Source organism: Weissella kandleri (genome assembly GCF_001438705.1).
Taxonomy (GTDB): Bacteria; Bacillota; Bacilli; order Lactobacillales; family Lactobacillaceae; genus Weissella; species Weissella kandleri.
Window position 1 is genome coordinate 224891 of record NZ_JQBP01000001.1, and the last position, 102306, is coordinate 327196.

A 102306-nucleotide genomic window follows, 5' to 3' on the forward strand; every position below is an offset into this window, starting at 1 on the left:
TGAGCAGTTCGGTGTCGAAAAAAACAGATCTTTTGATTGCCGGTTCGGATGCGGGAAGTAAGTTAACGAAAGCGGAAAGTTTAAATGTACCAATTTGGTCAGAAGCTGATTTGCAAGCTTTGATGCAAAAACATCAGTGATTTGTTAGAATATGAAAGAATAAGCAAAAAATCATGGTAAAAGAGGAATACACATGCGCTATATAAAATGGATTGGAGCAGCCATCGGTGTGATTGTATTAGGGGGCGCTTTGCTTTTTTTGGGAAACTATTATTCTAAAAATTCAGCAGAGGTGGCGTCTAAAGACACTAAAACAACTGTGAATAATAAGGTCACTTCTAAAAAAGGAATTAAGTTGACCGGAACCGCCACACAAGACAATTATAAGTCAGTCATTAAAGACGGAAATTATCTTGTTGGAAAAGCGCGCGGAATCACAGCTAGTCAAAATGACAATCAATATAATACTGAAAGCTTTGAAAATGGATTATTAAACTTAGCTAAGAATAAGTTCTCACCAAAATCATACATTTTCCAAGAAGGACAGTATTTAGACGCATCGACCGCTAAAAAGTGGTTGAACCGTAAATCTAATTCTAATCCGGACGGGTTGAATCCCGAAGATAATGGTAAAAAAGATGATGGACGTAATCCATTGTATTTGCAGGCGATTGAAGAACAAGACTTCATGGTGCAGTCTAGTGATGCCTTGCAATTGAAGGGAATTATGTTGGGCCTAGCGATGAATAGCGAAGATATTTATCAAAAGGAAGAGTATGGCGCTAACTATACGCAAAAGATTGATGATAATACGCGTATTGCGAAGGGAAAAGAATTAGCTGCCGAGGTGGTCAAGCGTTATCGGAAATTAGAGGGTGTGACTGACAATACACCAATTGTGGTCGCATTGTTTACCGAAGCACCTAATGATAGCCTGTCTGGTGGAACTTTCTATAGCTATACGGAATCAAATAATGGGGACAAGATCAGCGGCTTTACCCCTGTGAATGATGTTAATGTCGTGTTGCCAATGCAGGAGAACACGTTTAATTATAATGAAATCGCTGCGAACTTGAATGGTGATTTTATTAATTTCCAAAATACGATTCAAGGGTTCTTTCCCAATCTATCTTATATAACAGCACAGGCTCAATATCATGATAAAACCTTAGCTAGTTTGAAAGTGGATGTCACAACCCAGTTCTATTCACAAACGGAAATGAATAGCTTTACGAATTACTTGGCACAAACGGCACCTAGCATGTTACCGACGGATGTGGATGTCCAAATCCGCGTGAAGACGGTGAATGGGGTGCAAGCTGTGCTGGTCCAAAAAGCCAATGGCAAGTCGTATGAAGTGATTCAATTAGGCGCGACTCATTAAATTGCATGTTTGGTGAAAGAGTTCCTGAAATGGGGCTCTTTTTTGTTTGTATTTTTACTTTTGATAAAGCGTAAAGATTTTATTTTTGAATCTTTTAAACCAATTTCTCAATTAACTGGCTGTCTTCAAAAGGGTTTACTTTAAAACCGTTGATATAGTAGAGGAAAGTATCAATATTGATATAAAAGAATGGTCATATTCGGGCCTGTTTTAACATTTTTATAAAAATAAGCACATTGACAGTGTGTCAATATATGTTAGTATTGACACGGTGTCAATACTTGATATTACAAAGAAGGTAAAGAAGATGGTTACTAAGGCGCTCTATAATTTATCGCTTGATAAACGCAATACTATACGTGATTCGTTGGTTCATGAATTTTCAACATATTCATTAAATAATGCTCATATTACTAGAATTACAAAATACGCCAATGTATCAAGGTCATCATTTTATACATATTTTGAAGATATATATGACGCTTATTGTTGGATTTTAGAAGATTATTTAGTTGAATTTCAAAATATGGACGAATTAAATCAAATTTCTGCAACGCTTGTTTTTTTAGAAAATCTGACAGATTCTGTGGATTATTCTTTTTGGCGATTATATTATACAATCAATAAATCTCTGTTATACTCGCATTACAAAAGCGCTGACGTCACTTCAAAGGCAATTTCACATTTTAAAAATCCATCGATGGAAAATCTATCGGAATGGGCATTTAGAATAACGTTACATGCGTTAATACAAGAATATTTTTTGTATCCTAAGAAAAAAGATGAAATCATCATAAATATAAAAAAATTGCCAAGTATAATTAATAAACACTGAAAAAGGAAGTCATAGTTATGTATTTAGCATTAAATGAAATTAAAAAAAACAAAATTAGATATGGGCTTGTTATTTCTGTTATCAGTCTGATTACGTTTTTAATTTTTATATTAACTTCATTAGCACTAGGTTTAGCAAATGAAAACACTACGGCATTAAAGACGTGGAAAATTAAATCTGCGATTATTACTAAAGATTCTAATGGTAATATAGGACAATCTTTAATGTCAGAAGAACAATTTAAAAAGATAAAAATGAATAGTGGTGATTCTCAAGTCGGTATTACGCCAACAAACTTAAAAATGGGGCGCGATGAAACTAAATCAGTCCAGTATGTAGGGGTGAAAAAAGACCAAGAAGTCTACAATAAGTTAGAATATATTACTGGGCGACCTGTTAAAGCGGATAATGAAGTTGTAGTATCGGATAAAATTAGAAATATTAAGGTAAATGATGAAGTTAAGTTAGGGCAGTCGGATCAGTCTTATAAGGTCGTTGGGATTGTAAATAACGCCGAGTATAACATGGCACCGGTTGTCTATGGGGCGTTAAACCAATGGCACAAGATAAAAGGGGTCGATGCTCATTTTGTTGGGAGTGGTGTTTTATCTATTAATCATAAGAATAATAATGAGATATATTCTCAAGATTTAACCCTATTAACTATAGATGAATTTATGAATAAGCTGCCAGGGTATAGCGCGCAAAATGCAACATTCACATTCATGATTGCGTTCTTAGTATTGATTTCGCTGGTAGTTGTTACCATTTTCTTATATATTCTAACAACACAAAAGGTTAAAAATTTAGCAGTCTTAAGAGCTCAAGGCATACCCAATGCATACTTATTAAAAAATACGTTTAACGAAACAGCAATTATTATGATTTCCTCTATTTTAATGGGGTTGGTAACGACATTTGTGATTAGTCTTGTTATTCCAGAAAGTGTACCGATGTATTTCGACGTGAAATTCACTTTGCTAATTGCTGGAGGAACATTGATTACTGGGTTATTAGGTGCGTTGATTCCTATGAGAATTATTTCTAAAATTGACCCAGTTAGCGTAATCGGAGGATAATTATGACATCGTTAAAGTTAGAGAATATTTCCAAAGTATTTGGAGCTGGAAGCAATCGGGTGACAGCTCTAAGCGATATTGAGTTTGAGGCCAAAAATGGTGAATTTACTTTGATTATTGGTCCCTCAGGATCAGGAAAAAGTACTTTGTTGACGATCTTAGGAGGTTTACAAACACCCACCAGTGGGAAAGTACTGTTGAACGACCAAAACGTTGAAAATTACACGCCTAAAAAATTAGAATATCTACGCCTAAAAAATATAGGATTTGTTCTACAATCTTATAATTTAGTTCCATATCTTACAGTTCAACAGCAATTTGATTTAGTCACTAAAGTTAAAGCAACGAATAATATGAGTAGTAGTAGTTTTGATACTGTTATAGACCAATTGGATATTCGTTCATTGCTACACAAATACCCAAATGAACTATCTGGAGGTCAAACTCAGCGAGTCGCCATTGCTCGTGCAATGTATCCGAATCCAAGTATTATATTGGCAGACGAGCCGACGGCGGCATTGGATAGTAGTCGGGTTATTAAGGTAGGTGAAATGTTACATGATATCGCACACGCTCAAAATAAAGCAGTTGTTACGGTAACGCATGACCAACGATTAATTGATTATGCGGATCATGTATATGAGTTAGTTGATGGTATTTTATCTCAACAAAAATAACATCCTAGATTCGAGTATTGAAAAAGCGCAGTTTTTTATAAAGTCTGCGTTTTTTGATTTTTAATGATAGTATCAAATTTTAATAATTAGTAGCTTTTAGTTATTGATGGGTTACATACTGAATGTATTTTTAGTAAATGTGCGTTTTATCAAGAGAATGGTAGAATTATTTTTAGGAAAAACATTTCATAATTGTCGATTAAATTATTTACTATTTCTCATTAATATGGTTCGAAGGAATGTCAAAAAATATCGATTAAAATATATTTTTGTTCCATTATGTATAACACGAAAATTCTATAATGTGATTAATTATCAGATACTTAGCAAATTTAAATTATAACAAAAGGCGCTATTTGTATGGTGCGGGGACAAAAGCCAACGAAATTGGATAATATTTAGAAGGAAAGGATTGGAAGAAATTTCGGTCCTTTTTACTATATGCAGTTCAAAGTTGTCAAAGTTTCGGTAAAAATACGCAGTTATTTTGATGATTTAAATCTTATTAGTGACTAGAGGATAAGTTTTTCTCAATTCTGTAATGTATTAACAGCTTATATTGATGAGATATTTCGTTTCAAAATGTGATGATAATAGTTTGGTTTATCATGATAAGCAAGAAAAAAAGTATCGTTTTTTCTTTAAAATTACGGAAATTAAAAAGATGGCTATTATTTAAAGATAAGTAACTGACTTTAATTTGATAATACTTAAAAACTGGATCAACGATAAAATGTAACGTCTCTTTTTGTTTTTTATATAATGATTTATTGTAATATTTAATTTCATAATTATAAAACACAATATTTGCCGCGTAAAAGCACAGTGAATTGAAATTTAAACTTGAGTAACTATTGTTAGTGTAACCGTTTTCTGATATAGTAGATGAAACAATTTGAGAGAGACGAGGGTTAGGGAATGGGATTTCATCAATATTTGTCAGGCTTAACGGAATTAGAAATGATTAATCGGGCTCCAGGCTATTTTAAGTATTTCCCACACTCCGTAGCAGCACATTCGTGGAAAGTAACTCAAGTTGCCCAATTTTTGGGTGATGTTGAAGAAAAGCAAGGGGAGGCCGTCAATTGGAAGTTGTTGTATGAAAAAGCTTTGAATCACGACATTAATGAACGCTTTATCGGTGATATTCGAACACCGGTGAAATATGCTTCTTCAGAGTTGCGGCATATGTTGGCGGATGTGGAAGAGTCTTTGGCTGACAATTTCATTCGGATGGAAATTCCATCGAATTATCGGGATGCTTATCATCGACGCTTGTCAGAAGGGAAGGATGATACTTTAGAGGGCCGTATTCTATCAGTGGCGGATAAAGTTGACCTTTTGTATGAAGCCTTTGGTGAATTGCAAAAAGGAAACCCTGAACCCGTTTTCTTAGATATTTATAAAGAAAGCTTGGAAACGATTTATGCCTTTCGCGACATGAATAGTACTAAATACTTTATTAATGAAGTTTTACCAGAAATGTTAGCCGAGGAATTCCCCGGATCAGAACGCTTGCAACGGATTTATATTGGCATCTTTAACCAAGGAGTTGAGCAAGCGGACAATGAGTGAAAATTAGTTTAAACTTAATTAAAGATGGCGTATAATATAATTATTAAACACCGTCTTTTTTTGACGCAATGAAAAGATGGTTCGGTAGTATAACCAGATAGTGAGGTATAAAGATGATTACGCAACAAGCAGATCGTAAATATGAGGTGGTTTCTAAATATCAACCCACTGGTGATCAACCGGCTGCCATTGAAAAGCTCACCACAGGGTTGAAAAATGGAGTGAAGGAACAGATTCTATTAGGGGCAACCGGGACAGGGAAGACATTTACCATTTCCGAAGTGATTGCCAATGCTAATAAGCCTGTTTTAGTACTTTCGCATAACAAAACCTTAGCGGGGCAATTATATGGGGAATTTAAAGAATTTTTCCCTAATAATGCGGTTGAATACTTTGTTTCTTACTATGATTATTATCAACCGGAAGCGTACGTTCCTTCATCAGACACGTATATTGAAAAGGACTCTTCCATCAATGATGAAATTGATAAATTGCGAAATTCAGCAACTTCTTCATTGTTGTCACGCAATGATACGATTGTCGTAGCTTCAGTCTCATCAATTTTTGGCTTGGGAGATCCAAATCAATATCGGGATCATGTGATTAGTTTGCACTTGGGCGATGAAGTGGAACGCAATGGTTTAATGCGGGATTTGATTGATATTCAATTTCAACGGAATGATATTGATTTTCAGCGTGGTCGCTTCCGAGTTCGGGGTGATGTGTTAGAAGTGTTCCCAGCTTCTTCTGATGCAAAAGCATTACGGATTGAATTTTTCGGGGATGAAATTGATCGTATTCGCGAAATTGATAGTCTGACTGGTGAAATTGTAGCTGATTTAGATACAGTCACTATTTTCCCAGCCACACACTTTATGACGAATGAAAAAATTCGGGAACGAGCGGTTAAGACCATCCAAGCTGAATTGGATGAGCAGTTAAAAAAGTTCGAATCAGAAGGGAAGTTACTTGAAGCGCAACGTTTGAAGCAGCGGACGGAATATGATATTGAAATGATTCGTGAAATGGGCTTTACTACTGGAATTGAGAATTATTCGCGGCATATGGATGGACGCAAACCGGGTGAGCCCCCCTTTACGTTGCTCGACTTTTTCCCGGATGATTTCTTGATTGTAGTCGATGAGTCACACGTGACAATGCCACAAGTCCGGGGGATGTATAACGGAGATCGAGCGCGGAAGCAGACCTTGGTTGACTTTGGATTCCGTTTGCCTTCAGCGTTGGATAATCGCCCGCTTAAATTAACAGAATTTGAAGAGCATGTGCACCAAATTATCTATATGTCAGCAACTCCTGGTGACTATGAAACTGAGCGAGTTCCTGAAAATGAGGTGGTCCAACAGATCATTCGTCCTACTGGTTTATTGGATCCTGAGATTGAATTGCGGCCAGTTAATGGTCAAATTGATGATCTGTTGGGTGAAATTAACGCCCGGGAGGAGCGAAATGAGCGCGTGTTTATTACTACCTTGACGAAAAAAATGGCCGAAGATCTGACGGATTACTTGGAGGATGTGGGAGTCAAAGTTAAATATTTGCATTCAGATATTAAAACTTTGGAACGGACGGAAATTATTCGTGATTTACGGTTAGGTAAATTTGACGTTTTGATTGGAATCAATCTGTTACGTGAGGGAATTGATGTGCCAGAAGTCTCATTAGTGGCGATTTTGGATGCTGATAAAGAAGGCTTCTTACGAAATACGCGTTCCTTAATTCAAACGATTGGACGTGCAGCTCGTAATGAGAATGGGCATGTAATTATGTATGCGGATCATGAAACTGCATCGATGAAAGCTGCGATGGAAGAGACCGCGCGGCGGCGTAAATTGCAGATTGAATACAATAAAGCACATGGCATTACGCCACATACGATTATTAAGGCGGTCCGTGATTTGATTTCAGTTTCACATCCGACTGATAATCAAGCCCAACCGCAGTCATTTACTGAGGTGGCCTTTAAAGATATGGCTCGCGATGACCAAGAAGCAATGATTAAAAACTTGGAGGAGCAAATGCGAGCGGCGGCTAAGCGCTTAGACTTTGAAGGCGCTGCAAATTTGCGTGATTCTGTGATGGAATTGAAATTGCAGTTAGAGTAATAGGATTAATAAAAGGACTGGTGCTATGGTTGGCAACCAGTCCTTTTGCTTAAGTTAATTTTGATGGAGCCCCTGTAAAGCTTGCTGGTGGGCGCCCTGGTTGGATCGATCAGGGATCCACTGGGTGATGACCACTTGAAAATAATCTTGAAGGGCTAAGAGTTGACTTAATTCCGACGCATATTGTTTAGCGTATTCCTTAGCAATACCATCGCTAACTAGGCGCGAGTCCGTAAAATATTGAACCGCTGTTTGCTCAGGAAGCGGGCAAATTTCTAAAAGCTGTTGAAAGGCCCAAATGGCAGCCTGAAATTCGGCCTGGTGATTATTGAGATGTTTGGGGAGCGGTTGATGTAATTGGATTTGTTTTTGGGCTTGTAAAATCAGAAGGCCCGCACCATTGGTTTGTTGTTTGAAATCGGTTGCTGCATCAGAATAAAGCTGGATGAGCATACTATCACACCTCGTTTTCTGTTATACTATATTTTAATTATATAGTTAAAGCGAATGGGGGACAAATTATGCGTGGATTTTATCAGCCAGCGGGCTTAAGCGGATTGGTGAATTGGGCCTGGATATTAATGGTCGGATTACTAGCTTTAATTTTACAATTGGAATTTATTACATTTAATGGGTGGACGATGTTAGCTACGCTTTTGTTTGTGTTTCTAGTTGCTGTTGTGATCTTGCGTCGGCGAATTGATGTAAATGTAAATTATATTCATTTTCGGCAATTATTTAGCTTTAACCGCTTATCAATTCGGTTTGACGGGATGAAACATGTTCAACCAACGCGGTATGGCATGATGTTTGATTATAATGATAATTCATATAATATGTTAATTTCAAAAAAAGTACGGACACAAATTTTAAAACAACTGGGAGTATAGAATGGGACAGACAACATTTACAGTAGATGAACAAGTTGGTCGGATAGATAAAGTTATAGCACAATATTTGTCAGATTATTCCCGTTCCCAAGCGAACGAATGGATTAAGCAAGAACGCGTATTAGTCAATGGCGAAGTTAAAAAGGCTAAATACCAAGCGAAGCCAGGGGATGAAATTCAAGTGGATATTCCAGATCCAATTACCTTGGATTTGAAAGCTGAAGATATTCCGCTCGACATCATTTATGAAGATGATGATTTGTTAGTGGTAAACAAACCACAAGGGATGGTGGTGCACCCCGCGTTAGGGCATCCCGATGGTACTTTGGTCAATGCTTTAATGTATCATACGCCTTTGTCAAACATTAATGGAGTCTTGCGGCCGGGGATTGTTCATCGAATTGATAAAGATACATCCGGCTTATTAATGGTCGCCAAAAATGACCATGCGCACGAAGCTTTGTCTGAGAACTTGAAAGCAAAAAAGAATTTGCGCGAGTATCTAGTTTTAGTTCATGGTGAATTCAAAGAAAATAGTGGAACAATTAATGCGCCGTTGGGTCGCTCGAATAAAGACCGTAAAAAGCAGGCGGTGGTGGTCAATGGGCGTGAAGCAGTAACCCATTTTAAAGTTTTGCGACGATATGTTGACTACACCTTATTATCCGCCACGTTGGAGACTGGTCGGACCCATCAAATTCGCGTCCATTTGGCTTATATCGGCCACCCGGTAGCAGGTGATCCTTTATATGGTCCTAAGAAAACTTTACCGGGCAATGGACAATATTTGCATGCACATACTTTGGGGTTAACACAGCCGACAACGGGCGAAGAATTAGTTTTTGAAGCGCCCTTACCGGATTACTTCACCGCAATGTTGAGTCAATTAGAACCTTATAATGAGATGAGCGAGGATTAATATGGCAAATAAAGAGATTGTAGATGGAATGTCAATGCAGCGGGCATTAACGCGAATTACATATGAAATTATTGAACGGAATAAAGGAGTAAGCAATCTAGTTTTAGTTGGGATTAAAACGCGCGGCGTTTACTTGGCACAACGCATTGGTGAGCGTTTGCAACAACTAGAGGATGTTGCGATTCCTGTTTTAACGTTAGATATTGAAGCCTATCGGGATGATCGTGAGCCAAAAGACCGGCGCCAACCCCAAATTGATTTGAATTTGAATGGGAAACGGATTGTTTTAGTCGACGACGTTTTGTATACAGGAAGAACGATTCGCGCAGCTTTGGATGCGTTGATGGATAATGGTCGGCCATCGGTGGTTAATTTAGCCGTTTTAGTAGATCGTGGACATCGGGAATTACCAATTCGGGCTGATTTTGTTGGTAAAAATATTCCAACGGCAATTTCAGAACGGATTAAAGTTAATGTCCGTGAATTAGATGGGCAAGATTCCGTTGAAATTCACTCATAAGTAATAAGGGGAGTTGTTAAATGACCCAACGATATTTAATTTTACAAGATCAAAGTGTCTACCCAGGTGAAGCCTTTGGAGCGCCAGCGACGACTTTTGGTGAGATTGTCTTCAATACCGCCATGTCGGGGTATCAAGAGATTATTACCAATCCGATTTATCATAACCAAATCTTGATGTTTACTACCCCCACGATTGGAGCAGCAGGTATTAACCATCAAGCAGATGAAGCCATTGTGCCAACGATTAAAGGGGTAGTCACCCGAGAAATTGCGGACGTTTCCACAAATCGGTTACAGCGGATGAGTTTAGATGCTTTTTTGAAGCGACATAATATTCCGGGAATTGCGCGGATAGATACGCGCGCCTTAGCCCGTCATTTACGGCAAACAGGGACGCAAAAAGCAAGTATCGTTGATGTACCTGATGACCATGCTTTTGATCAATTAAAAGCAATGGTGTTGCCAACGAATCAAGTAGCACAAGCTTCAACGCCGAAAGCCTATGCTAATCCCGGGCGGGGCGCTAATGTTATAATCATTGATTTGGGATTGAAAAATGGAATTTTACGTAATTTGCGGGATTATGATGCTAATATTACGGTTTTGCCACATGATACAACATTAGAGCAAGTGGTTAATCTAGATCCGGACGGTATTGTGTTGTCATCAGGTCCCGGTGATCCGCATATTTTAAATGAGCAATTATTGAGATTAATTCGAACCGTGCAAAGTGAAATTCCACTTTTGGGAATTGGATTAGGGTATGAATTGTTCGCCTTAGCGAATGGAGCCGAACTAGAAGAATTAACTTTTGAACGGCATGGTATGAACCATCCGATTCGTGAGCAAATTACGGGTAACATCATTTTTGCTAATCAGGGAAATGGTTACGTGATTAACCGGGCTTCACTCAAAGAGACGGCCCTGATGGTGACGCATGTGGATCTCATGGATCATTCAGTTCAGGGCGTGCGGCATCGGGACTACCCAGCATTTGGGGTTCAATTTTTTCCGGATGCTGCGCCTGGTCCAATTGAAGCCACCGATATTTTTGCAGAATATATGGAAATCGTATCTGCACGCCGAGGAGGGAGTCGACAATGGTTGAACGAATATTAATGATTGGTGGTTCAGCCAATGATTTTGACCATGAAACGGAAAGCGATTTAGCCAGTTATCAGATGGTTTCATCTTTACGTCAAAATGAAGCCGAAATTTTTATGGTGGATGACAACCCGTATGCGTTTACGATTGAACGAACGGATATTACGCCAATTTTGTGTGCGTTAACTCTAGATAATCTCTTAGAAATAATTGAACAGCATCAAATTACCGCAGTCGTTACGACTGCTGGTGGGGTGGTGGCGATGAATTTAAGTCGCCAGATTCAAAGGGCCTTGGGGACAGCGGCGCCCAAGATTTTAGGCTTATCTAAAGATGCCTTAGATGCCACCCAAGATACGACGATTTTACGTAACCATTTGAACCGGTTAGGCGAAAAAACGGTGGCAGCACGGTTGGCCAATAATGTTTCTGAAGCCTTTGAGGCGGTGCGTGAAATTAATTTTCCAGTGGTAGTACGACCGATTGCTCCAAATGGAGGTCTGTTGCGGTTTAACGTGAATGATGTCGACCGGTTAGAGGAGGCAGTTGAAAAAAGCCTAGAGCGTTCGCAAATTCATCAAGTTAATATCGACCAAAGTATTCGTGGACATCATGAAATTACCATCGTCGCCTTGCGCGACCGCGTGGGAAATACCCTGATTGTGGGTGGGATTGAAGATATGGATCCGGTGGGGATTCATACTGCAGATTCGATTGCTTTTACACCAATTCAAAGCCTTTCAGACCCCATTATTCAAAAGTTGCGGCAAACGACGATTAAAATTCTACATGAGTTTCAAATTATGGGGATGGCGCAGGTGCGCTTTGCAGTTAATCCCGAAACGGATGAATATGTCGTAACTCGATTAACTCCATATTTTGACCGCCAATCATCCTTGATTATGGTTGCCACAGGTTACCCGCTAGTACCGGTCGTTACGAATTTAATTTTGGGTAAGACTTTTGAACAAATCCATTTGCCGGCTAAATTCAGTAGTAATGCGGCTTTGTTGGAACCGGTGATGGATCACGTGGTTACGCGTTTTCCCGTCTTTAGTTTCGGTGAATTTGAAGCAAACTGGATTGTAACGGACCATCGTCTGAATACTGTTCAAAAATCAGTCGGGGCAACAATTGGAGTGGGACGTAGTGTTGAAGAAGCCATTGAAAAGGCTTTACGAGCAGCGCACTTTAATAGTCGTGATTTTTCACCAACGATAATGAATTCTTTGACTGAAGATGACTTGATTGAACGGATTATCCACCCCCGGAACAATCGAATTTTGGTGCTGATGGAAGCTTTGCGCCGCGGTTATACGGTTGATGAATTAGCTGAGATGACTAAAATTGCGCCATTTTATTTTTATAAATTAAAGCGAATAATGGAATTAGAAGATTCGGTGGCTAAAAATCCATGGGATGAGACCATTTTACGTGATGCAAAGTATTATGGCCTAAGTGATGGTTTATTGGCGCGCTTATGGAATGAACCATATGAAAAGGTGCGGCGGTTCCGCTGGGATCACAATGTTTTGCCAACCTATAAGGCTTTTGACCCGTCTGCAGGTGAATTTGATGAAGAAAATTCACATTATTACAGTACGTTTGAAAGTGAAAACGAGACCACTCAATTAGATGCTGAGTCTGCTTTGGTCGTTGGAACAGGGGCTTTTCGCTTAGGGGATGGGGCAGCTGCTTCGTATACCATGGCCTCAGTCGCATCAGAACTACGCCGGTTGGGAATTCCAACGATTGTGGTAAATAACAATCCGCATGGGCTCCTGTTTATTCCACAGATTGCCGATAAACATTATTATGAGCCACTCGAGTTGTCCGATGTGATGAATATTTTGGAAATCGAACATCCTAAATATATTTTTATCCCTGGGAATCGAATTAAGTTAATCCAAAAGTTGCGGGAGATGAACATTCCAGTGTATGTGATTGCTAAGGAAAAATACTTACCATCAACGCTTTATGAAACACAAGAAAAAATTGTGATTGATTATTTCTGGGATGGGCAAAAGGCTTATCCTTTGGCGATGGCAAAACAGGATAATGATGAAATGGTGATTGATCAGCGGGCTATGACCCCATCATTATATGCGGCTTTACCCCGCCCTAAGTTGTCAGTGACGCGTGCCGGTTTATACCAATTGATGGTTGATCATTGGCCAATTGAGGGTGAAGTTACTGCTGAAGATTTACGACCAATGCCTTTTACACATATGGCATTTTTGGTCAAAATTACCGGTGTTAGTTGGGTGCGGATGATGATACGCTATATGACGGGACGACAAAGCGAAACGGATACAAATTTAGTTGAGCATTGGGTTGATTATCAATGGACGACCGAGGCTGGTCGTTTGGCCTATACGCATCCTGATTTTATGACGCATTTAAATGTGCATGAACACCAGATTGATAATGGAAGGCTAGCGATGGGTGCGCATGTTGAGCCTCTCGATCAGGAACCTGATTCGGTGGAAAAATATACATCTTAAGAAGTTTCATGAATGAAGGTATATAATAAAAGAGTTTAATAGAAAAAGGAGTGTTTTAAATGAAAAAAGGTTGGTTAATAAGCGGCGTAATTATCGTTTTAGCTGGTGGATTAATTGCGTTTGGAATGTCAAACGGCAAGAATGTGGCGACTTCTAATAGTGGATCAGTATCTGAACAGGAGTTATATCAAAAATTGAAGAAGACTCCAGAAGGTAAGCAGACTTTCGCGAACATGATGATTAAAAAGGTTTTGGAGAAAGACCACAAGAAAGATGTCGACCAAAAGGAACTTGATCATCAATATGATAAAGCACAAAAGCAGTACGGTGACAGTTTTGAATCTACTTTAGCTCAAAGTGGTATGACAACTGAAACGTATCGTGATAATTTGTATTTATCAGCGTTGGAAAAAGCGGCATTTAAAGATAATCAACATTTTTCAAATAAGGATTTAAAAAAAGCGTACCAAGCTTATACGCCTGAGGTGAACATTTCAGTGATTAAAACGAATTCCGAAGAAGATGCTAAGACAGTTATTGATGACTTGAATAATGGTAAGGACTTCGCCCAAGAGGCTAAAGATAAGTCAACCGACACAACTAGTAAGGATAAGGGTGGAAAATTAGACGCCTTTGATTCAACGGTTGATTCAACGGTGGTTAGCCCTGAGGTAAAAAAGGCGGCCTTTGGCTTGAAGAAGGGTGATTATACTAAGAATCCTGTTAAAGTAGCTGCTAATGCTGCGACAGGAGCAACAGGTGAATCTTATTATATCGTTAAGCTCAACGACCGAGATACCAAGGGTAGCTTCAATAGTTTGAAGGGTAAGATGAAGGATGTCTTGGTTGATCAAAAGTTGGCTAAGGATAGTACGTCCATGCAAAGCTTTATTGGACAACAATTGGATAAAGCCAAGGTTCATATCTCAGATAAGGACTTGAAGGATGCGTTAGCCAGTTATACGCAAGCAGCACAAACCAATAAGTAATTGGTATTAATTGTTAAACAACGTTCGTGGAGATAAAATTCCAACGAACGTTTTTAATTTAGAATAAAATGTAAACGCATACATATAAGTAGACACTTGGCGTATTTAAATTTTGAAAAACATTTTATAATAATGGTGTTCATGGATAAGATTGATGAAGGAAGGTTTGTGGAATGGTTAATAATATTTGGATTGATTGCGATCCAGGTCATGATGATGCATTGGCTATCTTGGTTGCGCTGGCACATCCGCAGCAATTGAAGGTGTTAGGGATTTCGACTGTTGGGGGAAATGAATCACTTTTAAAAGTAACGCGAAATGCACGTAATATTTTAGAATTGTTGAATGCTGATGTACCCCTTATTGCTGGTGCGAAGGGACCGTTAATTAAACCCTTAAAGAGTGCCCCAGAAGCACATGGTGAAAGTGGGATGGATGGAATTGATTTTCCAGCCCCACTATACCCAATTTTACATGTTAACTTAATTGAATATTGGTACCATTTATTAATGGATAGTGATGAAACTATTACGTTCGTTGGGATTGGTCCTCTAACGAATTTAGCGTTGTTATTGCAAACATATCCTGATGTTAAGTCAAAGATTGAGATGATTTGTTTAATGGGAGGTGGAATTTCACATGGTAATATTACGCCTGCTTCTGAATTTAATATTTATGTTGATCCTGAAGCAGCTAAAATCGTTTTCAATTCTGGAGTACCAGTTGTGATGGCTGGTTTAGACGTGACAGAAAAATCATATTTGACTCGAGAAGAAATAGATAGTTTAAAAAGCAGAGGTGGAATTTCACAAAAGGTATATGGCTTGTTGGATTTTTATAATCAGTCTGGGCGTCAGTTTGGGTTTGAGAATAGTCCGTTGCATGATTTGTGCACTATTGTGTATTTATTAGATTCTAATGTGTTTGAAGGTAAAAACTATTCTGTCGAAGTAGTAACAGATGAGGGCGTGACACGGGGGATGACTTTAGCTGATTTAAGAAAAAAACCAAAAATTCAAAATAATATTTTAGTATTATTAGATTCCAAACGTGATCGTTATGTCTCGTATTTAATGGATAGTCTCGCGTATTTTGATTATAAATTGGCAGATTAGGAGGAAAATCATGAATAAAAGAATACAGATGCGTAATATTGTTTTAAAAATTATTCTGATTATGGGATTAGCTGTAGGAGTTTATCTTTCGTTTCAACAAAGTTTTCCTGCTATTTTAAATTCTGCAAGTAAGACAGTTCAAAATACGTATATTTGGACTTCGATTATCGCTATGTTTGCTGGATTTATTAATATATATTACACAACAAAAAGGGATGTTAAATTTATTTATCCTGATCTGATTAATTTGATAATGACGATTGTCGCTTTATTTTTAGCTCAAACTTATTCAATGATTCCTTTGAGTTTTTGGGGAATTATTGTTGGTTTTATCCAATATTTTGACTGGAAAAGTAATGTGACTGAAACTGGTGAGACTAAGCTTTTACGTGTAGATAAAACAGCCATTTATATTATGTTAGCAGGGGCTGTAGTAGCGTTTTTAATAGTTGGAATTCTGATGATAATTGGTCATGAGGGACAGGGACTAATAACCGGGGCTTTTACGACTGGTACTGGGTTAATTGCCAGCTTTTTATTGGCCAAACGCTACTTTATTGCAGAATATATCTTTTTTGCTTTAAACGTTTTGATGTTATCAACCTATTTGATTTCTGGGCAATTTATGTTGATGATTGTACCATTGGTGTATTTTGCTAATAATATTGTATTCTTATTTTTTAATCGGGTTAGCGACTACGATTAAGGTAATATTGGCGACTGAACTTAATTTGGTATAATGACTTTAATGGCTGATAATTCGAAAGGCATATAATCATGAGAAATAGTGATTTAGATGATATGTGGCACAAATATAATGACAAGCATGAATTTAATTATCAAATGGTTCAAGATTTTGTTGATCAGCATGGGCAAAGGCTCAAATATTTGAAGGGGGAACAATTAGTTGAGGCCGGTGATGACACAAGGTATGTTTATTTTATTGTACAAGGGGTAGTTCGTGGTAAAAAAATTTATTTGGATGGTAGCGAATATAGTTATTTTGAAGTGGACAATCAACGAGGGAATATTGGGTTATTAGAGCTATTAGCGATGGAAAATCAATATGTAGTGACGGTACATTGCTTAACTCCAGTAGAAGTTGTGCGGATAGATTATAAAATTTTATATCCTAAATTAATGGAAGATGTTTATTTATTAAGGAGTTGTTTAAAATTAGTGGCAAACGATTTATACAATTTATCGCATCGAGAAGGGCGATTTTTTCATCTAAAAGGCATCGATCGGATAAGATTATCATTTATGAATTATTATGAACATATATCAAAACACCATGAAACGATCGTGTTGGAGCATAAAACGCAAAAAGATTTAGCGATGCAAATTGGATTAAGTGTAAGAACTGTATCACGGTCCTTGAAAATTATGACCGATAATCATGAAATTCAAGTTTTAGGCCGTAAAATTAAAATTACTCCCCAAAATTATCAGATGATGATACAGCAAATCAATAACTTATAATTTATTTTTAGACAGTAAAGATTAACAAAAAAAGCCAGCGAGTTAAAAAACTTGTCGGCTTTTTTAATTTACGGCAAAAGGAAATCATTACAAAAATTTTTCTTGGGCGTCCGTCATTTCTTTAGACATTTCGGCGAGCTCTTTGATGGTTTCTTGCATCCCCGTCGAGATCCAACGAATCGCAATGGCTAACATCCCTGAGGCCGTAAAATCAGAAATATAATCGACGACGGCTGCATTGGTAGCATGGTCACGCAAGATATTAGAATAAAGTCCATGCAAAATATCACGCAAAGGTGGATAGAATTGTTCACGTAAACCAGCATTTAAAAGAATTGCAATCACAACGGCATTAGATTGAATAAATTCAAAAAAGGCGGTTGCAACAACACGTGATTCATTGGGCAAATGTTGGGCTTCATGCGCAAAGTCAGATGTCAATTGTTCAACGATAGTAGCAATAACACTCTCTTTGGTACCAAAGTTCCGATAAAAAGCCATTCGAGACACGCCTGCCTTACGGGCGATATCAGTTACCGCAAGTTGGTCATAGGACTGGCTTTGGAGGAGTGTTAAAGTTGCATCAATAATTTGATCATCCGTTTGTTGACGGATACTTTCAGTTTGAATGTTTTTCATAGTTCCAGTATACAAAAAAACAGCGATGAATTAGAACATCGCTGCAAAATATGATGATAGTTTAGCATTCTTTATTAGTTTATAGAGAACTTAAGACAAAATTAAAAATTTTGAAAATTGTTTAACTTAAGGTGCCGTTGTTGGGCGTAGTTGGCTAATTCAGCGTCGACCACAAAGGGAGCTTTCTGTAAATCAGACCGAGTTTTGGCACCTAATAAAGTGTAAAGCTTTGGTAAATGTTTTTGCCAAAGTTGAATTTCATCGACTAATGAATCAGCTCCTTGATTCAATAAAATGTGGAGGAAATAACCTGCCACACCAATATTTTCTGCACCGAGGACTTGTGCTTTGACTACATCCAAGGGTGATTGGATTCCCCCTGTAGCAAAAATATGCTGCTGGGCGGTTTGCGCTTCTAACAATGATTCAGCGGTAGTTTGACCCCAATCGTAGAGATAGGCGTGGGCATGTTCTTTATAATTGGTGTGGTTGCGCCGGTCTTCAATGCGGGCAAAGTTAGTCCCTGAACGCCCACCAACATTAATATACTTTGCACCAAGAGCTTCTAAGGTTTGAATAGTGTGCAAATCCATGCCAAAGCCTACTTCCTTGATGATGACGGGAACCGGGCTAGTCGCAATAATTTCCCCTAAAGATTCATGCCAGTGGAAGTTACGGTCGCCCTCAGCCATGACAATTTCTTGAGCTGCGTTAATATGAATTTCTAAGGCATTGGCATCAATCATATTGATGACCCGCTGTGCTTCATAGGCCGTGTGACCAGCTCCGAGGTTAGCAATTAAAAAGCCATTTGGATTCTTTTTACGAGCGATTTCAAATGATGGGATGGCCTCGAAATCTTTCAAAGCAATACTTTGGGAACCCACGGCCATGGCTAAGCCAGTTTCTTTGGCAACTTCAGCTAACTGTCCATTAATCTGGCTTGATTTTTCGCTACCGCCGGTCATCGCTTCAATATAAAACGGAAATGGCCAAGGAAACTCAGTATTGTCTGAAGCGAGATTAACCTGATTGACACTAGTTTCGGGTAAAGCTTTGTGAATTAAACGAACTTGGTTCAAAGAAGAAGTGGGCTGCATTTTACGGTACTCTGCTTCAGCAAGAGCAAGATGTTCATCTTTACGATGGGCATGTTCTGATTCCATCTGTGGTTCCTCCCGGGTAGGTTATTCATGATAAATGGTGAGTGGTAATGGTCTTAAATCGGCCTTGATGCAGGCTTGAATGAGGGCATGCCGTTTCGTTTTATCTTGAGTTGTAGTCCAAGCAATGGCATTGTCACCATTACCTGCGCCGGAAATTTTACCAGGTACCGCAAATGTTTTTACGAGTTGGAGAAAATGATCCAACTGTGATGTACGGTAAGTAATATTGGCTGCTTGCGTGTAGGTGAGAATTTCAGTTTGATTTTGTGTTAAAGCTTGTTGAAAAGCACCCCAATTTTCATTTTCCAGCGCTTGGTCCACCTGCTTGACAGTGGCTTGACTGGCTGATAAAAAGGTTGTCGGATCAACGGGTAAACGTTTTAAGCTACTTTGGGTGTCTGCTGGCGCTTGAGTCCAAGCAACCAATGGCTCCCAGGTTGGTGGTTGATGCAGATTTTTTAATTGTAATTGTGGCCAATTCGTTTGGACAATTTTTGAGAGCGGCGTAGTACTTAGTTGATGTGTCAGCCAAGCGGTATCAAATTTTTCATAATAGACAATACCACCAAAGACCGCTGCTGCGACATCGCCCATCGACCCCTTTTGAAAATGGGGGAGTTGAAAGAGGGTTAACGTGGCTAATTTAAAAAGTTCGCGTTTGGTAAAAGGAACTTGATAATACGTCAGCAAAGCTTGGCAGACGCCGACTGCGGTTGCCCCGGAAGAACCAAGCCCAATCTTTTGCCCATCTAATTCCAAGCCACTTGTAATCTTGAGTTGAAAGGGCTGGGTTTGTTTAATTTTCGTAGTTGGTAAATACGTAGCGATGGTACGACAAGCTTGAATAACAATTTGCCAAGCATCATCACGGACCGGAGAAGATACCTTGTCAAAAATTGGCCCAGGATAGATGCCCAGCTGATCACTGATGATTTGATAATTTCCACGAGACCGAATGGTAAAACGCATAAAGCGGTTCATCGCTAAAACAATACTAGCCTGGCCACTATATGTAGCCGCGAATTCTCCGGCGAGAAATAATTTACCGGGCACTTGAATTGTAACCATCACTAAACCTCTTCCCAAATCTGAATGCCGGGACCAGGGGTCGCAATTTGGGTCTTTAAATCGGGGTAAGTTTGTTGTAATTGCGTCATAATCGCTTCAGTATCTTGTGGTCGAGAGATAATTTTTACATTTGGTCCCGCGTCCATAGTGGCATAGACGGAAAGCCCCTGTTCGCGCAGGGTTTGAACCATTTTAATCAAGCCCCATGAAGTATCCGTTAGATAATTAAATGGGGGATTAGCAACCATATTTTGCGCGTGCATTTCTAAAGCATTTTGTTCGGCTAGACGGCCTAAAGTGTCTAAATCATAGTTAGCAATCGCTGCTTGCATCGCAGGAACACTATTATTTGTGTGCTGGACCCAAGCTTGATAATAAGGTGAATTTGAAAAAGCGTTTTGCATCCCACTCCGTGAATCCACGGCTTTGGGTTGATCGGAAACAATTACGGTGATTAATTGAATTGGCCAATCGACAGGATCTTTTAGAGAATGTGCCACGGAGTTATTGGAATCGGTTCCGCGATCCCATTGCACAAAACCGCCAAAAATTGAACGGCTAGCTGAGCCAGAGCCTTGCCGGGCTAACCGTGAAAGATCGCTTGGGTCTAAAGACATATGAGCCGCCGCAGAAGCAGCTCCAGCTAAAGCAGCAAAGGCGGAAGCCGAAGAAGCTAATCCCGCCGCGGTCGGTACGTGATTAATTGAAACCATCCGGGCATACGTTTTGATTCCAGCCAATTGGCGCACGAGATCGAGGAAACGCTCTATTTTTTGTCGCTCATGTGCTTTTAAAACCCGTCCATTTAAAATAATTTGATCATGCGGTAACTGTTCATCAAATTCGACGGTAGTTTCTGTATAAAATTCGTTTAAAGTCAAGCTAATGGAAGTGGTAGTGGGTAAAATGAGCTGGGCATCAGCTTTCCCCCAATATTTTAGCAAAGCGATATTAGTATGTGCCCGTGCTGTATAGGCCGCCATATGTAAGCCTCCTTAATTTGTAGGGTATGTTTGCGTCCAAATTTCAGTTGCGCCAGCATTTTCTAAAGCCTCGATAATACCATCTGCAGCTTTTTGATCAGGGGCTAAAGCTAGCATAGTTCCTCCGATACCACCGCCGGTCAGCTTGGCACCTAATGCGCCGGCTTGACGGGCCGCATGGATTAAGGTATCCAACTGTGGGTGAGAAACCCCCAAGGTTTGGAGCTCGGCTTGCGCTTGGTTCATTAATGAACCTAGTTCAGAAAGTGTGTTGAATTGAAGAGCATGATGAGCCGCTGTGGTCAGTTCCCCTAAATGTTGAATGCTTTTTTTCGTCGTATGGGGTTGTTCTTCTAAGAGACTCCGAACGACTGATACAGCCAGCCCGGTTTGTCCATGAATCCCAGTATCAGCTAGAATAAAAGTGGCATTCAGATTTAATTCAAAGGGCTGCGTTAATTCATTTTTAATAAACCAAATGGGCAAGCTACTAGCTACCGTGGAGGTATCTAAACCAGAAGGCGATCCGTGGGTAATGCGTTCTTCTACCGCAGCCCAAGTTTGTAAGTGTTCGCTTGACAATGGCGTATCAAAAAAATCATAAAAAGCCCGGACAATTGAAATTGCACTGGCAGCCGAAGATCCCATCCCGCGTTCTTGTGGAATATCTGAGTTGATGTGTAGGGTAAAGGGCCGCTTTTTGGCGTTAAAAAAATCTAGTAAGCGCAAAATCAGTTGACGAATTCCTTCATAATTCTCCGCTAAACTTGAGAGTGGTCCTTGATAAGTGGGGGTGAAAATCATTTGCCCAGCTAATCGAGGCATAATGGTTGTTGTAAAGCTAATGTCAGGCAAAGGAAGAGCGATTGCCGGTTGACCATAAACAACGGAATGTTCACCCATTAAAATCACCTTTGCATGACTTTTACCTATTGATGTTTTTTTCAAAATCTTAACCACCATTTCTAAATAAGTATCGTTAATAAAACATTTTACCAAGCTTTCATTAAAAAAATAAGTTATTTTATGAATGTATTAAACTTTTCGGCGACAAAACACTTATTGATTGGCGCTTTTTGATTTTACGTGGCACCGGGTTGTTGTGAAAATCCGCGGTGATATATATGATACATGTTACAATAGTTTTATCATATTGGAGAATAAGTGGCAAATAACATGAAAAAAAGTGATGTATATGCGGTAGTGGACTTAGAAACTACTAATAATCAAAGACAAGTCGGGCGAATTATTCAAATCGCCGTCGTTTTTGTGCGTCAAAATGAAATTGTTAATCAATTTTCAACCTTAGTGAATCCCGGGCAGCCGATTCCAACTGAAATTAAAAAATTAACGCATATTAATGAAAAGATGGTGCAAGAAGCGCCTTATTTTGAAGAAGTAGCGCCATTATTGCATGCGATGCTCGAGGACACGGTCATTGTGGCGCATAATGTTAATTTTGATTGGCCGTTTTTAAATACTGAATTTGAGCGGGTGGGGATGGCAGTCATGGAAAATGAGGCGGTCGACACGGTGACCTTATCGCAAATTCTATGGCCAACTTTGGATAGCTATCGTTTGTCAGAATTGACGAAGCAGTTGGGGATTGCGCATGAAAATCCACATCGTGCGGATAGTGACGCTAGAGCGACGGGGGCCTTGTTAATTGCGGCAATGCAAAAAGCCGAAACTTTACCGATGATGACTTTGCAACAATTAGAAGCTTTACCTTTAGTATTGCCCCAACAAACTAAAGCGATTTTTTCTCTAGCTTTACAAGAAAATCAAGCACACCCTAAGCCACTAGCGGAATATTTAATGATTATTGATCATTTGGCATTGCGGCGTTTTACGCAACCAACGCCTATCAACCTCAAAAGTGTAATCCCGCCTTTTCCGAAAAAAGAAAAACAAAAGCAACAGTTATTCGCTGATCAGTTAGAATATCGAGATAATCAAGTTAAATTAATGAATCAAGTCTATGAGCATTATGAAACCTTGGAAGGAACTGATACATTCGTTCCTGGCGAACAAGCAATGGTGGTAGAAGCGCCCACGGGGATGGGAAAAACCTTAGGCTATTTATTGCCACTAGCTTATTTGGCACGGCAGCACCAACGCCAAGTTGTGATTTCGACGCCGACAAAAGTTTTGCAGCGGCAAATTTTGACTACGATTGAAACAACTTTAAAGGATTTACTACCTTTTGAAGTGCGCGGGGTACAACTTAAGGGCCAAGATAATTTCTTGAACTTACAAAGCTTTCGGCGCAGTCTTGATCGAGATGACGGCAGTATGGCATTGCAGTTTATGAAAGCGCAAGTTTTAGTTTGGCTAACGGAAACGTTGACGGGTGATTTGGATGAATTAAATTTGAATAATGTAAGTTATGAATTTTTACAAAAGTTAACGCAAACGGCTAATAATCCGCAGGCTTCCAAGTTTAAAAGTTTTGAATTTAATCAGCGTCAATCGATTTTAGCGCAACAAGCCACCTTTTTAGTCGTCAATCATAGTTATTTAACCCAAGCTTTGCATGGGGCAGAGGCGTTTGACCGCCGGCCGTATTTAGTCGCCGATGAAGCGCAACATCTCCCCGAAGTGGTTTTAAATAAAAGTCAAAAGCATTTAAACTTAGGCCGCTGGCAGCAACAAGTGCACCAAGCTGGAATACTTTTAAATAATCAACGTGAGCCTAGTATTCAGCCAGTGATGCAACGTTTGCGCGCTGAAGGGAAATTGAAGCCTAAATTGAATGCGGACTTTGATACCCTGGCGCAGTTATTGCAACGCTTGCAACAGCGCTTGTATCGGCATTTTGTCATGAATCATCACGTTATGGCGACGACTGGACAACAAAATTTTGCAATGCAGGCTTCTGATTTAGCACAATTTATGTTGGATTATGATGCGGATTTAGCTCAGATTTGGAAAACGAATCAAAGCATCCAAAATTTATTAGAGCAAATGATGGAACAATTTGTCACGAGTCAAGAACGTTTTAGTATTGACGAACGGCAAACCCTAGCAGATTTCAGGCATGTCCTCATGCAATTAAATCGGCAGGCAGAACAATTCCGACAATTCCAAAATAATTTAGCAGATTATGCTGAAGTTAGTACGTTTTGGATTACTGAAAGTTTCAATAATAATGAAAATACTTTGCAGTTAAATGGGGGGCTAGTTGAGACTGAAGATTACTTCAAACAACAGTTATATCCATATTTTCAGCCACCTTTAATGGTGGGTGCAACCTTATTTAATAGTGCGAAATCGAATTATTTGTATCAAGGGTTGGCATTGAACCACGACACTGCGGAAGTGGAAAAGTTTCCAGAGGTTTTTGATTACCAAAATCAAGCGGAATTAGTTATGCTAACGGATGCACCGGTGCCGACGAAAGCGGAATATGCGGATTATTTGCAGCAACAACTATTACAACTGTTGGTGACAATACCACGTAATACGCTGGTCTTATTTACTTCGGCTGATTTGATGCAACGAGTCTTTACTTGGTTCCAACAGCAAAGCGCTTATCGCAATAGTCCGATGACCATTTTGGCACAGGGTATTTCCGGTACACGGACTAAATTAGTGAAACGGTTACAAAAAGAATCAAATTTGATGATTTTTGGATTATTAAGCTTTTGGGAAGGGGTCGATTTACCAGGAAATCAAGTAGAAATGGTAGTGTTGACGCGTTTGCCATTTGAACAACCTCAAACCTTAGCCACTTATAATGCTTCCCAGCCAGGTGGAGTAGGCAATGAACATGATTTTTACCAAAAACAATTGCCCAAAGCAATCTTACGCTTGCGACAAGGGGTCGGGCGGCTCATTCGTTCAAAAACAGATCGAGGGATGATTATTATTTTGGATTCACGAATTGTGCATAAGCAATACGGTAAAGCGATGCAAAAAATGTTACCAGATGCTTTACCCAAGCTTGAATTAAAAACCGCCGATTTGCCTGCGCAAGTTCAGAATTTTTTTGAAAAGCAAACAGATTAAATGTTTAACATGGATAAATGCGCTCTAATGCTCAGATTTTATTGTTAAGAGTCTTTTAATCTGAAGTTAAATTTGCTATTCTTATTAAGAGTTAAATGCATATAATTTTAGATGGATGGAGCGTTGGAGCATGCAGATGCGACAAATGGAGCCACAAAAAAAGCCCTATCGTACAGTGCTAATTACATTATTAGTAATTATTTTAATCGCTGTAATTAGTGTGTACGGAGTGTTAGGCCGGAGTGTGCAACCAATTAATAAGGCTAATCGTGAATATAGTGCTTTGGTAGTAAATGCTAAAAAGTTAACCAAGGTCGACCATTTTTATTGGAGTAGCCGTGATCAGACATACTATACTTTGATTGGGAACAATCAACGGCACCAGGAAACGGGAGTAATTGTTGAAAAGCGGTCAAAGAAAATGGTGACGATTGCGATGAAAGATGGTCTTTCATACGACGATGTGAAGCAGTTGATTATCAATAAATACGCCCCTAAAAAAATTACCAATATTGGAATGGGAATTTATAAAAAGGTGCCTGTTTGGGAAGTTAAATTTATCAATCAAGATAATAATCTGAACTTCATTACGGTGCAGTTTGAAAATGGTAAGGTTGTGCGGACAATTAATAATTTATAAATTTAAGTGAAAAGGAATGCTAAAATGGAAACAATTCGAATTGAAGACGTTAAAAATTATGTAGGAAAAGAAGTCCGGATTGGAGCCTGGTTGCGTAATAAACGTGGTTCAGGGAAACTTCAATTTTTACAATTGCGGGATGGAACGGCCTTTATGCAAGCGGTCGTTGTGAAAGAGGATGTTGGTGAAGAAATTTTTGCCAAGGCCAAGGAACTTAAGCAAGAGACAAGTATGTATTTAATTGGAACGATTAAAGAAGATGCACGTTCTGATTTTGGATATGAAATGGATGTTAAGGATTTGGTAGTAGTTGGCGAGTCAGAAGGGTATCCAATTACACCAAAGGAACACGGGACTGACTTCTTGATGGATCATCGTCATTTGTATCTCCGACATATCCAACCTTTTGCCGTTCTTCGTATTCGCAATACCATTATTGCCGCTACTTATGAGTTCTTTAATAAAGAAGGCTTCATAAAAATTGATGCCCCAATTTTGACTGGATCAGCACCCGAGGGGACTACTGAATTGTTCTCAACGGATTATTTTGATACCAAGGCTTATATGTCACAAACTGGACAATTGTATGCTGAGGCGGGCGCAATGGCGTTTGGGAAGGTCTTTACTTTTGGGCCAACTTTTCGGGCTGAAAAGTCAAAGACGCGGCGGCACCTCACTGAGTTTTGGATGATTGAACCAGAAATGGCTTGGATGGATCAAGCTGCTTCATTAGAAATTCAAGAACGTTATATCGCATATTTGATTCAAGCAGTCTTGGATCGTAATGGATATGAATTGGACTTGTTGGGACGCGATAAGGATTTGTTGGCATCATATACGAAGTTACCTTATCCACGGATTTCATATGATGACGCGATTAAGTTATTGCAAGAAAATGATTTTGATGTTGAGTGGGGAGTTGATTTTGGTTCACCAGAAGAAACTTTCTTGGCTGAACATTTTGCCAGCCCGGTCTTTATCACTAATTTTCCTAAGGCGATCAAGGCCTTCTACATGAAGCGCCATCCAACGAGGGACGATATTGTCATTTCGGCTGATTTGTTGGCGCCTGAGGGTTATGGTGAAATCATTGGGGGTTCAGAACGTGATACTGATTATGATTATTTGAAAGCCCGGGTTGAAGCAGAAGGTCTAGATATGGACGAATATGCTTGGTATTTGGATTTGCGTAAGTATGGTTCTGTACCACATTCAGGATTTGGCTTGGGATTAGAACGAGCAGTGACTTGGATTACAGGTGAAGAACACATTCGAGAAGCCATTCCATTCCCACGGACAATGACCCGTTTGCGTCCATAAAAAACTATTAAGTCGCTATTGTTGGCTGTATACCAACGATAGGCGGCTTTTTATTATACGTCATAATGGTTCATTTTTATTCATAATTCGCACCGTTTTAAAAAAACAGGCACCATTTGGGTACCACTTGAAACCATTGTATTGGCTAATTAATATCGTTTAGCATTTCAATAGTCTTTTGCTCTTCGGCAATTTTCTGTTCATTAAGAGGGTGATCGTAAATAGATTGTGTAATTGAAATATTAGCGAGCCAAGGCATTTTGAAACGTAATCCCTTTAGAAAGCAAATAAGATGCGTGAAAGTGCCGTAATCCATGGATTGATGCGACGTTATTGAAATTATTCTTTTGTTCAAAACGTTCGAGCGTTTCGTTTGTATTTGTAGCAATATTTCGGCCATCAAATAGCTCATAAATCACTAAGTATTTTAATTTTATGAAACAAATGTTTAGTTTTGGGGGTGGTATTTATGCCATTTTGTCTTTTTTTGTAATCAATATGGTTGGGTTAGATATTAAGGGTACAGTGTTCGTATCGAATAATTAATAAAGTTTTCCAAGAGTGCACAGAAAAAACGGACGATAAGAAGATCCGGATGATAAAATTTTGCTTGGTTTGATTATCAAAAGTTGTGTGAATCCTATGCCAAGAGTGGTAACAGGCGTGAGGACTATAGTAGTGGTGGAATAGGTAGACGCTAGGGTTAACATGTAAGGTGCAAATCCTTATTTAATATATTTAAAAGCAATGACTGGGATTTTCAAGTTTTTGTTATAATCTATTTTTGGAGGCGTGTTATGAAAAATATATATGATGATGAAAAATTCTTTGATGAATATTCAAAAATGAATCGCAGTAAGGAAGGGTTAAAAGGAGCCGGCGAATGGGAGGCATTGAAAAAAATATTACCTGAGTTAAGGAATAAAACGGTTCTAGATTTAGGGAGTGGATATGGGTGGCATAGTATTTATGCTGCTGAGCAAGGTGCTAAGTATGTTTTGGGTATTGATAGCTCAGAGAGAATGTTAGCTATTGCTAATCAAAAGAACCAATATAATAATGTTGAATTTAAGAATATAGATATTAATAATCTATCTTCATTAAAAGCCAATTTTGATTTAATATTTAGTTCGTTAGCGCTACATTATATAGAAAATTTTGAAAAAGTAGTTGATGGTGTAGGTGCTATGCTTAACTCGAATGGAGAGTTTATTTTTTCAGTTGAACATCCAATATTTACATCTGAAGGGACAGAACAATGGGCTTTGAATGAAGATGGGTCCATTAAATATTTCCCGGTTGATAAATACTTTGACGAAACGGTAAGGGAGACTAAATTCTGGGATACTCCGGTAACCAAGTATCATCGTACACTAGAAACATATATTGAAACTTTGGTTCGGCACGGATTTTCAATACAACACTTAATAGAACCTACGCCACCAGACTCAATGCTGGATATACCTGGGATGAAGGATGAATTTCGCCGCCCGATGATGCTTATTATATCAGCTAAAAAAATATAGGATACAAACGATAACGTCTAACAAAGGTTAGGCGTTTTTTGTAAGAACGATTAGTAAATTACCATTAGGACCATACATTTATAACGGATCAGATGATTCGAGAGAAGAAGCTGTTGAACCATTTACAACAGATAAAGCTTTGGATAGTCCTAGATGAATAATTAAAGAAATAATTAGTGAATGAAGAAGATAGTCAAAAAAGATATGGACGAATTAAATCTAAATAACACTTTTCTGTACTATAAATTAAATGATCGAGTAAAAAAAGCCGATATAGTTGACCACATTGTACTGCGTGAGGTAGATGATTCATTAGAGCTCTACATGGAATAACCTGAGGTCATATCAAGCTTGATGATGGATATAACTACAGGATGATTGACCATACGGGAGGAACTTGGTTTGATTCAGATACATTGGTTTAGCATTAGAAAAAATAAAACTCTACCAACCATCTAATTAGTAGAATTTTTAGTTAGTTCAGGATAAATATGGATATAGTTAGATAGGTTGCAAATAATATCCAAGTTAAGTACGGAAATAGTAGGTATTGATCATTACTATTATCTTTATTGATAAGGATGATTGTAATTATGTCCATCAATATAATTATTATTGATGCTAATAAATACAACGATAATCCAAAAAATATTGGTGTCCAAATAAAATTAAGAATAAGTTGAACAAACATAAGCCAACGATATTTTAATTCCATTTTATAAATTCTAGACATGTAAATTCCAATAAGTATATATAAGATTATCCAAACTGGGCCAAAAATCCAATTCGGAGGAGCAAGAGGAGGAAGCGATAAAGAGCTATAAATAGATTGTATAGATGAATTAGATAATACAGGGACAATTAGAGCCGATATTGAGCCCAAAATAACAATAATTATGGAATATAAAACGCTTTTTACCATAGTTTTATTCATATTAGCCTCCTTATTATCAAATAGCGTTAAAATTTAATATCTTTCTAATTAAATTCTAACATAAAAGAGACGATAAATGCGTTCGTTAAATATTATTAAAAAAAGTTGGTGATTAAATGGTTGTAGTTTTTGGTTGTTTTAAAGATTCGCACAATTTTAGCACAAAAAATTATAAAAACGACTTAACTTAATTTGATGGATTTAGAAATGAATAGTTAAAGTAGTTGATAGTTTCTTTTTATTTACTGGAAGTTTTAATTATATTTATTGATGTTCGACAATTTTTTAACGCTTCTTCTTCGTTAAGCTAAAGATATTCGTAAATGAGGAGAATAAAAATGCAAAAATGGTTGAATGAAACAAAGGTAACAATTTTACTTGGGATGGGGTTAATATTAGCTGCGATTTTTAAAATTGTTGATTGGGAAATAGTGAATTTATGGGTCTTAGCGGTTTTGTCGGTGGTTGGTTTATTGCCAATCGCTTGGCGTGCAGGTCAGGCGCTTCGATACCACGTCATTTCAATTGAACTTTTGGTCACAATAGCGATGCTTGGGGCCATGTATCTAGGTGAATTTGAAGAATCAGCAATTGTTAGTTTTTTGTTTTTATTTGGGAGCGTTTTAGAGCAACGTGCTGTTAAAAAAACGCGGGCTGCCGTGCAGTCGTTGACTAATTTAGCCCCCAAAACAGCTTTAGTGAAAAGTAAAGTGAATCAGTGGAAGATGGTTCCGATTGAACAAGTTCAAAAAGGGGCAATCTTGTTAATTAAAAATGGGGCGCAGATTCCAGTCGATGGTGTGGTGATGCAAGGACAAGGGTCAGCGAATCAAGCTAATTTAACGGGTGAAAGTATGCCAGTGGCGCTCACATTAGGGATGCCGGTTTTTGCGGGAAGTTATTTAGTCGAGGGAAACTTGGAAGTAAAGGCGCAAAAAGTAGGTGCGGAAACAGCATTTGGGCAAATCATTGAAATGATTGAGGAAGCGCAAGATCAAAAAAGTCCAATCGAGAAAACGATTGACCACTTTGCGCGGTGGTATACGCCGGCGGTTCTGGGGCTGGCTTTACTGGTAGGGGTGCTTAATCATAATTTAGTCCAGGCTATTACGATTTTGATATTGGGTTGCCCGGGAGCTTTAGTAATTGGGGCCCCGATTGCGATGGTTACTGGAATCGGAAATGGAGCGAAGCATGGAATTATGGTTAAGGGCGGGGATGTTTTAGCGACTTTGGCGCAAGTGGACACGGTCGTGTTTGACAAAACGGGGACTTTGACCGTGGGACAGCCCAAAGTTCAGAATAAACTAGATGAAAATTTGACACAAACGCAAGCAGAAGTGTTGGCAACAATTGAACAAAGGAGTAATCATCCATTGGCACAAGCTTTACTACGTGTATTACCACAGCCAATGTCAACTTTGGTGGGGCAGCTGACAGTTAAAAATGGCTTAGGTATGGTTTTTGAGGGGAATAATCAGAAATGGTATGTAGGAAATGAGCATTTAATTCAAATCTCAGCCGTTCCAGTTACGACAAAGCAAAGAAAATTTATTCAAGCGATTGAGGATGCTGGGCAAAGCTTAGTACTTTTTGCCAATCAAGAACGGGTCTTAGCGATTTATGGAATTGCTGATCAAATTCGGGTTGAAACCAAGATGGCATTAAGAGCGCTAAGACAAATCGGGGTTCAAAAAATGGTAATGATGACTGGTGATCATGCGCAGGCCGCTGAGGCTGTGGCCAATCCGTTAACACTTTCTTATGAATCAAATTTGTTGCCAGCCGACAAAGCAGACTTAATTCAAACGTATCAAAAGGCTGGGCATAAAGTGGCGTTTGTTGGTGACGGAGTCAATGATGGACCGGCTTTGGCGCAAGCTGATGTTGGGATAGCAATGGGAAATGGGGCTGAAGTTGCGATTGAAACGGGGGATGTTATTTTGATGCACAGTAATTTGGAACGTTTAGTGCATGCCCGGCAGTTGGCTCAACAGACACAAAAGATTGTATGGCAAAATATTACGCTTGCTTTGTTGACTGTAGCTTTTTTATTGTTAGGATTAATTTTTAACTTTATCTACATGGCTAGTGGAATGTTTGTCCACGAAATGAGCATTATTATTGTTATTTTAAATGCATTAAGACTAACGCATTTTCGACCTTGACAAACAAAATCGAACAAAACTTTTCAAGTGTTCTGAGGAAGGACACTTTTTTATATGTATAACTGACGATTGACATGAGGGGATCTTTATAGATGAGCTATAATAAGTGATTATGCAGTAAAAAATTTGTAAAGATCCTTGAGGAAGGAGGTGTGATGATTATGAATAAGCCACAAAATTTACGAAATAGAAGCTTGTTTCAGAAAACTTTATTAATACTAATACCGGTGGTTGGTATGGGTTTAATGCTATGGGGTGCGCAAGGTGATTCTAACGGGACTTCGAAGCAGTTGAATTCTGTTGCACATGCAAAATTAAATTATCAGGTATATGAGCAGCGGGCTGATAATGGCACACAAATGTGGAATGTCAAAATCAAACAGGCTAAACTTGGGGTGGGCTTTGCCCGAGATAGTTTGGCACCAGGCAAGGTGGTCTTAGAGACACCTTCACATTTTGCTCAACGTCACAATTTACCGTTAGTTATTAATGCATCTCGATATAATTTAAGAAAAAATGAAATGTGGGGAACGCACCTTCATCGAGGAAGGATTATTGCACGTCAGCATTTTGACAGCTATAGCTCTTATTTAACCATTTCAAATGATGGGAAAAATTTGGGTTCACATCCCAATCAGACTATTTTCAGAAATGGTCAATTTCAAGAAGTTCTTACGGGATTTTTCCCGTTAATTCAACACGGACGAGCAGTTGCTCAGCCGCAAAATTTAACTGTGGCTAGTAGGCAACATCCCCGTCAAATTATTTATCAATTAAAAAATGGCGATTTTGGTATTTTATCGATAGCAGGCCGGTTTGATGGGAATCAAGGTTTAGATTATCAAGAAATGTTACATGAATTAGCTAAAATCAAGCACATCCAGTTTGCGTATAATTTAGATGGGGGTGGTTCAACCTCCACGGTGGTTCAGGGGCAAATGATTAATCCTAGTTTTGATCAATCTCGAAAAGAACGGCCAGTACGTGATTATATTTACTTTTACCCTGATGGGCAGCCGGATCCTTTAAAGGACAAATGATGTCAAAATTGGTGATAATATATAAACTGTTTGTATGGTTACATGAACAGCTTTAATGCTACAATTATATAAAAAACATTAGGAGATTAGTGTTAATGGATTATTGGATAAAAAAATTTGGTACAGATATGAAAATTGGTGATAACGAGTTAATAGCGCCGGATGCAGAGATGGAAAATTCGTCAATTTTATTTCGCGGGAAGGGGAATATTCTCTTTTTAGCGCCGGGGGTTCATTTAAATAATGTTGTTATTAAGTTTTTAGGCAATAATTCAGTGGTTTATATTTCTAAAAGTAAGTATCCTTGCGCATTTCAAGTAAATATGTTTCATGATTCAGTGTTTTATATGGGTGAAAATAACTCAATTAATGGTAAAAAGGCGGTGTTCCAGTTATCGGAGTATAAAAATATATTTATTGGTGCCGACAATATGTTATCGTATGGATTGACTTTAAGAGTCGCTGATCCTCATCTCATTTATTCAGCCACTACTAAGGAACGTGTAAATCCCAGTAAAAGTGTTTATATTGGTGACCATGTTTGGATTGGACAAAATGTTAATATTTTGAAAGGCGTGCGTATTGGTTCTGGTAGTATCATCGCCGGTGAAGCGGTACTAACCAAACCGGTTCCGTCTAACACAACTTTTGGTGGAAATCCGGCTAAAAAGCTAAAAGAGGGGGTCTTTTGGATGCGGCCATCAGTTCATGCCTTTACATCAGCACATACTGAAAAATGGCAGCGACATGATGGAGATGAATTTATTTTTACTAATAAAAATACATATTCGTTTGCAACGATTGAAAAAGAGTTAACACGGTTAGCACACACCCAGGATAAGCTAACCTTTTTACAACATTTACCAAAAGATAAAAATCGTTTTTTTATGGATGTTGATGTGAATAAGAGCCAACGTAAGTCTGGAAAATCGCATTTTTTTAATTGGGGTAAAAAGTAGAAACTAAATTTGGAGTTTAACTTAAAATGAGAACATGCCATTGAAAGTGGTGTTTTTTTTGTTCGGTTATCTATTAATAAATTGATGGTGATCAATTTTTGCAAATATCTTCCGTGTCATAATGATATTAGTCGGAATATCAAAAGCAAAATGAGGTGAATATAATGAGTGAATTAACACTTAAATTGGATGCATTAACTTGTCCATCGTGTTTTATTAAAATTGAAAAAGCTGTTCGAAAACAAAAAGGGGTCCAAGGTGTGGAAGTCCGATTTAATGCTGGGAAGGTGAAAATTGAATTTTTACCAGAGACAGTACAAGCTGAAGCGTTAAGTCAGGTGGTTGAGCACCTAGGATATCAAGTTTTAGACAAGCAAATACGAAAGTTAGGGGACGCATAATGACAATCGATGATCAGTATCAAAAAGAATTAAAACAGAGTGAGGTTGATCACCATACTCCTACGGCAATGGCAATGACGAGCCACATTCTAGCTAATCTAGAATTATTGAAACTAAAAACACGGCAATTTCGTTATTATCAATCGGACGTGACTGTTCAAGCGGTCATGGCTGGTTTAGAAACAAGCTTTACTACCCAATTTGAGCAAGTATCACAAATTTTATTAACTCGTTTGGCTATTGTGCCAACGACATTCGCCGAATTTGAAGAGTATGGTATGCTGGAATTAAATGGGCGTGATAAGTATTTAAGTGCTTCAGAACAACTTGATATGATTAAAGATGACTTGAAAACGGCTAATTTATTTATTGAGCGGGGCATTGAGCTGGCAAAACGAGAAAATTTGTTTAACTTGCAAATGCTTTTAGCATACTTGTTAAAGTTTAATCATCAGTTTATCGCATAAGCAAAGGGGAAGTGATGGCAGATTTACAGCATTCAAAAAATTTGTGCGTCACACAAGTGCCCCTATTTCAAGATCTACCAAACGTGGAATTAACGCAGATTAATAACTTAGTAGTGCATCAATATTTAACGCCGGGGACGTTGGTATTTAGTCCATTAATGACATCGCGATTAGTGATTGTCCATACTGGTAAAATTAAGGTATATCAATTGAACGCTAATGGTCAAGAGCAAGTCTTGCGAATTTTAGGGGCCGGGGATGTTGAAGGTGAAGCTTTATTATTTGGTGATTTGACGTCAACAGTTTATGGTGAAGTGCTCAAAGCTGGTGAGATGTGCACCTTAAGCGGGACAGACTTTCAAGTTTTACTTGCGAATAAGCCACAAATGGCGTTGCAACTACTTGACCAATACCATCAAAAAACGAAGCAATTAGAACGACAGTTGAGTTATTTAAGTATTAATAATAAGGAACGGCGAGTAGGCACATATTTGGTTGATCAAGTCAAAAGTCAAGGCCAACAACAAATTACTTTGCCAATGAAGTTAAAAGATTTGGCAACATATTTAGCTTTAACGCCGGAGACCTTATCACGTAATTTGGCGCGGTTAAGCCAAAAGAAATATTTAAAACAACATTTACGGCAAGTGGAAATTTTAAACTTGGCGGCGCTTCAAGCAAACTTGTTTGATTAAAAGATCAAATGAGCTTGTTAATTAATAAGAATCGGACTGTTTTGAAAAGGACAGCCTTTTTTATTTGGTATAGAATGATTAATTTTCAAGTGATACATGATTCAATGGTATAATAAAGGAATTATAGAAAACAGGAGGTTCGACTTAGATGAAGCAATTACGAGCCACGAATTTAGAAAGCATGTATGGAGAAAAGGTCTTATTGGATCAAATTTCCTTTTTGATTGAAACGGGTGATCGTGTGGGAATCGTCGGGGTCAATGGGACTGGAAAGACGACTTTATTAAACGCCATTGACGGGAGTGTACCGGCAGATCAAGGACAGATTGAGACGCCAAATGATTACCGCATTGGTTATTTAACCCAAGACCCCGTTTTAGATGCTGATAAAAAAGTAATGGACGCTATTTTCGCGGGAAGTCAGCCGGTTTTTCAATTAATTCGAGAATATGAAGCCGCTCTACAAGCTTATTCCGCTAGTCCGGCCGATAGTAAGGCTGAAGATCGTTATACTCGTCTAGAACAACAGATGACACAATCTGATGCGTGGGAAGCTGAAGCAACGATTAAAACGATTTTGACGCAATTACATTTACCTGATTTAGACTTATCGATTTCAGCTTTATCAGGAGGTCAAAAGAAGCGGGTTGGATTAGCGCAAGTTTTGATTCAAGCACCCGATCTTTTGTTGCTAGATGAGCCGACCAATCATTTGGACTTTGATTCGATTGCCTGGTTAGAAAAGTATTTAGCTAATTACCCAGGAGCTGTGATGACAGTGACTCATGATCGTTATTTCTTAGACCATGTGGCAAATCGAATTTTTGAACTTTCATTTGGTCATTTATATGAATATGTCGGAAATTACCAAGATTATGTTAGCGCAAAAGCAGAGCGGGTGGCAGCCGCCCAAGTTGCTGAACATAAAAGTAACCAATTATATAAAAAAGAATTGGCCTGGATGAAAACTTCCGCACGGGCTCGGAGTACGAAGCAACATGCACGGGAAACGCGATTTGCTGAATTAGAAGCACAACAAGGAACTTTACAAATGGATGGTGCTGTTGAGGTTAATTTAGGGCAGCAACGGTTAGGTAAAAAAGTCATTCGTTTAGAAAATGCGAATTTGAAATTTGATAATCGAGTCATTTTAAATGATTTTAATGAATTAATTCAAGCTCATCAACGGATTGGAATTACTGGTGGCAATGGGACCGGGAAATCAACGCTATTAAATGTTATTGCGCAACAGCAATCTTTAGATAGTGGAGTGTTAGAAATTGGTGAAACTGTTAAGTTGGCGTACTATGCGCAACAAACGGAGCCAATTCCTGAGGATAAACGAGTTATTGAATATTTATCAGAGGTGGCCCAGACAGTGACGAATGCTGATGGCGACCAAGTTTCTGTGACTGAATTGCTTGAACAATTCTTATTCCCACCATTTATGCATGGTACGTTAATTCGAAAGCTATCCGGTGGTGAAAAACGGCGACTTTATTTGTTGAAATTATTAATTCAACAGCCTAATGTTTTATTACTAGATGAGCCGACGAATGATTTAGATATTAGTACTTTGACAGTTTTGGAACAGTATTTACAAAATTTCCAAGGGACGGTTATTACTGTTTCGCACGATCGTTATTTTTTGGATAAAGTTGCAGATCATTTACTGATTTTTAAAGGCTTGGGTGAAATTGATCGCTATGATGGGAAATTTACGGACTATCTAGCTCAGATGGCACAAAGTGATAATTCATCCGTCAGTGTCGATTTCAGCTCAACTAAGAGTGGGGTTAAAAATGATAAGCTCGTGGATGATACGCCTATCACTAAGCAAGCACCGGCCAAAAAGAAGTTAACCTATATGGAACAAAAAGAATTTGCTGGGATTGAAAATGAGATTGCTAAGCTCGAAAGCGAGCTTGAAACAACTACTAGTGCCATGAACGAACAAGGCGCAGATTTTGCAAAATTAAGTGAATTACAAGCTCAATTTGATGCTTTAAATCAAGAATTAAATCAAAAAATGGATCGTTGGGCGGAACTGTCTGAACGTGCTGAGTAAGAGGGGACGACATGGTGAAAAAAGTTTTAATATGGGCGCAAACTTTGGATGGAACAATTGCTTTAAATGGTCAGATTCCTTGGCATCAACGTTCCGATATACGGTTTTTTGCGCAAACGACGCGTGGTCAGGTGGTAGTCATGGGCCGGCATACCATGGAATCTATGCATGGACGGGCGTTGCCTGGACGGACCAACTTAGTGTTGACGCATGATGCCAATTTAACCGTGCCAGCTGGGTTTGAGCGTATTTTATCAATGGCGGAAGCAGAAGAAATTGCACAACAAAAACAAAGTGATTTAATGATAATTGGGGGTAAACCCATTTATGAGTCATATTTGCCGACTGCGGATCAATTGTTAGTGACATATTTGCAGTCAGATTTGCAAGGGGATGTTAAGATGGATCCAGTTAATTTGGATCAATGGCAACGAACAATTGTCCAAACTGGACCGGCCGATACAGAGAATGATTATGCCTATGAAATAGTTAATTATCAGCGTAATTAATTTTAAAAATGTATGTGACTTTCAAACTGGATAGGCGTAAAATGTAACTAACATAAATAAAAAGAGAGGCAAGGCAAAATAATATGCGTTACGTAACGACATTCTTTTGGACAGGAATCTTAGGAGCTTTGATTGGATATATTGGTGGGGCATTGTCAAACGTTTCGGTTAATTACGAACAAGCCATGGTGACTGCGTTGATCGCTGGATCTTTGGGAACGATTTTGACATACTTTATTTCAAAGAATAATGCGCCACAAGTGAAGAATGGTGATAAAGCAGAAGCTTAATTTAATAATGGTGAATTACTGTTAAGATGTTTAAGTTTGACGATTTTAACGGGGTAGTTTACAAAAAGTGCTGAAGCTAGCTAGCCTCGGTGCTTTTTGTTTAGTTGAAATTATAAAAAATCTGTGTTTGGCTGGAGAGGCTAAGAAAGGTGAGGCGAATGGTACCGTTGAATGTTAGAAGTGCTTATAACTTGTTGGAAAGTCCATTAATGGTTTCAAAGTTAGTGTCAGCGGCCAAAGGCTTAGGTTATCAAGCCATTGGACTAGCTGATCAGACTGTCTTGTATGGTATGGCCGAGTTATTTCAAAGCGCCCAACAGTTGGACTTAAAGCCAATTTTAGGCTTAACAGCTCCCACAGCGGGAATTTTGAATCAGGCTTCTCAGTTTGATATGCAACTATATCCAGAAAATAACACTGGGTATCAACACCTTTTAAAGCTTTCAAGTTTACTGGCAACTGGACAGGCCAATTTAAATTTAAAAGTTTTGCAACAGCAGGACTTGCTTGATGGCTTGATGTTAGTGCTCCCACCGCGTAGTGAGTTGAGTCTGATCCTTCAAAATAATGCTGACTTGCAGTCTGGCTTGCAGTATTTACAACTTTTATTAGATATCATCCCCGCACAGCAAGTATGGTTAGGGATTGATTTGCAAATGTCTGAGGCCTTATTGACGCAATATCAGCAATTGGCTCAAACGTATCATTTATCATTATTAGCATTTGATGAAATTAGTTATTTAAAACCGCAAGATTATTTTTTGCAAAGAGTATTAGGGCATATTAAAGCTGGTACACCATTAACTAATTTAGGAAGTGTGCAAAGTGAGGGGGGAGCTAATTATTTACGCACACCAAATTTGTGGGAAACAGCGTATGATGAGCGCGGTGTTTTAAATGCTGCCCAAGCGACGGATGCTTTTGCTGCTCGTATTGATGTGCAAGTTCCTAAGCGGGTAGTGGATTTACCCGATATTACCCCCGCAAATTTTGCGTCGTCGGCTGAATATTTGGAAAATTTAGCCACGCAGGGGTTACAAAATCGTTTGGCGAGTCAAAATTTAGATCAACCAGTCTATCAGCAACGTTTAGCGTATGAATTGCAGGTCATTAATGATCTTGGTTTTGATCAATATTTCTTGATTGTGTGGGATGTTATTAATTTTGCTCATGCTCAGCATATTTTAACCGGGCCGGGTCGGGGTTCGGCCGCGGGTTCATTAGTAGCTTATAGCTTAATGATTACTGATGTCGACCCAATTGCAGAAGATTTATTGTTTGAGCGTTTTTTAAATCCAGAACGAGCTCAAATGCCCGATATTGATATTGATATTCCAGATAATCAGCGGGAAACCATTTTAAATTATTTGCATGAAAAATACGGTCATAATCAAATGGCTCAAATCATTACTTTTTCAACGTTGGGGATGAAACAAAGTCTGCGCGACGTGGCCAGAGTTTTTGGCTTGCAACCAATTGCCATTGATACTTTAGCTAAAGCATTGCCTCGTGATACCCAAAATTTAGAAATGGCTTTTCAGAGCAATCAACGGTTTCAAAATGCAGTCTTAGATTTGCCGGTTGATGGTAAATTATTATTACATACGGCGCAGGCGTTGGCGGGCTTGCCGCGGAACCAGTCGTTGCATGCGGCCGGCGTTGTGCTAGCCGCGCAACCGCTAGTTGAGCTGGTGCCGATGCAACTCGGTGATGATGGTCGGTTAGTGACGCAGCTGACGAAAAATCCGGTTGAAACCTTTGGCTTGTTAAAGATAGATTTTTTAGCGTTGTCGAATTTAAATTTATTGACGATAGCGTTAAACGAAATTCAAAAGCATGAAAGTTTTGTCTTAGCTGATATTGATGTAAATGATGTACAAACTTTGAAATTATTTCAAGCTGGTCAAACGAATGGAGTGTTTCAATTTGAGTCGGGTGGCATGAAAAATTTATTGGTCCAGTTACAACCGGATCGTTTTGAAGACCTAGTTGCCGCCAACGCGTTGTATCGTCCGGGACCTATGGAGAACATCCCGACCTTCATCGCTCGCAAACATGGTCAAGAAAACATCCCGGTGGTTGATCCAAAAATTGATTTAATCTTAGCGCCAACTTATGGTGTCATTGTTTATCAAGAACAAGTCATGCGCGTAGCAGAACAATATGCTGGATTTAGTTTAGCCGAAGCGGATTTATTGCGCCGAGCGATTTCAAAAAAAAAGCAACAGCAGATGGCAGAATTAAAAACAATCTTTATAGAACGTGCCCAAGCCCAAGGTCATGCTTTGAGTGAGGCACAGGCTGTCTATCAGTATATTGAAAAGTTTGGAGCGTATGGATTTAATCGTTCGCATGCGGTAGCGTATTCAAAGTTAGCCATGCAGTTAGCTTATATTAAAGTCCATTATCCACTAGCCTTTTACAAGGGAGTTTTGAATTTAGAATTAGGTAATCAAACTAAAGTGCGGGGTTACGTCGAAGAATTAAGAGCCCAGCGGTTGCAACTTTTAGGTCCTAATATTAACCAAAGCTTTGCAGGATATTCAATCTATCAGCAGCAATTACAAATGGGGTTAGCTAGTATTTCAGGGTTACAACGTGATTTACGACAAGCGATTTTAGAAGAACGGCGAGCCAATGGAATATTTGCCGACTTGGGTGATTTTATCTGGCGGTTAGGGGCTCAATATAAAAAGGCCGAGATTTATGAACCTTTGATTGAAGCCGGCGCTTTGGATGAGCTCAATTCAAATCGGCGCGTGGTAATGCAAAGTTTGCCGAAATATCTAGAATCACGTCAGTTAGCTGGACAATCTCATCATTTATATGAAGTTTATCAACCGCTCATTCGGACTAGTGAAGATTATCCCGCTAACGAACGTTTGGCCCATGAATATCAACGTTTGGGGATTTATTTGAGCGGTCATCCTATTGAGGCGGCCATGCAACAGGTATCAAAGGATCAGTATCAGACGATTCAAGAAGCGATTGATCGGGGTAGTGGTTTGGTACGCCTCTTAGTCATGATTGAAAATATCAAGCAAATTCGTACGAAAAAAGGCGAACAAATGGCCTTTTTAGACGTTATGGATCTGACAGGGCAAATTTCGTTGACGCTTTTCCCTAAACAATACCAGCAATATCAAAACGATTTAAAAACACAAGGTTTCGTATTAGTTAATGGTAAGTTGGAAGCCCCTAATGAACGTAGTCGTCACTGGCAAGTGACAGTGAATCAATTGCAGCCAATTCAAGCGACAGCTAGTCAGCCTTTGCCACCGGCAACAGGGACTTGGTTTGTTCAGCTTGCTAATTGGCCTTTAGCTGTGGAGCATCAAGCGGCGTGGCAGCAATTATTACAACCGTACCGGGGTCAAAATCCGGTCGTGATTGTAAGTGAGGACCGCAAATATAAGTGGAAATTACCGCTCACGGAAGCCTTAAAGGATGATCCGGCGATTGGTGAAATCTTACGCACGCAATTGCAGGCGTTGCAAGTTAAGTTTGTCGTGGGAAGATAGGTGCTTATAATTTTTTAAAATTAGAACTTTGTTAGGAAGTATGATGATATAGGAATTTTCGATGAGCGTGCTATAATGTAAGTTAAATTATAGGTAATTAAGGGCGATTAGGTCGCTTTTGGCGTAAAGCGATAAATCGAGAAATTAGGAAAAAACTACATGACAGAAGCAAAAGTTTATTCACAAGCAGAAGTACATGATATGTACGCGAGTTATTTAAATGCTGAACATGTTGCGGCAGTAGACCGAGCATACGCGTTTGCTGAAAAATTACATCAAGATCAAAAACGAAAATCAGGTGAACCGTATATCATCCATCCGATTCAGGTGGCAGGGATTTTAGCCGATTTAAAAATGGATCCCGATACAATCATTGCGGGTTATTTACATGATGTTGTCGAAGATACCCCGGCTGAGTTGGGTGATGTGGAAGTTGCTTTTGGGACCGATGTAGCCCACATCGTGGATGGGGTTTCAAAGATTTCAAAAATTGAGTATAAATCAGATTCTGAACGTTTAGCGGAAAACCATCGCAAATTATTGTTAGCTATGTCGCATGATATTCGGGTTATTTTTGTTAAATTAGCAGATCGGTTGCATAACATCCGCACGTTAGGGGCTTTGAATCCGGAAAAGCAAAAACGGATCGCTGGAGAAACGTTGGAGATTTATGCGCCTCTAGCAGATCGGTTGGGAATCATGACGATCAAGTGGGAACTAGAAGATACGTCGCTACGCTACTTGGATTATGATGCCTACCATGCGATTGCGCAGGCTATGCAATTACGGCGTGATGAGCGGATTGAAATTGTTGATCAAGCTGTGCAAGAGATTAAGACTGCCATCACGGATTTGCATTTAGAAAATGTGCAAGTTTATGGTCGTCCAAAGCATATTTATTCGATTTATCGGAAAATGCAAAAGAAGCATAAAGACTTTGAAGAAATTTATGATCTCTTAGCCATTCGAGTCATTGTGAATTCCATCGGGGACTGTTACGCTGTTTTGGGGTCGATTCATTCCCATTGGACACCAATGCCTGGGCGTTTTAAGGATTATATTGCTTTGCCTAAGGCCAATGGCTATCAATCGTTACACACATCAGTCATTGGGCCAGAGGGACGACCTTTGGAAGTTCAAATCAGGACGCATGAAATGCATGAGGTGGCCGAATTTGGGGTAGCAGCGCACTGGGCTTATAAAGAAGGCAAATTCGATGGGGTGGATGTGCAAACATCTGACCAGCGTCAATTGAATATGATTCAAAATATTTTGGAATTACAAAATGAATCGAAAGATTCCGATGATTTTATGAAAACCGTTAAAAGTGACCTGTTCACTGATCGGGTTTATGCCTTTACTCCACGCGGGGATGTGGTGGAATTGACACAAGAATCTGGTCCTTTGGATATGGCCTATTCGATTCATACGAATGTCGGAAATCATACCACTGGGGCGAAAGTGAACGGTAAGTTAGTGCCTTTGGATTATGAAATCAAGACTGGAGATATTGTCGAGATTATCACTAGTCAAAATGCTCAACCAAATCGTGATTGGTTAAAGCTAGTCAAGACCCGCCGAGCCCGAAATAAAATTCGTCAGTACTTCCGAAAGCAAGATTATTCTGAAAATGTGGTGGCCGGGCGTCAAGAATTAAGTAATTATTTGATCAGTCAAGGTTATCGTTTGGAAGCCTTGATGGAGCCCAGCAATCTACAAAAGGCCGTGGATAATTTACATTATCGATCAGCAGATGATTTGCTCGCCGCCATTGGTTACGGTGAGCAATCAGTTCAAGGGGTAGCAAATAAGTTGACCGCTGATTTGAGAATGCGCTTAGAAGAGCAGCGGCTAAATGCGGAAGAAGCGCAAGTCTTTGAGCAACATGCCACCGTTGAGACAAATCCCGAAGAACGTCATTTGAAAGAAAATCAACGTGCTGACGCCATCATGATTCAAGGAATTGATTCCATGTTAGTTCGTTTAGGTCGTTGTTGTACGCCCGTTCCAGGGGATGAAATTGTGGGTTATATTACCAAAGGAAGGGGCGTTTCGGTACATCGTCTTGGGTGTCCAAATTTAGCCAGTGATACTGAATTAGGGCAACGCTTAGTCGACGTAGCGTGGGGACCTAATACTGAAAATAGTAAAAAAGAGTATCGAGCTGATTTAATTATCGGTGGAGAAAGCCGTCCACGGCTATTAAATGACATTATTCGAATGGTTGGGAATCATGCCCGAACTATGAATTCAATTAATGGTCGAGTTGATGGGAATAATCAAGCTGTGATTTCAATGACCGTCGAAGTGCGCAATTTGACACAATTAGAGCGTGTGATGGATGCAATTAAGAACGTTAAAGATGTACATTCTGTCAAACGAGCTTACAATTAAAGGGGAAGTGGATTGAAAGTTGTATTGCAGCGGGTTTTAAAAGCGCAAGTTACTAGCCAAGCAGAAATTTTAGGGACGATTCAGCAAGGTTTAGTTCTTTTCGTGGGGGTCGGTAGTAATGATACCGTCGAAGATGTAAATTATTTGGTCCGAAAAATTTTAAATTTAAGAATTTTTGAAGATGAAGTTGGTAAGATGAACCTTAACATTCAGCAGGTGGCTGGCTCGATTTTATCTATTTCGCAATTTACGCTTTACGCGGATATTAAGAAAGGGAATCGACCGAACTTCATGCAAGCTGCAGAACCGAAAATGGCAAATGAATTGTATGAAAAATTTAATCAAGGCTTGCGGATGGGAAAAATCACCGTTGCAACCGGGCGTTTTGGTACTGATATGCAAGTGGATTTTGTCAATGATGGACCAGTCACTATTCTTCTAGACAGTCAAAATCGTTAAGTATATACAATGAAATGTAAAAGATTTGTGAAAATCGTTAAAAAATCTTTGACTATATGATAAATAGCATGATATGTTAATAACACGATTAATAAGGTGAATCGAATTGAGAGGGGAAAATCAATGTCAGAGAAATTAATCCAATTACGTGTAGAGGAAAATGTGAAAGATACAGCCGATGAAATTTTTAAGGCGCAAGGTTTAACAACCCAAACGGCCATTAAGATTTTTTTGACGCAGGTTGCTAACACTGGTGACTCACCATTTTCTAATTTGTTTAAGTCAAATAAAGAACAGTAATATTTTAGTTATGAATAATTTATGTCGCTAGACGGTTACAAAATTTTGATTTTGTAGCAGTGTGGCGATTTTTTGTTAGGCATAGCAATTCAAGAAGTGGTTTGTTATAGTAGACACAGGGTATGTCAATGGTTGAGCCGGTTGTAAATTTTTGTTAGATTTTAAAGTGATCTGGGTACTGACATATAAATAATTAATTAAAACGAGATATTGAGAGAATATAAAATGAGTAAAATTATTGGAGAAGTGGTTACAGCACAAGTAACTGATGAAAATGAGCAGGCGTTTTTCGCCCAGATTGATGGACAAACTTACCAAATTGATAAGAGCGAATTGTTAAAGCCGTTAAAAATTGGTGGAATGGTGACAGGCTTTGCCTATGAAAATAAGGACGGCCAATTACAAATTACTAAGCAAGAGCTTGAAGTGACTAAAGGACATTATGCATTTGGAACAGTTACGGATGCACGGCGTGATTTAGGAGTCTTTGTGGATGTGGGCTTGCCAAATAAAGATTTAGTAGTTTCATTAGATGAACTCCCTACAATCCATGAGTTATGGCCGCAACGTGGTGACCGGTTGTTGATTACGTTAAGGGTTGATACTAAGCAACGGCTATGGGGTGAATTAGCGCCAGTTGAAGTGTTTAATGCAATTCGGATTCCTGCTAAGCCTACGATGAAAGGTCAAAAAAATGTCTTGGGGACGGTTTATCGTTTAAAAATGGTAGGTACATTAGTGTTGACGGATGATTTCCATGTTGGTTTTATCCATCCCAGTGAGCGTTATCAAGAGCCACGTTTAGGCCAACGGGTTGAGGCGCGTGTAATTGGGGTGCGTGATGATGGAATCTTAAATCTTTCGCTAAAGCCATTAGCTTATAAAGCAATCAGTGGTGATGCTAAGCTGATTTTAACTTTGTTACAACGGACGCCAACCCATCAATTACCATATAATGATCATTCTGACCCGGCGGAAATTAAGCAGTATTTTGGGATGTCAAAAGGACAATTTAAGCGAGCGTTGGGCCATTTATATAAAGAACGGCTAATCACGCAAAATGATCAAGGAATTGAATTAGTACTATCAGAAGAATCTTCAGATTAAGTTTGTTAAGCACATTAAAGGAGATGATTAGATGTTAGTGGCGGTGACTGAAAATCAACCTAAAATTGCGATGGGCTTGATGTCTTATATTGATGATTTTGCAACATATGCAGATGTGCAAAGAGAAATCCAATGGTATCACGCAAACCAGCATCGGCAATTACTATTATGGAAAGATCCCATGACACGGCATATGACAGCCGTGATTGGAATAGAAGAGATGGGTCAATGCGTTTTAGTGCGCTTAATTGCGTTTGGCTCGGAAATTGTACCATATGAACAGCAATTGGTAGGTGGAGAAATTTACGGGGCTCTGCAAAATTATTATCCCAAAGCATTTATTATGGGAACCATTCGGACTCAAGACATCTTGCGAGATTGGGAAACTTATCAAATCAAAAATTTAAATTAAAATAATACTTTGAGCAAAAAGAAAAGAGAAATTTATGGCAGAACGACTACAAAAAATTATGGCGCAAGCAGGAGTGGCATCACGGCGGGCTTCTGAGAAATTAATTGAAGCAGGTCGTGTGAAAGTAAACGGTGTTGTCGTCACGACTCTAGGTACCAAAGTAGAACCACATGATCATATTGAAGTTGACGGAAGTCCGCTAGAAGGCTCACAAAAGCACGTCTATTATTTGTTAAATAAGCCAAGAGGTGTTGTGACGACTGCTTCAGATGATAAAAACCGTGCAACTGTTTTAGATGTATTATCTGATGTGACCGAGCGCGTTTATCCCGTGGGTCGCCTAGATTATGATACGACAGGGGCTTTATTATTGACCAATGATGGGGAATTAGCGAATCAGTTAATGCATCCACGGTATCGGATTGATAAAGTGTACGTGGCTAAGGTCAAGGGCATTCCGACCAATGATGAATTAAAAACATTACGTCAGGGTGTGGTCATTGATGGTCAAAAAACAGCTGAAGCGCGGGCCGAAATTTTGCGAACAGATACACGGAAAAATACGGCCACTTTGGAATTGACCATTCACGAAGGCCGTAACCACCAAGTTAAAAATATGCTTAAAAAGGTCGGACATCCAGTTTTGAAATTGCACCGAGAGCGTTACGGGATGCTCGAAGTACATGATTTGGTGTCTGGGGAATATCGTGCTTTAACGCATAATGAAGTTCAACAATTGAAGCGTGGAAAACAGGTTCGGAAGAGCTCAGGTCGGTTATAATAAATAAAAGCGTGTTGTGATTGTATTTAATTAATATAAGTTTGATAATAAGAGTTAGTTTTGTTTAAAAGGAGACCGGGTGTGGACGCACAATGGCTTTTGACGTTATATGATGTAAATCAGATTCGACGACAACGGGTTATATATGGCCTTTTAAAAAATCAGTTGACGGTCTCGACAGCCTACAATGGGATGCTATATCATCAGTTTATTTTGATTGGACAAAGGCCGTGGCTTACCAAGCAAGAATATGATCAAACACTACAACAACTCATCCAAGCGCAATGGCTGACCGAGGTAGCCAAGGGGCAAATGCAAGTTACTGCATTAGGCTTAGAACAACAAACGCTATATTGGCAAAATCATTATCGGGTGCAACATGTGTTGATGTTTGAACGGTATGACGTTAGTGGCTTTCGGGACGCTTTTTTATTAGCGAATCAGGTGGTCTCAGAGGCTTCGTTTGAAAGTAAAAGTTATTATCCTTTGCCAGCGGATAATATGACTAAAAATTGGGTTAAAAAATGGTATCATGCAAACAAACATGTTGATATCGTTTTTCAGTGGGCCCAGCAATTGAAGACCTATTTGGAAACCTTACCCCGACAAGATGCTGATTGGTTAACGAGTACTTGGGTTGGCCATGAAGTACCGGGGATGACTCATCAACAAATATCTGGTCCCACTAGTTGGGATGAGGAAGATTATTACTGGTGGGAATTAGACCAGTACGCCCAGTTGATTGAATTTGCATTAGCTAATCCAAAGTCCTTAATTGGTAAGTTGTTTGTACCTTATCGACGTCTTACGATTAGTGCTTCTAATTTATTAACCTACCAAGCTTTTGAGCAGGGAATGTCAGTCAATGAGATCCAAAAGCAACGGCGTTTAAAGATTAGTACCATTCGCGAACATTTAATGTTAAGCGCAATGTTAGTGCCCCTAGATCAGTTTTCATATGAACGTATTTTAAATGTCGATGTAGTCGCCTATTTCCAAACACGATTAACCCAACCCTTGACACAATGGTCTTTTGATCAAGTTAAAAATCAAGGGACGGCGGAAGAATTTTTTTATTTCCGTTTGTATGCGATTCAGCAATTTAAAAAAGCGGAACAAAGTGAGGACCAAGTTAATGAATGAGGATGAGTTATTAACGGTGCTGCAACAGCATTTCGGCTTTAACCAATTTCGAGTAGGCCAGGCAGAAATTTTACAAGCACTGATGCAAGGTCAATCGACCGTCGCGCTACTGCCAACAGGGGGCGGTAAAAGTTTAATTTACCAAATGATGGGGGTTTTGCGTCCGGGTTTAATCGTTATTGTGACACCTTTATTATCTTTGATGCAAGATCAAGTTGCGCGCTTGAATTATCTAGGTGAAAAACGTGTGGTGGCTTTGAATTCAATGTTGAGTTCAACGGAGCGAGCGCAGGTTTTACAAGCTTTACCGCAGTACCATTTTTTATTCATTTCTCCTGAAATGTTGGGTAATCAGGACGTTTTGCAACGTCTAAGACAATGTCAGTTAAATTTGTTGGTCGTCGATGAGGCGCATACAGTTTTGAGTTGGGGGTTGGACTTTCGCCCTGATTATTTAAAACTGCCAGGAATTGTGGCGCAGTTAGGACAACCACAATTGTTATTGTTAACAGCGACAGCGACTGCGCAAATGTTGACAGCGATGATGCAAATCTTTAAGCTTCCCATCGATCAAACTTATCTTTATCGGAGTTCCGTGGATCGACCTAATATTTATTTACACACGGAAAATTTATCCGATGAAGATGCCAAGCGCGACCGCTTAAAGGCTTTGGTGCAAACCATGGTCGGACCAGGGATTGTTTATTTTTCATCGCGGCGTTTGGCTTCCCAAATGGCTTTGTGGTTACAGCAAGTCACTGGGTTACGAGTAGTTGCGTACCATGCAGGTTTAGACGCTCAGGATCGGTATCGTATTCAGCGACAATTTATGCTTGATCAAATTGATGTTATCACGGCTACTTCGGCCTTTGGGATGGGCCTTGATAAAGCGGATATCCGTTATGTCATTCATTATCAAATGTCTGCCGATATTGAGAATTATTTACAAGAGTTTGGTCGTGCGGGACGAGATGGTAAAACGGCGATAGCGGTTTTGCTATATAGTCCAGGGGATGAACAGCTACAACGGAGTATGATTGATTTAGACTTGCCAGATGCCAACGAGGTGCGTAATTTAAGCCAAACTTCTGAGCAATTACCAGGGATATCGGAATCAGCTTACCGGTTAGTACAGTATTATGCACAAAAAAGTTTGTCAATTGACGATATTAATCAAAAGTTTGAATTACGGCGTAAGCAAAGAAATCAGGCGTTAAATGCTCTGTTGGAATACACTCAATTAACTTCTGGATTGCGTGCTTATTTATTACGTTATTTTGCAGATGATAGTAAAATTGACGCGACTTTTGAAAATGCGCAGGGCGATGTAGATTTTAAACGATTAAACTTAAAACGGGAACAAGCGATGACTACAAAAGACACGAATTCAATGGATTGGCAGCAAAAAATAGAGCAACTGTTTAATATAAGGTAAAGACCGCGTTAAAATGCTTTATTTTTATAGGTAAAATATGGTAACGTAAGAGCATTAAAACTGGTATGGAGGGTTCCCCTTATGGACAAGCAAAAGCAAGTGAAACCATGGGAAGCATCCTTTGAAGAAACGGATGCAGTAAAAAAATATTCACGAACCGCAAATCGACGCAAGTCACAACGGGTCAGTTTGGTAGTGGGATTATTAGTGACATGTGTTTTGGTGTTGTCCTTTGTTCCGGTGTACAACTATCTTAAAGAATTAAATCAGCCTAATCAAAACGCACAAACGGCTGTCTCATCATTAACCAATAATCAAACGAAAACGTCAACTTCTAAGGTTGATGGCAAGAGCAAGTCAGAAAAGCAAGCGGAAGCCAAGGCGGAAAAGAAGCGCAAAGCTGCTGAAGAAAAAGCAGCCTCTGAAAAAGCGGCTTCAGAAGCGGCGGCTAAGTCTTCACAAGATGAGGCTGATAGTAAGACGGTCTTAGAGTTGCCTGCTAATCGACCAACTTTGTTTGGTTTTGCCGCAGCACATAACATTTCAGTTGAGCAATTATATAATTTGAATCCAGGCTTGACTGCAAGTAACTATACCCAGTGGGTTGGTAAAGAAGTTAAAATTAAATAATAAATTTAAGGTATGAAACAAGGATGATTTTTTGGTATTAAACATTCAGTTCATGCCTTTTATTGAAAGTAAAGGAGAACGTATGGCTAATAACGAAAATCATAATAAGATTATGATTCAGCCGATTGAATCAAATATGAAAGCGGCCGTTGGAACTTTATTGCATGCCGCTTTTAGTGGAACTAAACATGGTTATGATGGCGAAGCAGAATTAGTTGATGCATTACGAAAGAGCACGGAGCAAAAGATTGAACTGGTTGCCTTGGATGCTTATCATGCAGTGGTTGGTGAAGCCTTTTTGACTCAATCACAAGTGGCTGATAAAGTTGGTTACGTCTTAGCTCCGCTGGCGGTGATGCCAACGCTACAAAGGCAAGGAATTGGTGGCCGCCTGATTGAACAAGCTGAGGCTTGGACTGCTCAGAATGATGGGGATTATATTAGCATTTTAGGTGATCCAAATTATTATGGCCGTTTCGGTTACAAACGGGCGAGCCAGCTGGGCGTTTTGCCACCCGCTGAAATTCCTGATGAATATTTCCTAATGAAAAAAATGAACGGAGATCTTCAATTAGAAGGAACATTGAAATATGCGCCAGAATTTGGTATTAATTAAAGTAGTTTAAAAATTGATAGGTACAGGTGAAATTAAAATATGGTTGCAATGCAAATCGCAATTGATGGGCCTGCTTCAGCCGGTAAATCAACAATTGCAAAAATTTTAGCAAATCAATTAGGTTATATCTATGTTGATACAGGTGCAATGTATCGAGTAGTGACATTGGCTGCCTTGCGGGCGCAAATTGATATCAATGATGAAGACGCCGTGACACAGCTCTTGCCAACTATTCAAATCACGTTTGCACCAGGTGAGCCTGTGCAAAGGGTTTATTACAATGAACAAGATGTGACGGAAGAAATCCGGAGCGCTACGGTGACGAAAAATGTTTCTGCAGTGTCTTCTTATGCGGCAGTGCGTGAGGCTATGACGAATTTGCAGCGCTTGATTGCGCAAGATGCAGGAGTAGTTATGGATGGTCGTGACATTGGAACGACAGTCCTACCACAAGCACAGGTAAAAATTTTTCTAGTTGCTTCTGTCCACGAACGGGCTTTGCGACGCTTTAAAGAAAATCAAGCGAAAGGAAGCAATGAAACATTGGCTGAAATTGAGCAAGCGGTTCAGCATAGAGATGAATTAGATTCTAATCGAGCGATTAGTCCCTTACGTAAGGCAGATGATGCCATTAAGGTAGACACAACAGGGATGTCAATTGATGCCGTGGTGCAAAAAATTAAAGGTATTATCACAAATATCGCATAATGCAACTGATTTATGTAAAAAGGTCTAAAAAATATTAAAAAAACGCTAGCAATTATCGAGCACTTAGCTTATAATATACTGTATTATCACATTTGTGTGACCAGGAGGAATTATTGTAATGAACGAAGAAAACAACGAGCTATTGGCTGCGCTAGATGCACAACCCGATGTAAAGGTTGGGGATGTAGTAACTGGTGAAGTTTTGGCAATTGATGACGCACGTCAAGTTGTAGTTGGTATTGATGGAGCTGGGGTTGAAGGTGTAATCCCTGCCCGCGAATTGACTTCAGATCGCGATGCTGATGTAAACGACTTGGTAAAAGTTGGTGATCAAATTGAAGCAGTAGTTAAAATGCCTATTACTTCAGAAAAAGAAGGATACTCATGGATCCTTTCAAAGCGCCAATTGGAAGCTCGTCGTGCTTGGGAAGAAATTGCAAACAAGTATCATGAAGGTGATATCGTTGAAGCTCCGGTTACGCAAGTCGTTAAGGGTGGATTGGTTGTCGATGTTGCCGGTGTCCGTGGATTTATCCCAGCATCAATGATCGAAAACCGTTTCGTGCAAGATTTGAACCAATACAAGGGTGAGACTGTTAAGGCGGAAATTATTGAAATTAACGCTGCAGAATCACGCTTGATCTTGTCACGTAAGGCTGTTTTGAATTCAGAACGTTCAGAAGCTTTGAAGCGTATCTTTGAAGAATTGACAGTTGGTGACGTTGTTGAAGGTAAGGTTGCTCGGATGACCAACTTTGGAGCCTTCATTGACCTTGGTGGGGTTGATGGATTGGTTCACGTTTCTGAAATTTCATACGAACGTGTTTCACAACCTTCTGATGTTTTGTCAGTTGGTGAAACCGTTAAGGTGAAGGTTTTGGGATTGGATCCTGAAAAAGAACGTATCTCATTGTCAATCAAAGCAACACAACCAGGACCTTGGGAATCTGCTGCTGAAAATGCTCCAGAAGGAACTGTACTTGAAGGAACTGTTAAGCGTGTAGTTGACTTCGGTGCCTTTGTGGAAGTATTCCCTGGTGTTGAAGGATTGGTTCACGTTTCACAAATTTCACATGAACATGTTGACAATCCTTCTGATGTTTTGAAGGCTGGAGACAAGGTTCAAGTGAAGGTTTTGGATGTTAACCCAGACCGTCAACGTTTGTCATTGTCAATTAAGGCTTTGACAGAGGCGCCTGCACGTGAGAACAATGATAACGGTGATCACGAACGTCGCAATGGTAACAATAATAACAATAACCGTCGCAACAATAACGGTGGACGTAAGAACAACCGTCGTGACTCAACACCTATGAATTATTCAACTTCTGAAGAAGAAGGAAATGCTACTTTGGGTGATTTGTTCAATTTGAAGGATTTTGACTAAAATCTAAATCAGCTTTGCTGAAAAAGGTCGGGCGTTTGCTCCGACCTTTTTCTTTTGTATTCAAGCAAGGTAACGTAGTGTATCCTGTTGATACGGTGCTAGATACCAAGCGTAAAATTGATACACTTTTAAAGACCGAGTTCATTCTAGGTTGCGTTATCGTTGTATGTTATAATAACAACAATTAATTAAGATGCTATTGCAGCAGAAAAGAGGTAAGGATGGCTTATCCAGTCGTAGCGATTGTGGGACGCCCCAATGTGGGGAAATCCACGATTTTTAACCGTATTGCCGGCGATCGAATTTCGATCGTTGAAGATACGCCAGGAGTAACACGTGATCGAATTTATACACGCGCAGAATGGCTTACACATGAATTCCGTTTGATTGATACCGGCGGCATTGAAATGAGTGATGAACCATTTATGAGCGAAATTAAGCAACAAGCTGAAATCGCGATGGATGAAGCGGACGTGATTATTTTCATGGTTTCCGGACGCGAAGGGTTGACCGACGCGGACGAACAAGTGGCTAAATTATTATACAAAACGAATAAGCCGGTCGTTTTAGCCGTGAACAAAGTTGACAATTTCGAAATGCGCAATGACATTTTCGATTTTTACGCTTTAGGATTGGGAGAACCATATCCCATTTCTGGATCACACGGAACGGGACTGGGGGATTTAATGGATGCGGTTGTCGCTAATTTTCCAGTTGATGACGGTGTTCCTGATGATGATACGATTCGTTTTTCATTTATTGGACGTCCGAATGTGGGAAAGTCATCCCTAGTTAATGCTTTGTTAGGTGAAGATCGGGTAATTGTTTCAGATATCGCTGGAACAACGCGTGATGCCGTCGACACAAAGTTCGTGACCGCTGAGGGTGATGAGTTCACGATGGTCGATACAGCTGGAATTCGAAAGCGTGGTAAAGTGTATGAGAACACTGAAAAATATTCAGTGATGCGCGCAATGCGTGCGATTGATGATTCGAATGTGGTCTTGATGGTTTTGAACGCCGAAGAGGGAATTCGTGAGCAAGATAAGCACGTCGCTGGTTACGCCCATGAAGCTGGTCGCGCAGTGATTATTGTGGTCAACAAATGGGATACTTTAGACAAAGATAACCATACCATGAAGGAATTTGAGGATTTAATCCGGACCGAATTTCAGTATTTGGCCTATGCACCAATTATCTTTGTTTCAGCTAAGACAAAGCAACGGTTAAATAATTTGCCAGCTTTAATTAAAAGAGTGAACGAAAACCATCAACGGCGTATTCAATCAGCAACATTGAACGAAGTGATTATGGATGCATTAGCTTTGAATCCCGCCCCTAATCGGAGTGGAAAACGGCTTCGAGTTTATTATGCAACGCAAGTTTCAATTCAACCACCAACTTTTGTGGTCTTTGTGAATGACCCTGAATTGATGCATTTTTCATATGAACGTTTCTTAGAGAACCAAATTCGCAAGGCGTTTGACTTTGAAGGAACGCCAGTGCACATTATTAAGCGAGCCCGGACCTAGGATAGAAAAAGTGGTCAAAAAGAAGCTTTTTGGCTAAAACTTGCTTTATTTTATTAAAAAAGTGTTATAAAAGGCGTTCTGGTGCGCTTTCTTTCGTAAAAACGCTTGTTATTGCTGTTAAATTATGATAAATTTAATAACGACATAAGGTTAATTGCTTTATGAAAAAACATTGATTTTAAAAATCAGGAGGATAGTCTCATGGCTAACAAGCAAGACTTAATCAATAAGGTAGCAGAAGCTGGTTTCTCAAAGAAAGATGCAACTACTGCTGTTGATGCTACTTTCGCTGCAATTCAAGAAGAATTGAGTGCAGGTGAGAAGGTTCAATTGATCGGATTTGGAACTTTCGAAGTACGGACACGTGCCGCTCGTAAGGGCCGCAACCCACGTACAAACGATGAAATTGATATTCCAGCATCAAAGGTACCAGCCTTCAAGCCTGGTAAGGGATTGAAAGACGCTGTTAAGTAAGCTTCTTCCTCTCAAAAAATTTAGCTCTACCTAAGTTTTAGGTAGAGCTTTTTTTCGGATAAATTTGCTTTATTTAATCAAAATGAATTATAAAATGAAAAAAACTTGAAACAATTTAGTGAATCGTTTTAAAAGGTCTAGACCATTGCGGCCGAACCGTTTCCATTGATGATGTCGTAAATATACATGTAAATTATTTACATAAATTAAAAATTTATTGTAAAAAAAGATAACGCTTACATATATAATATGATAAAATCGTATTTGTGATATTAATAAGGGGACGAAAGGAAAATTAAAAACCATGTCAATATTGATAGCGTTAATCCCAGCTTTAGCTTGGGGATCAGTCGGGATTGTTACAACCAAAATGGGAGGGTCTGCTGGACAACAGTCATTAGGAATGACCTTTGGAGCTTTGCTTTTTGGTGTGGTTACTCTGTTGTTCTATGTAGTGCCAAATGCCGGTGCTGATTTTGCTTTTAATTCGCGTATTTGGGTTGTAGGAATTGTTTCTGGACTAGTGTGGGCGATTGGAACGGCTGGACAATTTATTGGCTTTAAGAAAATGGGAGTTTCGGTAGGTAACCCAATCTCAACCGGGGGTCAAATCATTGGAAACGCTTTGATGGCTGCTGCGGTACTTGGAGAGTGGAAAACTGGTAAAATGTGGTTGTTTGGATCAATTGCTATTTTAGGGGTAGTACTTGGTGCGATTTTAACTTCCTTGCCTGATCCTAATGCGCCAAAAGAAAGCAATGCTAATCGCGATTTTAAGGGTGGCTTGTTGGCCATGTTGATTTCAACATTAGGATTCATGATGTACTTCGTTTTGCCAAATCTTTTGTACAAGACCGGTTATATTTCATCCGTTTTGCATGGAGCACCTGATGGATCAGGATTGTATTACATGACGGCAGTGGTTGGACCACAATCAATTGGACAAGTCATTGGAACGTTTTTGATTGTCATCTTCTTTATGAAAGAACAAGCTACAATGTTTGAGAAAGCAACTTGGCGGAATATTATTACTGGATTAGTTTGGGCCTTAGGAAATGTCTTCATGTTTATTTCAGCTGCTAATCCAGCCGTTGGTCAAGCGACAGCCACGACTTTATCACAAATGGGAGTTGTCGTTGGAGTCTTTGGTGGAATCTTTATCTTAGGTGAGAAAAAGACAAAGCGTCAAATGTTATATTCAATTATTGGATCAATCTTAGTGGTCTTAGGTGGCGTCATGATGGCGAACCTAGGAGCTTTATAATCTGTTATAATTAAGTTTGTAAATTTAGCAGGATAGACGGGGGATAAAAAATGGCTATTAAGATTATTTCAATTGATATTGACGGAACTTTACTGGATGATCAACATAAAATTATGCCAGCTGTGGCTGAAGCCATTAACCAGGCACGGCAACAAGGGGTTAAAATTGTAATTACCACTGGTCGGCCTTTGACAGGTGTAATGCCGATTTTAAAAGAACTGGATTTGGTTGGCGCAGATCAATATGTTATCACCCATAATGGGGGCTTAATGCAGACCACGGATGGTTCTGAAATTTTATTTTCCGAAGCGCTGACCTTAGATCAATGGTCAGAAATTAATGATTTTATGCATCAAGAAGGAATTTATTTGCAGGCTGAAAGTCAAGATCAGGCATATACCACAACCCATTTAGTTGACCCGTGGGCTAGTTTTGAAAATTCGTTAGTTAATTTGCCTTTACATGTCGCAGAAAATGATGCCGCATTTGAAAAAGTGGAACTTATCAAGGGAATTGCGAATGCGAATGCAGATGAATTAGATCGGGTTGAAAAAATAATTCCAGAATCAATTCATCAGTCGGTCTCAGTCATACGCTCGACTGCTAATAATTTGGAGTTTGTTAATCCAATTGCTTCAAAAGGAAATGCTTTATTAGCATTAGCTAAGCAGTTGGATGTAGCCCAAACCGAAACGATGGCAATTGGTGATCAAGAAAATGATCGCACGATGATTAAAGCGGCTGGTTTGGGAGTGGCAATGGGCAATGCCGTTCCAGCTATTAAGCAATTAGCGGATGTAATTACTGCTGATAATAATCATGCCGGTGTAGCACAAGCTATTCATGAGTATGTGTTAGATTAAAAATCAATATTGAAGAAGCAGAACTGCGGTTCTGCTTTTTTTGATGGGTTCGAGATGAAATTTATAAAAACAATATTTCACAATAAATAACGGTTTACTAATTTAAAACAAGTAGATGCACAAGCAAATATTCCAGACTTAAGACTAGTTCAGGTTGATCATTGATAAATGTCACAAGCAAATTGTGAATAAAATTATTAGTAAGTGAAACCTTTAAGGAGGCTAGTATCTTCCTATTATAAATATGATATACTTAAGCCGTAAGAGTAAGTAAGCGCTTACATAGATGACTGATAAGGAGTTGTTCTAGATGCAGTTTATTAAATATTTTGGAAATGATGCATATGAAAATATCGCAATGGATAGTTGGCTACTTTACAATTTGAAGCCGACGGAGCCCGTGTTTGCTTTATGGCAAAATAAACGGGCGATTATTGTCGGACAAAATCAAAATACGTTTGGTGAAATTAATCAAGAATACGTGGATACGCATGATGTGCAAGTTGTGCGACGAGTCTCTGGAGGTGGGGCGGTCTATCATGATTTAGGCAATATCTGCTTTACCTTCTTTGTGCCAGTTGAGCATAGTAGTTCTGTTAATTTTAAACGCTTTGTTCAACCAATGCAGGATGCGTTGCAATCGATCGGGATTGAAGCGCAAATTACTGGGCGTAATGACCTAGAAGTCGATGGGAAAAAGGTTTCTGGAAATGCGCAGCGCTATGCCGGTGGATACTTGATGCATCATGGGACATTGCTTTGGGATACGGACGTTGATGCGATGGTGCACGCCTTAAACGTGGCTGATGAAAAATTTATGACGAAAGCGGCTAAATCAGTTCGTGCACGGGTGGGAAATATTAAAGATTATGCTCCGCAGACGAAAACTTTAGATAAATTTATCGAGGCCCTAACATACTACCTTAGTGATAAAGGTCGCGATGGAGAATTAATCTTAACTGATGTGCAAAAAGCTGGGATTGAATCATGGCGAAAAGACAAGTTTGCGACTTGGGAGTGGAATTATGGGCAAAGTCCGAAATTTGATTTTCAAAATCATGCTAAATATCAAGGCGGAAGCATTGATGTGTTAGCGAATGTGGAACATGGTTTGATTCAAAAATTGAATTTTACGGGTGATTTCTTGGGGGTTCGCGATTGGCGGGAGATTGAAAATCGTTTAATCGGGCAGCCGTTTAGTCCACAAACGATTGAAAAGCAGCTAACACCTGAAGATGTTCAACAATATTTCGGTGACATTACGCAAGCTGAATTAGCGGCACTCTTTACTGGTGACATTGCAGAATAGAAAGGAGCCTGGGATGGCAAATATTACAGAAAAGAATCGACAAATTTTAGATTTTGATTATCAAATTCAAATGCAAGATGAAGCTTTTCCAACTTTGCAGATTTTAAATAATGCTGGTGAAGTGGTGGATGCCGAAGCTTTGAAGCGCGCTGAATTGACCGATGAAGATTTAATAGCGATTATGCAACGCATGTTATTGAGTCGGCAATTGGACATTCGTTCGACAAAATTGGCCAAACAAGGTCGCTTTGGATTCTTTGCACCAACTGCTGGTCAAGAAGCTTCACAGATGGCATCATCGTATGCGTTTAATGATGAAGATTGGTTATTCCCTGGCTACCGTGATATTCCTGAAATTGTGGTTAAAGGTTGGCCCATTTGGAAGGCGATTTTGTGGTCACGTGGACATGCTAAAGGAAATGAGATGACAACCGAAGATGGACGCCCAGTTAATGCTTGGATGCCCCAAATTATCATCGGTGCTCAATATGTTGAGGCAGCTGGAACAGCTTTAGGTTTGAAGAAGCGTAAGCAGAATGCAGTGGCATATGCTTATACTGGTGACGGTGGTTCATCGCAAGGTGATTTCTACGAGGGAATTAATTTTGCCTCAGCATACCATGCCAATGCAGTTTTCTTTGTTCAAAACAATGGTTATGCGATTTCGACACCACGAAAATTACAAACTGCCGCGCAACACTTAGCATCTAAGGGTTGGGCAGCTGGTTTGCCAAGTTTGGTCGTGGATGGAAACGATCCACTTGCGATGTATCTAGCAAGTAAGGAGGCGCGCGCCTGGGCTGTCGCTGGGAATGGTCCAGTGTTAATTGAGACTATGACAAATCGTTTGGAGCCACATTCAACCGCGGGTGATGATCCATTGCGATACCGGAAGCAAGAAGATATTGATGCTTGGTGGCAAAAAGAGCCATTAATCCGGATGCGTAATTTCATGACAGAAAAAGGCATTTGGGACGAAAATAAGGAACAAGCGTATGTAGACGAAGTTAATACTTTAATTGATGAACAAATTAAGATTGCGGATGCGGTTGAAAAACAAAAAATATCTGATTTCTTAAAGTATACGTTGGAAGTACCTGGTCAAGCAATGCAAGAGCAAATTGCGCATTTTGAAAGTGAGGGCAAGTAATTATGGCTACAAAAACTTATATCGCAGCAATTCAAGAAGCGTTGGATCTGGCACTTGATCACGATGAAAATACTTTGATTTTTGGAGAAGATGTTGGTAAAAATGGTGGAGTATTCCGAGCGACAGATGGTCTGCAAGCTAAATATGGAGAAGAGCGGGTCTTTAATACCCCTTTGGCTGAATCTGGAATTGGGGGAATGGCGATTGGACTCGCCACACAAAATTACCGGCCGATTATGGAAATTCAATTTTTCGGATTCGTGTTTGAGGTGATGGATTCTATTGCTGGGCAGATGGCACGGACCCGGTTCCGCTTTAATAATACCAAAGAGATGCCAATTGTTGTGCGGGCGCCATATGGGGGCGGAACTAAGACCCCTGAAATGCACGCGGATAATTTAGAAGGAATGGTAGCACAAGTGCCCGGAGTGCGGGTTGTAATGCCAGCTAATCCAGCTGATGCTAAAGGGTTATTATTGAGTTCAGTCGAGTCGAATGATCCAGTCATCTTTTTGGAAAATTTGCATCTCTATCGGTCTTTGAAGGGTGAAGTTCCTGAGGGTTATTATACGACGCCATTGGATGAGGCAGTGATTACGCGTGAAGGAAAAGATCTTTCCATCATTAGTTATGGAGGCGGTGTGCCCGTTTCGTTAAAGGCCGCTGAAGAATTAGCTAAGCAAGGAATTGATGCAGAAGTGGTAGATTTAAGGACGGTTTCACCATTAGATTTGAAGACCATTGGTGCTTCAGTGGAAAAGACCGGTCGGGTTTTGGTTGTTCAAGAAGCGCAACGCATGGCAGGAGTAGGAGCCACCGTGATGGCTGAAATTGCAGAACGCTTTATTTTAAGCTTGAAAGCTCCGATTGGGCGAGTTGCGGCGCCTGATTCAATTTATCCATTTGCGCAAGCTGAAAATGATTGGATGGTTAAGGCTGACGACGTTGTGGCTAAAGCACAGGAGGTTGTAAATTATGACTGAAATATTTAAGATGCCAGATATCGGTGAAGGGATGGCAGAGGGAGACATCACCAATTGGTTAGTGAAGGTTGGTGACCATGTAGCCGTTGATGATTCGGTGGCAGAAGTGCAAAATGATAAGCTCATGCAAGAAATTTTATCGCCATATGAAGGAGTTGTAACGAAGCTTTTTGTAGAGCCGAATACAACCGTGGCAGTCGGTGACCCTCTGATTGAATTTGATGGGGATGGCAGTGACGATGTTGCAAAAACTGCTCAACCAGCTAAGGCGGAGACCCAATCTCAAGCGCATGATCAATCCGTTTCCAAACCAGCTACCCCAACAGCGACTGAAGTGAGGCCCAGTATGCATACGGCCACGAATGGGAATGTGTTGGCAATGCCATCCGTACGCCATTATGCAATTGAGCATCAGATTGATTTAAATCAGGTGCCAGCTACAGGACGGCATGGACATATTACATTACAAGATGTTCAAAACTTCACCAACGTAGCACCAGAAGCATTAGAAGCGAAACAAGTGATGGACGATTCAGTGACGGCCCCAAAAAAGGCCACTCCAGCATCCGCAACACCGGTTGAAACGCAGGCGGTCCCAAGTATGAAGGCGGGCAGCCAACCAATGTCTGGTGTGCGCAAAGCAATCGCGCATGCGATGGAAACACAAAATAAAACGATTCCAACTGTTACGAATTTTGATAGTGTTGAAGTCTCAAATTTAGTTGCTCATCGTCAACAATTTAAGATGGTGGCTAAGGATCATGATATTCATTTGACATATTTGGCTTATGCAGTGAAGGCGATGGCCGCTGTGGGTCAGAAGTTCCCAGAGCTAAATGCTTCCGTGGATATGGACAAGAGCGAGATTGTCTATCATGACACCGTCAATATGGGAATTGCGGTGAATGCGCCAGCTGGGCTATACGTACCAGTGATTGCGCATGCAGAAAGTAAGTCCATTATGATGATCGCCAAAGAAATTGCTGAATTGGCTAGTGCAGTACGTGAAGGGACTTTGAAACCGGCTCAAATGCAAGGAGCTACCATGACAATCTCTAACTTAGGTTCTGCGCGGGGAACTTGGTTTACACCGATTATTAATGGGCATGAGTCCATTATCTTAGGTCTTGGATCGATTGTAAAAGAACCCATCGTCAATCCTGAAGGTGAGTTGGCCATTGGTCAGAATATGAAATTATCTTTGAGTTATGACCACCGCTTAATAGATGGAATGTTAGCCCAAGAAGCCTTGAATTACTTAAAGCAATTGTTGGCTGATCCGGCCTTTATGTTAATGGAGGTGTAAGCATGGTTGTGGGTGCACAAGCAACAGAAGTAGGAACCGTGGTGATTGGTTCAGGACCTGGCGGATATGTCGCCGCAATTCGGGCGGCCGAACTGGGACAAAAGGTCACGATTATTGAACGTGATGAAATTGGTGGAGTTTGTTTAAATATTGGATGTATCCCTTCCAAAGCTTTGATTAATGTAGGCCACCATTATCGTAATAGTGTTGAAGAAAATCCTTTTGGTTTAACTACGACGGGAACATTAGATTGGGCCCAGACTCAGGATTGGAAACAGCATCAAGTGGTTGAAAAGTTAACTAGTGGGGTTGCCATGTTGTTGAAGAAACACCATGTGGATGTCATTAAAGGTGAAGCGAGTTTTAATGATAATGAGACCTTAAATGTGGTGCAAGAAGATGGGCACCAATTATTACAATTTGAAAATTGTATTATTGCAACGGGATCACGCCCCGTCGCGATTCCAGGCATCCCATTTAATGGGCGCATCGTTGATTCAACGGGCGCTCTAAGTTTGCCAGAGGTTCCGCAGCATTTAATCATTATCGGTGGTGGCGTAATTGGCTCAGAGTTGGGTGGAGCTTATGCGAACCTAGGAGCTGACGTTACGATTGTTGAAGGGTTAGACCATACTTTAAATGGTTTTGATAAAGAAATGACCAAGCCTGTTTTGGATGATTTCAAAGCTCATGGTGGGCAAGTCTTTACGTCAGCGATGGCTAAATCAGCTGTTCAAACCGATGATGATGTAACTTTAACTTTTGAAGTTGATGGTAAAGAACAAACCGTGACGGGTGATTATCTATTGGTATCAGTTGGACGCAAAGCTAATACTGACACTTTGGGCTTAAATAATACGGATATTAAAATTGGTGATCATGGACTGTTGGCAGTCGATGATAGCATGCAAACTAATGTGCCTCATATATATGCAATTGGTGATATTGTCGCTGGACCAGCATTGGCGCATAAAGCTAGTTTCGAAGCCAAGGTCGCAGCCGCAGCGATTAGTGGAGCAGCAAATGCGCATGATTTGCACTATTCGTTGCCTGAAGTGGCCTACACGCATTATGAGCTAGCAACGACTGGTGAAGATTTGGCGTCAGTTAAAGCTAAGCAATTAGATGTTAAAATGACGAAGTTTCCCTTTGCCGCTAACGGACGGGCCTTAGCGATGGATGCTGGCGTAGGTTTTGTTCGTTTGATTACTGATAAAGCTACGAACGCCTTATTAGGAGCGCAAATTGTCGGTCCTGGGGCTTCTGATTTAATCTCCGAATTGTCATTGGCGATTGAAAATGGCTTAACAACTGAAGATATCTCATTGACAATCCATCCCCACCCAACTTTAGGAGAAGCTTTGATGGACGCAGCTGAAGTCGCGGATGGCCTTGGAATTCATATTTAGAAATTGATGGCAGATAAATGATGATATAAAACTATTAATACATCCTTATAGATAAGGGTGTATTTTTGTTTTTAGCCTGCAGACAAGAATGATCAGTATTCGATTAGTAAAATGAATTAGATGAACATTTAAATAATGATAACTTTGTGAATGATGACAAGAGACTGACTTATAATATGGTAAGATATTTGTAAACGAATACACAATTGAAATAAAATTTTGGATAAGTGTAATACTTGGCATGGATGAAGGAGGAAAACATGTCGTTTTTTAAAACTAATGACGGAATTCAAATTCATTATCAATTAGATGGTCCGCATAATGGCACCACCGTGTTACTACTGGGGGGCTATACTAGTAATATTGCTACTTGGGCGGAACAGATTGAAGCGTTTAACGCAGCCGGTTATCGCACTTTACGGCTCGATTATCGCAACCATGGCCAAAGTGAACAAGCCGCGCAGGGACTTCGAATTGCGCGTTTGGCGATGGATGTAGCTGAGCTACTACATCAACTGGATATTACAGCGGTACATGTCATTGGGCATTCAATGGGTGCTAGTGTGGGGGCATTATATCTATCGCTTTTCGGTAATCAAAAGGTCTTAAGCATAATTACGGAAGATCAATCACCAAAAATGTTAAATGAAGGAGAATGGCAGGCTGGTCTCAAAGACTCGGATTTGAGTCAATTAGGCAGTTTTGCGGAGCGTTTTCCACATATTAAATTAACGCAAAAGCATTTAAGTGTCGAGATTAAAAGGGTTTTGGCAGAAAATTACACGCCGTTTGACTTTAAATTAACGCATCCGTTATTGGTGGATGGGATTGCGCAAGATTGGCGCGATGTTTTGCCGGCCGAACATCGACCGCATTTATTTATGTCGGGGGATGCGTCACCGTTGTATCCGGCTAATTACCCAGAAGTTGCGTTAAAATTACAAGGGAATGCGCAATCCCAGACCTATCATTTTGAGGGAGTGGGGCACGTGCCACATCTCGAATCAGCAGATGAATTTAATCAGGTCGCTTTAGCGTTTTTTGACCAAATTAATTAAAAATTCGGCTAGAGTATAACATATTAAGCAAAATCAGCTTGTTTATTAATATATAAGCGTGATATTGTAAATAATATGAATATTTTTATTTTTGGTAATATTCATTTGATAAACTGTGTTAAAGATTATAGATGCAATTTTAAAATAATGTATATCTATTTATTTTTATAATAAATAGATATTATGATGGTGACCATATAATTAGGTTGCGTTAACCATATAGAAATATGCTGGTTGATTTTGATAATGTTATGCTTGTTTGTGCATTATTTAGGCATCGTTAAATTAATGCAAATTACCCAAAAAGAAGCAAGTATACATAAGGAGTGATGATTAATGAAGGTAATAAAATTCGATAACTTAGGCTTTGAAGTAGCGGGTGATGGAGTTGAAAAAGTGACCGATATTTATGTGGGCCCAGAAGATGGTAGTGAATATTATGCGATAATGGTTGATCGAAATGATTCAGGCCATTTAGTTGTTTCTGAAGAGGCAATTAATTCAACTTTTAATCAACATAACTTACCACGAGGTTCATATGGCTATTTCGCTAAAACGGAGTTTGGAATGATCAGGCTAGATAGCGATACTGTTAATACAGTGTTAATCTCAACAAAAACTAAAAATCAAAAGTCATTGTTTAAACCTAAGCAAGGTTATTTTAAAACCTTTTATCCAAAATTAAACTTACAAGATTTTGCCGTTTCTGTAGTGATGGCAGTACACAATGCAGAACCATATTTACAAGAAGCAATTGATAGTTTGGTTGCTCAAACAATTGGGTTTGATAAAATTCAGCTCATTATGGTAGATGATGGTAGTACTGATCGTTCCGGAAGCATCGCGCAAAAGAATGCCGAACGTTACCCTAATAATATTAAGTACATTGCGTTACCCGAGTCAAAAGGGGTTTCTGTAGCACGTAATACAGGCCTGGACTATATCCAAGGTGCTACAGTTAATTTTATGGATTCAGATGATGTTTTACATCCTCGTTTATTGGAAAACTCCTACAATTTATTTTATCAACATCGTGATGAAGTCGATGTGATTGGATTTCCAATTAAGTTTTTCGGTAATATAAATCGTGATCATCCCCTCAACTATAAATTTAAAGAGCAAAAAGTTGTTTCTTTATTAGATGAACATTATAATTTCGTGCAATTGTCTAGTTCAACAGCATTGGTTCAAGCTGAATATTTTAAAAGTGGTTATCGGTTTAAAGAAGATGTCGTAGTTGGTGAAGATTTCTTATTAATGAATCGAATTATCAAACATAAAATGACCTTGGGCGTTATATCGGGGACGCCTTATTACTATCGCAAGCATGGCTCAAGTACATTGGATACAATTACAGATCATAAAGAAAATTATTTAGATAGGGTTAAAAATTTGCATTCTGTTTTAGATGATGCGCAAAATTTCTTTGGCTATATTCCAAGATATTTTCAATTTGCGGTAATGTACGATATTTTTTGGTTGGTTTCTAGCACAGATCTTAATCAAGAATTATTGAATGATAAGGAGCAAAATAAATATTTAACGTGGATTGATCAACTTTTTGATCGTGTTGATTATGATGTTCTTAATAGTAATCGCAATGGAAGTTATTGGTTAATTAATTATTATTTACAAAAGAAAGCTGAGCGGCAAGGCCGTGAAAATTTGAAGTTAGGTAGTCATTTAAATGATACAGTGAACTTGTATAAAGAAAAAGATATTATTACGAATATTGATGGCGTTGACGACCGTTCAGATGGTGTAGTGATCTGGGGGCATTTGCTAATCCCAGAAATGGTTGCTAATAAATTAACGGCACGATTATTTATTGGTGATCACCCATTTGAAGGTACCTTTAAAACAGCAGTTAATTTGAGTCGTAAAACGCTGGGTTCGGAATATTTACATGCTGCGTATTTTGAATTTAAATTGCAAGAAGATGAAATTATTTTAAACGAGAAGATTGCGTTGGAAGTTACCGTCGATGGAAATGTTATTTATCCGCGTATGAACTATGGTAAATTCTTACCAGGGATTCCTGATGACATCTTTGGTTTAGCTCATGTTAATGAAGATTTAGACCTTGTTTATCAAAAAAATGCACTTCAATTCAGTAACCAAAAAGATTTTAACCAGTTGAAATTGGATAATAAACTGGTGGTGCTAGATAGTGAACTACTGTCTTTGTATAAACAATTTGCTGGCGGTACGAAACCAATTTGGGTCTTCCAAGACCGTTTAGATTTGGCGGATGATAATGCGAAAGTAATGTATGAGTATGTATTAAAAAATCATCCAGAAATTGATGCTTACTTTATCATTAATGAAGATTCGAAAAGTGTGCCGATGTTACAAAAATTAGGGGGACATGTTGTTTACGCTGATACTTATGAACATTATGCGGTGGCATTAGCAGCGGATATCTTAATTTCATCGGCGGGAGAAGATGCCGTTTTCCGTTTTTTGCCTCAAAAGTTAACCAAGTTTTATATGTTGGCTAAATTTAAATTTGTCTTTTTGCAACATGGATTGTCATTAGGAGTTGATTTAACAACGTGGTTAGCGAAGACAAATAAAAACATCCAGATGTTTGTCTTATCTTCACGCCAAGAGTTCTTGTTGAACGGACGTGATATTAAAGATAATTTACTATATCCAAAAGAAGTTTTCCAATTAACCGGTTTCGCGCGGCATGATTTATTAACTGAAGCAGCCACAACTAAGCATGCTGAGAAAACAATTTTGTTCGCACCGACTTGGCGTAAATATTTAGTTTTGCCTAATCATGAATATGACGAACATTTTGTTGAATCGCAGTATTATCAACAAATTGAAGCTTTGTTAAATAATGAAGCGTTAAAAAATGCCTTAACACAGGCTAATGTTAAACTTAAGTTCTTACCACATCCATCCATGCGTCAGCAAAACGCAGACTATCACGTCGATGGACCTGTTGAAATCATTGAAGATAATTACTCTAAGGCGCTGTCAGAGGCGGATATGATGATAACTGATTTATCAAGTGTTAGCTATGATTTTTCTTACTTAAAACGACCAATTTATTATTGGGATTTGGAGTTTGATGTTAAAAAACACAGTATGGATAATGCTGATTTAAATACTCGTCGCCTATTCGGTCCTGTTGTTAAAAGCAATGATGAATTAGTAAAGATTTTAATTGCATGTATTAAGCATAATAAGTTCAAGATGGATCCAAAATATATAAAACGTGTAGACGACGTTTTTAAATATAATGATAGCAAGAATCGAGAGCGAATTTTTAATGCTATTACTAGACTATAGGTGGAGAAGCGAAATATGAAAAAATGGGCTAAAAGAGCGGGAATTATTTTAATTTTGATTGGATTATGTGGTAGTTTATATCTGAATTTTAAATTGAAGCCTTATTATGATAGTGCCATGCAAATTCAACAGACGAAGGTAAAGCCGGGACAGTATTATCAAAATAATGATAAAAGTAAGAAAGTCATTGTGCATGATAATATTGTAAATGTTAATGGTCAAAATTTTTACATGGTTCAGTCGGTTGATAGAAATAAAAATGTGGTGACTCTTCAAAATATGAAGACGAATGAATCTTTTGTTTATAAGATTGCGCGTATCGATAACAAATATGTTTTGCGAACAATTGAAAAAGGGGCTGTTGGTAAAATTGCGATTACTTGGAATAGGTAAATACATTTAAAAATTGGAGAAAAAAATGAAAAAAGTTCTATGGAGTATCTTGGGTGTCATTGTTGTGTTGGCTGTCGGAATTTCTGGATATGCATATTATCAGTTGCATAATGCGACATCAAAAATTAATTCTTCTGATAGTACATTGAGTAAGGTTTCCGATCAAAAGACCAGTTCTGGTAAATCCGTTTCATATTTGTTATTAGGGACAGATACTGGGGCTTTGGGTCGTGATTATAAAGGTCGAACTGATACGATGATGGTCATGACGGTTAATCCCAAAGCTGAAAAGACAACTATAGTGTCAATTGAGCGTGATACGCAGATTCAATTAAACGGGCATACTGCTAAATTAAACGCAGCTTATGCAGAAGGCGACGCTGATTCAGCAATTAGCGCCGTTGAGAATCTATTAGATATCAAACTGGATGGGTATATGTTAGTTAATATGAACGGCTTGAAGCAATTGGTTGAATCAGTTGGTGGCGTGACGGTAACCGCACCATTAACGTTTGATTATGAAGGCTATTCATTTGTGAATGGTCAAAGCTATAGTATGGATGGGGATGAAGCCTTGGCCTTTTCTCGGATGCGTTACGATGATCCAAAGGGGGATTATGGTCGACAAGAGCGTCAGCAAATGGTTGTGAAAGCTGTTTTGAATAAGTTAAAGCAAAATCCAACTTCAGCCTTATCAAATAGTTTCTTAGCTTCAGTTTCAGATAACGTTCGCTCAAATATTTCTCAATCTTCTTTCCAAAATTTGGCAATGAAGTATAGTAAAGCGGCTAATACAATTGAAACCGATCAAATTATGGGAAATGGTATCATGGAGAATGGCGTGTCGTACCAAATCATTCCACAAAATGAAATCAACCGCGTGCATAATGAAATTGAAAACGCTATGAATGAACAATAGTCGGGAGATGGTAAAAAGCTAAATGATGGGCATTTAGCTTTTGTTTATGCATCTTTGATATTTAAAATTAATTATTTTAGGCTGGAAATGGAAGTAGGTAAAATGAAAAATAATATCAAATTAACGCTTTCAGACGGTAATTTAGTGGTTGATTTTCAAAATGATAGTGTTAAAAATTCAGTACATTTATGGCGAATTGATCAGCAGGAACGACGTAATCGGGAACGAGTATATATTTCCGGTTGGACTGATCAAAAAAGTTTAACGGTGCCTTTGTATAAATCGGGAAATTATTATGTGCAGATATTTAATTTTGATACAGGTAAAAGTTTGATATCAGAGCAGGTGACGGTGAATGATGAATATATCATGGATCATACGCCGAGTTTATATGGGATTGACCGACAACGTGAAGAGTATTTTGCTAAAATGATGCAGAAGATGTATGTGGTTGGTATGGACGAACTGCGTTCAACTTTATTGCAATTTACCAATAGTAAGAATATTTCTATTTTTGTTAGCTCATTTGAAGGAGCCCGCGCTGCTAATTTCTTGTCGGCTGATGAATTTTTCCGAGGAACTTTACAAATTAGTCATTTGTTAGCTGCTGATCGTATGCAAGTCGGATATCAAATGTCCATGACGTTTAGGCAAACATATGAACCCATCAATATTTATGCAGATAAATTGGGTGATAAGGATATCGTCATAGATTTTAGCGACGGGAATGAAAATAGTGTTAATACACATAAAGATTTAAATAGGCTGCGCCAATCAGGGGCCGAAGTTATTCCGTTTAATGCGATTTTAAATGCAGCTTTTATTAATAAAGTTTTGGTTAACCCCTTAGCGAAAACATATGAATTAGGAGCACAAGTTTTATATGTCCGTTTTCCTACTTCTAAGGGGATTCAAAATAAATCAGCATATGAAAGGCAAGCTGCGCAAACATCGATTTCTAAAATTCGCGAAATGGCCCGCCATGATCAATTTCCGCAAAGTTTGTTAGAATTAAATGAATCATCTGAGTATATGCAACAAGTTATTGACGGTTGGTCATTAGATACGTATGCAGGGTATGATTTATTACAAGATAAGGCTGAGACTTATGTTAATATTCAAGATGGTCATCGTATGATACCTGATGAACAAAAAACACAGGGTGAGCGGAATGTCTATTTCTTAGGTAATTCTGTCATGTATGGGATTGGCAGTGATGATGCGAATACGATACCTAGTATTATTGCAGAAAAGGCCAAGGCAGATGGTTTAGTAGTAAATGTGGAAAATAGAGCTAATTTTTCGATGAATGATTATATTCGGGGCACTAATTTATTGAAGCATTTACCTATTCATGGAAATGATGTAGTTGTATTTGGATCTCATCAAACTTTGAATGCAAAACAACAAGCGGCCTTGAAGGGGAATTATCTGGATTTGCAGCCATATGTCGAACGTCCACACGATGATGGTGAACTCTTTGTGGATATGACACATTTGACGCGTAAAGGTTATCGACGAATTTCAGAACCAGTTTACGAAGTTTTAAAAGATAATTTTTTAAAGAATTAAATTAGGGCTAAAAATAGGCTCGCCTATTTTTAGCTATACATAAATAATAATGTGTTAGGTGTAGGTTATAGATTATGAATTTTAAAAACATAGCGCAAGTCATTGATCGATTCGGGGCTTCGGAGAAAAGGGTTACTAAAAATTATCAACAATATCTGGAAGCACAGTTTGGTAATTGGGAACAGCTGCCTAAAACATATAATGAAGATCATCAGCAGTACCGATTTAATAGTGCTGGAGTAGACGTTGTTATCACGCACCAAGGTCGGTTTAATCATGAAGTTAAACAAATTAAACTAATAACTGGGCAAGAAAAAGTCATTATTAGGTTGAATCGGCGTAAAAATGCAACTTTGTTTAAATTTTACCAATTAGAAACCGGACGGCATCTGCGTGACGAATATCGTGATGGTCAGAATCGAACATACTTAATATATTATTTTAATCGCCGAAATCGAATTAAAAGTTATCGGTTAAATTTTTTGGACCAAGATTATGATTTTCAGACATCAGCTGATTTATTAGCATTTTTAAATCAAGTTGAGACCCCTGTCAATTATCAAAGACAAATGATTGAAATACAACAGGTGCATGTAAATAAAGCGGGATTGATTTTAGACGATGAACTGTTAAAACAAATTAATGAAGCACGCTGGATTGATCGTCAGCAACAAGCTATGATACCGGCTAATTTACAGGCTATTGATGCGACCAAAAAAGAAATTACCTGGCCTGATGATTTGGAAGCGGTGGTCGCTGATTATGAATTACAGCTTTTGTTTCGAGGAATTTATTTTGCAGTAACGCAAAATGGCATTGAGAAGATACCTGTAGATCAACGAGAAATTCTATTAAGCGTTGAAACGGCAAGCCCTGTGATTAAACTAGGTTACAGTCATCAGAAACATTTAGTGCTGAAGGTGATGAACGAGCAAACGGCGCTAGATTCGGTTAATTTGAGTGGTTCGCCCATTTTTGTCTCAGATGTGACCGAAATTGGGCAAATAATTCAAATTAAATTGGCGCTAGTTTTAACTAAAGTCAAAAACGTCACTTTTTTTCAGAAAATTGGGGCAAGTGAGCAGGATATTTCAATTCAGGCGCTAGACGTGGCGGATAATTTAATTGTTTTTCAAAAACATGCCTGGTTGGATGATCACGAGCTCTACATCCGTTATCAACAGGAGAATGGAAATTTTCAGCAAAAATTAGTTTCTTTTAGTCAATGGTTACGTGCAGTGGTGCAGCAAAGTAATGTTCAGTTGATGACGAAACAAAATCATTTTGAATTAGTCATGTGGATGCAACCAACGCTCACTCCGGTAGGTTTGAGTTTAGCAATTCGCAATCGTGGCTCTAAGGAGACTTTGTATTTATCATCAGACGCGAATGATGAGAATGGTAAGAAAGCTTACCAATTTGATGTGCATCAATTTCCGTTTACTACTGGAATTACACGGGATAATTACGACGGTACAATCTATGATCTTTTGTTTCGGTTAGATTATCCAGGGGTGTCTGTTGGGAAATACCATGTGCGGGCAAAGTGGAATCATAACATGCCAGAAGAATTGAGTAATGAATATGAAGATGATGGACAGGTTTTGTTAAATCCTTATGGGACATCAAACCATCAAGAATTATCATTACGCACATATTTTCTTTCAAAGGAGGCATTAATTTTTTATCAAAGCTTAAAAAAGCAACACTTAACCGGTCATAAACGTAATACACGGCCGCAGATGGTAATCGTTGAATCACCAGATCGAGCGCAAGATAATGGGTTAGCCTTTTTCAATTACTTAATGCATTCACAACAACAGCCTTTTGATGTTAAATATGTGTTGACGGCGGATTCAGCGGATTGGAAAAATCTAGCAGGTTATGAAGATCGAGTTGTTGTTTACAAATCTAAGGAACATTTTGAATTGATGGCGCATGTTGATCTCGTAGTTCATACGAATTCTTCATTTTATGCATATCCCGTCAATACTAGCTTCTGGCAAGGGTATCAAAAGCGGGTTAAGAAGATTTTCTTACAACATGGTATTATGGGGGTTCGTGACTTGTCACGCTTGTATGGACGAAATCCAATGTTTACCAATCGCTATATTGTTTCAAGTCAACGAGAACAACAAATGACGATTCAGCAAATGGGTTACCGGCCATATGAAGTTGCCTTGACGGGGCTTGCCCGGTTTGATGAATTATTAAGAAAGCATGCTGAATGGCCGGAAGCAAAAGTACGACAGAGAATTTTAATTATGCCTAGTTGGCGTAAAGGGCAAGATCGGTTAGAACCAGATGAATTTATGCAAACAGACTTTTATCGCCATTTGACGGCACTATTGATGCATCCAGATTTAAAAGATTTAATCAAGCGAGAGCATTTGCAAGTAGATTTGTATCTACATCATAATTTCCAACGTTATAATCAGCTGTTTGCATTAACGGGAGTACATGTCATTAGTGAAAAGGAAGATACGGTTCAAAAACTATTGATTAACCACGGATTATTAATTACAGATTTCTCAAGTGTTGCTCTAGATTTTGCGCTGCAAAATCGGCCGGTATTCTATTATCAATTGGATGATAGTTTGGCCCAAAAAGAACAGCAAGTTAGTCAACTATTTCCTGGATCTATTTACTGGCAGGTGGATGAGTTATTACAAGCCGTGGAAATTAGCTTAAAGCAAAAGCATTTGATGGTAGCCCAGCCTGATAAGTTGGATGATTTATATCTACAACGGGATACTCATGCAAACGATAGAATTTTAGCAACAGCAGAAGCATTGATGGACACTAAACAAAATTTTCAAAATTTTTATGAGTATCATTTGCATAAAGTAAAACGTAAACTCAAACATCTATTAAAGAAATTACGATGAATCTGGATAGAGGGGCACAGAAGAGGTCAATGAAAAATTTAAAGGGAGCCTATGTCAAATTTGAAGCAGCAGGCGTGCAGATAAAATTGCAACGTCTGGGTGGCACGCAAATTGATCAATTTTGGCTGGTTAATCAAAAACAAAATTTAAAAATTTCGCTTCATAGTCGACAATGTGCAGACGATCTTTTTGAAATTAATATGGACGAATCGACTTTTAGTGATTTAACACATAATTTTCGGTTTGTGATTTGTGCCCAAGTGGATGGTCAGTTGTATCAGATTGTGAATGTTAAGACGCTTGGTATGCCGACTTGGGCGCGTTATTTTAATCCATTGGCGGCTTTGGCTAGCGCGGGACGGGACGTGATTCCTTATATGACTCCTGATGGCATTTTAGCTGTGTATCTTTGTAAGAAATTTTATGCTGATGGAAAAGAGCGTGGCTTAATTGCAAAACAACGCTTGGATGAAATTATTGATGCCCCACAAACATTAACGTTTGTCGTCCAATTTAAACCGGTGTATCCACAAAATTTAAACCACATTAGCGGGATAACTTTGAGTTATCGGCGTAGTGATGCGACTGTGGATTTGCAACCTCAGCACCAGGCAATTGAAAGGCTAAACGGATGGTGGGAAATTCGAGCTAGCTTTAATAAGTCTGATATTTCTAATGAAATATATAGTGATTCATATATCTTAATTGTACATGCAGATAAGAATCAGTTGAATTTAACGTATCAGGTTAATGCAATTTCGCGTAAATTTTATCAACAGCTACATCGTCCATATCGAGATGTATTTAAAATTAATGCACAAAAGAAGTTGTTAGTGCAAGTCGCTTTTAATAAAGCGTTATGGATTCATTATCGCGATTTACACCAAGTAGATTTGCCAGAAGTTCGAGAGCGGGAAGCTCAAGCTTTGCGCCGTTATCGCCCCAATCAGAAAAATGGGAATATCATTATTTTTGAAAAAGAGGCACAAATGGCGCAAGACAACGGTTTCGCCTTATTCTGTTACTTACAAACGACGTCTTTGGCTGAGCATACATTCTATGTCATTGACACCAAAGCGCCCCAAGCACATGATTTGGCACCTTGGGCGTCACAAATTTTACCGCTTTTTAGTGATAAATATTATCAGCATTTAATTGAAGACCAAATGTTAGTAGCCTCAGAGAGTATTCCGCATGTTTATCAATTTAATTTTAATTTTGGAAACATAATTGAACTAGCCCGTCAAAAGAATAATTATTTCTTACAACATGGGGTGGTGGGCATTCGTAAATTGGGGGACGTCTTTAAGTATCAGCGCTCCGGTTATGATTATATCAACTCGTCTACGAACCACGAACGGCAGTTGATTCAGACAATCTTAAAATATCCCCGGCGTCGGATTAATACATTTGGGTTACCACGGTGGGAAAAGTTAACACCGCAGCTTTCACAGCGGATGATTTTATATTTTCCAACATGGCGCGAAAAATTAGCTTATTTAACTGATGAAGAATTTTTGCAAAGTGATTATTTCCTGGCAATTCAAGAACTAATTAGCAGCCCAATCTTACAGGATTTATTAAAAGAAAATCATTATCAATTAAAGGTGTTTTTGCATCCGAAGATGCGTCGGTTTAGTAAATATTTAGGGGAAAACGAGCAGATCATGGTAACCGACAGTAGTCAAGAAGCCTTGGGACAAGTCATTCATGATGCAGATGCAGTTATTTCTGATTATTCAAGCATGGTTTGGGATTTTGCCTATCAACGAAAGCCTATTATTTTATTCCAGTTTGATCAAGCAGAGTATGAACAACAATGGCATGGCTTTTTTGATAAAACGATTTGGAAATTTGGTCCAGTTGTGATTAATCTAGATGCTTTGTTAGTGGAACTAACTAATTTATTCCAAAATAATTGTCAGATGGGAATGGAATACAGGCAGGCAGTTGATGCACAATTAGCTGATATCACGGACATTAATGCAAAACATACTCAATTTATCCGCAATAAGTTGAGCCATCAAAGACCTGTGCATTTAAATTTAAGTAGTTGGCAGAGACTTAGTTGGCATTATTTTTTGGTAAACGTTCGACAATATTTGCGCATGTTGAAGCGACGCATCTTGTCAGTGAAAGTTTTTTGGCAATAAAAATAGCATAAAAATGTTACATTAATATATTATGTACGTAGTATGATGAAAGAGGGTTAGTTGTGAGAAAAATCCAGCAAGACAATCAAGATATTCAATTACCATTTGGGACTAATGGGTTACCTGGTTATGCCCTGGAAGCTCAAAATACAGTAGTGGTACCTTCGATTTTAAATAATCCATTTTTTAAAGACTTTAATTTATTAAAAATTAGCAAGCAGTTAAAGGGCTTGCGGAGTAATCCCGATTTACAGAATATTTTAATACCCTTTGAAATTCTCACTGGCATTACCATTGAGTTAGATGATTTGGAGTATATTCAATTACATTTAACAGATACTTTATCGAAAAAACATTTATTGTTAGTTCAGCCTGTAACAGATGGGAAAAACTTGAAGGTGCAGGTTTTAAATTTGGGATTAAAGGATGTGAAAATTGAAGTGGGGACACTAATTGCGACCGCTTTAATTCAACGAGCCATCCAGTAAATAATATTACTTAGTGATAGAAAGAATTTATTAATGAAAATTACCGCTCAAAAGATCAAAAATTTTATTAAAGCCTCTAAACTATTTGGGTTTTGTTGGCTTTTTTTCGGTTATATTTTAATAACTATTTTAAAAGTATTTGTAAAACCGAACGAAAAACAAATATTATTTATGTCTTATAGTGGACGGCAATATTCAGACACGCCATTAGAGGCTTATCATTTGTTGCGTGAAGATCCGGATTTTGCTGATTATGAATTGGTGTGGGCGTTTAATCGGCCACAAGATTTTCAACAATCTGCCATACGACGGAAGGTATCTTCTAATAATATCAGTTATTTTTATCATTTACTGAAATCAAAATATTGGATTTCCAATACGAGTATTGATCGCTTAGTCCCGTTCAAGCATCCGAATAATATCTATATCCAATTTTGGCATGGAATTCCAATGAAGGCGCTAGGACATGCAGAAAATGGTTTAGCACCACTAGTGCAGTATTGGTACGATCATGTGCAGATTGATGATTTATTCACCTATGGTCCATATGATACTGAAAAGTTAACGAATCTGTTTCCACAAACACAAAATGTTTTGGAAGTCGGACAACTACGCAAAAACATTAATTTACGTTACGACCGTTTATATCGGGCGAAGCGCATCAAAAAGCAGTTAAACATTAAGAATAATAAACCAGTTTTGTTATATGTTCCTACCTATCGGAGCGGGTCAGATTTGCATAGTGGAATCTTATCTGATCAAGCCTTGCAACAATTAACTACAAAATATAATGTAATTTATCGTGGTCATTATTTTACTGAGGATGAAAAGCCTGATAATTTGATTGTTGCTTCAAAGTTTTCTTTATATAAATTATTTATCGTGGCTGATGTTTTAGTTACTGATTATTCATCAGTTTTCTTTGATTTTGCCGTCTATCAACGACCTATTTATTTAATCCAAACCGATATTGATAGTTATCGGCAAGAACGGGGCTTTAGTTTTGAACCAAGTGAAACTGGCTTGCCCATTTTTTATAAAGAGCAAGTGTTTGTTCAACAGCTCTTAGAAACGAAGCCGTATCCAGTTGAAAAGTTAGTACAGCTTAATCAGAAATTTAATTCGCATGCAGCTACTGAGACGGTCCAGAGCTTAAAACAAATTATTAAAGAAAATTGAATTAGATGTAGGTAGAATATTATGAATAAAAAAAATAATTGGTTAATAAATGCTATAGTAATTTTGGTAACTTTAGGCGCATTGGTTGGGTCCTTTTTTTGGGTTCATGCTTATTTAAGTCGAGATAGTTTAATCGGGAAGTCTTATAAAACACAAGAAAGTTATATCGATAGTTCAGATAGCAATCGACGGATTGTTTGGAATTCCACGGTAGATTTTTTAAAGAACGGGACCATGATTATTACTTCGAACGGAACGTCGCTGAATGGGCAGTTACAGCAACAAGTTGTGCAATATGGTCGTTACGGACGTCCCCGGCATGGGAATATTGATTTTATTTTAAGTTCTAAGTATATTGTTGATACTGATAACCAAGCTTCGGGCAAATTTGGGGTGCAACATTCGATTAATAAAGATTATTATTCTAATCAAAAGGGATTATCAAAAATTTTAAGTATTAATGGAGATGGTAATCATTTAACGTTAACCCAACAAAACTTAAAAAACGACCAAAAACGCCAAATTAGTTTGACTGAAATCAAGCAAACTCAGCAATCATCATATAATCAGCGGGTGCAAGCGATTAAGCTTAAAAATAAAAAACGCAGTCAAGCTGGATTAGATAAATTGAATAACCATCAATACGGTGCTGTGTTAGCGTTAGCAATGGTTCGAATTAATCAGTCAAAATTAGATGAAAAGCTCGATAGCGATCGAGCTGTTAAAGCTTTAGCACATAATCCGCATGCGATTCAGAAAGTGACGTTAACTGAAGATTTGGCCCATAACTTAATCAAAATTACGTATAATCAAAAGATTATATTAGGTGTTCATCCTCAAGGCGATCGCTTGGAATTGTTTGTGATGCGTGCTGGAAAATTTATTCCGGTTGGACAAACGAAATTGACTGACCTTTATCAAGAAATGTATGGCTTTAGTGAAACTTCAAAGCAGATGTTGGCAACTTATCAAAAGGTGCAAAAGTCGATAGTTGTTGAAGGTGACATTAATTTGAAAACTTTAATAAAATAGTTGAGGGTAAACAATGAGTGATGAACAAGAATATGAGCAACGACCTTTTCGTTCGCGAAATAGTCGGATGCATGAAAAGCCAAGAGGCCGGTTTAGTTTTGGGCGATCATCGCACAATAAAGGCCATAAAAAGCCAAAAGCAGTTGAAAATGTAACGATTGATCAAAGGGAAACATCCAGGCCAGTTGATGTGAAACCAATAGATAATCAATACACTCCAAAATTTAATATGGAGCATTCAGCAGTTAAAATTAGAGCTGAACATGTTTCAAAGCGTTTTGAAATGTTACAAACGCGGAGTGATAAATTAAAGGCGTTATTTAATTTTAGGCAACGTAATCAAAATTATTTTTGGTCTTTACGTGATGTTTCGTTTGAAGTTCTAGAAGGTCAGACGGTGGCGATTGTCGGACTGAATGGTTCAGGTAAATCAACTTTATTGAAAGCAGTGAGTGGATTCATTCCCATTACTAGCGGTTCTTTAGACGTGAATGGGGCGGTGTCTGAAATTTCCGTGAATGCGGGATTACGAACCAATCTATCGGGGCGAGATAATATTTATTTACGGATGTACATGTCGGGCTTTACGAAGAAGCAAGTTAATGAGCGTATTGGTGAAATTATTGAATTTTCAGAACTTGGGAAGTTTATTGATCAGCCGGTGAAGAGTTATTCATCCGGAATGCGCTCTAAATTAGGATTTTCCATCATGATTCAAACCGATCCAGACATCATGATTATTGACGAAGCCTTGTCAGTTGGTGATTCCACTTTTGCGGCCAAGTCTTTTGCTAAAATCCAGGAATTCAAGGAACGTGGTAAGACCATTTTCTTTGTTAGTCATTCAGATAGTCAAGTGGCTCAAATCGCAGATAAGGTGATTTGGATGCATTATGGACAGCTGATCGAATTTGGTGATACTAAGGTTGTTTTAAGTAAGTATCAACGGTGGCAACGCAATTTTGCGCAAAAACCAAAAGCATCACGGCGGCGTTATATGCAAAATGCGAAGCGGAAGCAAGCACAGTTTGATCCGGCGGTTGTCTCAGATGATACACCATTAGTGAATTTAGATTTGTCGCCAAAAGAGCAACGACGTGCTTTTTTGTTTGGGACGGCCCGCAGTAACTTAGATCAAATTCATTTTGGGGTCGTTAATTGGGCGATTGTTGGTGGATTGATTGGCTTATTTATGGCCGTTTCACTTTATTCAATTCAAGTTGCTTCCCAAACGCGGAATGCGGCTGCGATTGAAAACGCTAAAATCTTGAAAAAACGTGAATTAGATAAACAAAAGCGATCAGATCAGGATCGGAAAAAAGATGCAGTTGAAAGTTCAATGGACAGCATGATTGCTCCATCGGTTGATGATGCTCCGGCTTATGTTGCACCTACAGTTCCAGCGGTGACCCCTAGTGTAAGTAGCAGTAGTAGTCAAGCAGTTGTTCCTACACCTGTAACTCCGCCAGCTAATGATTCAAATAATTCACAACCGCCAGTAGATAATTCCAATTCCGATAGTGGTACAAATTCGGATGGAGATAATATGGATTCAGGAGCAGCTTCTCCTACTGATGGTAATAATTTGGAACATTAATGATTTGAAGAAAATTTAAAGGTAGGTAAAAATGAATAGTTTAATTCAAGTTTTAATAGAACAGATTAAGAATCATCAGATTGCTCAACGGATTGTTAAGTATGATCGGCGCAGTTCGAGTCAGGACTATTATTTAGGTCAAGTGTGGGAAATTATTAACCCCATCTTACAAGTGAGTGTCTATTTTTTGATGATTTTTATGGGATTGCGTAGTTATTCCGATCGAGCGGGTGGTTCATGGGGCTTTTTGTCTTGGATGCTAGTTGGAATGGGTGTTTACCGTTTTATATCACAAACGATTAATGTTGGTTCTAAAGCAGTGAAGCGTCAACTAGGAATTGCAGCGAAAATGAATTTTCCTTTGTCAATTGCTCCGCAAATTTCGCTTTTGAGTAATTTGTTGCCCTTATATGTGTTAGTTTTGCTTGGTGTTGGAATTCGGATGTATGCCCATTTATCAGTGCATATTAACCTAATTGCCTTGGCTTATTATTTTGCTGCTGCTGTTTTGTTTGCATATGGCATGGCTTTATTATTATCAACACTTGTGATTATCGTACCGGATTTGTCTCCGTTGATTGGAACGGCTTTAAATATGGGAATGTGGTTGAGCGGGGTTATTTTCCCGGTTGAAAGTATGTCACCAGTTTTGATGGATATTTTACAACTAAACCCAACATATTATTTAGTGTATGGTTTCCGTAATACTTTATTTGGAAATGAAGCGGCATTTAATATTAATTGGGACAATATGACCATTTTATTTTGGACTATTACCCTGATTATTTTGATGGTTGGTTCACACTTACATTTGAAGTTTAAGTCACAATTCTCAGAATATGTCTAAGTTAAGGATTGAAATAATGGAAACGCAGCAAGAATTATCAATACCTGAAGTTCAACAGCGAATCTTAGCGATGTATGATGATGTTATTAAGTTTTTTAATGATAACCAGATTCCTTATCTTTTAACGGGTGGCTCAGCACTAGGTGGCACTCGACATCATGGATTTATTCCCTGGGATGATGATATGGATTTGGGTTTGTTAAGGGATGATTATCAAAGATTTGTTGCTGAATATCAACCGCAGAACACGCAATTCCAATTAAAGAGTTTAGAATACGATGCGAATTGGGAGAATGGTTATGCCCGGGTGATTGATTTACAAACTGGTTCAATCAATCAGTATTTGAATATTAACCACGGGGTCTTTTTAGATGTTTTTCCCATCGACCATTTGCCAGATTCTAAGCAAGGGCAAAAAAGACATTATTATCAAATGAAAATTTTGGATGTTTTGAGAAATAGTAAACGGCGTGTGGGATATCGAGATGATGAATCAAGGTTGGCCGTTTTTTGTAAGGAAAGTTTACGGATTGTCTTGAAGCCTTTCAAAATTAGTTATTTTGCGCGAAAGATGTCCACATTAGCACAAAAGACGAATGCAAAATATAAAAATTCGCAAGTGATGAGTTTGTATATCGTACAAGGCATTAATCAACAACGTGAAACGAATGCAGCTTCTATTTATCAACATCGCCAAAAAATTCAATTTGAGGGACGTGAAGGATATGTACCAACAGATGTGCAAACTTATCTCACGCATTTATATGGCCCACAATATTTAGAATTGCCCCCCGTTGAGGCACGCAAAGCACATGGTCATTTTTATCTAAAATAAAAAGCGGCTCAAAAAATGAGCCGTTTTATTATGGATTTTTAGTTAAGTTATGTTGATTTAAATCGTTTTTGATTTGGCTAGTGGAAATTTCCGGAGTGCGTTGTAAGTATATAACTTCGGCATCAGTCTGATCGGCGATATAGTCAAACTTACCTTGCCAGTCATCACCCATGACAAAAATGTCGGCTTGGTATAGTTGAATGTCAGAATTTTTTTGTTCCCAAGAAGTTTCAGGAATCACCAAATCGACATAGCGAATGGCCTCTAAGAGTTGCTTTCTTTTTTCATAAGGAAAATAGGTCTTTTTTTGTTTAGCATCCCAATTAAATTCATCAGTAGATAGAGCGACAATGAGATAATCTCCTAAGTCATGGGCCCGTTTCAACAGATTAATGTGACCATAGTGTAAGAGGTCAAATGTTCCATAGGTAATAATTCTTTTCATAACGATTCCTTCAGTATATTAATAGTTAATATATTCAATTTAACATATTATTGGCCGAATAGGGGATTAATCGCATCCGTAGATGCGATTCGTTGACAAAATTGATAAATATTGTGAAAACCCTTTCAAATATATAACAAATCGGTTATTATTAAAATGTTAAAAGATATCATTGTTTTATCATTATTTTATTATTATTGAATAGCGAAAGGAACGAGGTAAAGCTGATGATGAAAAATAAATTAAGTTGGTGGATGATTATATTTATAACAAGTTTATTAGGATTTGTGTTCATTAGCCCTGTCCACGCAGATAATAATGTGCAATTTAGTGTCGTCCCAGAATTGCCGCAGAATCAAAGTCAAAAAGATCAGAGCTATTTTGATTTACGTATGGCACCGGGTCAAAAGCAAACTATTTATTTGGATTTAAAAAATACCGCGCAAGTAGAGAGCCAATTTAAAATCAGAATAAATCAAGCCTATACAAACCATGCTGGTTTTATTGATTATGGGCAGAGTAAGCAAGGCGTTGATGCTAGTTTCCCATATCAATTATCTGAGATAGTGCATGCGCCCAAGACGATTAAAGTAGCCGGTCAAAATAGTGCCCAGATTCCCATCGAAATTAACATGCCTGATAAAGAATATGCTGGTCAAATTTTGGCGGGAATTCAAGTTTTAAAAATGAATGAGAAACAAGAGGGCGGCATTAATAATGAATTTGGATATATCGTTGGTTTGAAGTTGACTGAAAACGATGAACCAGTCACACGCAAACTAGAATTAATTAAGGTTAAGCCGGCTGTGTCGTTTGCGAAAACGAGTGTCGTGGCGCAATTAAGGAATCCGACGATGGATGCGATGGGCCATTTAAAATATCAAGCTAAAGTGATAGACCGTCATTCTGGAAAGACGGTGCGCCAGGTTAAATATGATAAGAATATGCAAATGGCGCCCAATTCTACCTATAATTTTGCTATTGATTGGGAAGGTAAAGATTTGCGTGCTGGAAAATATCTGCTTGATTTAAAAGTGCAGGATGCTAAAGATAATCATTGGCATTTCAAGAAAAATTTTGTGATTACAGCAAAGGATGCGAAAAATGTTAATCGGGCTGTTGTCGGTCAAGCATCAATGCCATTGTGGATTTGGATTGTCGGCGTCCTGGTCTTGTTAGTACTTTTGGGAAGCATCTACTGGTGGGTCAAGAAACGGTAACCTCGTTAAAAATTAATCCTAGTTTAAAAGTAAACGCCCAAGTAGGTGCAAATTGTCGGCGGAACCCTTGAGATGTTACAATGAAATGATAATTGAAAGGATTGAGGTTCAGTGGAAAATGACATGGATTTATTTAATATGTGCTGGTTTATTGGAAGTAGTGTGGGCCACGACAATGAAGCTAAGTCAGGGTTTTACAGATTTAAAATATACAAGCATCACACTGATTGCAATGTTGGCGAGTGTGGGATTGCTGGCTTTAGCCATTAAAGCATTGCCGTTAGGGATTGCTTATCCAGTCTGGACAGGCATCGGAGCAGTCGGTTCGATTATTGTTGGTGTGACGCTCTTTGGTGATCATTTAAGCCCTTTAACTTGGTCTTTTGTCGCTTTATTGTTAATTGGCTTGATTGGGATTAAGGTGACAAGTAGTCATTAAACTTATTTTAATTCAGTAAATGCGATAATTAAGCTTTTTAAATGTGCTATAATTGATAGCGCAGAAAATGGATGATAGCTTAAAAACGGAGGCAGATTTCAGATGAAAATGCACGATTTTACGATTTTTAATGATACTAAATTAAAATTTGGTACTGATTATATTGATGCAGAATTATCAGAAGACTTAGCACAATATGGACATAAGGTACTGTTAACTTATGGTAGCGGTTCAATTAAGGCGTCTGGACTATATGCCCGTGTAATGGATTTGTTGAAGAATTTTGAAGTTTACGAATTGAATGGTATTGCACCTAATCCTAAGATTGATTCTGTGCGAGCAGGGCAAAAGCTGGTGCAAGAGCATGATATTGATGTTATCTTAGCCGTTGGTGGTGGGTCAGTCATTGATGCTTCTAAGGTAATTGCTTCAGCGAAGTTTTATCAAGGTGATCCATGGGACTTGGTCTTAAATCCAAGTCTTCGTCAAGATATTAAACAAATGCCTTATCTTGATATTCTAACTTTGTCAGCCACTGGAACAGAAATGAATAAGGGTTCAGTGATTTCAAATCCAGAAACGCATCAAAAGTTAGGTACTTTTGGTCCGCAAACACCACGGGTTTCATATTTGGATCCAACATTAACTTATTCAGTTTCAAAGTGGCAAACAGCCGCTGGATCAATTGATATTTTCTCACATTTGACTGAACAATATTTTGATCGTGCATCAACGGATGTGTTTGACGGGATGATTGAAGGAGTGATGCGGACGGTTATTGCCAATGCGCCACTTGCCTTGGCTAATCCTGATAATTATATTGCTCGGGGAAACCTCATGATTTCAGCTACTATGGCATTAAATAGCCTAGTTGGTTCTGGTAATGAGAATGGCTGGACAGTTCATCCCGTAGAACATGAATTGTCAGCTTATTATGATATTACTCATGGAGTTGGTTTGGGAATCTTGACGCCACGTTGGATGGAATATATTTTGGATGATAGTTCATTATCAAAGTTTGTTCAGTTCGCGAAGAATGTTTGGCATTTAAACGGCGATGATGATTGGAAGTTAGCACATGCGGCCATTCAAGCAACCTATGATTGGGTTAAGTCACTTGAAGTGCCAACAACTTTGCCAGGAGTGGGAATTGAAGATGAAATTAATTTCCAAGCGATGGCTAAGTCAGCGGTGGAAGTTGGTCGATTAGCAAATGGTTATAAGCCAATGCAAGCGCAAGATGTGGTGGCTTTGTATCAAGCATCCATGACAAACGACCATTTTGAAGATTAATTGATTGGTGAGTTTTAATAGTTTAAAAATATAAAAGTTGGTGTTTTTCAATACCAGCTTTTTTTACGCCCATGAGCGCAAGCAATATGATTACGGACATTGATGCATTCAAAAAAGCTAACCAAGCTTCAGAGTGCTTAGTTAGCTGTGTTGTTGAAAAAAATGGCTTAAATTTTAGCAAGCCTGACTGCGGTCCCATAAGCGGTGACGGAATCACCGATATTGGAAGAAGATGAATCAAAGCGAAACATAATCACGGCATCAGCACCTAGCATAGCAGCTTGTTGGCGTAAGCGCGTGATGGCCTCTTGTCGTGCTAGTTCTTGTAAAGTTGAATAACCCTTTATCTCACCCCCGACGATAGTTTTCAAGCCTTGCCCAATACTTGAAAAAATATTGCGAGAACGGGTTGTGAGCCCAAAAACTTCGCCTAAGGTTTCGGTGACGGAATAGCCGGCGACGTTTTCAGTCGTGACAATTTTGATTTCGTTCATTTTATAGCTCCTTAATGATGTGTGTTAGGTGAACCTGTTACCTATAACTATAGCATATAATTTGGGTTGATGAATTGATGATGAGGCTTTGATGCAGCAGGCTTGACAAGGGGTTGACAAAATGTGATACTTAAAGTTGCTTATTTAGTGTTTAAATCATGAGGAGGGGATTATCATCGCTGTTTCAATTCCAGATGAAGTCGTTGAAAATATCCGCCAAAATGTGAATATTGTTGACGTAATCAGTCCATATGTCACTTTAAAAAAACAAGGACGTAATTTTTTTGGCAAATGTCCTTGGCATGAAGAAAGAACTCCATCATTTTCGGTTAATGAAGAAAAGCAGATTTTTCATTGTTTTTCGTGTGGACGTGGGGGAAACGTCTATACCTTTTTAATGGAAAAAGAAGATTTAACATTTGTGCAGGCGGTGGCCCAGGTAGCCGAGCAATCAGGGATTGAATTGGATGCTAGCTATACTGCTGACAACCAGGCAAAGCAGTCACAAATTTCAGCTCAGGACCGCGCGATTTTAACCTTGTATGATGACGCGATGCATTTCTATCATTATTTATTACTTAATACTGCGGTTGGAGATGCAGCCTTGGCCTATCTTCATCGGCGTGGTCTAGATGATAGTACAATTGATACGTATATGCTTGGTTATGCGCCAGCGGGGGATGCTTTATTCCAGTACTTTAAGGAAAAAAATATTGATTATCAGCTCCTGCGTGACTCGGAATTGTTCATTGAATGGGATGATGGAAGTTTACATGATCGGTTTGTTGATCGGGTGCTCTTTACGATTCGAAATCAAAGTGGCGCACCAATTGCTTTTTCGGGACGACGGATGTCCCAAGATGACAGTGTCGCCAAGTACATGAATAGTCCTGAAAGCTCGATTTTTGACAAATCAAACGAATTATTTAATTTAGATTTGGCGAAGGGCAGTATTCGTAAAACTAAGTCTGTGATTTTGTTTGAAGGATTTATGGATGTTATTGCCGCTTTCCAAACCGGGGTAACCAATGGAGTGGCCTCAATGGGGACTAGCTTAACGCAAAAACAAGTGCAACGTTTAGGTCGAATGGCACAAGGCATCACGATTGCATATGATGCCGATACAGCGGGACAAGCGGCGAGTTTACGCGCACTAAATTTGATTGAACAAAATAGTGCTGCTAAACCACAAATTTTACATATTCCGGATGGATTAGATCCAGATGAATATGTGCGACAAAAGGGTGTTGAAGCCTTTCAGCAGGTTTTAAAGCATAATTTGGAAGATCCGGTAGCATTTAGTTTACGTTACTTCAGGCAAGATTATAATTTGCAGAATCAAAATGATATTTTTAATTATCTTGAGCAAGTTTTGCCAGTTGTGGCCGGCGTCAAAGAACCTTTAGTTCGCCAAACTTATTTAAAACGTTTGGCCGATGAATTTGATGTAAGTTTAGATGGCCTGGAAGAACAATTGCGACATCTTTTGTTGCAAAAGACTGCTCAAGGACGTGCTAATGATAATAAAATGCGGGCCAACCAAGTTAATCTGGCAGAGAGTGGTGCGCAGCGTACACCGCAACTGTCGGGGATTGAGCAAGCTGAGCGAATTTTGTTGGCGTGGATGCTAAAGGACCAAGATGTTTGGTTAATGGTTACCCGTGAGCCTGATTTTCAGTTTATTGATGTTATCTATGAGACAATTTTTCTGTTAGCTGAAAATTATAAAGAAACCAATCAACTCACCACGATTGATAACTTGGCTAATTTTATGAATTTTGTCAAAGAACCTGAATTGTCACGGATGGTCGCCGAATTTGATAATGTTAATCCGGCTTTGATGCAGGATAAAAGTCAAGTACCAGAATATATTCAAGTTATTGTTAAAACTGCACCTCTGCAACAACAGATTGCGCAAAAGAAACGGGCATTATCAGAAGCAAAGCAGATGCATAATGATAGCTCAATAAACCAACTTAGTATGGAATTACTAACGTTGCTGCGAAAGCAACAAGCAAAAGATTTAGCAAATCAATGAGACTGTAGTAAAAAAGAGGAGCTTTAAATATGGCAAAAGCAAAAGGGACAACCACAAATGAACCGTTTGATCAAAAAGGTTTTGACAAAGCAATTAAAAATTTAGTAGCTGAATATAAGCAAGCCAAACAAATCAAAGAAGATGAATTACATGAAACTTTGGTGAAGCGTTGGAATTTAAATGCGGATCAAATTGATGAACTTTATGATAAGGTTGAGTCCGCTGGAATTTCAATTGTTGATGAAAAAGGTGAACCAGCTGCGCGAGCTTTAAATAATAATAAAACGAAATTAACTGAGAAGGAACTGCGCGAAGCTGAAGAAGCTCCCAGCGGAATGAAGATTAATGACCCAGTTCGAATGTATTTAAAAGAAATTGGGCGAGTTGATTTGTTGACTGGAGAACAAGAAGTTCAATTGGCCGAACGGATTGAGGCTGGAGATGAATCAGCTAAACAAGAGCTAGCAGAAGCGAATTTACGACTAGTGGTGTCAATTGCTAAGCGTTATGTCGGACGGGGAATGCAATTTTTGGACTTGATTCAAGAAGGAAATATGGGGCTGATGAAGGCTGTTGAGAAGTTCGATTACCGGAAGGGATTTAAGTTCTCAACTTATGCAACTTGGTGGATTCGGCAAGCAATTACGCGTGCCATCGCTGACCAAGCGCGGACGATTCGGATTCCTGTGCATATGGTTGAGACGATTAATAAGTTGATCCGGATTCAGCGAGCTTTGTTGTCTGATTTGGGTCGGGAACCAACACCTGAAGAAATCGGTGCAGAAATGGATATCCCAACGGAAAAAGTGCGGGATATTCTAAAAATTGCGCAAGAACCAGTTTCGTTGGAGACACCAATTGGCGAAGAGGATGACTCGCATCTTGGGGACTTTATTGAAGATAATGAAGCTATTTCTCCCGCGGATTCAGCCGCTTATCAAATGTTGAAGGAACAGTTGGAAACGGTGCTTGATACTTTGACAGAACGGGAAGAAAATGTGTTGCGGTTGCGATTTGGTTTGGAAGACGGTCGGACACGAACCTTGGAAGAAGTTGGAAAAGTATTTGGGGTTACGCGTGAACGGATTCGGCAAATCGAAGCCAAGGCCTTACGGAAGTTGCGGCATCCGTCACGTTCAAAGCAATTGCGTGACTTCTTGGATTAAGATGATTAAAATTTTAAAGTTAAAAACTCGTCGGTAGATGAGTTTTTTTATTTATCTAGGTTAACTAATGTTTTTCATTATTGCATTATAGTGTATTGTAATTTTCAGAATGGGATGACGAAATACTTCAGATTCGGGGGTGGCGTGCAAGACCGTCCATTTTTATTAGATGTGGTTAATGAAAAATGTTTGGCTGGTGGTATGCAAGCTTAATGGAATCTACTTATAATTAAGCGCTAATTAGTAGTTAAGAACCGATTGAAGTTCGCGGTCAGGTCTTGTGATTAGAGAAGTATACATGATTGGAATGTGGGAATTTTTAACTGCTTTATAAATAATCTACTGAAATAATTTATATGATTGGCTTAATAATGTTAAAATTAAACTATTGTTGAAAAAGGATGAGGGATTAAATAATGAAAATGAACCCGGTATTAAAAGAACAATTTTTTGTGGATGATTTGTCAGATGATCAAAAGGCTGTCATTCAAAAAATGAATGCCTATATTGCGCAAAGCTTGCAAGGTAAAGAACATAGTGTAGCGATTATTCAAGGAGCTGCCGGGACAGGTAAATCAGTCGTTTTGATGGAATTAGTCCGGCAATATATGACTGATCAGCGTTATAAGACAGCTTTGGTTGTTAATCATCCTGAATTATATAAGGCGTATCAAGATTTAGGGAGTGCAATCCCGAAGATGGATGTTAAATCAATCCGGCGGCCCACGGCGTTGATTAATGATGCACAGAAAAATCATAAGAAATATGATATTATCTTTGTCGACGAGGCTCATTTATTGTATTCCAAGTCAGAACCATATGCTCATTACCGGGGTGAAAATCAATTGACTGATTTAATGAACTTGGCCAAAGTGGTAGTGGTTGTTTATGATTTTGAACAAGTCTTCCAGTCGAAGATGTATTGGGACGAGGATTTGTTATTTAAAACCATTGGAAAGCACCCATACCAGATTTTTGAGATGGATTTTCAATATCGAATGGTGGCTAGTGATGAACAAGTGGCCTGGATGGATAATTTAACGGCGCAACAGCCATTGACGACCTTTCCAGATAATAGCTCATTTGAATTCAAGATGTTTGACACAGCTGGAGCTTTATATGAACAAATTAAGGTAAAGAACCGTGAAGCAGGGATGAGCCGCGTTGTTGCGACTTCAGGCTTCCCGCGCATTGATGGGCGCCACAATGTTGAAATGGACACATTTAGTTTGCCTTGGGATGAGTGGGATCCGCAACGGACGCACTGGGCCAAGCGAGAAGGTTCAATTACCCAAGTCGGAACGATTTACACCTTGCAAGGGTTTGATTTAAATTATGTGGGAATGATTATTGGGCCTTCATTTGGTTATGATGCCAAAAAAGATGTGATGACGATTATCCCTGAGAAGTATTCACATAAAGAGATTTTCAAAAAACGGAAAGACCGACAGTTTACACAAGCAGAGTACAAAGCATTTATTGCGAATGTACTGAATGTCTTAATTAAACGTGGTAAATATGGTTTGTATTTAACAGCGTATGATGATGCCTTGCGGGCTCGGTTATTGGAGTTAAATCTAGGTGCAGATCAAGAGAACTAATGATTCAATGAAAGACAGTTTAGGACTTAAAATTCTAAGCTGTTTTATTTTTATGAAGCTAAAAAATATCATAAAATCAGTTTTTTTTGAAAAATGAAACGGTTCAACAAGAATGAAGCGTTGGTATACAATGTTTAATTAGATTTTTAGCACTCGTAAAATATAAGTGCTAAAAAGGTTGACATCTTTTCGAAAGGGTGTAATATTATAGGTGTTAGCAAGAACAAGATATGAGTGCTAAGCTAAACGGAAAGTTGGTTTGAAATGTTAACTGAGCGACAACGGATTATTTTAAATGCGATTATTGCTGATTACATTCATTCAGGAAAAGCCGTGGGTTCTAAAGCATTACTTGTGGATATTAAATTACCAGTAAGTTCGGCGACGATTCGCAACGAAATGGCACACTTGGAGATGCAAGGGTTGATTCAAAAGGAACACACTTCTTCTGGACGCGTGCCATCTCAACAGGGTTATCGCTATTATGTGGATTATTTGATGTCATTGGATCGAAGTACTAATAGGGTTCAAGCGGAATTAAAGCATATGTTTAGTCGTCGGTTCCAAGAGGTTGATGATCTCTTGCAACAAGTTACTAAATATTTAGCTGATAAAACAAGATTAACGGTCTTGGCATTGAAACCAGAAGCACGCGACGTGCGTTTATCGGGATTACAATTAATCCCAATTGATGGACAGCAGGTCATGGCGATCTTGGTAACAAATGATGGTCAGACGGTTAGTCAAAGTTTCCGATTGCCTAAAGGTGCAACGGTCCAAGAGCTACAAACAATTATTTCTTATATTAATGGAAAGTTAGTAGGACAGTCGATTCATGAAGCACTGGATAGTTTGAGTGGAGATTTACCACTAGACTTGGAGCGTACGATTCGATCACCACAAGCATTTCTACAATTGTTCGGAGATATGTTATCCCGTTCAATTCAAGATAAGGTTTTCATGGGCGGACGGTTAAACGTCATGGACTTTGCCGCTGGGGAAAGTCTAAAAGATGTTAAAACGTTGTTTGAGCTTTTGGAAGATCCGATTGAAATGCGGCGCGTGATTGGTTCAGTAAATGATGGAATTGTCATTCAAATTGGGGATGAAAATATTGATCCTCATTTGCGACCATATAGCTTAATGTCTACACGTTATGCTGTTCCACGGCACGGCTTTGGAGAATTAGCTATTTTGGGGCCAACCAGCATGCCATATGCTGAATTGGCCAACCTATTAACTGAGGTTAAGCAAGCAGTTGCTGAAGAATTGGTTGAATATTATTAGAAAAGAGGTGTGTACATGGCGGAAAATCAAGAAGAGCGTGATGAAGTTGTAGAAGAGGTTGAAGTTGAAGAGTTAGAACCGACTGCAAACGAAGCTGAAGCTCAAAATTCAGAATCAGCAGATGATGAAGAAGTTTTGCAAGCACGTTATGACGAATTGGAAGATAAATATCTACGTGTTAACGCAGAAATGCAAAATATGCAAAGCCGATTTGCTAAAGAGCAAGCCACAGCTTTAAAATATGCCACGCAAAAGTTGGCAAAATCAATTTTGCCAGCCTTAGACAATTTAGAACGCGCCGTGCAAGTTGAAACGGATAGCGAGACTTCTCAACAACTTAAGACAGGAGTTGAGATGGTTTCTAAGACGTTGATTAAAGCCTTAGAAGATAACGATATTCATGCTGTTGGAGCAGTTGGGGAGCAATTTGATCCAGAGATTCATCAGTCAGTACAAACGGCACCAGCCGATGAAGATCATCCTGCTGATACGATTGCACAGGTTTTGCAAAAAGGTTATGTCTTGGCCGATCGCGTTGTTCGCCCAGCCATGGTCGTAATTTATAACTAAAATTAAAAGTGAGGTATTAAGTTATGTCAAAGATTATTGGAATTGATTTAGGAACTACAAACTCTGCTGTTGCTGTTATGGAAGGTGGAGAGCCAAAGATTATCACTAATCCTAATGGGGGACGGACAACACCATCTGTTGTTTCATTTAAGAATGGTGAGACACAAGTTGGTGATACAGCTAAACGTCAAGCCATGACGAACCCTGACACTGTGATTTCAATTAAGTCACACATGGGTGAAGAAGGATATAAGGTTAATGCGGGTGGTAAGGATTATACACCTGAAGAAATCTCAGCTATGATTTTGCAATACATCAAGAAGTATGCTGAAGATTACCTAGGTGAGACAGTCGATAAGGCTGTTATTACAGTACCTGCTTACTTTAACGATGCCCAACGTCAAGCTACTAAGAACGCTGGAAAGGTTGCTGGCTTAGAAGTTGAGCGGATTATCAATGAGCCAACAGCTGCAGCTTTGGCTTATGGTCTTGGTGATTTGGATAAGGATGAAAAAATCTTGGTTTATGACCTTGGTGGAGGAACCTTTGACGTTTCAATCCTTGAATTAGGTGATGGAGTGTTTGAAGTTTTGTCAACTTCTGGTGATACACATCTTGGTGGAGATGACTTTGATGCTAAGATTATCGACTGGTTGGCTGACGACTTCAAGACAGAAAACGGCGTAGATTTGAAGCAAGATGCTTTGGCAATGCAACGTTTGAAGGAAGCTGCAGAGACGGCTAAGAAGACATTGTCACAGGCCACTGAAGCACAAATTGATTTGCCATTTATCGCTTCATCAGATAATGGTCCTTTGCACATCCAAACGACATTGACGCGTGCTAAGTTCAACCAATTAACACTTGACTTGGTTGAGCGGACTAAGGCTTCGGTTGAGACTGCTTTGAAGGATGCTGGGTTGAGCAATTCTGATATTGATCAAGTGATCTTAAATGGTGGTTCAACTCGTATCCCTGCCGTTCAAGAATTCGTTAAGGACTTAACTGGAAAGGAACCTAACCACTCAATCAATCCTGACGAAGCGGTTGCTTTGGGAGCTGCTGTTCAAGGTGGTGTGATTACTGGTGATGTTAAGGATGTTGTACTTTTGGACGTTACACCTTTGACACTTGGAATTGAGACAATGGGTGGGGTCTTTACAAAGTTGATTGATCGTAACACGACTATCCCAACTTCTAAGTCACAAGTCTTCTCAACTGCTGCTGATAATCAACCTGCTGTTGATATCCACGTCTTGCAAGGGGAGCGTGCGATGGCTGCTGACAACAAGACTTTGGGACGTTTCCAATTAGCAGATATTCCTGCTGCTCCTCGTGGTGTTCCACAAATCGAGGTTAAGTTTGACATTGACCGTAACGGAATCGTAACGGTTTCTGCCAAGGACTTAGGAACGCAAAAGGAACAAAAGATCACCATCCAAAATTCAGGTACATTGTCAGATGAAGAGATTGAGAAGATGATGAATGATGCCAAGGCCAATGAAGAAGCCGATAAGAAGCGTAAGGAAGAAGTTGATTTGCGTAATGACGTTGATCAAATGATCTTTACTGCTGAGAAGACTTTGGATGATACTGGTGATAAGTTGAGCGATGATGATAAGAAGCCAGTTCAAGATGCTTTAAATGATTTGAAGTCAGCCAAAGAAGCGGATGATTTGGATCAGATGAAGGAAAAGAAGGAAGCTTTGGAAAAGGTTTCACAAGAATTAGCAGTTAAGTTGTATCAACAAGCTGCTCCAGAACAAGGAGCTGACGGTGCTGACGGTGCCAAGGATGACGACAATACTGTTGATGGTGACTTCGAGGACGTATCAGATAAGAAGTAATTTGGTAGGGGAAATCGAATAACCATTGGATTGAACAAAGATGGGCTGTAAGGCTCATTTTTATACATATAAAAGAAAGTAGAGGCAGGTTTCCCATGAATAATACTAAATTATATGAAACCTTGGGAGTTGATCAGAACGCATCCCAAGATGAAATTAAAAAAGCATACCGTAAGTTATCCAAAAAATACCATCCTGATTTGAACAAAGAGCCAGGAGCTGAAGAGAAGTATAAAGAGGTGCAAGAAGCTTTTGAGACCTTAGGGGATGATCAAAAGCGGTCCGCTTATGACCAATTTGGTACAACTGGTGACCAACAAGGCTTTGGTGGTCAAGGTGGTTTTGGAGGCCAGGGTGGCTTTGGGGGTTATTCAGACTTTGGTGATATCTTTAGCCAAATGTTTGGGGGAGCTTTTGATCCTAATCGGCCACGACAAGGTTCAGACTTACAATATCGGTTACATTTGAGCTTTGATGAAGCCATTGCTGGTAAGGAAGTTGATATTGAGTACAGTCGATTAGGGGCTAATGGCCAAAATGAGCAAAAGAAGGTTAAGATAACGGTACCTGCAGGAGTTGAAGACGGTCAACAAATGCGCATGGCTGGGTATGGTGAAGCCGGAACTAATGGTGGACCATTTGGTGATTTGTTTGTGGTATTCAATGTTGCACCTTCTAAGGACGGCTTTGAACGTGATGGCGCAGATGTTTATTTGCAACAACCTTTGGACTTTGCAACGGCTACTTTAGGTGGCGAAATCGTTGTTAAGACGGTGCAAGGTGAAGCAAAATTGAAGATTCCAGCCGGAACGTCTAACGGTAAGCGATTCCGTCTTCGTGGTAAAGGTGCTCCACGTTTGCGTGGCACGGGAACCGGTGATCAATATGTAATTGTTTACATTGATGTGCCAACGAAGTTATCAAGGGATCAACAAGATGCTTTGAAGCAATACCAAGCAGCTATGAATGGTCAACATAAGAAGGGTTTCTTCGGATAGTGACTAAAATAAAAGATACTTTATCTGTAAATGATTAAATTTTTAAAAGTTTAATGAAGTCTTCATGATAGTGATACTGTTGTGAAGATTTTTTTGTTATGATAAACTTACTGGCACTTAAGAAAAATGAAATGCGTAATTATATTTGAAATGGGGACTGAATCAAATGAACTTAGGACAGTTCAAGCAAGCCACGCAAGACATGGCGGCGACTTATCAACTTTGGAGTCGATTTAATCAACAAGCGTTGCCTTTATTGATGATGAGTGGCTATACTGATCAAATTATCTTGACGCCCCATATCAATGGACGCTTGACTTTGGCTGATTTACGCAACATACCAGATAATAATGAACGAAATCTATTAATTAAATGGGAAAATCAACAACAGTTAGTCTTTGGCTATCATATTCAAGGGTGCCAATTGTACCTGGGTTAGGAGAAGATATGCAAAAAAATAAAAAATATTGGTGGATTGGCGGAACGGTAGTAGTACTCGGTGCGATCCTGATGGGTGGCTGGTTATTGTTGGATCGGCAACAACAAATTAAAAAAACAGCGCAAGAACCATCGATTAAGAATCAAGATAAACCGCTCCAGGATGGGGCGGTTGGAAAAAATAATCAACGGCGCTATAAAATTAGTAAGCAAGAGCAGCAATCAAAGCAATACGTTAGCTCAGGTAACTTAACGCAACCAGGACAATTTAGTATTAGTCCAGCAGGTAATCGTACTGAATTAAAGTTGTTACAGGATCTAAATGGGAAAATGGTGGTCGATCAGCAGGCACAGTATAATTTACAACAAGTGAAGTGGCAACTTAATACTCCGAAAACGGATGAGGCTTTGAGAATGGCCCAAATGGCTTTTAATTCACGTGACGTGCAAGGCGATTATCAAAACTTAATTATTAAATATCAAATTAAAAATCTTAGTAATCATCCTTTACAGATGGACGGGGTTAAAGCGGTGGTACTAAACCAAGATTATGAAGCCAATACTTTGAGTGGGTTGGATAATGATGCGCGGCTAGCTAATCAAGAGATTCAACCGGGGGCTATACAAGACAGCTTTGTAACGGTTTTGATTCCGCATCGTCTAGCTAATCAAGTTCAAAAAGTGCAAGTGCACTTTTCGCAAGAAGCGGTCGTGGATTTTGCTATAATCCCAGAGGAAGGATAACAGTGATGCAAAGAAATAAAATGTATATTTTTGCGAAGCGTTTTGTTGATATTTCAGTATCGATGTTTGCTTTAATCATTTTAGCGCCATTCTTTTTGATTATGATGCTTTTTTATACCTTTGGTGAAAATAAAGGGCCCATTTTTTATCGACAGAGACGGATTGGCGAACAAGGGAAACCCTTTTATATTTTTAAATTTCGGTCAATGGTGGTCGGCGCTGAACAAAAATTATATGATAATCCGGCATTATATGCTAAGTTCGTCGCTAATGGGTATAAATTGCCCACAGCTGAAGATCCGCGGATAACTAAATTTGGAGCTTTCATACGTAGAACAAGCATTGACGAATTACCTCAATTTTTGAATATACTAATTGGAGATATGACCGTTATCGGTCCGCGTCCAGTGGTGGAGAAAGAATTGAAAGAATATGAGACGCCAGAACGAGTGGCCAAATTATTATCTGTTCGGCCGGGAGCGATGGGCCTATGGCAAGGTAGTGGACGTAGTGAGATTCAATACCCGGAACGTGCTGATATTGAATTAGAATATGTCGACCATCCTAATTTGTGGTTTGATTTTGTAGTTTTGTTTAAAAATTTTGGAGCTGTATTTACGGCGCGTGGTGCCGAATAGTAAGTGATATTGAAATAATATAGATAAATAGCGGTCAATGTATCCTGATTGAATAAAACGGGTGCGTTGACCGTCGTTTTATACGAGGAATTGTGTAATGGTTGAAGTAAAAAAAGTGGAGAAGCAAAATTTTAGTGCCCCGTTGTTAGGTTCTAATTTTGCGTCGGTGTTTGGAGAAGGAATTTATCATTTTGCGTTAAATTGGTTTTTAGTGGCAAGTTTTGGTAATGCTAAAATTTTAGGTTGGCTAACTGGCTTTGGCTTTTTGGTTTTTATGGCGTGTGATTTGGTCGTGGGGATTTTGTTGGATCGTTACAATCGTAAGTATCTCTTAGCTGGGGCGGACCTGATAGGCGGTATATTTATTATGGGATTGGCCTTTGTGCTAAATCCGAACCAACCGCAAATTTGGGTTCTGTTTTTAGTTACTTTAGTATTGAATGTTGATATTTCATTTGCATATCCGGCGGGGAGAACCTTGTTGCCAGATGTTATTAAGCCAGAACGGGTCCCAGTAGTAAACGCGATGATTAGTATGGCATTTACTACTGGGCAAGCGTTAGGACCGTTAGCGGGTGGTTTCTTGATGGCGTTTAAATGGATGAACTTGCGGGACTTTTTGTTGATTTATAGTGGGTTGTTGATTTTGACCGCGGGGATTAATGCGTTGATAAAGTATCGTCCTGATTCGGGACAGAGTGTTAAAGAACCTATGTGGCGCGGAATTGTGGCTGGTGGTAAGTATGTTTTGAATACACCACAACTATTAGAATCGATGTTAATTGCGATGTGGTCCAATTTCTTTTTTGAAGGTTTCTTAGTCATTACGCCTTATTTAATTCAAAAGGTTTATGGTGGGACAGCCGGATCATATTCAAAAATGTTGTCCTTTGCAGCTATTGCCGGTTTATTAATGGGACTTCTCTTGTCGCGGATTCCTAAATTGAATCAGATTAAAACCTTGTATGTTGATTTAAGTTTATTGGGGGTAGCTTATTTGTGTGCGGCGATTTTCCCATCCTTGCCAGTGTTGGCGGGAGTCGTTGTACTTTCAGGAGCCGTTCGAGCGGCTACGACGGTTAAGGTGAATACAACTAACCAACAGACGAGTAGCCGCGAGTTCTTGGGTCGTGTGATGAGCATTACTTTCTTTTCGATCGATTTGTGGGTGCCTTTAATTGTGATTTTGGTGGGCTATCTGGTCGAACCATTAGGCAGTTCGATTCTTTATGGTTTTGGTGGTCTATTGTTGATTGGGATTTGGAGCATTTTTGCTTTTACCTGGCGTCAAAAGCGACATGCAATTTAATTGAAACAAAATTAGCTTGTGCCATGGGCATAAGCTTTTTATTTTGGGCAAATTTAGGCGGTTAGATCGAGTTTTGACTGGTAAAATGCCGCTGTCTATACATAGAAATAAGTGTTTAGATCACCTTCTTACTAAAAGTCAGAAATGTGCCAGTGAAAGGGTAAAAAAAGCAACATTTGATACTATATGTGATGGTATAGTAAATAAAGATTGTTAATCCTAAAATTTGGAGTATAAAATATTTGGTTGCTTCTTAATTATGGAAAAAGATATAAAATTTAGTGATTACAGGTGGTAAATATGAATTTTTTTGTAAATAAGGCGATGGGCCATGGAAATAGTGGCGTTGAACATGCACAGTTTTATCGCGCAGATCTTTTTAAGAGTAAAAATATTTCGTTTAAGTATATTTTTACGGAACTTTTACCCGATTTACATCAACATATGCATGAATGGAAAATTCAAGAAGATGAAGTCATTAATATTTTCGATTTTTTCATGAGTAGCAATCCGGATCAGTACTTGGAAAAAGGCTTAACCACACCTTATGAAGCCCCGGAAAAATATAAAACCACAAAAGATTTTACGGATACACATCGGTTGGCAACGAGGCGCTCCACGGCGGGCTATACGATTGAAATTTTGAAAAACAAACGTTATTCTGACGAGCGTAAATTATATCTGGTTGGGGATGACCGTTATTTCTTAAAAAATGGACCGATTGAGATGATGTGGCATGTGCATGAAGGCCCTGGTGACTGGCGTCAAATGCGTTCTATTACAATTAATAATTTTAAAGGTGAATTCTTACGATTTGAAGCGTTTGATGATTTAATAATGTATTTTTATCAATATTTAAATAAATTCTTTCAAAAGAATGTTTATATTATCGATCGAGGGGTTGAAAACGAAGAGGCTTTAGTCAAGCTCAAGCAACAAGGTGGTAATTTCAAATTAGTTGACATTGTACATGCTGCGCATCTTTCTAGATTCCAGGCAGGACATCCACTATGGAATAACTATTATCAATTTATGTTTGATCATATCGAGATGATGGATAGGGTCGTAGTCGCGACGGAATTACAGCAAAAAGAAATCGTGAGTGATTTGGCACGAGTTGGGATTGATGCTCAATCCACCGTGAAAATGATTCCAGTGGGGGGCGTAGAAAAAGTGATGCCACCACATCGTTTAAACGGAAAACAGGTTAAATTTGTAACGGCTTCGCGTTTACATCCGGAAAAACATATTAGTCAAATTGTACAAGCCCTTAAAATTTTGATTGATGCAGGGTATGATGCAACCTTAGATATTTATGGGGCAGGGTCAGATGAATTACCATTAAAAAATTTGATTAAAGAGCTCAAATTGGAGGGGTTTGCACATGTTCTCGGTTTGAGCCAACATGTTCCCCGTGATATTCAGGATGATGACGTTTTTATTTCTGCCTCATATTCGGAAGGCTTTGGCTTGACGAATTTAGAAGCTTTAGGGGCAGGATTACCATTAATTTCATATGCGAATAAATATGGGGCCCAAGAATTAGTGGCGGATAAAAAGAATGGTTATTTGGTTGATTTTGAGAATTCAATGAATGACCAGGCTGTTGCACAGAATATTGTTAACTTAGCTGAAGCGATGAAAAAGGTTTATGTCAATTATGACCGATTAGCACGTGGAGCACATAAGACAGCAAAAAATTATCAAAATGCGGTGATTGCAAACCTTTGGTCTGAGTTTATGGAGGAGTTGGGATGAAAATTGAATTAATTAATTCATTAAGTTATACCGATTTTCCGGGAATTCAAAAGCAGATTGCCCGGGTTAAAAACGGAGTGAGTGATGAGTTGTGGATTGCAAGTCAGCATGAAGATGCCGCGTATTTACTGAAAAATAAGTTGGGGATTGATTTAAACCAGATTAAAGTCTTTGACATGATTAATCAAGAATATTTAGCCCCTATTGATGAACAAAAAGGACTATGGTGGGCTGATTTGCCACTACCAAATCAAGCTCAATTAAATATTACCAAGCAATGGGATAAGCTAATTATTAGTCAAGGGAAAGTCATCGGTCAGATGGAATGGTTCCCGAATTCACAACGTTTTGTTCGGTCAGTAACTTGGTATGATTTTGATGGTCAAATAGATTATCGAGATATTTATCGACGGGATGGTACACTATTTGCCACTCAATATTTTAGTTCCGGTGAAGTACTAGAGATGAATTTATTTAATTCAAAACATGTACTAAGTAATCGATTTTTTTACTTTAATCAAAATCTAAACTTTGTTATCTCAGATAAATTGGAAACTTTTGATGGAAATGATGCATATGTAAAAGCGTTTGCTGAAAAATATAATCAGTATGAATTTATTGTTGCTCAATTAGGACGCGAATTATCTTTTGCCCCACAAAACAGTGTTCTTGATATGACAGCAGGAATAAAAGATTCTGATGGTCATATTTTCGGTAATCTATTACATGTTATGAAAGAGACACAACCTAAATTCAAACGAATATTAGTTGATTCAGAATTAGATCGACGGTTACTGCAGTCTGAGGCCGAAAACGATATTAACATTCAAGTTGTTAGGCGTGAAAAGTGATTATATGAGAAGGCTTGAAATATGGTTAAAAATAAATTTAAAATTATCTCAGAAGAAAAAAATTCACAGTATCATTTGTTTAAGAACGGTAAGTACTTAGTTAATGGAAAAGATACATTGACTACAATGACTACAATAGACACTACACAAACAAAGGTGGTTAAATTTACATTAGGAGCACTTTCTGCTTTAATGACAGGTGGGGTAGGGTCCTTGGTGGCGTCAGCAGATACGTCAGTTGATAATATAACTACTAATCCAACGAAAACTACCAAAATAAACGATAGTAGATCTACTACGTTAGCTAATAAATCAACTGTTAGTGTGCCTTTATCTAATCAAAATGCACAACAAGATCATAAAATAAGCCCTTTTGCTTATCCATACACAGGAAAGGAAACTTATGTAACAGAGGATGGTACTCCGCTTAGTGATCCTTACACTTTTAAAATTAATAGTGGAAATGAAACTTGGAAGTTTACGGCTCCAAAAATGTTTGATGGATATTACCCTTCCTTAGAAAAATCTACGATCTTTTTACCTAGTCTTGGCGTGCCATATCCCATTGGTGATCTTATAGAAACAAATTCTAAAACATGGGATGATGTAATGCCAGTAATTAACAGTCGGACAGATTATGGACCCGAGGAAGATATAGGTGGAGATGTCACATTTGAGATCGTTTACAAAAAGTCTCAATTTGAGATGACTCTTAAACCATTAAGTATTATGAAAGGTGATGTGGCTCCACAAGCGAGAGATTATATCGAAAAATTAATTGAGCCTGATGGTGCGGATGCTAATTATGATAACTTAATATTAGACGATTCATCAGTTGACTATAATACAGCTGGAAAATATAAAGTAAAAATTGAATTTGACGATGATAAATTACAAAAGCATGTTAAGGAAACGACTCTGACAATAGTTGACGAACAAATCAGTATATCAGAATCAGAATCAACAAGTGTAAGCGAATCAAAGTCAATCAGCGATTCAGAATCAGATTCATTGAGTGGGTCAAAATCAATCAGCAATTCAGAATCTGATTCTATGAGTGATGAAAGTAAGAGTAGGTCAGAATCAATCAGTGATTCAGAATCAGACTCATTGAGTGGGTCAAAGTCAATCAGCAATTCAGAATCAGACTCATTGAGTGGATCAAAATCAATCAGCGATTCAGAATCTGATTCTATGAGTGATGAAAGTAAGAGTAGGTCAGAATCATTAAGTGAAAGTAAATCTGAATCAATTAGTGAGTCGATTAGTGAGTCGGAATCAGTTTGGGAGTCATTCAGTAAGTCAAGATCAATCAGCGGTTCTGCATCAGATTCATTGAGCGATTCAACGTCAATTAGTGATTCAGTATCACTTAGTACATCTGATTCTATGAGTGATGAAAGTAAGAGTGAGTCAGAATCATTAAGTGAAAGCAGGTCCGCATCAATTAGTGAGTCGGAATCAGTTTGGGAGTCATTCAGTAAGTCAAGGTCAATCAGCGATTCAGAATCAGATTCATTGAGCAATTCAACGTCCATCAGTGATTCAGAGAGTGATTCAAAGTTAATTAGTGATTCAGAGAGTGACTCAAAGTCAATCAGTGATTCAGAGTCAGACTCAAAGTCAATCAGCGATTCAGAG

General features: G+C 38.8%; 89 protein-coding genes and 1 pseudogene (1 of these 90 running past the window's edge). 81 read left to right on the plus strand and 9 right to left on the minus strand.

Features of this window, described 5'->3' with window-relative positions; all coding sequences use genetic code 11:
* The 7 genes from ligA to uvrB form a co-directional block, all read left to right on the plus strand.
* Positions 1–140: the end of an NAD-dependent DNA ligase LigA gene (ligA, locus tag IV73_RS01160; protein WP_057753630.1), read on the plus strand. The gene continues 1882 nt to the left of window position 1, outside the view; the window shows 140 of its 2022 coding nt (coding positions 1883–2022); its start codon lies off the left edge, out of view; its stop codon occupies positions 138–140.
* 53 nt (positions 141–193) lie between these two features.
* Entirely contained in the window at positions 194–1384 is a 1191-nt protein-coding gene (locus tag IV73_RS01165) for a CamS family sex pheromone protein (protein WP_057753633.1), read from the plus strand.
* A 307-nt stretch (positions 1385–1691) separates the two neighbouring features.
* A complete protein-coding gene (locus tag IV73_RS01170; protein ID WP_057753635.1) occupies positions 1692–2219 on the plus strand; it encodes a TetR/AcrR family transcriptional regulator in 528 nt (175 codons plus the stop codon).
* Between the two features lie 17 nt (positions 2220–2236).
* Entirely contained in the window at positions 2237–3298 is a 1062-nt protein-coding gene (locus tag IV73_RS01175) for an ABC transporter permease (protein ID WP_057753636.1), read from the plus strand.
* Positions 3299–3300: 2 nt separating this feature from the next.
* Positions 3301–3975, plus strand: coding sequence for an ABC transporter ATP-binding protein (locus tag IV73_RS01180; RefSeq protein ID WP_057753637.1), 675 nt, complete (start codon positions 3301–3303; stop codon positions 3973–3975).
* 918 nt (positions 3976–4893) lie between these two features.
* Complete coding sequence (locus IV73_RS01185; RefSeq protein WP_057753638.1) at positions 4894–5550, plus strand: YfbR-like 5'-deoxynucleotidase; 657 nt, start codon at positions 4894–4896, stop codon at positions 5548–5550.
* A gap of 113 nt (positions 5551–5663) precedes the next feature.
* Positions 5664–7673 carry an excinuclease ABC subunit UvrB gene (uvrB, locus tag IV73_RS01190; RefSeq protein WP_057753639.1) on the plus strand — a complete coding sequence of 670 codons (2010 nt, stop codon included), beginning with the start codon at positions 5664–5666 and terminating at the stop codon, positions 7671–7673.
* A 54-nt stretch (positions 7674–7727) separates the two neighbouring features.
* Here uvrB and IV73_RS01195 read toward each other — a convergent pair whose 3' ends face one another.
* Positions 7728–8126: an RNase H family protein gene (locus tag IV73_RS01195; protein WP_057753640.1), complete on the minus strand. Its 399-nt coding sequence runs from the start codon at positions 8124–8126 to the stop codon at positions 7728–7730.
* 68 nt (positions 8127–8194) lie between these two features.
* Here IV73_RS01195 and IV73_RS01200 point away from each other — a divergent pair, with 68 nt between their 5' ends.
* The 9 genes from IV73_RS01200 (at position 8195) to IV73_RS01240 (ending at position 17198) form a co-directional block, all read left to right on the plus strand.
* Positions 8195–8563, plus strand: a complete 369-nt coding sequence (locus IV73_RS01200) for an EbsA family protein (protein WP_057753641.1) — start codon at positions 8195–8197, stop codon at positions 8561–8563.
* 1 nt (position 8564) lies between these two features.
* Positions 8565–9482: an RluA family pseudouridine synthase gene (locus IV73_RS01205; protein ID WP_057753644.1), complete on the plus strand. Its 918-nt coding sequence runs from the start codon at positions 8565–8567 to the stop codon at positions 9480–9482.
* Between the two features lies 1 nt (position 9483).
* The gene (gene pyrR / locus IV73_RS01210) at positions 9484–10002 is read left to right on the plus strand and encodes a bifunctional pyr operon transcriptional regulator/uracil phosphoribosyltransferase PyrR (RefSeq protein WP_057753647.1); all 519 of its coding nucleotides are present in this window, start codon (positions 9484–9486) and stop codon (positions 10000–10002) included.
* Between the two features lie 20 nt (positions 10003–10022).
* Positions 10023–11123: a carbamoyl phosphate synthase small subunit gene (locus tag IV73_RS01215; RefSeq protein ID WP_057753915.1), complete on the plus strand. Its 1101-nt coding sequence runs from the start codon at positions 10023–10025 to the stop codon at positions 11121–11123.
* Entirely contained in the window at positions 11105–13612 is a 2508-nt protein-coding gene (locus IV73_RS01220; RefSeq protein ID WP_057753650.1) for an ATP-binding protein, read from the plus strand. The genes IV73_RS01215 and IV73_RS01220 overlap by 19 nt, the downstream gene beginning before the upstream one ends.
* A gap of 59 nt (positions 13613–13671) precedes the next feature.
* Positions 13672–14601, plus strand: coding sequence for a peptidylprolyl isomerase (locus tag IV73_RS01225; protein WP_057753653.1), 930 nt, complete (start codon positions 13672–13674; stop codon positions 14599–14601).
* A gap of 173 nt (positions 14602–14774) precedes the next feature.
* Positions 14775–15716, plus strand: coding sequence for a nucleoside hydrolase (locus tag IV73_RS01230; protein ID WP_057753656.1), 942 nt, complete (start codon positions 14775–14777; stop codon positions 15714–15716).
* A 10-nt stretch (positions 15717–15726) separates the two neighbouring features.
* Positions 15727–16422 carry a nicotinamide mononucleotide transporter gene (locus IV73_RS01235; protein ID WP_057753659.1) on the plus strand — a complete coding sequence of 232 codons (696 nt, stop codon included), beginning with the start codon at positions 15727–15729 and terminating at the stop codon, positions 16420–16422.
* Between the two features lie 71 nt (positions 16423–16493).
* Positions 16494–17198, plus strand: a complete 705-nt coding sequence (locus IV73_RS01240) for a Crp/Fnr family transcriptional regulator (protein WP_057753662.1) — start codon at positions 16494–16496, stop codon at positions 17196–17198.
* 87 nt (positions 17199–17285) lie between these two features.
* Here the strand turns inward: IV73_RS01240 and IV73_RS01245 are convergent, their stop codons facing one another.
* The 5 genes from IV73_RS01245 to mvk form a co-directional block, all read right to left on the minus strand.
* Positions 17286–17837 (minus strand): TetR/AcrR family transcriptional regulator, encoded by a 552-nt coding sequence (locus IV73_RS01245; protein WP_057753665.1) that lies wholly within the window; start codon positions 17835–17837, stop codon positions 17286–17288.
* A 101-nt stretch (positions 17838–17938) separates the two neighbouring features.
* Entirely contained in the window at positions 17939–19003 is a 1065-nt protein-coding gene (gene fni / locus IV73_RS01250) for a type 2 isopentenyl-diphosphate Delta-isomerase (RefSeq protein WP_057753668.1), read from the minus strand.
* Between the two features lie 21 nt (positions 19004–19024).
* On the minus strand, positions 19025–20071 hold the full coding sequence (locus IV73_RS01255; protein ID WP_057753671.1) for a phosphomevalonate kinase: 1047 nt from the start codon (positions 20069–20071) through the stop codon (positions 19025–19027).
* Positions 20072–20073: 2 nt separating this feature from the next.
* On the minus strand, positions 20074–21054 hold the full coding sequence (gene mvaD / locus IV73_RS01260) for a diphosphomevalonate decarboxylase (protein ID WP_057753674.1): 981 nt from the start codon (positions 21052–21054) through the stop codon (positions 20074–20076).
* A gap of 12 nt (positions 21055–21066) precedes the next feature.
* Positions 21067–22002, minus strand: a complete 936-nt coding sequence (gene mvk, locus IV73_RS01265; RefSeq protein ID WP_083485526.1) for a mevalonate kinase — start codon at positions 22000–22002, stop codon at positions 21067–21069.
* A 228-nt stretch (positions 22003–22230) separates the two neighbouring features.
* Here mvk and IV73_RS01270 point away from each other — a divergent pair, with 228 nt between their 5' ends.
* From IV73_RS01270 to IV73_RS01290, 4 genes are all read left to right on the plus strand, one after another.
* Positions 22231–25065: a helicase C-terminal domain-containing protein gene (locus IV73_RS01270; RefSeq protein WP_057753680.1), complete on the plus strand. Its 2835-nt coding sequence runs from the start codon at positions 22231–22233 to the stop codon at positions 25063–25065.
* 130 nt (positions 25066–25195) lie between these two features.
* Complete coding sequence (locus tag IV73_RS01275; RefSeq protein WP_057753683.1) at positions 25196–25705, plus strand: cell wall elongation regulator TseB-like domain-containing protein; 510 nt, start codon at positions 25196–25198, stop codon at positions 25703–25705.
* A 24-nt stretch (positions 25706–25729) separates the two neighbouring features.
* A complete protein-coding gene (asnS, locus tag IV73_RS01280) occupies positions 25730–27025 on the plus strand; it encodes an asparagine--tRNA ligase (protein WP_057753686.1) in 1296 nt (431 codons plus the stop codon).
* A 797-nt stretch (positions 27026–27822) separates the two neighbouring features.
* Positions 27823–28551, plus strand: coding sequence for a class I SAM-dependent DNA methyltransferase (locus IV73_RS01290; RefSeq protein ID WP_057753692.1), 729 nt, complete (start codon positions 27823–27825; stop codon positions 28549–28551).
* A gap of 475 nt (positions 28552–29026) precedes the next feature.
* On the opposite strand, the gene IV73_RS01295 is transcribed toward IV73_RS01290, so the two are convergent.
* Complete coding sequence (locus IV73_RS01295; RefSeq protein WP_057753695.1) at positions 29027–29485, minus strand: tryptophan-rich sensory protein; 459 nt, start codon at positions 29483–29485, stop codon at positions 29027–29029.
* A gap of 338 nt (positions 29486–29823) precedes the next feature.
* Here IV73_RS01295 and IV73_RS01300 point away from each other — a divergent pair, with 338 nt between their 5' ends.
* From IV73_RS01300 to IV73_RS01515, 44 genes are all read left to right on the plus strand, one after another.
* Entirely contained in the window at positions 29824–31653 is a 1830-nt protein-coding gene (locus IV73_RS01300) for a heavy metal translocating P-type ATPase (protein ID WP_162258955.1), read from the plus strand.
* 161 nt (positions 31654–31814) lie between these two features.
* The gene (locus tag IV73_RS01305) at positions 31815–32693 is read left to right on the plus strand and encodes a phosphodiester glycosidase family protein (protein ID WP_057753698.1); all 879 of its coding nucleotides are present in this window, start codon (positions 31815–31817) and stop codon (positions 32691–32693) included.
* Positions 32694–32788: 95 nt separating this feature from the next.
* On the plus strand, positions 32789–33652 hold the full coding sequence (locus IV73_RS01310) for an acyltransferase (RefSeq protein ID WP_057753701.1): 864 nt from the start codon (positions 32789–32791) through the stop codon (positions 33650–33652).
* A 164-nt stretch (positions 33653–33816) separates the two neighbouring features.
* Positions 33817–34053 carry a heavy-metal-associated domain-containing protein gene (locus IV73_RS01315; RefSeq protein ID WP_057753704.1) on the plus strand — a complete coding sequence of 79 codons (237 nt, stop codon included), beginning with the start codon at positions 33817–33819 and terminating at the stop codon, positions 34051–34053.
* Complete coding sequence (locus IV73_RS01320) at positions 34053–34520, plus strand: ferritin family protein (RefSeq protein ID WP_057753707.1); 468 nt, start codon at positions 34053–34055, stop codon at positions 34518–34520. The genes IV73_RS01315 and IV73_RS01320 overlap by 1 nt, the downstream gene beginning before the upstream one ends.
* Positions 34521–34534: 14 nt before the next feature.
* On the plus strand, positions 34535–35215 hold the full coding sequence (locus IV73_RS01325; protein WP_057753710.1) for a Crp/Fnr family transcriptional regulator: 681 nt from the start codon (positions 34535–34537) through the stop codon (positions 35213–35215).
* Positions 35216–35363: 148 nt separating this feature from the next.
* Positions 35364–37283: an ABC-F family ATP-binding cassette domain-containing protein gene (locus IV73_RS01330; protein WP_057753713.1), complete on the plus strand. Its 1920-nt coding sequence runs from the start codon at positions 35364–35366 to the stop codon at positions 37281–37283.
* An 11-nt stretch (positions 37284–37294) separates the two neighbouring features.
* Positions 37295–37792, plus strand: a complete 498-nt coding sequence (locus IV73_RS01335; protein WP_057753716.1) for a dihydrofolate reductase — start codon at positions 37295–37297, stop codon at positions 37790–37792.
* A gap of 83 nt (positions 37793–37875) precedes the next feature.
* Positions 37876–38082, plus strand: coding sequence for a YjzD family protein (locus IV73_RS01340; RefSeq protein ID WP_057753719.1), 207 nt, complete (start codon positions 37876–37878; stop codon positions 38080–38082).
* A gap of 158 nt (positions 38083–38240) precedes the next feature.
* Complete coding sequence (locus IV73_RS01345; protein ID WP_057753722.1) at positions 38241–41603, plus strand: DNA polymerase III subunit alpha; 3363 nt, start codon at positions 38241–38243, stop codon at positions 41601–41603.
* A gap of 159 nt (positions 41604–41762) precedes the next feature.
* The gene (locus tag IV73_RS01350) at positions 41763–43997 is read left to right on the plus strand and encodes a RelA/SpoT family protein (RefSeq protein WP_057753725.1); all 2235 of its coding nucleotides are present in this window, start codon (positions 41763–41765) and stop codon (positions 43995–43997) included.
* 12 nt (positions 43998–44009) lie between these two features.
* Complete coding sequence (dtd, locus tag IV73_RS01355; protein ID WP_057753727.1) at positions 44010–44456, plus strand: D-aminoacyl-tRNA deacylase; 447 nt, start codon at positions 44010–44012, stop codon at positions 44454–44456.
* A gap of 123 nt (positions 44457–44579) precedes the next feature.
* The gene (locus IV73_RS01360) at positions 44580–44756 is read left to right on the plus strand and encodes a type II toxin-antitoxin system RelB/DinJ family antitoxin (protein ID WP_057753730.1); all 177 of its coding nucleotides are present in this window, start codon (positions 44580–44582) and stop codon (positions 44754–44756) included.
* A 225-nt stretch (positions 44757–44981) separates the two neighbouring features.
* Positions 44982–45863 (plus strand): CvfB family protein, encoded by an 882-nt coding sequence (locus tag IV73_RS01365; RefSeq protein WP_057753733.1) that lies wholly within the window; start codon positions 44982–44984, stop codon positions 45861–45863.
* A 31-nt stretch (positions 45864–45894) separates the two neighbouring features.
* Positions 45895–46275, plus strand: coding sequence for a hypothetical protein (locus IV73_RS01370; RefSeq protein ID WP_057753736.1), 381 nt, complete (start codon positions 45895–45897; stop codon positions 46273–46275).
* A 34-nt stretch (positions 46276–46309) separates the two neighbouring features.
* The gene (locus IV73_RS01375) at positions 46310–47056 is read left to right on the plus strand and encodes a pseudouridine synthase (RefSeq protein WP_057753739.1); all 747 of its coding nucleotides are present in this window, start codon (positions 46310–46312) and stop codon (positions 47054–47056) included.
* Between the two features lie 81 nt (positions 47057–47137).
* Positions 47138–48199, plus strand: a complete 1062-nt coding sequence (locus IV73_RS01380; RefSeq protein ID WP_057753742.1) for a helix-turn-helix domain-containing protein — start codon at positions 47138–47140, stop codon at positions 48197–48199.
* Complete coding sequence (locus tag IV73_RS01385; RefSeq protein ID WP_057753744.1) at positions 48192–49634, plus strand: RecQ family ATP-dependent DNA helicase; 1443 nt, start codon at positions 48192–48194, stop codon at positions 49632–49634. Before IV73_RS01380 ends, IV73_RS01385 begins: the two co-directional genes overlap by 8 nt.
* Before the next feature lie 81 nt (positions 49635–49715).
* On the plus strand, positions 49716–50264 hold the full coding sequence (locus IV73_RS01390; RefSeq protein ID WP_057753747.1) for a LysM peptidoglycan-binding domain-containing protein: 549 nt from the start codon (positions 49716–49718) through the stop codon (positions 50262–50264).
* Between the two features lie 82 nt (positions 50265–50346).
* Entirely contained in the window at positions 50347–50880 is a 534-nt protein-coding gene (locus IV73_RS01395) for a GNAT family N-acetyltransferase (RefSeq protein ID WP_057753750.1), read from the plus strand.
* A 39-nt stretch (positions 50881–50919) separates the two neighbouring features.
* Positions 50920–51588, plus strand: a complete 669-nt coding sequence (gene cmk, locus IV73_RS01400; protein WP_057753753.1) for a (d)CMP kinase — start codon at positions 50920–50922, stop codon at positions 51586–51588.
* A 118-nt stretch (positions 51589–51706) separates the two neighbouring features.
* The gene (gene rpsA / locus IV73_RS01405) at positions 51707–52975 is read left to right on the plus strand and encodes a 30S ribosomal protein S1 (protein ID WP_057753756.1); all 1269 of its coding nucleotides are present in this window, start codon (positions 51707–51709) and stop codon (positions 52973–52975) included.
* 221 nt (positions 52976–53196) lie between these two features.
* Positions 53197–54507 carry a ribosome biogenesis GTPase Der gene (der, locus tag IV73_RS01410; RefSeq protein WP_057753759.1) on the plus strand — a complete coding sequence of 437 codons (1311 nt, stop codon included), beginning with the start codon at positions 53197–53199 and terminating at the stop codon, positions 54505–54507.
* Between the two features lie 201 nt (positions 54508–54708).
* On the plus strand, positions 54709–54981 hold the full coding sequence (locus IV73_RS01415) for an HU family DNA-binding protein (protein ID WP_057753762.1): 273 nt from the start codon (positions 54709–54711) through the stop codon (positions 54979–54981).
* 304 nt (positions 54982–55285) lie between these two features.
* Complete coding sequence (locus IV73_RS01420) at positions 55286–56245, plus strand: GRP family sugar transporter (protein ID WP_057753765.1); 960 nt, start codon at positions 55286–55288, stop codon at positions 56243–56245.
* A 50-nt stretch (positions 56246–56295) separates the two neighbouring features.
* Positions 56296–57108: a Cof-type HAD-IIB family hydrolase gene (locus tag IV73_RS01425; RefSeq protein WP_057753768.1), complete on the plus strand. Its 813-nt coding sequence runs from the start codon at positions 56296–56298 to the stop codon at positions 57106–57108.
* Positions 57109–57418: 310 nt separating this feature from the next.
* On the plus strand, positions 57419–58417 hold the full coding sequence (locus IV73_RS01430; RefSeq protein WP_057753770.1) for a lipoate--protein ligase: 999 nt from the start codon (positions 57419–57421) through the stop codon (positions 58415–58417).
* Between the two features lie 13 nt (positions 58418–58430).
* Positions 58431–59567, plus strand: coding sequence for a thiamine pyrophosphate-dependent dehydrogenase E1 component subunit alpha (locus IV73_RS01435; protein ID WP_057753773.1), 1137 nt, complete (start codon positions 58431–58433; stop codon positions 59565–59567).
* A 2-nt stretch (positions 59568–59569) separates the two neighbouring features.
* The gene (locus IV73_RS01440; RefSeq protein ID WP_057753776.1) at positions 59570–60550 is read left to right on the plus strand and encodes an alpha-ketoacid dehydrogenase subunit beta; all 981 of its coding nucleotides are present in this window, start codon (positions 59570–59572) and stop codon (positions 60548–60550) included.
* On the plus strand, positions 60543–61856 hold the full coding sequence (locus IV73_RS01445; RefSeq protein ID WP_057753779.1) for a dihydrolipoamide acetyltransferase family protein: 1314 nt from the start codon (positions 60543–60545) through the stop codon (positions 61854–61856). The genes IV73_RS01440 and IV73_RS01445 overlap by 8 nt, the downstream gene beginning before the upstream one ends.
* Before the next feature lie 2 nt (positions 61857–61858).
* Positions 61859–63265, plus strand: a complete 1407-nt coding sequence (gene lpdA / locus IV73_RS01450; RefSeq protein ID WP_057753782.1) for a dihydrolipoyl dehydrogenase — start codon at positions 61859–61861, stop codon at positions 63263–63265.
* Between the two features lie 260 nt (positions 63266–63525).
* Entirely contained in the window at positions 63526–64323 is a 798-nt protein-coding gene (locus tag IV73_RS01455) for an alpha/beta fold hydrolase (RefSeq protein WP_057753790.1), read from the plus strand.
* A gap of 336 nt (positions 64324–64659) precedes the next feature.
* Positions 64660–67626: a bifunctional glycosyltransferase/CDP-glycerol:glycerophosphate glycerophosphotransferase gene (locus tag IV73_RS01460; protein ID WP_057753792.1), complete on the plus strand. Its 2967-nt coding sequence runs from the start codon at positions 64660–64662 to the stop codon at positions 67624–67626.
* Positions 67627–67641: 15 nt separating this feature from the next.
* Positions 67642–68019, plus strand: coding sequence for a hypothetical protein (locus IV73_RS01465; protein WP_057753796.1), 378 nt, complete (start codon positions 67642–67644; stop codon positions 68017–68019).
* Positions 68020–68044: 25 nt separating this feature from the next.
* Complete coding sequence (locus IV73_RS01470) at positions 68045–68938, plus strand: LCP family protein (protein WP_057753799.1); 894 nt, start codon at positions 68045–68047, stop codon at positions 68936–68938.
* 102 nt (positions 68939–69040) lie between these two features.
* On the plus strand, positions 69041–70510 hold the full coding sequence (locus IV73_RS01475; protein WP_057753802.1) for an SGNH/GDSL hydrolase family protein: 1470 nt from the start codon (positions 69041–69043) through the stop codon (positions 70508–70510).
* A 74-nt stretch (positions 70511–70584) separates the two neighbouring features.
* Positions 70585–73398, plus strand: coding sequence for a CDP-glycerol glycerophosphotransferase family protein (locus IV73_RS01480; RefSeq protein ID WP_057753805.1), 2814 nt, complete (start codon positions 70585–70587; stop codon positions 73396–73398).
* A gap of 29 nt (positions 73399–73427) precedes the next feature.
* Positions 73428–75551: a CDP-glycerol glycerophosphotransferase family protein gene (locus IV73_RS01485; protein WP_057753808.1), complete on the plus strand. Its 2124-nt coding sequence runs from the start codon at positions 73428–73430 to the stop codon at positions 75549–75551.
* 62 nt (positions 75552–75613) lie between these two features.
* Positions 75614–76039, plus strand: a complete 426-nt coding sequence (locus IV73_RS01490; protein ID WP_057753811.1) for a hypothetical protein — start codon at positions 75614–75616, stop codon at positions 76037–76039.
* A gap of 33 nt (positions 76040–76072) precedes the next feature.
* Entirely contained in the window at positions 76073–77218 is a 1146-nt protein-coding gene (locus IV73_RS01495) for a CDP-glycerol glycerophosphotransferase family protein (protein WP_057753814.1), read from the plus strand.
* 21 nt (positions 77219–77239) lie between these two features.
* Entirely contained in the window at positions 77240–78250 is a 1011-nt protein-coding gene (locus IV73_RS01500) for a hypothetical protein (protein ID WP_057753817.1), read from the plus strand.
* Between the two features lie 13 nt (positions 78251–78263).
* Positions 78264–79847, plus strand: a complete 1584-nt coding sequence (locus IV73_RS01505) for an ABC transporter ATP-binding protein (RefSeq protein ID WP_057753820.1) — start codon at positions 78264–78266, stop codon at positions 79845–79847.
* A 31-nt stretch (positions 79848–79878) separates the two neighbouring features.
* Complete coding sequence (locus tag IV73_RS01510) at positions 79879–80694, plus strand: ABC transporter permease (protein ID WP_057753823.1); 816 nt, start codon at positions 79879–79881, stop codon at positions 80692–80694.
* 16 nt (positions 80695–80710) lie between these two features.
* Positions 80711–81529, plus strand: a complete 819-nt coding sequence (locus tag IV73_RS01515; protein WP_057753826.1) for a LicD family protein — start codon at positions 80711–80713, stop codon at positions 81527–81529.
* A gap of 28 nt (positions 81530–81557) precedes the next feature.
* Here IV73_RS01515 and tagD read toward each other — a convergent pair whose 3' ends face one another.
* On the minus strand, positions 81558–81974 hold the full coding sequence (gene tagD, locus IV73_RS01520) for a glycerol-3-phosphate cytidylyltransferase (protein ID WP_057753828.1): 417 nt from the start codon (positions 81972–81974) through the stop codon (positions 81558–81560).
* A 227-nt stretch (positions 81975–82201) separates the two neighbouring features.
* Here tagD and IV73_RS01525 point away from each other — a divergent pair, with 227 nt between their 5' ends.
* The 3 genes from IV73_RS01525 (at position 82202) to IV73_RS01535 (ending at position 84926) form a co-directional block, all read left to right on the plus strand.
* The gene (locus IV73_RS01525) at positions 82202–83194 is read left to right on the plus strand and encodes a WxLIP family cell surface protein (protein WP_057753831.1); all 993 of its coding nucleotides are present in this window, start codon (positions 82202–82204) and stop codon (positions 83192–83194) included.
* Between the two features lie 118 nt (positions 83195–83312).
* A complete protein-coding gene (locus IV73_RS01530; protein WP_057753834.1) occupies positions 83313–83633 on the plus strand; it encodes a DMT family transporter in 321 nt (106 codons plus the stop codon).
* Between the two features lie 108 nt (positions 83634–83741).
* Positions 83742–84926 carry an iron-containing alcohol dehydrogenase gene (locus IV73_RS01535; protein WP_057753924.1) on the plus strand — a complete coding sequence of 395 codons (1185 nt, stop codon included), beginning with the start codon at positions 83742–83744 and terminating at the stop codon, positions 84924–84926.
* Between the two features lie 167 nt (positions 84927–85093).
* Here IV73_RS01535 and IV73_RS01540 read toward each other — a convergent pair whose 3' ends face one another.
* Positions 85094–85420: a heavy metal-binding domain-containing protein gene (locus tag IV73_RS01540; protein ID WP_057753837.1), complete on the minus strand. Its 327-nt coding sequence runs from the start codon at positions 85418–85420 to the stop codon at positions 85094–85096.
* 187 nt (positions 85421–85607) lie between these two features.
* Here IV73_RS01540 and dnaG point away from each other — a divergent pair, with 187 nt between their 5' ends.
* The 14 genes and pseudogenes from dnaG to IV73_RS01610 form a co-directional block, all read left to right on the plus strand.
* Complete coding sequence (gene dnaG, locus IV73_RS01545) at positions 85608–87458, plus strand: DNA primase (protein WP_338063235.1); 1851 nt, start codon at positions 85608–85610, stop codon at positions 87456–87458.
* Between the two features lie 29 nt (positions 87459–87487).
* A complete protein-coding gene (gene rpoD, locus IV73_RS01550; RefSeq protein WP_057753843.1) occupies positions 87488–88624 on the plus strand; it encodes an RNA polymerase sigma factor RpoD in 1137 nt (378 codons plus the stop codon).
* Between the two features lie 422 nt (positions 88625–89046).
* A complete protein-coding gene (locus IV73_RS01555; protein ID WP_057753926.1) occupies positions 89047–90225 on the plus strand; it encodes a DUF2075 domain-containing protein in 1179 nt (392 codons plus the stop codon).
* A 264-nt stretch (positions 90226–90489) separates the two neighbouring features.
* Positions 90490–91512, plus strand: coding sequence for a heat-inducible transcriptional repressor HrcA (hrcA, locus tag IV73_RS01560; RefSeq protein ID WP_057753845.1), 1023 nt, complete (start codon positions 90490–90492; stop codon positions 91510–91512).
* A gap of 15 nt (positions 91513–91527) precedes the next feature.
* Positions 91528–92082, plus strand: coding sequence for a nucleotide exchange factor GrpE (grpE, locus tag IV73_RS01565; RefSeq protein ID WP_057753848.1), 555 nt, complete (start codon positions 91528–91530; stop codon positions 92080–92082).
* A gap of 23 nt (positions 92083–92105) precedes the next feature.
* A complete protein-coding gene (dnaK, locus tag IV73_RS01570; RefSeq protein ID WP_057753853.1) occupies positions 92106–93929 on the plus strand; it encodes a molecular chaperone DnaK in 1824 nt (607 codons plus the stop codon).
* Between the two features lie 95 nt (positions 93930–94024).
* Entirely contained in the window at positions 94025–94927 is a 903-nt protein-coding gene (locus tag IV73_RS01575) for a DnaJ C-terminal domain-containing protein (RefSeq protein WP_057753869.1), read from the plus strand.
* A gap of 166 nt (positions 94928–95093) precedes the next feature.
* Positions 95094–95366, plus strand: coding sequence for a hypothetical protein (locus IV73_RS01580; protein ID WP_057753872.1), 273 nt, complete (start codon positions 95094–95096; stop codon positions 95364–95366).
* Positions 95367–95374: 8 nt separating this feature from the next.
* On the plus strand, positions 95375–96109 hold the full coding sequence (locus IV73_RS01585) for a hypothetical protein (RefSeq protein WP_057753875.1): 735 nt from the start codon (positions 95375–95377) through the stop codon (positions 96107–96109).
* A 5-nt stretch (positions 96110–96114) separates the two neighbouring features.
* Complete coding sequence (locus IV73_RS01590) at positions 96115–96747, plus strand: sugar transferase (RefSeq protein ID WP_057753878.1); 633 nt, start codon at positions 96115–96117, stop codon at positions 96745–96747.
* A gap of 97 nt (positions 96748–96844) precedes the next feature.
* Positions 96845–98056, plus strand: a complete 1212-nt coding sequence (locus IV73_RS01595; RefSeq protein WP_057753881.1) for an MFS transporter — start codon at positions 96845–96847, stop codon at positions 98054–98056.
* A 300-nt stretch (positions 98057–98356) separates the two neighbouring features.
* On the plus strand, positions 98357–99814 hold the full coding sequence (locus tag IV73_RS01600) for a glycosyltransferase (protein WP_057753884.1): 1458 nt from the start codon (positions 98357–98359) through the stop codon (positions 99812–99814).
* Positions 99811–100665, plus strand: coding sequence for a hypothetical protein (locus tag IV73_RS01605; RefSeq protein ID WP_057753886.1), 855 nt, complete (start codon positions 99811–99813; stop codon positions 100663–100665). The genes IV73_RS01600 and IV73_RS01605 overlap by 4 nt, the downstream gene beginning before the upstream one ends.
* Positions 100666–100686: 21 nt before the next feature.
* Positions 100687–102306 (plus strand): annotated as a pseudogene (locus IV73_RS01610) (MSCRAMM family adhesin SdrC); the annotation flags it as partial.

Bases quoted from the DNA above. Each gene is read 5' to 3' on its own strand.
- IV73_RS01165 (WP_057753633.1), top strand. From the start codon at position 194: ATGCGCTATATAAAATGGATTGGAGCAGCCATCGGTGTGATTGTATTA.
- IV73_RS01170 (WP_057753635.1), top strand. From the start codon at position 1,692: ATGGTTACTAAGGCGCTCTATAATTTATCGCTTGATAAACGCAATACT.
- IV73_RS01175 (WP_057753636.1), top strand. From the start codon at position 2,237: ATGTATTTAGCATTAAATGAAATTAAAAAAAACAAAATTAGATATGGG.
- IV73_RS01180 (WP_057753637.1), top strand. From the start codon at position 3,301: ATGACATCGTTAAAGTTAGAGAATATTTCCAAAGTATTTGGAGCTGGA.
- IV73_RS01185 (WP_057753638.1), top strand. From the start codon at position 4,894: ATGGGATTTCATCAATATTTGTCAGGCTTAACGGAATTAGAAATGATT.
- uvrB (WP_057753639.1), top strand. From the start codon at position 5,664: ATGATTACGCAACAAGCAGATCGTAAATATGAGGTGGTTTCTAAATAT.
- IV73_RS01195 (WP_057753640.1), bottom strand. From the start codon at position 8,126: ATGCTCATCCAGCTTTATTCTGATGCAGCAACCGATTTCAAACAACAA.
- IV73_RS01200 (WP_057753641.1), top strand. From the start codon at position 8,195: ATGCGTGGATTTTATCAGCCAGCGGGCTTAAGCGGATTGGTGAATTGG.
- IV73_RS01205 (WP_057753644.1), top strand. From the start codon at position 8,565: ATGGGACAGACAACATTTACAGTAGATGAACAAGTTGGTCGGATAGAT.
- pyrR (WP_057753647.1), top strand. From the start codon at position 9,484: ATGGCAAATAAAGAGATTGTAGATGGAATGTCAATGCAGCGGGCATTA.
- IV73_RS01215 (WP_057753915.1), top strand. From the start codon at position 10,023: ATGACCCAACGATATTTAATTTTACAAGATCAAAGTGTCTACCCAGGT.
- IV73_RS01220 (WP_057753650.1), top strand. From the start codon at position 11,105: ATGGTTGAACGAATATTAATGATTGGTGGTTCAGCCAATGATTTTGAC.
- IV73_RS01225 (WP_057753653.1), top strand. From the start codon at position 13,672: ATGAAAAAAGGTTGGTTAATAAGCGGCGTAATTATCGTTTTAGCTGGT.
- IV73_RS01230 (WP_057753656.1), top strand. From the start codon at position 14,775: ATGGTTAATAATATTTGGATTGATTGCGATCCAGGTCATGATGATGCA.
- IV73_RS01235 (WP_057753659.1), top strand. From the start codon at position 15,727: ATGAATAAAAGAATACAGATGCGTAATATTGTTTTAAAAATTATTCTG.
- IV73_RS01240 (WP_057753662.1), top strand. From the start codon at position 16,494: ATGAGAAATAGTGATTTAGATGATATGTGGCACAAATATAATGACAAG.
- IV73_RS01245 (WP_057753665.1), bottom strand. From the start codon at position 17,837: ATGAAAAACATTCAAACTGAAAGTATCCGTCAACAAACGGATGATCAA.
- fni (WP_057753668.1), bottom strand. From the start codon at position 19,003: ATGGAATCAGAACATGCCCATCGTAAAGATGAACATCTTGCTCTTGCT.
- IV73_RS01255 (WP_057753671.1), bottom strand. From the start codon at position 20,071: ATGGTTACAATTCAAGTGCCCGGTAAATTATTTCTCGCCGGAGAATTC.
- mvaD (WP_057753674.1), bottom strand. From the start codon at position 21,054: ATGGCGGCCTATACAGCACGGGCACATACTAATATCGCTTTGCTAAAA.
- IV73_RS01270 (WP_057753680.1), top strand. From the start codon at position 22,231: ATGAAAAAAAGTGATGTATATGCGGTAGTGGACTTAGAAACTACTAAT.
- IV73_RS01275 (WP_057753683.1), top strand. From the start codon at position 25,196: ATGCAGATGCGACAAATGGAGCCACAAAAAAAGCCCTATCGTACAGTG.
- asnS (WP_057753686.1), top strand. From the start codon at position 25,730: ATGGAAACAATTCGAATTGAAGACGTTAAAAATTATGTAGGAAAAGAA.
- IV73_RS01290 (WP_057753692.1), top strand. From the start codon at position 27,823: ATGAAAAATATATATGATGATGAAAAATTCTTTGATGAATATTCAAAA.
- IV73_RS01295 (WP_057753695.1), bottom strand. From the start codon at position 29,485: ATGAATAAAACTATGGTAAAAAGCGTTTTATATTCCATAATTATTGTT.
- IV73_RS01300 (WP_162258955.1), top strand. From the start codon at position 29,824: ATGCAAAAATGGTTGAATGAAACAAAGGTAACAATTTTACTTGGGATG.
- IV73_RS01305 (WP_057753698.1), top strand. From the start codon at position 31,815: ATGAATAAGCCACAAAATTTACGAAATAGAAGCTTGTTTCAGAAAACT.
- IV73_RS01310 (WP_057753701.1), top strand. From the start codon at position 32,789: ATGGATTATTGGATAAAAAAATTTGGTACAGATATGAAAATTGGTGAT.
- IV73_RS01315 (WP_057753704.1), top strand. From the start codon at position 33,817: ATGAGTGAATTAACACTTAAATTGGATGCATTAACTTGTCCATCGTGT.
- IV73_RS01320 (WP_057753707.1), top strand. From the start codon at position 34,053: ATGACAATCGATGATCAGTATCAAAAAGAATTAAAACAGAGTGAGGTT.
- IV73_RS01325 (WP_057753710.1), top strand. From the start codon at position 34,535: ATGGCAGATTTACAGCATTCAAAAAATTTGTGCGTCACACAAGTGCCC.
- IV73_RS01330 (WP_057753713.1), top strand. From the start codon at position 35,364: ATGAAGCAATTACGAGCCACGAATTTAGAAAGCATGTATGGAGAAAAG.
- IV73_RS01335 (WP_057753716.1), top strand. From the start codon at position 37,295: ATGGTGAAAAAAGTTTTAATATGGGCGCAAACTTTGGATGGAACAATT.
- IV73_RS01340 (WP_057753719.1), top strand. From the start codon at position 37,876: ATGCGTTACGTAACGACATTCTTTTGGACAGGAATCTTAGGAGCTTTG.
- IV73_RS01345 (WP_057753722.1), top strand. From the start codon at position 38,241: ATGGTACCGTTGAATGTTAGAAGTGCTTATAACTTGTTGGAAAGTCCA.
- IV73_RS01350 (WP_057753725.1), top strand. From the start codon at position 41,763: ATGACAGAAGCAAAAGTTTATTCACAAGCAGAAGTACATGATATGTAC.
- IV73_RS01360 (WP_057753730.1), top strand. From the start codon at position 44,580: ATGTCAGAGAAATTAATCCAATTACGTGTAGAGGAAAATGTGAAAGAT.
- IV73_RS01365 (WP_057753733.1), top strand. From the start codon at position 44,982: ATGAGTAAAATTATTGGAGAAGTGGTTACAGCACAAGTAACTGATGAA.
- IV73_RS01370 (WP_057753736.1), top strand. From the start codon at position 45,895: ATGTTAGTGGCGGTGACTGAAAATCAACCTAAAATTGCGATGGGCTTG.
- IV73_RS01375 (WP_057753739.1), top strand. From the start codon at position 46,310: ATGGCAGAACGACTACAAAAAATTATGGCGCAAGCAGGAGTGGCATCA.
- IV73_RS01385 (WP_057753744.1), top strand. From the start codon at position 48,192: ATGAATGAGGATGAGTTATTAACGGTGCTGCAACAGCATTTCGGCTTT.
- IV73_RS01390 (WP_057753747.1), top strand. From the start codon at position 49,716: ATGGACAAGCAAAAGCAAGTGAAACCATGGGAAGCATCCTTTGAAGAA.
- IV73_RS01395 (WP_057753750.1), top strand. From the start codon at position 50,347: ATGGCTAATAACGAAAATCATAATAAGATTATGATTCAGCCGATTGAA.
- cmk (WP_057753753.1), top strand. From the start codon at position 50,920: ATGGTTGCAATGCAAATCGCAATTGATGGGCCTGCTTCAGCCGGTAAA.
- rpsA (WP_057753756.1), top strand. From the start codon at position 51,707: ATGAACGAAGAAAACAACGAGCTATTGGCTGCGCTAGATGCACAACCC.
- der (WP_057753759.1), top strand. From the start codon at position 53,197: ATGGCTTATCCAGTCGTAGCGATTGTGGGACGCCCCAATGTGGGGAAA.
- IV73_RS01415 (WP_057753762.1), top strand. From the start codon at position 54,709: ATGGCTAACAAGCAAGACTTAATCAATAAGGTAGCAGAAGCTGGTTTC.
- IV73_RS01420 (WP_057753765.1), top strand. From the start codon at position 55,286: ATGTCAATATTGATAGCGTTAATCCCAGCTTTAGCTTGGGGATCAGTC.
- IV73_RS01425 (WP_057753768.1), top strand. From the start codon at position 56,296: ATGGCTATTAAGATTATTTCAATTGATATTGACGGAACTTTACTGGAT.
- IV73_RS01430 (WP_057753770.1), top strand. From the start codon at position 57,419: ATGCAGTTTATTAAATATTTTGGAAATGATGCATATGAAAATATCGCA.
- IV73_RS01435 (WP_057753773.1), top strand. From the start codon at position 58,431: ATGGCAAATATTACAGAAAAGAATCGACAAATTTTAGATTTTGATTAT.
- IV73_RS01440 (WP_057753776.1), top strand. From the start codon at position 59,570: ATGGCTACAAAAACTTATATCGCAGCAATTCAAGAAGCGTTGGATCTG.
- IV73_RS01445 (WP_057753779.1), top strand. From the start codon at position 60,543: ATGACTGAAATATTTAAGATGCCAGATATCGGTGAAGGGATGGCAGAG.
- lpdA (WP_057753782.1), top strand. From the start codon at position 61,859: ATGGTTGTGGGTGCACAAGCAACAGAAGTAGGAACCGTGGTGATTGGT.
- IV73_RS01455 (WP_057753790.1), top strand. From the start codon at position 63,526: ATGTCGTTTTTTAAAACTAATGACGGAATTCAAATTCATTATCAATTA.
- IV73_RS01460 (WP_057753792.1), top strand. From the start codon at position 64,660: ATGAAGGTAATAAAATTCGATAACTTAGGCTTTGAAGTAGCGGGTGAT.
- IV73_RS01465 (WP_057753796.1), top strand. From the start codon at position 67,642: ATGAAAAAATGGGCTAAAAGAGCGGGAATTATTTTAATTTTGATTGGA.
- IV73_RS01470 (WP_057753799.1), top strand. From the start codon at position 68,045: ATGAAAAAAGTTCTATGGAGTATCTTGGGTGTCATTGTTGTGTTGGCT.
- IV73_RS01475 (WP_057753802.1), top strand. From the start codon at position 69,041: ATGAAAAATAATATCAAATTAACGCTTTCAGACGGTAATTTAGTGGTT.
- IV73_RS01480 (WP_057753805.1), top strand. From the start codon at position 70,585: ATGAATTTTAAAAACATAGCGCAAGTCATTGATCGATTCGGGGCTTCG.
- IV73_RS01485 (WP_057753808.1), top strand. From the start codon at position 73,428: ATGAAAAATTTAAAGGGAGCCTATGTCAAATTTGAAGCAGCAGGCGTG.
- IV73_RS01495 (WP_057753814.1), top strand. From the start codon at position 76,073: ATGAAAATTACCGCTCAAAAGATCAAAAATTTTATTAAAGCCTCTAAA.
- IV73_RS01500 (WP_057753817.1), top strand. From the start codon at position 77,240: ATGAATAAAAAAAATAATTGGTTAATAAATGCTATAGTAATTTTGGTA.
- IV73_RS01505 (WP_057753820.1), top strand. From the start codon at position 78,264: ATGAGTGATGAACAAGAATATGAGCAACGACCTTTTCGTTCGCGAAAT.
- IV73_RS01510 (WP_057753823.1), top strand. From the start codon at position 79,879: ATGAATAGTTTAATTCAAGTTTTAATAGAACAGATTAAGAATCATCAG.
- IV73_RS01515 (WP_057753826.1), top strand. From the start codon at position 80,711: ATGGAAACGCAGCAAGAATTATCAATACCTGAAGTTCAACAGCGAATC.
- tagD (WP_057753828.1), bottom strand. From the start codon at position 81,974: ATGAAAAGAATTATTACCTATGGAACATTTGACCTCTTACACTATGGT.
- IV73_RS01525 (WP_057753831.1), top strand. From the start codon at position 82,202: ATGATGAAAAATAAATTAAGTTGGTGGATGATTATATTTATAACAAGT.
- IV73_RS01530 (WP_057753834.1), top strand. From the start codon at position 83,313: ATGACATGGATTTATTTAATATGTGCTGGTTTATTGGAAGTAGTGTGG.
- IV73_RS01535 (WP_057753924.1), top strand. From the start codon at position 83,742: ATGCACGATTTTACGATTTTTAATGATACTAAATTAAAATTTGGTACT.
- IV73_RS01540 (WP_057753837.1), bottom strand. From the start codon at position 85,420: ATGAACGAAATCAAAATTGTCACGACTGAAAACGTCGCCGGCTATTCC.
- rpoD (WP_057753843.1), top strand. From the start codon at position 87,488: ATGGCAAAAGCAAAAGGGACAACCACAAATGAACCGTTTGATCAAAAA.
- IV73_RS01555 (WP_057753926.1), top strand. From the start codon at position 89,047: ATGAACCCGGTATTAAAAGAACAATTTTTTGTGGATGATTTGTCAGAT.
- hrcA (WP_057753845.1), top strand. From the start codon at position 90,490: ATGTTAACTGAGCGACAACGGATTATTTTAAATGCGATTATTGCTGAT.
- grpE (WP_057753848.1), top strand. From the start codon at position 91,528: ATGGCGGAAAATCAAGAAGAGCGTGATGAAGTTGTAGAAGAGGTTGAA.
- dnaK (WP_057753853.1), top strand. From the start codon at position 92,106: ATGTCAAAGATTATTGGAATTGATTTAGGAACTACAAACTCTGCTGTT.
- IV73_RS01575 (WP_057753869.1), top strand. From the start codon at position 94,025: ATGAATAATACTAAATTATATGAAACCTTGGGAGTTGATCAGAACGCA.
- IV73_RS01580 (WP_057753872.1), top strand. From the start codon at position 95,094: ATGAACTTAGGACAGTTCAAGCAAGCCACGCAAGACATGGCGGCGACT.
- IV73_RS01585 (WP_057753875.1), top strand. From the start codon at position 95,375: ATGCAAAAAAATAAAAAATATTGGTGGATTGGCGGAACGGTAGTAGTA.
- IV73_RS01590 (WP_057753878.1), top strand. From the start codon at position 96,115: ATGCAAAGAAATAAAATGTATATTTTTGCGAAGCGTTTTGTTGATATT.
- IV73_RS01595 (WP_057753881.1), top strand. From the start codon at position 96,845: ATGGTTGAAGTAAAAAAAGTGGAGAAGCAAAATTTTAGTGCCCCGTTG.
- IV73_RS01600 (WP_057753884.1), top strand. From the start codon at position 98,357: ATGAATTTTTTTGTAAATAAGGCGATGGGCCATGGAAATAGTGGCGTT.
- IV73_RS01605 (WP_057753886.1), top strand. From the start codon at position 99,811: ATGAAAATTGAATTAATTAATTCATTAAGTTATACCGATTTTCCGGGA.